Below are 115,343 nucleotides of genomic sequence, written 5' to 3' on the forward strand. Positions count from 1 at the left end.
GTGTACCAGCTGAAATTGCGGTATTACGCATCGGGAAGCCCGTTGGTGCGTGTGTCGGTGAATGGGAGCGTGGCAGTGGCCTCGCTGGCCCTTCCATCGACGTATACCTGGAACATCGTCTGGCGGGAGGAAACTATCCCGGTTACGCTGGCTGTGGGCAACAATACCGTGCGGATCCAGGGGTTGCCCGGTGCCAGCACCCGACAGGACAAGGTATGCGTAACAGGTGGCGCGTCGGGTAATGCAAGACTCGCAGTAGCTGAAAACCAAGCGGGGGATTGCAGTATCATCCAGGCATTGAACGTGTTCCCCAATCCGGCGGTGTCAGAGTTCGCGGTCAGTTTCAGCCACACCCGCACCGGGGAGAGCATTCTGACTGTCATGGATATGCAAGGGAAGGTCTGGTTTGATCAGAAAATAAAAGGCCATGGCAATCACCAGGAAAAGATCAGATTGCACCAGGCGCCTTCGGGAATTTACTTTTTGCAAATCAGGCAGGGTGACCGGGCCGCAATTAAAAAGGTACTCATTACGAACTAGGTGAACTATTACCTGTGGCCGCGGGAATTGATCCAACTGCTCGTGAAGGATGGTTTGGGTCAGTCCCGCGGTTATTGATGAACTCTTATCAGCATGATCATGGCAGCCATACAGAACGGTGCAAACGGGATGAATACGGACGGGTATGTGCGGGTATTGCTTTTCGAACTGGATTATTTGAAACAGGAAAATGCTAACCTGAAAAACGGGCTTTCCAAGGCGCTGCAAAACAAAGCGAGCCGCAATTTTATAGAGAAGGCCGAAGAGTTTCAGCAAATGTTCATTAACAAGGATCAGGTGATCGACCTGTTCCGGCACGAAGTAACGTCACTCGCGACGGAGAGCCCGCTTGATGGCATGAATGGGCAGGAGTCTGAAAAGGTCGTGCAAATGCAGCAGGAGATCGAAGTCCTGATTACCTGCTTTTTTGAAATGAAGACCACGTTCGAAAAATACCTGTCGGAGATTTAACCTGTTGATCCTTAGTTGTGCATGCCGGCCAGCTTTCTGTAATTGAGTATACGGATATGGCTTCCTTCCAGACTGATCAGGTTTTCATTTTTAAAATCACTCAGGGTTCTGATCAGCGATTCTTTGGCTACGCCTGCAATGGATGCCAGGTTATCCCGGGACAGGTCTATGAAATAGCCTTCTTTTTTTTCTTTGTTGTATTTTTCGACAATTGTTACCAATGTATCCGCTACTTTTTTTCGCAGGGAATTGTATGCCGTAGCCAATAGTTTATTCTCTTTTTCATTGATATTTTCAGCGAGTATTTCAATGAATTTTTTCATGAGAGACGGGCTGTTTCCAAGTACTTTTTCGAATTCGAACCGGGGGATGACGGCCAGTTCGGTATTTTCCAGCGCCTCCGCAGATTCCCGGTAATTTACATTTTCCAGAACGGCGGTGTAACCGATAAAATCGCCCTCGCTGTACAAGCCTACGATCAGTTCTTTTCCGTCTTCGTTTTTTCTGAAGGTTTTCACCTTCCCTTTGCAGATGTAGTAAAGCCGGGCCGGATGATTACCCTCGGTATACACCATTTGTTTTTTCTTGTAATGATTGATATTCCTGTTTTCTTTTAACCTGTCGAGGCATATTTCGCCCGGTGGCAGATCCGTAAGTTCGTTGAGTCCGGGCGTATCCTCATGAATTTCGCTTTTGAGTTGTGCATTTTTCTTTAATCGCCGCTCGACTGCGCTGAGCAATTCGGAGCCGTCGAAAGGCTTGGTAATGTAGTCATCGGCGCCCAGGTCCATGCCCTTTCTTATCTCGGCCCGCTCGGATCTGGCGGTCAGAAATATAAACGGAATATTCCGGAGTGCGCTGTTTTTCTGTACGAGATGCAATACACCATAGCCGTCGAGCTCGGGCATCATAATGTCGCAAATGATCAGGTCGGGCATTTGTTCCAGGGCCGTACTAATGCCAATTTTGCCATTGTCAGCGGTCAGAACCAGGTAATTAGCCAGCTCCATAATCTCGGCCATGTTCTCTCTGATCTCCGCATTATCTTCTATCAGTAGTATTTTTTGCATAACGGGCTGCATTAGTGGTTTTCAATCGCAAACGTGATCCTGAAAGTCGAACCTTCGCCGACATTGCTGACGCAGCCAATGGATCCGTTCATTAACTCCGTGTACTTCCTGATGATGTGTAGTCCCAGACCTGTCCCCTGGATATTGTTGACGTTACTTCCCCGGAAAAACCTTTCGAAGAGGTGTTTCTGGTCCTCCGCCGAGATTCCTATTCCTTCGTCGACGACGGAAAGCACCAGGCTTTTCGCGGTCCTGGCGCTGCTAATGCCGATTTGTTTTCCTTCCGCTGAAAACTTTACGGCGTTGGAAATCAGGTTCATCATGATGTGTTTGAGCAATTCGGGGTCTAGCCATATGATTGGGCTGCCTTCGTGTTTATAAGTAATGTGCTGGCCTTTTTTAAGGATACCGTCGAGTTCGCCGATCAGGTTCCTGATGTTCTGCCGGATGTCGAAATCGGTGTTGCGTACCTGTATTTTCCCCTCCTCGATTTTACCTACGGAAAGGAAGTCGTTCAGGATATTGGTGAGCATATTCACAGAGGACACAATGCGCTGCACGTGTTTTTCCCTTTTTGAATAGTCATCGGCACCCGGGTATTTAGAGATCAGGAAAGCAGAGGAAAGTATCGTGCTCAGTGGCGTCCTGAATTCATGGGAAGCCATGGAGACAAACCTCGATTTTAGTTCGCTGAGGTTTCTTAGGAAGCTGTTGGCCCGGTTCAGTTCCAGATCCTTGGCCTCAGTTTCAACCACCAGCCTGGCGAGGTTTTTGACTGTATCCGTCAGCGACCGTGTCCGTTCTTCAACGATATTTTCGAGCCGGGCATTCAGTCGGGCCAGATCCTGTTCCGCTTTTCTTTGACGGGAAATATCGCTGATGCAAGCCATGACTAACCTTTCGCCGCCCGCTTCATACCCCGTCAGATTTATTTCAACAGGAAAGCGGCTGCCATTCTTTCTGACGGCAAATACGTCCTGCCCCGGCTCCATGGCCAGTTTTTCGGGGTAGTTGTTAAAATGCAGCAAAGCAGAATGTTGCGCATCACCGAAGTACGACGGAACCAACTTTTGAAACGGCTGGTCGATGAGTTCGGCACCCTGGTAACCGAATTGTGTGAGCAAGAAAGGATTAGCCAGGACAATCCTGCCCTGTTCATTGGCAATAACGATCCCGATGGAAGTATTGTCAAATAATATGTCAAAGGCTATCTTGACATCAGCATACATTTTTCAGAGAGAAGAGGGGTAACCTATTCCAAATATACAATTACTTTTTGATAAAAACTGACGTATAACTGGTTAAAAATAAGGGCATTAAAAGGGTTGTTAAAGACGGCGTGACGGTAAGGTCCAGTCGCGGCTCTGATTTTCCCCGCCTTCTAATCCGCTATGCTGGATGACTTAGTGATTTTTACGTTTGCATATTGCCAGGACTGATCAAAAGCGGATTTGACCGCTTGCGCTTCGGGGGTATTTTTTTGCTGTATCAGGGAATTGTAGAGCCCGATCAGGGCCCAGCCGTTTTTCTTCCAGGTCAGCAAATCCTGCCGGTAAACACGCTCTGCTTCGGCATTTTTCCCGGCTTTGAGTAATACGGCCCCAAGGTGGTGCCGGACTGAGAAAAACCAGTCCGGCGGTTCATTATAGTTGAGATTGTCTTCGAGGGCAATGGCGTCCCGAAGCAGGTTCGCGGATTTGTCGAGCTGGTTTTCCTGCACGGCCAAGCCTGCTGACAAAACTTTGGAAGCAATCTGAACCAGATCATGGGTTGTGTTGATGTTCCAGATCGTGAGATGTTGCAGCGTGGTATCCGCCGCCAGCGAACCGAGTGCTGTCATTTCTTCCCGCGCATGAATACGGTCATGTTTCCCTAAGAATGCCATGCCTCTCGCGTAATGCCAGATAGCCCTCGGATACACCAGGTCATTGCCGGGGTTAGGCAGGGAAAGAATGCTATCCCACATCGAAAACTTTACGGCTATGTAATACGGTACGGTATAATAATGCTGAAGCGTACCCCACCCGGGTATACGCATGACCTCTTTTGCAGTGTATTGCTGAATTTTTTGTGCGGCCATCCATGCCAGGTCAGCGTCCCCTTCCAGCGTAGCCGTAGCCGCCAGGAAATGATAATTATGTGGAAAATAAGCCAGCGGATAAGCGCCCTGGGCATGGCAGGCGGTGATGTAGCTGCTGTCGGCTTTCACCGCCCGGATATTAGAGACAGAGCCCAGATGATAGTCACCGGTATTGATGTAAATGTGCGATGGCATGTGTAGCAGGTGACCGGCACCGGGAACCAGCGTGTCGAGCAGGCTGGCGGAACGCAGGGCCTTTTCTGGCGTAGCCGAGGTTTCCAGGGCATGGATATAAAAATGATGCGCGCCTGGGTGCCCGGGATTTTTTTTCAACAGGTTTTCCAGTACGGTCATCAGGGCCGGTGTCCAGGATTTGGGAGTCTTTGTCTTCTTATCATAGAGATCCCAGGGATGCAAATCCATCATGGCTTCGGCATACAATGCACCGATATCAGGATCGGAGGGGTATTGTGAATATACTTTCTCCATGGCTTTGGCATAGGCGATATCAAGCGGTAGCCTGTTTGCCGGCGGCTCTTTTGCATACCGGGCAGCTAGTGCCCCTATCAGCGCCCTTTCTTTCGGGGTGCAGCCTGCGGCCAGCTGCTGTGCTTTCATGCTGGCTTTCCAGGCACGCGGGAGATTATCTTCTTCCATCCCGGCATTATAATTGGGGCCCAACACATAGGCAATCCCCCAGTGGGCCATGGCGCAGGTAGAGTCCAGCCGGATGGCTTCGTGGAACGACCGGGCGGCCTCGGCATGGTTGAAGCCGTAAGCCAGCATCATTCCCTGGTTAAAATATGCCTGTACTTCCGGATTGGAAGTCGAGATCTTGAAATCGATGCCTTTCAACCCATCCAGCCTGGGGGCCTTTTTCCCAGAACCATACCAGTCAATGTCGGTTGTTTTGGGATTGTAACAGACCGTGATCCGCGAAGTACTGTCGGATAGCTGGTTTTCCTTCGCCTCCTGCTTTTTGAAGCAGGCTGAAAGAGTAATAATAATGAAAGCGAGGTAACAATGGCCGAGTTTCATAAATGTAGAAGGTTGAGTCATAGATCATCTGGATTGAACTCTGGGATCGCCTGTTACGGCATACACAAAAATAAAGGAATACAATGCTGTAAATGAGTGATTTGTGTACTTTTTAGTGTACGGTCGGTATGGGCTGTGCTGGCTGCATTTCAGCGACTTGGTATGGAGTTGCTCGTAGTAAGGTGACGGAGTTGCGTGGAACGGTGTAACCCTAAAAGAATTTGTTAATTTACATCCGAAAACACTTGGTAACGTTACTTCTGAACGTCTGAGTGCCGGTTGGGTCTAAGCACCTTTTCTTAATATATTCATATGATGGCCATTACTAAAAAAGCAGCGCTATGAAAATCCGAAGAATGACATGGCTGCTTTACCTGCCATTTTTTATCGCGCAGGCAGGATGCCGGCAGGAGGAAGAGCCCGGGGAACTACTATGCACATCGGATTTAAAGTATTTTACACTGAAAGTTTCCGGCAGTGCTTTGACGGACTTTTACACGATTCGCCTGTCCAATTCCGACACAATCCGGCATACCGCGAACGTGGACCTCAAACAGAATGTCTATTTGGTGTTGGATGACCGGTATCGGGAAAAACTGGAAAATCAACAGGATACTTTCCGTTTCATTGGCAAACGTGGGAACGGGATTGCAGTTCAGGAGGATTATGTTTTCCAAGCCGACCATTGCCATATCTCCAAAGTGAGCGGTGCCAGCGAGATTTAGCGGAAAACCGAAAGACAGTATTCCCGCATTGTATAACGTCAGGCCGGCACCGGATGAATGCAGTCAGTGGCGCGGTTGTTGTCTGAAAAACCCGATGTTCAGATGTCTTTGGCCTTGTGCCCGCCGGAGCTGGTGTCTTTGAGAAAGGGCGTTAACGGCCAGAAAATTGCAGACACAATGGCCTTGGCCCAGTTGGGATTGTTTTTTCGTGACTCCTTAGCGCAATACCAAAGCAGAACGGTTATTGCCAGTATCCAAGCTATGATCATGATCGCTTCCGGTTAAGATTGTGTGAAATTTAATGTTAAATGCTGTTTTGTAATTACATAACAAAAAATGTTCCATAAAGGGTAACATCGCCTGACTGCTGGTAATGTTTCTGAACACGCGATTTTTTGTCAGACTCTGAAACGACCGCTATTAAGATACATTCTTGGCAGAAGAGGCGCGGCCAGATAATTATTTTGCGTGCCTGTTTTGAATTCCTTTCAAAATAAGTAAAATGCAGAAATTTTGCTTTTTTGTCCTAACTACAGGCCAGGCTAATGCCAGATCTTACGCTTCCGGATTCAGAACTTTGGTGCCTTATTAAAGAGGACGACCAGGCCGCTTATGCCACGCTCTTCCGGAAATACTACCCGGCACTGCTCGGTTATGGTAAATCGCTGACCAGCCAGCACGGGCTTGCGGGTGATTGTGTGCAGGAAACGTTTATCGAGATCTGGATATACCGGAGGAACCTGGCCGTTCCATCTTCCGTGAAAGCCTATCTCCTGGCCGGTGTGCGTAGGAGGATTGCGCGGCGCCTGGAACGGGACAGGATCTTCAGACATGCGCAGGATATCGGTGAGGGTGAGTTCTGCTTCCATTTCACACCGCTTGATCAGATGATCTCCGATGAGGAGACGCACAGGCAGGTGTATCAGCTCAACTTGCTCCTCAACCAGCTACCTGTCCGTCAGCGGGAGGCACTTTATCTCCGGTATCACCAGCAGCTCGATATCGACGACATTGCCCGGCTGATGCAGATCAATCCCCAATCTGCCTCCAATCTCCTACACCGTGGCATTAAGCATATCCGGGCCGCCTGGGTGGGAGAGTTGCATACCTTCGCATTGCTCCTTTGCCTGTATTTCTGAAGTTTTTCCGGAGAAATTTGAAAATGGGTGAGTATCACCCGGAATTGCCGTCCTCTCCTGCTTGAAAACCTTTAATTCATGCAGCGAGAGAGCTATTCTACGGTTACGCAATTCTGCGATGATGCTTCGTACCGGAACTGGGTTGTTACAGGTCGTGATGACGCTGGCTGGCCGCAGTGGCTGGAAGCGAATCCCGGCAAGCTAGCGCTGGCGCAGGAAGCGCGGTATCTGATCCTGGCGGTTGGTAGTGACGCTGCCGGTGTCACGCCCGACGAAACGGACAGGGCGCTGGAACAGGTCTGGTTGCAGATCCACGAACGGGAAAACCAGGTACGGCCGTTGAAGCTTGCAACCTGGTGGCGTGTGGCCGCAGCCGTTCTGATTTTTGCCCTTGGTTTGACCTGGTACTTCGCGCGCAGCAACTCCCGCAGCAAAGAAATTGCTCTGCGGCCACAATCCGCAATACCGTTGGCAAGCAGAGATATCGAGCTGTACAACGATTCGAAAAGTGCGAAGCTGGTTAATCTGGAGGATGGAAGTACCGTCATTCTCCAACCCGGTGGAAAGCTGAGTTATCCGGGAAAGTTTGCGGTGGAAAAACGGGAAGTCCATTTGTCGGGAGAGGCGTTTTTTGAGATCAGTAAAAACCGGCGCAGGCCGTTCCTGGTCTACACCAACGACATTGTCACAGAGGTTGTTGGGACGAGCTTCCGCATCAAAGCTGCCGATGACCAGCCCGAAGTGGAGGTGTTTGTTAAAACCGGGGAGGTTCATGTACGGCAGATCAAGACAGAAAATCCCCAGGCGGAAAAGGTAATCCTGCTTCCGAACCAATCGGTTAGTTTTCTGAAATCTACAAACCTGTTTGAAAAGCCGGAGACCAAAGATATTCCGAAGCGGGCCATCGAATACCTGAATTTTGACTTCACCGACGCACATATCGAAACGATTTTCTCGGCCATCGAAAGCGCGTACGGCGTCACGATCGACTATCCCGAGGAGGCCCTGCGCAACTGCTACCTTTCCACTTCGCTTTCTGATGAACCGCTCCTGTCGAAACTGAAAATCGTCTGCGAAAGTATCAGCTCCGGTACGCAATTCCGAATGGAAGGCAACCATGTGATTGTAGAATCTTCAGGATGCAATTAATAGCCCACTGTATGCCTATGAATTAATTCCCGCACGCAAAAAAAGAGCCGGACAAGTTTGCAGCGCGCCCGGCTCCTGAATACCACAACTCCACTAGCATAACGCCTCGGGAGAGGGGTGCTATTGCCCAATTTTTCTGTCGAATCGAAACAATAACCTGTCAAATCTATGAAGAAAACTTTGACTGCCAAGCACCTGTTGTGTCAACTCTTGATGAAATCGTTACAACAAATCTTCCTGATGATCGTCTTAGCCCAGATGGCAATGGCCGGGCCGCTGGCTGGTCAGAACCTGTTGGAAAAAAGAGTTACACTTAACCTCAACCGTACTACGCTGGGCACCGCCCTGCAGCAGCTCGAAAAAGCTGCCGAAATTAAATTCTCATACAACTCGCGGACATTGCCGTTGAAGTTCACGGTCAGCCTGAATGCCCAGAATGAGCCGCTTGCAGCCGTGCTCGACAAACTGTTGCTCCCGAACAAGATTACGTACAAGCAAGTGAGCAACCGCATTGTGCTCCGGAATCAGCCAGAGGTGATCAATACGGCTGAACCAGCCAGGGAGCCCGTCGTTTCACCGTTTGTGACGGTTGTCGAGGACAGGCCGGTGGTGGGAAAGGTTTCTAATGACAAAGGAGAAGGCCTGCCCGGGGTGAATATCGTGATCAAGGGAACCCAGCGCGGGGCGGTAACCAATGCGGACGGCAGTTACAGCCTGCTCGTGCCCGAGGGTGCCCAAACGGTGGTTTTTTCATTCGTAGGGTATTTTTCGCAGGAAATCGTGGTTGCTCCTGATCGTACAGCGCTGGATGTCTCCCTTAAAATTGACGAGAGGGCACTGGAAGAAGTGGTAGTAGTGGGTTACGGAACCCAAAAGAAGGTGAATCTGACCGGATCGGTAGCGACGGTCAATATCGATAACATGCAAAGCAGGCAGGTGAGCAACAGCCTGGCCGCATTGCAGGGACAGGTTACGGGTCTGCGCATCAGCCAGGGTACGGGTATGCCCGGGCGTGAGAGCGTTTCGCTACAATTGCGTGGGGCGAGCTCGTGGGGGACCAATACAAGCCCGCTGGTATTGGTAGACGGCGTCGTAGGATCGCTGGATGTGCTGCCTATGTCGGATATTGAAAGTATTTCCGTGCTTAAAGACGCAGCTTCGGCATCCATTTATGGTGCGCGTGCAGCCAACGGGGTGATCCTGGTGACGACCAGGCAAGGGAAGAAAGGCAAGCCCACACTGACTTATAATATGTCGCTGCGGAGCCAGTCGCCCACAGGTGTCCCCAACCAGATTTGGAATTCGGGGCAATACATGGATCTTTTCAACAAAGCTGTCGCACGGAATGCAGTGAGCGCAGTGCCTTTTCCTCAGTCACTGATCGATAAGTACAAGGATCCCAATCGTAATAAAGACCTGTTTCCCGACTACAATTGGGCAGACGCGGTCTGGAAATCGGCGCCGATGCAGGAGCACAATGTCGGGATCAATGGCGGCTCCGATGTTTTCAAATACAATATGTCGGCCGGACTTATCGATCAAAAAGGGGTTTTGATGGGGCATAAATACAAACGTTTCAATGGGTTGGCAAATCTTTCTACTACGATCAATAAGTACATTACCGTCGGTACGAATGTCAGTTACATGAAGGGTAACTCGGTTTCGCCCTATTACGAAAACCAGAATTTCGTATTGATGACCATGACGCAGGCCCCGCTCGTGAAGCCCTATCTTCCCGATGGCAGCGGCCGTTATACCGACAAAGCAATTCCCACCGGCGTAGGCGGTACCCAGAATAACCGGAATCCATTCTGGATCGCCAACGAAACCTACCGGGACTATGAAGACTGGCAAGCTAATATACAGGGCTGGCTCGATGTAAATTTCCTGCAAACTGAGAAAATGGGCCTGAAATGGAGTTCCAAATATGCGACAAGATTTGCCGAGCAGTTCAGGAATGTCTATCACTACGGCGCCGATGCCTATTATTACCTGCCCGAAAACGAATACACGTCCGGCGGTGCCAATGTGTATCAAAAAGGAACACCTTTCGGGCCGGAGGCATTGGGTGTGACCAATCAGAATTATCGCACCCTGCTGAATACCTTCTATTCGTCGTTGAACTGGAACTGGAACCCGGAGCGGCAGGACATTTCACTGATGGTGGGATATAGCCAGGAGGAACAGAAATATCGCTGGCTGGGCGGAACCCGCAATGTTTTTCCAGTCAAGAACATGTACGAGCTCGACGGGATGGGCCCTTTGAACCAGACCTCCACCGGTGGGCTCACCGAATGGGCCTTTCAATCGATTTTCGGCCGTGCTACCTATGCACTTGCACAGAAATACCTATTGGAAGCCAATTTCAGGTATGACGGCACTTCCCGCATTTACAAAGACAGCCGCAGGGGCTTTTTCCCTTCCGCTTCGGCCGGATGGCGGATCAGCGAGGAGGCTTTCGTACGGGAAGGTGCCAACTGGATCGACAACCTGAAACTGAGGGCGTCGTACGGGCTGCTTGGAAATGCCAATATTAGTGAGTATCGGGTCGGAAACACGAATCTTGGCGAATATCCATGGCAGGAGACCTATGTTTCAACCACGTATGCGTTTAATGAAGCGCTTGCGCAGGGCGTCCAGCAAACTGCCTTCAGGAACCGGTCGCTGAGATGGGAAAAAACCACGATCGCAGATATCGGGCTGGATTTTAACCTCAAAAACGACCGCATTTATGGTACGATCGACTGGTATAACAAACTCACTACCGGCATCCTGGCGGGTGCGATTATCCCGGCCGCGGCAGGTATGTCGGCTCCGGTTATTAACTATGGTACGCTCCGAAACTATGGTGTGGAAGTAGAGCTGGGGCACAAAGGCAAGATCGGCGCAGTGGAGTATGGAGTCAATGCGCAGGTTTCTGTGAACCGGAACAAAGTGGTGAAGTTCCCAGCACCTGCATACAGCGACAGGATCATCCAGGAAGGCCTTCCATACCGGGATTATTATCTGTATGAATACACCGGTCTTTTCAAATCGGAAGAGGAGTTGAAAGCCGTTGTAACGCCCGGTAATCCACAGTTGGGCGACATCAAGTTCAAAGACCAGAATAATGACGGCAAGATCGATGGCAACGATCGCACGCGCGTGAAAGGTGCCTATCCGAACTTTATTTATTCATTCGGAGGTAACCTGAGGTGGAAAGGTTTCGACCTTGCTTTTTTCTTTCAGGGTGTTGAGGGACAGAAGGTAAGGACATATTTCTTTGGGGAAGACCCATTTTCGCAGGGTTCTTCACCCCATCCCAAATTCCTGGACGCCTATGATCCTGTGACCAATCCGAATTCGGATATTCCGGCCATTTACGGCTGGGGATATGCACCGATGACCGGCGGAACGGCCCAGAATTCGACCTATTTTCTTAAAGACGCCTCGTATCTGCGCCTCAAGAACTTACAGATCGGGTATACGATACCGGCGTCCATTACCAAAAAGGTGGGTATCAATCATTTGAAGATCTTCCTCACGGGCGACAACATTCTCACATTCACCAAGTATCCCGACCTCGACCCCGAACGCGCTGGCGATGGCTGGCATGCCCAGTATCCACAGCTCAAAGTATACTCTGTGGGGCTGAACGTGAGATTCTGATCGGTTTAAACAGATGTCATTTGATTTATAAAGATATACTCGATATGAAAACTTTTCTGAACCATATTCTTTTGCCGGTTTTGCTAGCTACCACCTTAATGAGTTGCAGTGATTTTCTGGATAAAAACCCTCCCCAGGAAATTGCCGCCGGGCAATTCTGGACCTCGGAGGGCGATGTTCAGATGGGCGTGGCCGGATGTTATGCCCGGTTGAAAGGTACTTACCTGACCTGGCACCGCAGCTATTTCGATGCGACTGTCGACAACGGCTGGGCACAGCATTATGGCGATATCCGGCTGATGCAGTCGGGGACACTCGACCCGGCCAATTCCGGAGCACCCAAATCACTTTACCTCTCGTGCTACGAGGGGATAGCGAGCTGCAATACTTTTCTCAAGAATTTCACAAAAGTGGCTTTGCCGGACGCAGCGGCGAAAGCCTATGAAGCCGAGGTGCGGTTTCTGCGGGCCATGTTCTATTTTGAGCTGGCCCAGCATTGGGGCGGAGTGGTGATTTACAGAGAGGTGCCTTCGGATATCGAGCAGTTGAAGATCGCCAAATCCTCCAAAGAGGACGTTTATAAATTCATTGCTGAAGACCTGGCTTTCGCAGTTGCGAATCTGCCGGACGATGCATATAAGTCGGGGCACGCCGTTAAAACCAGCGCCTTGGCGTTGCAGGCGCGGATTGCGCTGTTTCAAAGCAAATGGGATGATGTCATTGCATTGACCTCTTCCATCATTTCTTCCAATAAATACGCGCTCGCAACCGACCTGGAATCGCCGTTCATCAAGGGAAAAGGGCAGGCCTCGTGCCCGGAGATTATTTTTTCTGTTAAATACATCGAAACCAGGGACGGGCGCCAATCTGCTGACGGTGGCCAGGAAGTGGAGTTCTTCCGTTGGGGCGGCCTCGCGCCGACCAAAGACCTGATAGACGAATATGAAACGGGTGACCTTCGTCTAAAAAAATGGTACTATTTTTCTCCGAACAAAACGACTTTTCAGCGGGAGGACGGTTTTAAATTTCAGACCGAGTTTACGGCCACGAATTATGGTTTGATCAAATTCGCGGCGATCTGGGACCCGGCCCGCTTTATTCCGAGCGAGCGCGACATCCTGACTGGGCATGATATCGTTCTTTTCCGGCTTTCGGACATTTATCTGATGAATGCGGAGGCACAAATGGAGAAGGCGGGGGGCACCACTTCCGACGCCAGGGCCCTTTCTTACGTGAACGCCATCCGAAGCCGCGCGGGCGTACCCGCATTGCCAACGCTTACCCGAGCACTCGTGCGAAAGGAGCGTAGGAGAGAGCTGGCATTTGAAGGGCTGCGGCTGTTCGATGTGATCCGCTGGCGCATCGGAAAGGATATCAATGACAAACTGATCCACAGCAATATTAAGCTGAAATGGGACGATAAATTCTATATTTGGCCATTCTCCCAAAGTGAAATAGATATTAACAAAGCCCTGGTACAAAATGAGGGATATTAAGAATCGTTTTTCCTTGCAAATCATGCTTGCCGGCGCATTGCTGTGCCCATTTTGGGCCAGCCACGCCCAACCGGCTGCAAAGCATAACCTTCGTTTCGAAAAACTGGCCAGAGTTTGGGATGAGGCACTTCCGCTCGGGAATGGTACTATCGGAGCGTTGATCTGGGAACGGGAAGGCAAGCTGCGTTTCTCGCTCGACCGGGCCGACATCTGGGATAAGCGTCCGATGGCCGGCCTGCACCGGGAGGAATTCAGCTATAAATGGGTGCAGGAACAGGTTCGTAAAAAGGAATATAAGCCTGTTCAGCAATATTTCGATGCGCCTTACGACCGGGAACCTGCACCTTCCAAGATCCCGGCGGGTGCGCTGGAATTCAACCTGCCCGCAGAATGGAAGGTAAAAAGAGCAGAAGTACAACTCGCATCGGCGACTGCCGAGGTGGAGTGGTCGAATGGAATGGTGCTGAAAACCTTTGTTCACGCAACCCAACCGGTGGGCTGGTTTCGCTTTGAGCATGTGACGCAGGATATGGTGCCCGAGATCGTCGCGCCTCGGTACAGCGGTGCAGTGAAGGAGGGTGGTGAGGTCAATTCGCTGGTGGGAGACGACCTGGCGCGCCTGGGGTACAAACAGGGCACCATCACCCGTGGCACAGGCGGCATTACCTATCTCCAGGAAGGCTGGGGCGGGTTCAGCTACGAGGTTTCTGTGCAATGGAAGCCGCTTCAAAACGGTGTGACTGAAGGGGTATGGAGCATTTCTTCGCACGATCCGAACACGACGGTGGCGCGGTCAACGGTGGTCACTTCTGATGCATTAAAGGATACCTACGCGTCTGCCGTTGCGTCACATACTGTCTGGTGGAACAAGTTCTGGGGAATGTCGTCGGTATCGGTTCCCGATCCGCTTATTGAAAAACAATGGTATCTGGAACAATACAAGTTTGGCTCGGCAGCCCGGCGTGGTGCTCCGCCCATCTCATTACAAGCGGTGTGGACAGCCGATAATGGCCGGATTCCGCCGTGGAAAGGGGATTACCACCACGATCTGAACACGCAGCTCAGTTACTGGCCCGCATACAGCGGTAACCATTTGGAAGAAGCCCTGGGGTATCTCGATCATCTGGACGAAAACAAAGACAATTATCTGCGTTATACCAAACGCTACTTCGGTGCGGATGGACTGGCCGTTCCCGGCGTAACTACCCTCGACGGTACGGAAATGGGCGGATGGATACAGTATTCACTTTCTCCGACAGTCTCGGGCTGGCTGGCGCAACATTATTATCTGCAATGGCGGTATGGGATGGACAAGGCATTCCTGAAAGACCGGGCTTATCCCTGGTTCAGGCAGGTTTGCGGTTTTTTTGAGAATATCACGATTAAAAATGAAAAGGGGGAGCGGCAATTGCCGATCAGTTCGAGCCCGGAGATCCGCGACAACAAGCTGGAAGCCTGGTTTTCGCACACCACAAACTATGACCTGGCGCTGATCAGGTTCGCGTTTCAGGCCGGGTCGGAGATCGCATTGGCAGCAGGAGACCGGGAACAGGCCCAGAAATGGCAGAAGATGCTGCTCGAATTCCCTGCATTTGCGTCAACAGCGAATAGTGAGCTCATGTTTGCGCCATCGCTCGCCTACAATGAATCCCACCGTCATTTCTCCCATCTGATGGCCATTCACCCATTGGGTCTTATCAGATGGGAGGATGGCGAAGAGGCACGGAAAACGATCCGAAGTTCCATTGCATTGCTCGATAAAATCGGTCCGGATTACTGGTGCGGATATTCGTACTCCTGGCTGGCCAACCTTAAAGCACGTGCCAAAGACGGCGAGGGTGCTAAAAAAGCTTTGGAGACCTTTGCCCGTGCATTTTGTCTGCCCAATAGTTTCCACGCCAACGGCGATCAGACCAAATCGGGGCTGTCCAAATTTACTTACCGGCCATTTACATTGGAAGGGAATTTCGCATTCGCAGCAGGCTTGCAGGAAATGATGCTGCAAAGCTATGCCGGTTTTATCGAAATCATGCCGGCCATACCTGCGGAATGGAAAGATGCCGCGTTCAAGGATTTGCGGGCGGAAGGAGCGGTGCTGGTCAGCGCAAGTAAACGCGACGGCAGGATCGTGTCTGTGAAGTTGTCGGCGGAACGGGACGGCGCTGTTGTCCTGAAAAAGCCTTTTGAAAAGTACCGCGTCGTATCGGCCAATGGAATACGGATCGTCAGGGATGCGGGGGGTATGATAAAGCTCCAATGTCAGCCGGGCGGAAGCATAGCATTTTCCTCATCTGCCCGATAACAAATGCAAGATCAGTTTTATTGAAAAAATGGTTAGCGAAGTGTTTGCCTTTTTATTATGAAAAAGCACATTGCCAGGACCTCGCGAACGATCCGGAGGACATTCCACTCTATTAATTACCTGCGCCCAATAGCTCAGCAAGTCTGGTGTTGAGCTTCTCTCCCCGAAGGTCCTTCGCTACGATCTTTCCGGAAGGGTCGACCAGGAAGTTCTTCGGCACGGATTCAACACTGTACATTCGGGACACTTCGTTGTTCCAACCCTTGAGATCGGAAACCTGTGTCCAGGGTAAACCGTCTTTGGCGATGGCTTTCAACCAGGCGGTTCTAGCATTTTCTTTGTCTAGTGAAACCCCGATGACCGTAAAATTCCGGCTTTGATATTTGTTGAATGCTTTAACGAGATTTGGGTTTTCTTGTCTGCAGGGGCCGCACCAGCTTGCCCAGAAATCGATCAGAACAAATTTACCCCTGAAGTCTCTCAATGACACCTTTCTGCCGGAAGTATCGGCCTGGGTAAAATCTGGTGCCGGTGCACCAACGTCAACCAGAGCCAACTGATGGAGTTTTCGCCCATAAGCAAGGCCGACAGGGCTCTTTCTGACCGATTCGTCAAGATTTTCGAATAGGGGCCGGACCTGAGAAAGTTGCGGATTGGCACCACCCACATTTGCGATTGCGTAAACCGCAGCAAGGTTAGCGGGATTGCCGCTCGCAAAAGCCAGGTAAGTGGAATCTGTTCGGGCCGCAAAAATTTTCATTTGCCTGTCACGCTCTATGGAAAGAGACATATTATCCGGCTTCGCCTTAATCTCGACGCTTATTTTCTTAACAAAAACACGTCTTTCATGATCGATGGCATCGATCATTTTCCGAAGTTTTACGAAATGATCGTTCAGCATTCCGGCGTTAACAAGAGCTGATGGAAGCGAGTCCGGACTTTCGACGTTCATTTTGCCCGGCTCTAGATACAGGTCCAGTCTGTTGTGGTCGGGAACAGAAAATAAGATGGCCTTCAACGGTACGCTCAATTCGCCGCGGAAGCTAAAACTGCCTTTTGGGCCGATCAGCGATGAATCCGTGCGTGAAGTTCCGGTAATGATATCCGCGGTGTAAAGATATATTTTCTCGGCGCGCGAACTGCCAAGTTGCCCTTGCAGGGTAAAGCGACCGGTTTGAGCATTCGCGACAACGGGAAGTATCATAACCAGCATGAGGATACAGCGAAACATACAAGTGAGATTTTATTGAAACCTAACAAGCGCATTGGATACAACAACAGAAGAATTTTGTCCGGGTAAGTTACTCTTTTTTACCTTAATTGACTTGCAGACATAAGCACCATCAAGTCATCACCGGACTTATCGGGTAAACCTACGGCTACCAGGTGATAATTTAAGAAAGAGCCGCAGCAAAAAGCCCTAAAACGGTGATGTTTGTCACGGTCGAATGGTGACAAACATCACTGAAAACTGGGCGGGGGAAGTGGATTTAAGGAACGAGTGCAATTGTTTCCTTGCCCGGCTTAGCGTTCTTTTGCCCGCGGAGAGTAGCTTGAATGTTAATCGGCGAGCGATATTTTCGGGTCATCACTTACCCTGCTGTGACTGCCGGGCAGGTTGCGGCAGACGGCGTTTCAGGACGTCGTCCCAGGTGATGTAGGGATAAATGTTGTATTTTTTGGCCTGCTCTTCAAACAGCGCTTTGAGTTCTTCCAGCTTTTGAGGATTCTTTTTGGCGAGATCGTTGCGCTCGTTGAAATCCTCATTCAGGTTGTAAAGCTGCCATTCATTGTTTTCGGGATTGGCGACGCTGATCGCGCTGACGAGGTTACCTAGCAGCGAGGATGCAGGCTTGTAGGCAAAGCCGGCCTTCCAGCCATCATGATAAATCGAGCGCGAGCCGAAAATGTAATAGTACTGTGTTTTGTGGCGCGACGCAGCTTTTGCATCACCGAAGGAGTAAGCCAGCGATGTACCCTGAACGGTATCCTGCTTAATGCCCCGGATCAGTTCCGGAGTCCCTACACCCGTCACTTCGAGCGTAGTAGGCAACAGATCGATCACGTGGCCGTATTGGGTGCGGATACCGCCTTTGTCTTTAATACCTTTGGGGTAGAAGGCGATCAGCGGATTGCGCGTGCCGCCTTCCGAATGCGCATCCTGTTTCCAGTATTTGAATGGCGTATTGGCCGCCTGCGCCCAGCCAAGCGGGTAGTTGGCGTTAGTCCCTTCCGGCGCACCAATCAGCTCGATCTGCGCCAGGTTATTTTTGACCTGCTCTGCCTCCGATAACGGTGCCGCAATAGCAGCAGCCGATGACCTTGCAATGACACCACCCAATGCACCTTCCTTGCTTGCTCCGTTATCACCGATTACCACCAGAATGAGCGTGTTTTCCAGTTGGTTGATTTTTTTGAGGTGATTCACCAACCGGCCTACTTCGTGATCGGTATAGGTCAGGTATCCGGCATATACTTCCATAAACCGGGCGTATAGTTTCTTTTCGTCGGCCGACAGACCGGCCCAGGCCCTGATATTCGGGTTACGTTCCGGCAGGATAGTGTTGGCCGGGATAATGCCCTGTTTCTTTTGTTGAGCAAAAACCGTTTCGCGGAACACGTCCCAGCCGCTGTCGAACTGGCCTTTGTACTGGTCACTCCATTTCCTGGGCACCTGGTGCGGAGCGTGTGTGGCTCCGGGCGCATAGTAAAGGAAGAACGGCTTATCGGGTGCCGCTTTTTTCTGACGGTCGATAAAACTGATCGCCTTATCGGTGATCTGCTCGTTGAGGTGACGGCCGTCAGGGGCGATGTGTGCGTTGTCCTCGACGAGATCAGGCTTGTACTGGTCGGTTTGCGAGCCGAGGAACCCGAAAAAATGGTCAAACCCTTTGCCCGATGGCCAGCGGTCGAACGGACCGGCATCGGTAGCATCCTGATCGGGCGTGAGGCCATATTTGCCAACCGCGAAAGTATTGTACCCTGCTTCGCGGAGGATCTCGGCGACGGTTCCCTTATCGGACGGAATGCGGCCGTCCCACCCCGGAAAACCGAATGATGCCCAGGTATGCGAGAAACCGCCTTCATGCACCGAATGGTGGTTGCGGCCGGTAAGCAACGCTGCACGGGTAGGGGCGCAGATGGCCGCGGTGTGGAAATTGGTATAACGCAGGCCGTTATTGGCCAGGCTGTCGAATACGGGCGTGCGGATCACCCCGCCGAATGTACTCGTAGCGCCGAAGCCCACGTCGTCGAGCAAGACCCAAACCACATTCGGAGAGCCAGCGGGAGCTTTCGGCGGATTGGTCCATACTTCTTGGGAATCGGCGAGTCCCTTGCCCAGGGTTCCGGTAAAGGGCTGTTGTTGTTGAGAAATGTTTTGTGCGGAGGTACGCGACGACACCAGGCCTGCCGCGAGCAGTGCCGCGAAAAGTAGTTTTTGGGAATACATATCAATATGGTTTGTGTAAGCAAAATACCCGGGCGAGACGTTGGTGGCAGGCTGAATGGTGTCTGAGGCCCGGAGCGGTTTTATTTAAATCTATAAAATCGATAGATAAAGTAAAATATTATTTGAACAACTAGCAAACACTTCGTAGCTTTTGGTCCAAAATTTCTGCTTTTTCTTAATTTCAACGCATGAATAAAACAGCATTGATCACCGGGCCTACATCAGGTATCGGCCGTAAAGCCGCCATGGAACTTGCACGCAGGGGATATGATCTGATCCTCGTCGCCCGCAACGAGGCCAAAGCCCGGCAATTACAACAGGAGATAGGCGACCGGGTCCATACCGGCTTTGTTCATTGCGACCTTTCCAGCATTACTTCGACAAAACAGGCCGTCGAAGAAATCAAAGCCAATTATCAGCAAATCGACGTGCTGATCAACAATGCGGGCCTGATCGTGCAGCACCGGCAAACGACCCAGGACGGTATCGAGCTCACATTCGCAACCAACCACATCGGGCCATTCATCCTCACCACCGGACTGGTCGGTCTCCTGAAAGCTGCCGACAGCGCACGTGTTGTGAACCTGGCCTCCGCTGCACATTTCTTTGCATTTCGCTACCAGACGGCCAAGCTCGCCAATCCGCCACATTACCACGACCTGGTCATTTACGCCCGGTCCAAATTGGCTAATATCCTGTTTTCCAATGAACTGGCCGAGCAGCTCGCACCTCATGGCATTACTTCCAATGCAGTGCATCCCGGAACGGTGTCGAGCAATTTCGCAGCTGACGGCAATGGTGCTACTGCGCTGTTTATGAGATTGTTCAAGTCATTCCTGCGTACACCCGGGCAGGCGGCTGAGGGTATTGTCCATCTGGCTACCGCACCGGAACTGCATGATGTCACAGGTCGTTATTTTGCCAATTCCAAACCTGCGAGGTCGTCGGGCAAAGCCAAAAACAGGGCATTGGCTCGTGAGCTTTGGGCGTATTCGGAAATGCTTACGGGCAGTAGGTTGATATAAATCTATTAAATCTATGGATTTTAAATGCTTTTTTATTGAAATGCTTGGAAGTTAGATCTTTCATGCATTAACTTTGTCTCAAGTCGTAAATTAATCGAGCTGAGAACCACCCGAAGCTGATCCATTCACAATGACATTGGATATGCATTCGATTCCATCACATCCCATCTCTGCGCCCGGCCATCCGGGAGCTGTTCTGTTTCCTACCCAGGGAGCATCCTGCTGTTGTTGCTAGTCAAGTATCTTCCTTGTCCCACGCCGACCGGCCGGGCAAAGCGCCATTATTTTCCTTTTTTCAACTGTCGCTCCGCACGGGGCGACCCTGACTTCCTGCAACATGAAATTTACAGACAGCCATATTTATTACGAGATTCTCATTCTTTTTGCCGTAATCAGCATTGCCGAAGCATTCACCGGTCTTTATAAAAGTGAAAAATGGTCGAAAAATGAGTGGTATATCAACTTCGCGGGCCTTTTCCTGTCCAGCACGATCACAAGGCCGCTCAGTTTCCTGCTGTCGGCTTATATCCTCAACTTCTTTTTCGCGGACTATTACAATGTATTCGAAGATGTGCCGCTATGGGCTGCCGTGATCGTTACGGCATTGCTCGAAGATTTTACGCAATACTGGTGGCACCGGGCGGCCCACACTTATACCTGGCTTTGGAAGGGACACCGCGTACATCACAGCGCGCCCGAAATGAGCGTTTTTCTCACCGGTCGCAATTCGTGGGTATACCTGCTGTTGTTCCCGCCCCGCATGGTCTCTACGATACTGATCTTCCTCGGTTTTGGCCAGGCATTCCTGGTAGGTTATTTTTTCAAAGCACTGATCGGTATCTCCGCCCATTCCAGTGTACGATGGGACAAGCCGCTCTATGCGATCAAATGGCTGCATCCGGTGATGTGGGTACTGGAAAGAACCATATCCACTCCTGCGACACATCATGCGCACCACGCTGCAACCGACGCCGACGGCATTGGCGTCATCAACGGAAATTATGGCAACATGTTCTTTATCTGGGACATGCTCTTCGGGACCGCGAAAATCACCCGCGAGTTTTCAGAACACATTGGCCTCGAAGACTACCACGAGGAACCGTGGTATGTGCAGCTGGGATATCCGCTGTTCAAATCGAAAGACGAACGGAGTGAGCTGAGCCAATAGGTCCATTCAGTCATTTAAAACCAACGGACACCATGACAAAACATCTATTCACAGTTGCCCTTCTTCTCGCCTTAACCCGGGCCAGCGCTCAGCGCGCGATGTTTGATGTCCTTTTGGCCGGGCATTCCATTGGGTCGGTAATGGTTTTGGAGCAGGAGGGGCGCGGACGTTTGCGGGAGCGAATCGAGGCAGAGTTTAGCGTACCGTTTTATTCCGGCAGTTTTGTGAGTGAAAACCAATTTGCCGATGGCGCACTGCATAGTTCGCTGACCGAACAGGTGGTCAACGGCAAGCGGCGCGAGCACACCGTCACGACCCGTTTGTCGTCGAAGCATTATCGCTTCGATCAGGCACAGAAAAGTGCTGAAACACGCAAATGGGAGGTAATGGCGCCCATTGCACACACGATCACAGGTCTCTATTACCAGGAGCCCAATCAGGTACAGGATGTTTATTCCGAGAAATACGGCGCGATGTGCAGGGTCAGAAAGCTCGATAACGACAGTTATAGGGTACAGCTGCCCAATGGAAAGGAAAGTATTTACAGTTACGTGCGTGGCGAATGCGTACGTGTCGTGCCGGAACTCGCCGGGGTGAGGCTTAGCATTGTGAGAAAGCAACGGTCGCTCTGATTCGGGAAATAGACGCAAACATCCAGCAATGCGAACGCCGGTTGCGTATAACAACCGGCGTTCGCATTGCTTTGCCATTTTGCTTTTATTCGGACGGGCCGTTGACAAAGCGTGCGGAAAGTTACCGTTTGGCTTTAACGGTTGAAAAAGGACTTAACCTTGCCCGATCACCCGTGCGGCGCGACAACCTGAGATGGCGGCCTCTCCCGACCAATGTCGCATGGAGATGAGTTCGCTTTGCCGGTTGTCCGAGGTATTGTGGGGATTGGATCCGGGCGGGGGCAATGCCTCAATCGGTACGTTAACTAATGATTTTGATCTTCTGGAGGTAAATGCTGAATTGTTTTTGTTCTTGCAGTTACATTCATGAAACCTAAACAGATTTGACGGTTACGTCTAGATGAAAATTCCACTCTACCTCCTCTTTGTTGTCACATTACCCGTTTTTGCGCAATCTTCCAAAATCGACAGCCTGGAAAACCTCCTGGCCAGGGAGCGGTCCGACACCACGAGGGTTAACCTCACTTTTGAGATCGCGATGGAGTCGTGGAGCACTGCTCCTGAAAAGACATTGGCTTATGCTGAAAAAGTACTGGCGATGTCGAAAAAAATAGGATATCCAAAAGGCGAAGCGGAGGGTGAATATGCGCTGGGCGTTTATTTCTGGCAAAAAAACAGGTATCCCGAAGCACTTGCACATTATTCGAAAAGCGAGCGGATTTCACGGGACATTGAAAGCCGGATTGGTATCGGTAAGGCCATCGCGAGTGCGGGTATCGTCTATGGTGAACAGGGGAATTACGGCCAGGCGCTGGACAATTACCTGCAAGCCCTGGCTATTTTCCAGGCCCTCAAAGATCAGAAACGCAGCTCTAACATCCTCAACAGCATTGGTAATGTCCATAAAAACCAGAAAAACTATGATGAAGCGCTGATCTTTTACAAGCAGGCGCAGGCAATATGGATAAAATTGGGTGATAAGAAGTCGCTTGCAGGCTCTTACATCAATATCGCTTCGATTTACATCAGGAAAAAAAACTACGATGTCGCGCTCGCCAGCGCGAAAAAAGGGTTGGAGCTGTTCGATCAGTTTAAGGATACAAACGGCCAGATCATCTGCCATAATAACCTCGGGGAAATCTATTTTCAGACTGCTAGATACGATCTCGCCGCCATGGAGTATGAGAAGGCATTAGAGATTAATCAGGAATTTCAGCGCAAACCGGCGATGGTCAGCTCCTATAATGGATTGGGACATGTTTATTCCAAAACCAATGAATATCAGAAAGCGCTTGCCAGTTATCACCGGGCGGAAGAACTGGCTAAAGCCAATGGAATACGGCCGGCATTACAGCTGGCATACGAGGGACTGGCCCATGTTTACGGACAGACCGGTAACTTCGCGCAAGCATTTCGTTTCCAGGAATCGGCAAGTGTTCTGAAGGACTCGCTTTTCAATGAGGAGGGTACCATTAAGATGACCAACCTGCGGGTGCATTACGAAAACGAGCGAAAGGAGTCCGAAATCAAGTTACTGGAAAAAGAGAAGGACCTTGGCGATGCGACGCGGAATACAATCATGGTCGGGTTGGCGGCGATACTTACGCTGGTGGCCCTCGCTTTTAACCGGCAAAGATTGAAAGTAGCCAAAGACAAGGAGCTGTATGTTGCCCAGAAAGCCCTTTCGGATATTGAAATCCGGAATAGCCTGGAAAAAGAACAGCATCTTCAAAATGAACTGGAATTCAGAAATAAAGCGCTGACTACCCATACTTTGAACCTGATTCAGAAGAACGGCATCCTGGAAGATATCCGCCAGACGGTCTCTCAGGCATTGAAGTCAGGTCCGAGAGATGAAAATACCCCTCTTTTCAGCAGGCTCATCAACCTCATCGATTACAGCTTCAACCTGGATAAGGACTGGGACGAATTCAAAACCTATTTCGAAGGAGTTCACCCTGATTTTTTTTCAAAACTTAAAAAAGCGAACCCGGAACTGAGCGCGGGGGAACTCCGGCTCTGTGCACTGATCAGGCTGAACCTGAACTTAAAGGAATCTGCCGGGCTGCTGAGCATCTCACCCGACAGCGTCAAAACGGCCCGGCACAGGCTTCGGAAAAAGCTTAAACTCGGCGAGGAAGGTAATCTGTTGGACTATCTGATGGGTATCTGAAACCTGATTACCTTTTGTATACCTCTATTTTTTGCGGTTGCCGATTAAAATCGATCTCTTTGTTCATGCATATTCTTCATCATTGATAAACAAATAAACAGTGACAGACCGGAAAATATTGATCATCAAAACGACATGGAGCTACGCCATTGCCCAGCCGGAAACGACAGGGGAAATGTTCTACGAGGCCCTGTTCGAACTCGATCCGAGCTTACAGGCCATGTTCCCGCGGGACATGGAGCAGCAGGTAAGGAAGCTGACGGATATGATTACGTATATGGTTAGCCGTCTGCAAACGATGGCCGGGATCCAGAAAGACATCGATGCCATGGCCGTCCGACACGCAGGATATGGCGTCCGGGATGCGCATTATGCGACGGTAGGGAAAGCATTGCTGCAAGTACTGGAACAGCGTCTGGAAGACCAGTGGGACGAAGAGGCCAGCCAGGCATGGAGTGAGCTTTACAATGTTTGGGCGACTTCCATGATTGCTGCTTCACGTCAATAATGCCATTTCGGCCCCCACTTTGTTACTGCGATACCGTTTCAATCAAAAAGGCTGTTCCAGTTAATTGGTGCAGCCTTTTTTTGATTCTGATCAAATACCGGTCAACTAGCTTCTTGCCCAGAGATATCCGATGATAAAAGCCAGGACGAAGCCGATCGGTCCGTAAACAAAAATACAGGTCATACTGGCTTCAACACCCCTGTCGTGGCTGTTGGAAGAAAATTTTCCAATCAGGTAATAGCTCAGGGCCGCTAAAACCACGTAGCCGATTAAACCGGCGAGAAAGGCAATTCCAAAATTTTTCATGGTGTAAAATGTGATTAAGTGATACTCCTGTTAATCTGCAAACCAGTGCAGGACCAGCAGAAGTAAGGAAACAAGTATGAGCGCGACGATCTTTGTCCACAGGTGGGGGGCGACATTAAGCCCGATCACTGCCAGTAAAAGTAAAAAGCCGACGATTTTAATGATCCATTCGACGCCCGGCATTTCGTGGCTGGGATTATTGGCCTGCAGAAATGCCCATACTACCGATGATCCGTATATGACGATCAGTATCCAGTTGAAATAAGTGATGAATTTTAAAGTTGACATGAATGGACCCGGGTTGCGTAGTCCTGTGTAGCGGACCGTGTGAAAGGTTACACAAACGTAGGGAGGAATGAAAACGATGGCAACTTTCTGGGGTATACAAAAGGTGTACGAGCCTGATTCTCTGACAAACCCGGCAGAAACTGAAGTGTCGAAGTCCGGACAAGTAAGCCATCACCGTCGTCAGGGGTATTTTATCGACGTACACCTTTTGTATACGCCCATTTTCAAAGTCGTTGACCTTTTGTGCACCCTCCGAATTTGCTGCGGGCATTTATCCGGTCTAGGTTTGCATTGCCTTCCGGAACACGCATTGCTGTGTGTTCAGCTGGCAGCTCCGAGGCGGCAAGCACATTGGGCAATCCCCTTATTCAAATCAATATCCAAACTTATCATTAGTCATGAAAAAAATCATTACCACCAGGCCGTTCCATTATTTCATTCACACACTGACGGCGGTTTTATTATTGTTAAAAATTATCACGGCAAACGGCCAAACCAAATGGGTACACCAGTATCTGACGCCACAGCAGCAACTCTTCGACCTGGCTTATGGAGCAGGCAAATATGTAGCAGTGGGTGCCAACAGCAAAATCTATACTTCGACGGACGCCGCGTCGTGGGAAACCCTGCAAACTGAATTGAGTGAATACGGCACACTGTCCAGCATTATTTATGCCAACAACCGGTTCGTTGCGGTCGGCGGGCCGGGAGTGATCGTTACTTCCCCGGATGGGAAATACTGGACCAGCCGGGTTTCAGGGACTAATAACACCTTGCAAAGCGTCGCCTATGGTAATGGAACTTATGTCGTTGTAGGTTCAATCGGATCGATACTGACATCCACGGATGGCGAAAACTGGACGCAACGGCCAAATGGACTGGATTACCTGCATGACGTCACTTTCATGAACGGTATGTTTGTGGCTGTGGGGTCGAATGGGGTGATCAAGACTTCGAATGACAATGGCGTGACGTGGGCTACGAGGGGATCGGGTACTAACAAAGAATTGAGAGCTGTAACGGCAGGCAAATACGGAAGCTTTGTGGCGGTTGGTGATTACGGGACGATCCTGTATTCAGGTGGAGGCATCGATTGGAACCTCATGCCGGGCCCGGACAAGACCATGTTCTTCAGTGGCGTCGCTTCCAATCCTGCCAATGGCCGGTTTGTGATCGTGAGCTCCAACAAGCAAACCGCACTCGCTTCTCCGGACGGTATCTATTGGGGAAATACGCCTGTACCGACCAACTCCAACCAAGTTTTTTACCGTGTACGTTTTTTACAGAATTCCCTGGTGACCGTCGGAAGCAACGGAACAATCCGGACGTCGTACAATAGCGGGACAAGCTGGACATCGGCGACCGACTACCGTAACATGCAATTGAACGGTTCCGCCTATGGTAACGGCTATTTTGTGGCCGTAGGAAATGCATCCGTTGGCAGTGCTATACCGACTGCGGCACAAACGGGTGTTGCAGTCGTTTCATATGGCGGTACGGATTTTACCGTCGGGGAAACGGTGAATCTGATTGGCGGCGGACGTTTCATTCATGATGTAGCGTATGGAGACGGGCTATTCGTGGCAGTTGGCGCCGACGCGCTGATACAAACTTCTTCCAATGGCAAAAAATGGAGCTACGTCCAGGTAGAATTCGGGAAAACGCTTCGTGGCATTGCTTATGGTAACGGAAAGTTCGTCGCAGTCGGCGATAATGGCCTTATCCTTTATTCCAAATATGGTAAATACTGGTCAAAATCGACTTCTGCGGCCATTTACTCCTACAATAACGTCACGTTTGCGAACGGGATGTTTGTACTCGTTGGCCCGGCTGGGGTGTTGGCTACTTCAACGGACGGCAATTTCTGGATGTATCGCTACACCGGAACGAAAAACAACCTCAAAGGAGTGGCTTACGGAAATGGCAAATGGATAGCAGTGGGGACGAACCGGACCATGGTAACCTCTTCAAACGGTCTGCAATGGACCACTGTTTCGTCCAGCACAGGTGTCGACTTTGTCGGCTATACGGATGTCGTCTATGGTTCCAACAAATTTGTCATCACCGGGTTAGGTGGCAAGATTTACAGATATGTCCCCAACGCATTATGGGACACTCCGCCGACGTATACATACGACAATTTAAACACCATCACTTACGCCAACGGACGGTACATTGTCGGAGGAAACGGGGGGAATCTGCTTTTTGCCTACGATGATACCTACTTTCCCAGTCCTGCGCCTGCCGGGGCACGGGAATCCTGTGATACCTGCATGACCGAAATCGCCACGAGGATGCCAGGCGAGGAAGAAAACACGAAAGTTGCATTCAATGCGTCAACCTATCCGAACCCTGTGACCGATCAGTTTTCAGTGAAGATCGAAGGTGCGACCGGCGATAAAGTGAGGTTACAGCTGATGGACGTTTCGGGTGGGTCAGTCCTGGATAAAGTAGTGCATGTGGGAGCCGGTGCATACGAGGAAGCAATTCCGATGGCACAAAAACAAACGGGAATGTATCTGCTGCGGGTCAGCACGGCCACAGAAACGCAAACATTGAAGATCTTAAAGCGATAAGGTGAAACGCGGGCAGGGAATATTGCTGGTTTCTTCTCGCTTTTATTCTTTACCCATTCGGGCTCCTTCCTCGCCGGCCAGCGGTTCTTCCAGCTGCATGCCGGCGAGTTGCTTGTTTTGGAACATACTACAGGTTATTTGAGGGAGTGTAATCCCATCTTGTTTCCTTCACTATCTGTAAACATGGCGAAGAAACCGATTTCAGGTGTGATTTCGGTTTTCGGTACAATCACCTTTCCGCCGCTGGGTTCAATTTTGTCTAGTACTTTTTGAAGGTCTGCTCCCCCGTTGAGATAAGCAAGGGTACCGTCTTTGGAAGGTTTGTAGCCGGTGCCATTAATTAAGGCCACGCTCACAGCGCCCTCTTCCCCGGGAAATAAGCCCATTTGCGTTCCCTGCATGTCGAACTCTTCGATACTGACATCGAGAATCGACTGATAAAATTTGACTGCCCTTGGAAAAGAGCCGGTTGGAATTTCTACGATTGAAATCAGATTTTTCATTTTACCGGATGTTTTGTTTGGAGGCGATTGAATCGTCATTGCCCGGGAGCCGGAATTGTTTTGATCGGAGCAGGCGGAGAGCCCAAGAGCCAGGACGATTGTCGCACGCATTGCAGTTCGTTTCATGTTTCCCTGTTTACAAGTACAATGCAAATCTACACCGGGCATTGCGTTTGAAATTGTAAAATTGCGACACTATTCTCCTGAATACAGAAGTGCAGAAAGGGCCATTGTACTGTCACCGATAAAATGCTTTGGACTTGCGCCGGTAAATTCCCGGAAGTCTTTGATAAAGTGGGCCTGGTCGTGATATTCACGCTCGTAAGCAATGTTTGTCAAATCACCGGACTGCTTGGAAAGCAACATTTTCAGCACGGCTTGTAACCTGATCATCTTGGCAAGTTGCTTCGGGCTTATCCCGATCAGCCTTGAAAATTTGCGTTCCATTTGCCTCCTTTTTGATAAATCGGCTTTCAGAACCGAATGGATCGATATGCTTCCCTTTGCCGAAAGCAAGGCTTCAACAGTCGATTTCACTACCTGGTCGATTGTTGCTTTGTTTTTCATTCTTTCCAGCAAAAAACCTTCCATTATCTGGATTCGTTGCGCGGTATCTCGGGCGCTTATGATTTTCCCGCTCAGGCGCCCGGACGTTTCTGTTCCAAATAACTGTTCAAGAGCCGTTTCATTATTGTTCAGTTGAGCGATCGGAACGGAAACGAAATTGGCAAAACCGTAAGGGTAAAAGCGTACGGCGAAGCAGTTTACATAACCGGTGGGTTGAATAAAGTAGGGCTCGGTAATTTGGCCAAGCACCATTTCGCGGGGTTGGATGATAAACTCGTTTTCGGATGTATAGCGCCTTACATTGTCTCCAAGAATAAAGAACAGCTCAATACATCCGTCGGGTAAAATGCGTTGTTTGGGGGTGTCGTTTTGGGCTGGGACCTCCAAAGTCCAATAGCATTTTACAAATGAGCTCAGATCCGGATGGGGTGGAAAGGTTTCGTAGTTCATGAAGCGTTGTGAAATTATTAAACAGTACGAAAATCAGGCGCTGGTATCAAACAGGATAAGTTCTGATCAGGACGTGTTACAAACGCCACGCCCGCGACGAGTTCCTGTGTCCTTTGTATAGGGCTGAATGACCCCTTAATATACTACGCTATTCTGTTCAACTAAAAAATACCCGCCATGAAACGGATTTTGAAGAAAATAGTAATGCTGACATTTGGCCCGCCGGTCAAATACATCATTTCACAAATGGCTCTGCACAAAGAGACGAATCACAAACTGCATTTTCTTGAACAACGGATCCAGGACATCTATCCCGATCAATGGGTGCTTCATGAAAGTACGCTCCGTGAAATCGACAGGATCAAAAAGGTGCTCGGTCTCCCGGAATGCCTCGATGCGGGCATTTCCAAGAACGATATGATGGTCCTGCATTTTATCAACAATGGCTTCCCGATCGATGCGGCTGTACGCGCGTATCTGGTCAGGGGCGCGAGTCTGCTGGATATTGTTACTAAAACGGCCGAAAAGAAATGGGGACCGCGTTGGACGCAGCAAGCCCGCCCATTCCTGGACTTTGCCTCGGGATACGGAACATTGGAACGGCATTTGGTACACGTGCTGCCCCCGCACGACATTTATACGGCAGATATCAAACGGCAGGGAGTTGATTTTCAGGTCGAAAGATTTGGGGTAAATGGCATCGAATCTTCATTTGCCCCGGAAGAATTTCGTCCTGCAATACAGTTCAGGTTCATTTTTGTAGCCTCGCTGTTCAGCCATTTGCCCGAAGATCTTTTTCGCAGGTGGTTGAAACAGCTTTGGGGTTGCCTGGCACCTGACGGGATACTCGTCTTTACCGTGCACGACGCTTCATTGCAACAATCAGACCGGGATTTCATGTATGTTACGGCAAGTGAAGATACCGATAGCGTGGTTGCGGACAGCATTCAAAATGCCGCGTTTTATGGAACAACCTTTGTGAGCGAGCGCTTTATAAGCGATTGCTTCGCAGAATTAGGTATCGGGAAGGAAAATTACACCCGCTACCGTCGGGTCAGCTCCGGTTTGCAGGATATCTACATCGTCAGCAAGGACGGCAGTCCATTCGAGGGCATCAGCTATAATTCCTACGATTCGGAGGCTTTGTAGCTACCGAAAATAACAACACACGGCGTGTCAGGCGCCATTATAAGGTTTTCATCATGTAAGGTGTCGTTCAGAGTATTGTCTCTCTGAACGACATTTGTGTTGATAAGCGGGCCAGTTTCCGCGCCGTGATTGTTGGTGTTGAAGAAAATAACCGGTAGTGAGTAGAAGGGAAAACTGGTATCTTTTGATGGGTTAAAGTCGAGTGGAATCGCCATGCGGGGTGTTGGTGCTTACATACGATCGGGCCTATGGTTTCAAAAAAGTAAAAAAGTATTTTTGTAGGATAAACACGTATATTGTTGCGAATATTTTCTATGTCACTATTAGACATATTATCTAATTGTGCTCTTGTGAGATATCAGATTGCTCTTGAACGGTTTATGAAACACGCTTTACCTGTTTTATTCTTTCCGGGCCTTTCTGTGCCATCGGTTTTCGACCAGCGGGAAACCGATCTGAAAGCAATGAATACCCTAACCCACCTTTTGCTATCTTCTTTTCAATGTAGGATTATTCTGATTTTCCTGGTTTTAACAGGAAGCTTCATGGGATGCAGCAAGTCGCAAAAAAGCGACCAGCATGCACAATTAAAAACAGAGATCGACAGCCTCGACCGCAACTCGCGAAAAATAGGTATCCGAAAGACGATCACCCTGCTTGATTCGCTCATGGCTAACCTCAAAAAAAGGAACATCCACGATAGCATTGCCTATTACAAATTCATGAAGGTATTGAGTCACCGCGACTCCACGATGGCTCATAACGCACTCACTTATACCGACAGTCTTCTTGGACTGTTCGCATCCGCGCAAGTCCGCGAGGAGAACCCGGCCGACTATTCCAAAGCATTGCTTTTAAAAGGGGACGATCTGTTAAAGCAAAAGGAATATTATCTGGCATACCGAAACTATTACAAGGGGAAATCATTTTTGACATCGCTCGGCGAAATCTGCGAATGTGCACGGTATAGCAGCAGGATCGCAAACATTTCTTTCAAGGAGGAAAATTATTACCAGGCTATTGAATATTGGAAGCAGGAGCTGACCGAACTGTCTGAATGCAGAGAGGCGGATAATTTTCAGCTGGAATTTATTGAGAAGCAGGGAAGCATGCGGAATATTGGAACTGCCTACCTGCGCCTGAATGAACCGGACAAGGCGCTTAGTTACTTTAATCAGGCGAATCAATTCATCAGCCGCGTTGCCAGCCGATTTCCACGTGAGCAAAACTTTATCAGGTTTTCACGAATTGTCATTTTAAGAAATCAGGCGGAAGCTTATGCTTTAAAAGGGGATCAGCGTATGGCTGAAAAACTGATAAAAAAATGCCTCGCACACGACCCGGATATTGATTGGTCTATTGACGTGGAGAAAGAATCCCGTCAGATACTGACTCAAATATACATTGATACCCAGGAGTACGCCAAAGCCCAGGAACAGCTGGATACGCTAAGGCGTTTGCCCGTTGCCGCAAATGACGCAGTGACAATCAGTTTATACCAAAGATTGCAGGCTTATATTTTGTTCGGACGCGGGGAATTTGAAGAGGCCGGGAAATTGTTACTGGCTGACCTTGAAACAGAAAGTGCCAGGAAATTAAAGAAAAATGCAGAAAACAAAAGTAATGTCGGGCAGCTGCTGCAACAGATCCAGCGTGAGCATGAAATAGAGCTGGCGGCCGAAAAAGATGTCCGGGAAGACTTAATCCTCAAATTTGCCCTGCTGATATCCATTGCTATGGGTATCATCATATACCTGATCTGGCGTAATGCGAAAAAGAATATCGCTAACCTGCGTGCTGTAACAAAACTGAACGGTGTCATCACGCAAAGCAATGTCGCTCTTCAGGACACCGTCAATGCCCTGGAACAAGCCGAAGTTGAAAAAGAAGAGGTGTTGCAGATCGTTGCGCACGATTTAAGGAATCCGATCGCCGCGATGATCTCGGGCTCGGATATGCTTTTCTGGGATCAGGTGCCGTCCGATGAACAGGCCATGATCGTCGACGCGATTCAGCAGTCGGGGCGGCTGGCATTCGGATTGATCGGACAAATACTGCAGTCGAGCCCGGACAGGAAAAGGATTATCAAAAGTGAGGAAGACTTAGCAGAGATAGTCCGCTCCTGCATTGACATGCTGAGTTACAAAGCAAAGGAAAAGCAACAGACCATCCATTATGATTATGAGCAGGCAATGGTGCCTGTTGACAGGGAAAAGATCTGGCGTATATTTTCCAATTTACTGAGTAATGCAATTAAGTTTTCTCCAACGGAAAGCTCCATTCTGGTGGATCTCCGGAAACGCCCGGACACAACGCTGCTGACTATCAAGGATAAGGGAATCGGGATTCCGGAAGACCTCAAAGCACAGATTTTCCTTCCTTCCAACGACGCCAGAAGAGTAGGGACTGCGGGTGAACAATCCTTTGGTATCGGACTGTCGATTTGCAGGCAAATTGTCGAGGCACACGAAGGGAAAATCTGGTTTGAGTCGGTAAACGGCGCAGGAACCACCTTCTTCGTGGAACTGCCAGGCTAGTTTATTTTTCTCCTGCGAATGCTGTTCAGGCAGGGACGCGGGCCGACTTATCTTCGAAAAAGGTCAGACTGATTTGTACCCCATTGTGCTGGCTGATATTCAAAGTGCCGTCGATTTGCTCACTCAATCCGCGAATCAGGCTCATACCAAGCGTACGGCTCTGTTTGGGATTTAAATCGGCCGGAAACCCGATCCCGTCATCGCTGAGTATAAGCCGGAAGGTTTTACTTTCTTCTTCCGTCAATTCAATACGCAAAGTACCCGGGCGCCCCTCGGGGAAAGCATATTTTAACGAGTTTGTCACGGCTTCATTCAGAATCAGTCCGAGGGGAACGGCATACGCGATGTCCAGGTCGACCGGAGCGACGGTAATCTTTCTGTGGATATCTGCCCGGTCAAATGAATTGATCAGATAATCAACGATTTCCTGAATATAATCGACCATTGGAATGCTGGACAGCCGATCGGTCTGATAGAGCTTCTGGTGAATCAATGCCATCGCATGTACCCGGTTCTGGCTTTCCCGAATGGCGGCAAAAGCTTCTTTATCTTTGAGAAAAGATCCCTGTGAGTGTAACAGGCTAGTGATGATCTGCAAGTTATTCTTAACCCGGTGGTGCATTTCCTTTAACATCCATTCCCGTTCTTCCAGGAGATTGTCCTTATCCATCAGCAGTTGTTCCCTATCGATCAGCAAATGGTCTTTCTCCTCGACAATCAGTTCCAGGGAGTGATTTTTACGGTTGATTTCGATTTGTTTTGCTTCTAGCAAGCGGTTGATGTGTTTTTTTACCTGATAGCCTTTGAAGCCCAAACCCAGCAGCAGGATCAGCAGAATGGCTCCCGCGAAGATACCGTTCCGTGTATTAGTAGCCTGTTGCAATTGATTTTGCTGAAGTAAACTCTTCTCCGTTAAAAGTTGGATGGCTTGTTGTTTCAGTTTAAGGTCCAGATCTTTTTTCCCGGTTTCGTATTGAATGCTCAGCTGACTAATTTGCCTGCTTTTTTTCTCGTTGAAAATCGAATCATTCAATGCCTTGTATTTCTGGTAGTGTGTAATGGCTGGCAGATAATTATGTTGGGCCGAATCCACTTTGAAGCGCATCCAGTGAATTTCTATTTGATGACTCGGAATGATCTTTTTGGGAGGAGCTGCCAGTAACCTGTTCAGGTACGGATCAGCCTTTTCATACTGACCAAGGGCTACGTAAAACTGGCTGATTTTTCGCCAGGCGGTATATTGAAACCCGGACGTGATCTCTTTACTCCATACGACGCTTCTGAGGTAATATAATTCGGCCAGCTTATATTGTTTCAGGGCATTGTAACATGCTCCGAAGGATTGGGCCACAAGCAGATTATCCTCATAGGTATACGGCAGGTCCTTACGCACAACGTCCTGCAAAAACCGCAAAGCTTCCCGCGGCTTTCCTTGTCTGAGCATGGTGACGACCATCCGGTTGGCTAACCCCATCTGGACCAGGAATATGCCCCTTTGACGGCTAAACATTAGGGATTTCTGATAGTAGATAATGCTTTTATCGAATTGTCCTAACTCATAATAAGCGTTTCCCAACCGATAATAGGCGTAGTCCAGCTCATCCACCTGACCGCTATTCTCTGCATTCTTAACGACTTCAAGGATGTAGAACAGTTTTTGATTCAGATCGCCTTTGGCCTGGCTTAAATCGGACAAAAAATAGTAGGCATTGGATAAATAGCCATACTCGCCCGGCATTTTATAAACACTTTCTGCTGCCAGCGCATGGTAAGCCCGGGTCAACGGCAGGGAACCGATCTGCTTTTGAATGGCCAGCACTTGTAAAGCTTTGCGTTCAGCCTCTTGGGTATCACCTCCATTCAACTGGAAATCCTCATAACCCATTTCCATCAGGATAAGCATCTCCAGGGATTGGTCGCCGATCTGGCGGGAGAGGGCCAGGGCTCTTTCCAAAGCGGCCCTGTTTTCCCGGCAGTCGTCGCAAAACATCGTGGTAGCCATCCTAAGCAATGCCCTGATTTCTCCGGCTTTGTCACCTCGCATTTGCCGCTCCTGGATGACTTTCATAAAGTAGCCTTTCCCCTTCGGCCAGTTGTTACTTAGCAAATAGGCTATGCCAATCAGACACCGGCTCTCTTCCAGCCATTTTTGATTGCCAATCGTGCTGCTGATCGTTTCTGCCTGTCGGAAAAAAATAATTGCGCTATCCCGGTTGGCATTCTGGGTATAGGTTGGCCGCAGCTTTTTCTTGCCGAGTTCCAGCAGCTGCCTGATACGACTGGTATCGGGCGCGCCGAACGCCGGGTCATTGGTCAGCCTGGATGTGTCAGAAATCGGGATGAATTGTGCCTCCGTTGGGGTGGCCCAAAAGCCAAGCCATGCTACCAGAAAAAAGAAACGGACCGATCCAGGGTGACGCATGGTAAGTTTCACGAAGTTTACCGTTGTGGCCTTCAGATATTGTTAGGAATCAGGAGATTGAACTGTCAGCATCTTGCGGATACCCATTTTTTCCATACGATATTCGAGCGTCGTTGGCCTCAGATTCAATAGCTCTGCGGCGCCACCGGCACCACGGATGCGCCCCTTGGTCTGATTCAGAATGGATAGGATGTATTCCCGTTCGGTTACCCGCTGCATCTTTTTCATTTCGGACAAATCCTTTGGTGAGCCAAGCGCTGCCTGTTCGTAGACTTTGCCATGTTCAGGCTGGTTAAGCGCGGCATTGCGCGAAAACAAACGCTTTTGAAGGGGCCTGCCCAATGCCAGCGGCGCTTGTCCGTTGTTTAGAATGACAGCCTGTTCAATGACATTTTCCAATTCACGGATATTTCCGGGCCAGGTGTAGTTGTTTAACTCGGGAAGGACCATGTCGCCGAACCCCAGAAATGGTTTTCCCTGTTTTCGGGTTAGCTTTCGGGCAAAGAAATGAGCGAGGAGCCCAATATCCTCCTTGCGCTCACGCAGCGGAGGCAAGGTAAGCGGAAATGTTGCCAGCCTGAAAAAAAGATCCATACGGAAACGGCCTTCGGCTACTTCCACTTCCAGGTCCCGGTTCGTTGCAGCTATCACGCGTACGTCTGTTTTTATCGACGTTTTCCCTCCAATACGCTCGATTTCCTTCTCTTGCAGGACACGCAGTAATTTCGCCTGCAGTTCCAGCGGCAACTCGCCGATCTCATCCAGGAATATGGTCCCCCCGTGAGCCAGCTCGAATTTGCCGATCCGCTTTTCTATCGCTCCCGTGAAAGCGCCTTTCTCATGGCCGAATAACTCTGATTCGATCAGACTGGCGGGGAGTGTTGCACAGTTAATCTTGACCAGGATCTTCCCCTTGCGGGACGATTGGTTATGGATAGCCCTGGCAATCAGTTCTTTTCCTGTGCCGCTCTCGCCCATCACCAGTACCGTCGTATCGGTCGGGGCCACCTGGGTAACCAGTTTAAACACATGCAACAGACTTTCGCTTTTCCCTATGATCTCATCAAAATTAGCGAAGGTCTTTACCTCCTCCTGCAAATAGGAATTTTCCTGTTGCAGCTTTTCGCTGAGGCGGGCTACTTCTTCGTAGGCCATTACCCGCTCAAGGGTTAACAGCAGGGGTTGTTCAAGCCGCTCCAGCAGAGCCTGGTGCGAGGCCATGTAGGTTTCAGGATTTCGGCTTAAAAAATAAATGGTGAACCGCTCACCATTTCGGAGGCTGAAAGGCATTGTCAGCGCCGATTGCAACCGGAACGTTTTGGCCAGCAGCTGCACTGATGGGTCTGTCAGGAACAAAGTACCCATCTCTTTTTCGGAGTAACGTCCGGGCCCTTTTGGAAGGTGCTTCTCCGGCGAAAGCAATGGTGGAGTGCTCTTCGAATTTGTCATTTGCTGAATATCCTGGACGCTCAGCACTTGGTATTCCTCAAATCCTACCCTGTAAAAATTGAAATCCTGTGTTGCAAGCGAACGTTGGTGTCTGACGGTTAAAAAATCGAAAGGAATATGTTTTTGCAACAGTTGGGCGGTTGTCAGCAGCCTGCTCTCCCAGGTTCCCTGGTCCGACAGGGCGTCGGTAAGTGCAATCTGCAGCGCTTTTTCTTCCCGCAACTTCACTTCGACGCTGTGCGAATGCCGGTATCGGCCGATTTCCAGCGCTGTGAGGATATCTTTTTCACGGAAAGGTTTGACGATATAACCGCTTGGCCGCGTAGCTTTGACCGCTTCGAGTACACTCTGACTATCATTAGCGGAAATATAGATAAACGGAATGTCGATTTCTTCCAGTTGTTTGGCCAGGTCGATACCCGTTTCATTTCCCTTGAGATAGATATCCAGTAAAACCATATCGGGACGTTGCTGCCCGATCAGGGCCAGTGCCCTGGCCACTGAATTTGCAGCTCCCAGCACGGTATAGCCAGCATTACTTAGTATAATTTCAAGATTGTTGGCAATGATATATTCGTCTTCCACTATTAGGATCTTATAGGAAGAAGAATTGATTGAAGGGCTGGATGTTGACTGCATTGTTTAAAATGGCTAGAGTTTTCGAGGTAACGACTGATTTCATTTTTAAAAAGAACTGTACCTTTTTTCTCACTTATTGGTACCAGCTGACTGACAGGTTGGTAAAGCGATCGGAACCTGTCGGTAAGGGGCTAATTTACTGTGTGTTACATTTTTTGTTAAGTGCACCTATTATAAATATATCATGTTTTCTCTGTAATTCTGACGTATCATATGAGCTTTCCGCAGGGTAGTCGGCCCGATCATACAGGCCGACGACTACGGACGATGGCAATAACTCCAGTTTTTTGGATATCTCCAGATAACGCCCCGCCGGCGTCGTTTACGGTATGATTTGATTGCGAAGAATATCATTCGTCCAATATTTTGGATTTCCTCCTCGATTTGGATTAATACGATTCGTTTGTGAGCGCCATTTTATCTGGGGAAGGGCATTTAGGAGCAAAAACAGCCTTTTTTTACGATTGAGCTGACTTGGCACGTGCTTTGATTCTTCCGTAGTAATCCCAGCTTATTCTACCGTAAATTAAGCTATGCATATGAAAGCACCTACAAAATCCAAACCATTCGTCGTCAACTATGCCGAAGTGGAGCCGGCAAAGGTGCCGGTCATCGATTTTCGAGAGGGTTTACAACGCATTATGTTGACGTATAGAAGAATGCGTTCGGTTGTCTATTCATTCACCTTAAAATTTCGGCGACATGCATATTTTCTCACATATGATCGATGCGGATCTGAAAAACGAAGATCGCAATCCATCGGATGATCGCGTTCCGAAAATCGTCGGACATGACCATCAGGCGAATACGAATGAAGGAAGCGAGTTTCTCGACGATGCGATCAGGCTGGCTGATCAACCCTTTTACGCGCCTGACAATACCTGATCTCTTTCCGGGGAAGCTATCAGGTGGAGGCCGTCTGTCCACGGAGACCGCTCAATCAATAATCTATTCAATCAATTTAATCAAAACAAAGATGAACGAATTCCTGTTGACAATCCATCGGGACCTTACAAGCAAAGATGCCAATCCATCTCCGGAAGAAATGAAATCGGCCGCGAAACCTTATCAGGACTGGATAGCCGGCATTGCAGCCCAGAACAAGTTGGTTGATACACCCAAGCGCTGGGATTTGGACGGCCGTTTTGTAAAACAGGGTAACGTGGTCAAAAACGGACCTTATGCGGAGGTCAAAGAATCCATAGGCGGTCTGTTTCTGATCAGGGCAAACGATTACGACGAGGCGGTCGAGATCGCCAAAGGGTGTCCGATCATCCAATATGGCGCTACTGTGGAAGTACGCATGGCGATGCTGCCCGCGCGATAAGGTGCCGGACTGCCTTCAACAATTCTGTGAAGGCAGTCCGAATTGTAGTGGTACGGGGCGTTTGATGGAGCCCGGACAGTTGATCGGGCCTGTATCAAACATGCTTTATTGACAAAGACCTGAACATAAAGTTTCGGGACTCACACGATACCCATTGATCAATTTGGAGCTGTAACGTTTTTGAAAAGCAGATAATTAGGCTGGCGAAAGCAAGTTTGGACACCATATGACTCTTTATTAGAATTTGCTATTTAACAGGCTTTACAAGGTATAAAGGGGGAATATGCGTCTTTGCTGATCAGACCAATTATACTTTTATCTGCTATTTCATGAACAGATATCGCTATGTCGCTACCTTACTGTTGATGTTTGCTTGCGGTTTTAAAGTAAAAGCATCATTTCTTTTTCCCCGTCTTTCCAGGGCTTTTGCTGACAGTGCGGTTCTCGCAATTCCGCAGAGCAGGGCCGATACAAATCGTGTGATTCTGCTGTTGAAGCTTTCCACTTTTTACATTTATAAACCTGGTGAGGACAAAGCCGATATGGATAGTGCAAGCACTCATCTTGTTTCCGCATTGGCTCTGAGTAACCGGTTGAACTATAAAAAAGGACAAATAATGACCCTGATGACCTGGGGGATTTTATTTTCGGAGACCGGCGAGCATGCACGTGGCGTGAGGATTACCCAAAAGGCGATCGCTTTAAGTGCAGCCGGAAAGGAAACGCTGCTTTCCGGCATAGCCTGGTTTTATTTGGGAGAAACCTACACGCAAAGCAAAGAAGGGCTGATCGATAAAATCAGGTGCTATCAGCAGGCAATGGCTTTCTTTGAAAAAGCCGGTGATAAGGAGTCGCAAATCGATATGCTGGGCCGGATCGCCAACGTACATTATGTGCAGGGAAATTACACACAGTCACTTCGTGAGTTTGTGGATGTCCTGGCGCTGTTCCGCTCCATAAACGGTCCCTTGCATTTGACCTACAATATGTTGACCGAAGTAAATAACTGCCTGGGTAATTACCAGGAATCGATAAAATATGGACATGCTGCTATTGAAAGTGCGAAAGCGGCCAGGGACACGACGGCCCTGGGTTTTTTTTATTCAAAACTGGCCACCGCTTATTATGATCTGAACCAATGGGAGCCGGGGATACGATATCTTGAAAAAGCGCTGGCTTATTTTGCCCGTCAGAATGAAACGATGATGGTGCTTAGTACAGGGAATGGGATTTGCAGAGGTATGGTGAACCTGGGCCGGGCCAGGGAAGGGCTGGTGTTTTATCATGACCTTGTTAAAAAGAATCCCCCGAAGAACATATTTTCTAGGCTAACGGTGGCCAAAACCTATGGACATTGTTACATGGGCTTAAAAGATTACCGGTCTGCCGAAAAGAGCTATCTGGTTATCATTTCGTTGCTGAAAAAAGTGAAGAACGAAGAGATCGACTTTGTGGACCTTTACCGGGACATAGGTAATTACTATTTGACCATGAAGGAATATAATAAGTCGAGGTACTATCTGGGTGAGGCGCTGACGATCAATCACAGAAATGGCACGGTGCGGCTTGTGTCCCAGCTCCATGCAATGCTCTTTAAAGTAGACTCGGCGCAAGGGAATTATCTGAGCGCTATAAGGCATCAGCAGCAATTCAAATTGTTGAGCGATTCGATTTTTAATGAGGCCAAAAGCAGCAAGATCGCGACTTTGCAGATCCAGTATGACAGTAAGGAAAAAGAACAGAAACTAGCGCTGCTCAACAGGCAAAACGTAATCCAGCAGGCCAGCATCCGCCAAAAAGAGCTGGAAAGAAATGTTACGATAGGAGGGGCGTTTATGCTTCTTTTACTTTCCGGGCTCATTTATAACCAATACCGCATCAAACAGCGAAGCAACGAACGGCTTACCCAGCAGCAAATCGATATCAGTCAAAAAAACAGCGCTCTCCTCAGCCTGGTTGAAGAAAAGGAATGGCTTTTGAAAGAGGTGCATCACCGCGTAAAAAACAATCTTCAGACTGTGATGGGGTTGCTCGAAATGCAGCTTGCCCATCCCGGCCAGAGCGTGGTCACGGTGATCAGAAACAGCCAGAGGCGTGTTTTCGCGATGTCATTGATCCATCAGAAACTTTATCAGTCGGATGATGTAAGGATTGTTAAAATGAACCTGTATCTGAAAGAGCTGGTGGAATATCTTCAGGATAGCTTGGTTGCGGATAAATCGATCCGTTTCGAATTGAATCTCGAAACGGTCGAGCTGAAAGTTGCTAAGGCTATTCCTTTGGCACTTATTTTAAACGAGGCCATTACCAATGCATTGAAATATGCATTCCCCGATCAAAATGAGGGACGAATTGTTATTTCCATGAAAAGACAAGCGGATGGTCAAATTTATTTATCCATATCCGACAATGGTATTGGACTGCCCGAAGATTTGGATCGACGGAATATAAACTCTCTGGGGATGAAGTTGATGGCTGGGTTGAGCGATGACATCGACGCCGATCTTACGATTGAAAGCAAACAAGGCACCACTGTTCGCCTGGTTTTGAGGCCGGAGAAACCCGACGCCTGAGCGCTACGAAATATCCCGGACAAATCCCTGGATGACAGCAACGAATACCTTGGAAGGTCCGTGCGTATAGGTCCGATGTCGGCGGGCTGCAGTGAACCTGCGCCTGGTTATCCGGCAGGTTCAGCTTTTACTGGCGGAAGAGGCTTTCGCTTCATGGTTTTATACTCCGACGGCAGCATGTTGAATTTGGCTTTGAAAGATTTTGTGAAATAATTGGGTGTGGCAAAACCAGCCGTGTAGGATATCTGCGAGACGTTCATGTCACTTTTTTCAAGCAGCAGGGCCGCTTTTTCCAGCTTGATCGAGCGTATAAACTCGATCGGCGTTTGTCCGCTTATTTCCAGCACCCGGGTATACAGTGTTCCCCGGCTCATTCCGACGTGCTTGGCCAGCTTCTCGACGCTGAGCTGCGTCGAGTTCAGGTTGTCGTCGATGTAGGAGAGAATATCCCTGAGCAGCCTGACATCACTGGATTCAACCTCCGCGTGGCCTCCGGAGACCTGGATTTGCCTGGAATACACATTCTTGAGAAGCCGGTTCAGGAGCAGCAGGTTGTTGATTTTGACATGCAGTATTTCAAAGTTAAAGGGTTTGGTAAGGTAATCGTTTGCACCAGAATTAAGTCCTTTAAGCTGTTGCTCCTCGCCGCTCGATGCCGTGAGGAGTATGATCGGAATGTGGCTGGTCCTTTTATCCGATTTGATCTTTTGGCTGAGGTTGATCCCGTCCATTTCCGGCATCGCAATATCGCTCACGATCAGGTCCGGATGATGGCTCAACACTTTTTGCCAGCCTTCCTTGCCGTTGCAGGCTTCCAGTACGCGATAGTGCGCGTCCAGGTTTTCTTTGAGATAATGCCTGAACTCCGCATTGTCTTCAACGATCAGGACCTTAGATGTTTCATCCTGATCTGCCTGAACCGTTTTTTCTGCCGGAGTGATGGCGATTTGCGGCTGGACGAAATCGGCAAATGGAGCGGGGGGAGTAATTTCGACGGGGTTGAAAGCCATTGCTTTGCAGGGCAGCCCGACTGTAAAAACGCTTCCCTTGCCCGGGGCACTACTCACGGTAATAAAGCCACCATGCATCTGCACAAATTCCCTGACGATCGACAAGCCGATTCCGCTGCCCTGGTTGAGGATCGTCGTGTCGGCTTCATCCTGAAAGAAACGATCGAAGATCTTGTCATGATGTTCCGGGGAAATTCCGATGCCTGTATCGGAGACGTTGATATAAAGCTGGTTTTCCTGCGAATGGTCAGTGCCATAGCTCAGTCGAAGTGCCACTTCGCCGCCCTCGGGCGTGAACTTGAAGGCGTTGGAAAGCAGGTTGAAAAGGATCCGTTCCATTTTGTCGGCATCGAAATCGATCAGCAAATGTTCAATGGCACTGTCGAAAATAAAACGGATACGCTTTCGCTGCGACAGGTCGCTGAACAAATCGCAGGCCTCGCGGATGAAGGGGACGATGTCGTTCTTTTGCAAATCTGCCTTCAATTCCTGATCCTGTAAGTTTCTGAAATCCAGGAGCTGGTCTACGAGGTTGAGCAGTCGTTTGGCATTGCGCCGGATGGACATGATCTGCGGCTGATGTGATGACTCATGGCTGAGCAGGTTCTCAACGGGTGCGAGGATGAGGGAAATAGGTGTACGGAATTCGTGACTGAGGTTGGTGAGGAACTTGATTTTCAGCCTGTCGAGTTCTTGCGCCCGCTCGTTTTCCCTGCGGGCCTGCTCTTCCCTGAATTTCCGGTTCAATCTGCGGATACCACGTCGGCGCATCAGAAATACGACCATAATGGGCGCCAGCACATAGAAAATGTAGGCGTAGGTTGTGAGATAGAAAGGTGGTTTTACAATGACCGCGATCGATGCGGGCATGGAGCCCCAGTCAGCATCGTCACTGCTGGCCTGCACCTCGAAACGGTATTCCCCTGGGCTGAGGTTGGTGTAGCTGGCCGTCGTAGCCGGTCCGGCCTGTTGCCACTCATTTTGCAGCCCTACAAGCCGGTAACGGTAAGTAGTCTGTTTCGGATTGGTGTAGTTCAGGGCCGCATATCCCAGTGAGAAATTCTGCTTGTAATCCAGCCGGATCGATTTGGCAATGGTAATGTCGGCGTCGATCATGTTGGAATCGGCGGAAGTGATCGTCCGGTTTCCTACTTTCAGGTCTTTCAGGATAACCGGCGTCCGGCTCAGGTTCTTTTTCAGGCTCCGGGTGTCAAAATAATTGAAACCGGCAATGCCGCCGAAAAAGAGCATGTCGTCGGACGTACGCAGGCCCGCACCCAATGCGAAAGTGTTGTTTTGCAGTCCGTTATATGCGGTATAGTTGGTGAATTTCTTTTTATGTACATCGAAAAAGCTGATACCGTCGTTAGTGCTCACCCAAATGCGTCCCTGCGCATCTTCCAATACCTTATTGATCATTCCGCTCGAAAGCCCTTCCTTCATTCCATAAGTCGTGAATGCCTGCTTTTCCGGGTTGAACAATGCGAGGCCCTCACCGCCGGTACCCGCCCAGATGTTACCGTGGCTGTCTTCGAGCAGGGAGAGCACATTGTTGCTCGGCAAGGCGGCATTTTCTTTGTCCAGCAGGACGGATACGCGTTTTTCGGAATCGAAAACAGCGATTCCTGTGCCGTGGGAGGCGATCCAGAATTTCCCATGCCGGTCTTCTATAATGTCGCGGATATATGCGTTCAGGGGTATAATGCGCTTGCGAAGGGTGGTGCCGGGACTGAATAGTCTTTCAAATTGTCGGGTATCGGGGTGAAAAATGTTAACACCTCCTCCGTTTGTGCCGATCCACAGCCTTCCCTTTTTGTCTTGGTGAAGGGCAAAAATGTTGTTGTTGCCCAGCGAAGTGGGTTCCCGGCTCTGCGTGAATTGCTCGTACCGGCCCGTCGAGGGATCAAGCCGGAAAAGCCCGTCCTGAAAAGTCCCGATCCACAGCGCATCGGGGGCGGCGAAGGCCAGCGACAGGACTGCCAGGCCCGACGAAGCTGCCTTGTTGTTCGGATTAATGGGGAATTTGCTGAAAAGGTTAGTCTTGCGGTGGTAGAGGTTTACCCCGCCGTCGTCGGTTCCGACGAAAATATCGCCGTTGGTGTGTTCGGCAAAAGATGTTACAAATGGCGCATTGAGGCCGTATGGATCGTAAGGATCGCATCGTTTCAGGCCGAATAACGTCAGGTTCCGGTCATATTTGTTGATACCTCCTTTGTAGGTTCCGAGCCAGCAGATGCCTGCCGGGTCGATCAGTATGCTGCGTATAGACTTGTTCGTTATGCTGAACTGCGTCCGCGGGTCGGGCGCATGGCGGGCAATCCGGCCTGTGCGGGTATCCATGATGTTCAGTCCCCCGTCGGTACAAACCCACAGTTCGCCACGGCGTTGTGCTCCGATCGCGAAAATCATATTGCTGCTGATCGACTGAATGTTTTGGCGCTCATAGTGGAAACTCTGTATCAGCTTTCCTTCTGCCGAAAGCATATGCAGGCCATTCTGCGTACCGATCCAGATCCGCCCCGTACTGTCTTCGGCAATCGCCGTTATGAAACTGCTGCCCTCCTTACCAGCTTCTCCACCCAGGTAATCGACGGGCACAAAACGGTTTTGATCGTTTAAAAACCTGAAAAGGCCATCACTGGTACCGATCCACATTCGCCCATTGTGATCACGGAATACCCTATGTATGTGTTTTTCAGCTACCTGTGCAGGTATGCGGTGGCTGGGAGCGAATTTAGTGGCAACCTGTGTTTCGGGATCCATGATAATGAGGCCCTGCGTTGTGCCAATCCACATTTTCCCCTTTTCATTTTCACAGATCGAATTGATACTATGGTGGGTTTTGATCCTCCAAAATGAATCCTTCCTGCGGTCGTATACATGCAGCGAGCCGATGATGGTGCCCACCCATATGCGACCGGCGCGGTCTTCACAGAGCGCGGAGATGTCGTTCGACTTCAGGGAGGTGGAGTCATTTTTATGATGCCGGTATACAGTGAAACCCGTACCATCGAATTTATTGAGACCGTCGTCGGTGGCGAACCAGAGCAGGCCGTAGCGATCTTTCAGAATCGCCGTGACCGTGTTGGACGATAGCCCGTCCATGGACGTGATCGCCGTAAACCTGGGCGGCTCGCCTTGGGCGTCAACCATCCTGCCTGCGCTGGTCAGTACCACCAGCAGGCAGATCTTTAATAGGAGAAGCGTTGGGGGCTGTTTCAAGGCTGACCTGGGGATGGCGATGGTGTTTTTTTATAAGACGACAGAAATGCACTTCATTCCGTTAAGAGGATCTGTTTAGTACAACTTTGTCTCCGAATCCGTCTTTTTTGGCGAGATTTTAAACATTTGTGTCCATAATTTGAACAAATGTGCTCACGGCCGACCTGTGGGCTGTACTACTTTTGTCAACAATTATTTAAATATAATCTCCGGAAAGTTATGCTGATTTTGCCGGCGGCCATATTCGGGAGCCGGGTTTGCCCCGATACTCCTGCGATTTCTTTTTAGCGCGTTCATTGATGTGTTAATATAAATTATTGGAATCATTATGTTCTAAAAATATAATGTCAAAATGACAAATAAAAATTTTCAACAAAAACCCTGCAAGCCTATGTGCTACTTTTTACTGAATAAGAGAAACCGGCTGAATGCACTGCGGGCCATTGGATTGCCGGTGGTGTTGGCCATCGTGGCGAGCCCGGTCAGTTTAGTCCGCGGCTCGGGCATCGAGCGGAGCCGACACGAGACGGGACATTTCCGGGCGGCGGAAGTCGAAATTGCCGGGAGGGTCACCGGTGAGGGGGGCGACGGACTACCCGGCACCAGTATTCTGGTGAAATCTACCACACGCGGTACGATTGCCGATGCCAACGGTAATTTCAAGATCAATGTTCAGGATGACGAGAATGTCGTGCTGGTGTTTTCGCTCGTCGGTTATGTTTCCAAAGAGGTGGTCGTAGGCAATCAGAAAATGATCAACGTGTCGCTGGTTCCGGATCATAAGGTGCTGGAAGAAGTGGTGGTAGTCGGCTACGGAACGCAGCGCAAACGGGACGTAACCGGCTCGGTGGTTTCAGTGAGTGAATCGACATTGAAGGAAGTTCCTGCGCCAAATCTGATCAGCCAGTTGAAAGGCCGGGCGGCGGGCGTGTCCATTGTCAGCAACGGAAGCACGCCCGGTTCGCAGGGACAGATCAGGATCCGCGGTAACAGGACGCTTACCACCAGTTCGGGATCCAGCGACGGGCTGGATGGTCCGCTGGTGGTGGTCGACGGGATTCCTTTCGGTGGCCTGAACGACATCAACCCCGACGATATCGTCAGTCTGGAAGTGTTGAAAGACGCTTCGGCAACTGCCATTTACGGTTCACGGGGGGCCGGCGGAGTAATCCTGGTGACGACCAAAAGAGGAAAAGTAGGAAAGCCGGTATTCAGCTATGATGGTTACCACGGCGAAACCCGGATCATGGGCAAATTCAATGTCATGAATGGCCCGGAATATGCGCAGTTCAAAGCGGACGCGGCCAAATACAACCGGACGAGCCCTGGTACCTCGGGCTATTTGCTCACGCCGAAAGAACAGGAGGCGCTTGACAACGGCGTATCCACCGACTGGCAGGACCTGATTTATAAGCCCGGCTTTATGTCCAATCACCAGCTGGGCATGCAGGGCGGGGTCGAGAACACGCAGTACTCGCTGGGTTTGGGCTATTTCAATGAAACCGGCATTGTTCCTAACCAGAACTTCCAGCGGTTCAATCTCCGCGCGACGGTAGACCAGCGAATTGGGAAAAATATAAGGGTGGGGCTGAATACACTCAATACCCTGACCTACCAGAATACACCGGGCGGAGGCGGGGTACCGGGCGGGCTGGTGCGTCTGACACCACTCGCATCACCTTACAGCGCCGACGGCAGCGTGAATACGTTCCCCTCTGAAGGCTCCATTGACGCAGCCGGGGTGAGCCCGCTGACGATGCTGACCAAAAAAGACTCGTTTCTCGGTCGCACACGCTCGATGAGGACATTCAACAGCCTGTACGCAGAAGTGAACATATTGCCAGGGTTGAAATACCGTTTCAATGCAGGTTTGAATTTCAGCCAGTCCAATTACAACGGTTACAATGGCCCGCTGACCTATTTCAACTCCGCCACCGTGCAGTCTTCGTCCACGGCTGAGATCAGCAATACCGAATATTGGGACGTAAACCTGCAGCATCTGCTTTATTACGACAAAACGTTCGCGGACAAACATAAACTGGGTTTTACCGCACTTTATGAATATACTAAAAACCATTCGCTGGGCAGCCGCTTCACGGTAACCGGTGTGCCTGCGGATTATATCAAAACTTCGAATTTCTCGCTGGCATCGGGCCAGCCTGTCGCGAATTCGGATTTTGGCAATTCTTTTTCGGAAACCGGGCTGCTTTCGTACATGGGTAGGCTTAATTATAGCTATGCCGACCGCTATTTGTTGACATTGACCCTGCGCAGGGATGGTTCTTCAACGCTGTCTCCGGGCAACCAGTATTTCAATTATCCGGCCGTCGGCCTTGGCTGGAATGTGGTCGAGGAAGGTTTTATGAAGGCGATCGGCTTTGTTTCCAATCTGAAACTGCGTGGCGGCTGGGGAATATCCGGCAACCGGAACGTGGGCGCCTATTCGACACTGGGTGCGTTATCGGCCGGGTACTACAACTTCGGAACAGGTACCGCAGGACAGCAGCTGGCCTACACGGTTACGAGCCTTCCGGCCAGCAACCTGAGCTGGCAGTCGACCTCGCAGGTGGATGTGGGTATCGACTTTGGTTTCCTCAACAACCGCATTACCGGTTCGATAGACTGGTACCATCAGAAAACGAAAGACATATTGCTGTCCGTACCGCTCCCGCCGAGCAATGGCGCGGGTTCTACCCTGAAAAACCTCGGGAAGACCGAAGGTAAGGGATTGGAAGTAGCCGCCACTTTTGAAATTGTGAGAAAACCGAAAGGCTTCAACTGGAGCATAGACGCAACCTACTTCTTCAACCGCGAGAAAATCACCCAGCTGACCACACCGCAGGAAAAGGCCAACCTGGGTGCGGGATGGTTTGTAGGACAGCCGCTTTCGGTGATTTATGATTACAAAAAACTGGGAATATGGCAGCTCAGCGATGCGGAGAACGGGACCTTGGCCAGGCAGACTTCTCCTGTACAATTTCCAGGACAAATCCGGGTCGAGGACCTGAATGGCGACGGAAAGATTGACGCAAGCGACCGGCAGATCCTGGGTAACTTCCAGCCCAAATGGGAAGGCGGGCTCACCAGCCGTTTTAGTTTCAGGAATTTCGATGCCTCGATCGTCACCTATGCACGCATGGGCATGAAGGTACTTGTGCCTTACCTGACGGGCAACAGCACAGGATCGGGCGGCTTTGCATTCTTCAACCAAAGCCGCGTCAACCAGGTAAAGGTCGACTATTGGACGGACACCAATCCGACCAACGCGTTCCCGGCTCCCGACGCCAGCAGCGCGGTGGCCAACTTCGGATCGACGCTGGGCTATTATGACGGCTCGTTCATCAAATGCCGGAGCATTAACCTGGGGTACACATTCGCGAGCGACATCATTAAGAAGATCGGTGCGACTTCGGCCAGGATCTATGTCAACCTGACCAATCCATTCATCATTTATTCCCCTTTAGTGAAAGACGATCTGGCTGTCGACCCGGAAGGAAACAGCTATGCCAGCGGGCAGTCCACGCTCAACCCGCAAGGGGCCAGCGAACGTGGTGCGCCGGAGCGTCAGATCTCGGTAAACCTGAATAGTCCGCCAGTACGGCAATTCACTGTAGGCGTAAACCTTAAATTTTAATCCGACCATGAAATCCATAAAAATTCTGATCACCGCGGGCCTGATCGTTTCATTAAGCGCAGGTTGTGAAAAAGTGCTCGAAGAGCATCCGCAATCCCAGATCGTACCCTCATATTTTAACAGCCCGTCGGGTGTGCTCGGAGGCATTGCAGGGGTTTACAACGACATCCGCAGCCAATGGGGGACCGAAGGGTTCACCGTCGAAATGCAGGCGGGGACCGACGAGTTCATTCAGGGGCTCAGCGCTGGTACACCGATTCCTTATACTTACAACGGTTTGAATGGCAGTAACTTCGGCTCGGCCTGGGGTGTTGCGTTTCAGGATATCAATACCCTGAACGGCGTGCTTCAATACGGCCAGACGATCGAGCTGCCGGAGGCAACCCGGAAGCAATACCTCGCCCAGGCTAAATTTCTCAGGGCGTTCTGGTATTTTTATCTGGTTCAAACGTGGGGCGATGTGCCGCTTCATACCGAATTCATCACGGTACCTTCTCAGGCGGCGTCACGCCAACCAGCTGCTGCGGTTTATGAGCTGATCATCAAAGATCTCACGGAAGCGGCGGCAGACCTGCCCAACCAGCCTACCGCGCCTTTCCTGGGCAAGGCGGCTACGAAGCCTGTTGCTCAGTTCCTGCTGGCGAAAGCTTACCTGACCCGTGGCTGGCTGAACAATACCGCGACTGATTTTAGCAAGGCAGCAACTTTATGTGATGAGATTATTGCGAACAAATCAGCTTACGGACTTGATCTCTGGCAGGATTACGGGGACGCATTCGTGCCTGCGAATGATTACGGCAAGGAAACGATGTTCGTCAGCGATCATGTGCTGGATCCGAAATACGGCTATTACAGCGTAGGAGGGGCTGCAGGCGGTGGTGCGGCACAAAACCTGAGCCCCTGGTTTACCAACTGGAACTACCCCAACAACAGCGGTATCAATTCCATTAAAAATGCAGCGGGAGCATTTGTCAACAGCGGTACTTCCGGGATGATACGCGATTCTTATTATGGCCGTCCTTACATTCGCATGCGTCCGAATTCCGACAAATTGGCTACGGGTCCGCATGCCGGCAAGAACTATTTTCTCGACCAGGCATTCACAAACCGGAATGTCGATTCGCGTTTCGCCAGTTCGTTTTACACTGTTTACATTTCGAACACTGCGATTACCAATGCCGCCAACGCTACCAACAATGCCCGCGGGATCGGCTATACCACGGTTCCGGGCGCAGACACCGCCGTGTGGCTGCCCGACTATGAAGTTCCGGGAGCGCCGCAGTTTATCGGCACGAGGCCCTTTAAAGGCATTGTGGTGCCGCCAAGCCTTTGGAACAACGGGATTTTTCCTGCTTTAAAAAAATTTATGGACCCGAGCCGCGGTGCCAACTTCAACGACCCGTCCACACGGCCCTGCGTTCTGTACCGTTTTTCGGATGTTTACATGACGGGTGCAGAGGCGTATTTCAAGGCTGGTGATGCAACGAAAGCCGCAAACCTGATTAATGTGGTGCGGCAACGGGCGGCATTCCGGAAAAGCAATACTACGGCGCAGAATGCCGCTGCTGCGACGGCGATGACCATTGCCGCCGCCGACGTGACCCTGGATTTCATCCTCGATGAGCGCAGCCGGGAGTTTTTTGGGGAATGGCAGCGCTGGCACGACCTGGTGCGGACGCGTTCGCTGGTGCGGCGCGTGAAGGAATGGAACCAGGAAGCGGCCCCTTATGTGAAGGATTTCAATATGCTCAGGCCAATTCCTCAGTCGCAGATCGATAGAGTCGTGGAAGGACCTGCTTTTCCACAAAATACCGGATATTGAATCATATTAATCAAACCCATTTATGAACCGCAGTCTTTTTCCGGTCGGATTGATGACCCTGGTGGCGATAAGTGGCATAGGCCTTGAAACAGGTCTATGTCAGCAAGCCAAAGTGAAACCATTGATCAGCGACCTGTATACCGCCGATCCTTCCGCCCATGTTTTCGAGAGTAAAATTTATGTTTATCCCTCACACGACATCGAAGCCAATGTACCGCAGGACGATGAAGGGGGGCATTTCAATATGCGTGACTACCACGTATATTCGATGGACCGGATAGGAGGGAAAGTGACGGACCATGGCGTGGCGCTGGATCTGAAAGATATTCCCTGGGCCGGCCGGCAGCTGTGGGCACCCGACGCGGCTTTCAGGAACGGCACGTACTATCTCTATTTTCCCGTGAAAGACAAGGACGACATTTTCCGGATCGGGGTAGCCACATCCAAATCCCCGGTGGGTCCTTTCAAGGCGGAGCCCACGGCAATCCCCGGGAGTTACAGCATCGATCCGGCCGTTTTTACCGATACCGACGGGCAGAGTTATATGTATTTCGGGGGGATCTGGGGCGGACAGCTGCAACGCTGGCATTCGGGAAGTTATGACAAAACGCTTTCCACCGATTTGGGTAAAGGGCATGACCAGGAACCCGCATTGAGCGCTAAGGTGGCGAAAATGAGCGGGGATATGCTGACTTTCGGGGAAACACCGCGTGATGTACAGCTATTGGATCAGCAAGGTAAGCCGCTGCTCGCAGGGGATCATGACCGCCGGTTTTTCGAAGGGGCCTGGATGCACAAGTACAATGGCAAATACTACTTTTCGTATTCCACCGGTGACACGCATTACCTCTGCTATGCCGAAAGCGATTCGCCATACGGGCCATTTACCTACAAGGGTGTGCTCATGAAACCGGTGCAGGGTTGGACCACCCACCATTCCATTGTCGAGTTCAGAGGAAAATGGTACATCTTTTATCATGACACCGAAATTTCAGGAAAAACCCACTTGCGTAACGTGAAAGTGCAGGAACTTGTGAGGGGTAAGGACGGGGCGATGCAAACGATCGAGCCCTGAACCGGAAATATAAGCGGTAATGCTGGTAAATGCGTGCAGCTACGCGCTTTTTACAAAATCCAGACTGGTGTCCATACCGGCAACCTCATTCAAATTTTCAATCAAACAGGTTATGCAAATCGAAAGACGGGATTTTTTATCAACACTTACACTGGCGGGCGCTGCTACATTGTTTTCCGGAAACCCGCTGCTTGCTGCAACCGGTCCGAAGAAAGACAAGCTGGGTATTGCGCTGGTTGGCCTGGGCTATTACAGCACCGACCTACTGGCCCCGGCACTTCAAATGACCGAAAAATGCTACCTCGCGGGTATCGTCACCGGTACGCCTTCCAAAGCCGAGACCTGGAAAGCCAAATACAACATCCCGGATAAGAACATTTATAACTATCAGAATTTCGACCAGATTGCCAAAAACCCGGATATCGACATCGTATATGTGGTGTTGCCACCTTCAATGCATCGCGAATATGTAGTCAGGGCCGCCAAAGCCGGCAAGCATGTGTTCTGCGAGAAGCCGATGGCACCCTCGGTGGCCGACTGCGAGGCGATGATCGCCGCCTGCAAAAGCAACAAGGTGAAGCTGGCTATCGGCTATCGCTGCCAGCACGATCCGAACATCCAGGCTTACATGAAAGTGGCCAAGGAGCAAAAATTCGGGAAAGTGAAAATGGTCACAAGCGCTGCGGGCTATTTCGACGCCCGGACCGACCACTGGAAGCAGAAAAAGGCGCTGGGCGGTGGTGTTATGGGCGACATGGGGGTGTACGCATTACAGGGTGCCCGCCTGGCGACAGGCGAGGAGCCGGTCAGCGTATACGCGCAGGCTTCGACCACCCGGCCGGAGATATACAAGGAAGTGGAAGAAACGATGATGTTTATGCTCGACTTTCCGAGCGGCGCGAAGGCTTCCTGCCAGACGAGCTTCGGCATCAATATGAATTATCTTCAGGTGAACTATGAAAAAGGCTGGCTGAAACTGGAACCGCATTCGGGCTATAACGGGAACAAAGGCAGCATGTCGGATGGGACCATTATTAACTTCCCCATCAAAAGCCAGCAGGCGAAGCAAATGGATGAAGATTGCCAGGCTATTATGAACAATACCGAGCTCATTGCTCCGGGAGAGGAGGGATTGCGTGATATCCGTGTGGTGGAAGCCATTTACAAGTCTGTTGCTTCGGGTAAAAGCGTGAAAATTTAAACTGTATCGGGCTGGCCGTAACAAGGCCGGCCCGATGGCGGCAATCCTCACCGCTGAAAAAGGCGACACCGATGTGATGCCGAACGGAAATAGGAGCGACACCCAATAATGTCACTTATCATTCGCCAGATAAGCTTCCAATATATCCAGCCTCATCCTATTGAGTTCGACTGCATCCGTATTGGAAAGTAAAATAAGTGTGACGTCCCGGTCCATCAGGTGGACCCAGTTTGACTCATGTCCATAGCCGCCGCCCTGTCTTTCCGCAAAGATGGTCTCGTAGCCCCCTATTTTCTTCGGATACACCCAAAAACCAAAAGCTGTATCAGCCAGGTGTTTATAAGGAGTGAGCATCAGTTCGACCGTTTCCTTTTTCAGCAGTGTATGATTGAATATGGCCTGGTCAAAAACGAGCAGGTCAGCCGGTGTGGCGTACATCGCGCCGGCTGAAAAGTGGTTGTCCATGTAATGATTGGTGGGCATGATCAACGAATCGGAGCCGGTCCCAATGCTTCGGTAACCCTCATCCAGATTTTGCACAATATCTTCGTGTCGGAGATAGTTGGTATTATGCATTTTCAAAGGAGTGAGGATATTGTCTCTCAAAACCTCGTCGAACGGTTTTTTACAGATTTTTTCGATGATTCTTCCCAAAATGATGTAGTCCCCGTTATTGTAATTGAATTTTGTCCCGGGGACATCTATTAACCTTTCGGAGCAATACCTGGCGATAAAAGTGTCCACAGGCCAGAGATTTTGATCATAAGCTTCTGCGATAAATTTGCTTTGCATTTCCCGGATGTCCCTGCCGCTGCTATAAGTCAGCAAGTTCCTGATCGTGGCTTTACGTCCGGCCTCACCCTTATATTCGGGATAGTAAGCGGAAATCGTCGAGTCAAGGCTGATTTTGCCCTGTTCGTAAAGCTGCATGATTAAAACGGCGGTAAATGCCTTGGTGACCGAAAAAATCTGGAATCTGGTTTCGGGGGAAAACGGAATGCCATAGTGCCGGTTCGCAATGCCGGTGTACTTCAGATACTCGATTTTGCCCTTCCTGGCAATCAACACAGCTCCGTTAAAATTCCTGTTCTGCACATAAGAACTAACCACCTGATCGACACTTTTGTGTTGCGCCGTGGCGAGCGCGGAAATCAGGACGAACAAAACAGGGATGAGGTGTTTCATGCTGGAAATTGATCGGGTTGAGGAGTAGCCTGCCGGTAACTGTTCCGTTTTTTGGTAAAAAAAGCAATAATTGTAGCATGTACAATTATTATTAAATTCTAATATTTACAAAAGTGTTCATAAAACAAGTTGAGATGCGGCGATATAGCTCAGGCTCGCGCCTCCCGGGGAGCGTTGGATAAACTTTTTGTTCATCAATCTATGTCACTAACTTAACGGGACAATTCGTCAATGGCACCTTTCCAATCTACTGCAAACGCACATGATCAGCAATTACTTTAAAATAGCGCGGCGCAATCTTGCCAGGAACAAGGCCTACTCTGCAATCAACATCGGTGGCCTTGCGGCCGGGATGGCGGTCGCTATGTTGATCGGGCTGTGGATTTATGATGAATTGTCTTTTAACAAATACCACAAAAATTACCGGGAAATTGCGCAGGTAATGCAGCAGCAAACCCTCGACGGAAAAGTAAACACGGGCAGCAACGTCCCGGCTCCGTTGGTTAAAGAATTACAAACCAGTTTTGGAACAGATTTTGAGCGGGTCGTGATTGCCTCGTGGCTGCAAAGGCATGTGCTGGCTTATGGCGAGACCAGTTTTACCAAACCGGGGAACTTCATGTCTGTGGGCGCAGCTGAATTGCTGTCCTTGAAAATAAAAAGCGGAAGCGCTTCAGGGTTAAAAGATCCGGCAACGATCCTGCTGTCCGAATCCGTGGCAAAAGCATTTTTTAAGAATGCCGATCCGGTCGATAAGATGATGAAAATCAATAATGACCTGGATGTTAAGGTGGTCGGAGTTTATGAAGATATTCCTTACAACTCGGAATTTCATCAACTGGGATTCATAGCGCCATTTGATTTATTTGCCTCATCTACCCCATGGGTGAAGGATGCGGTAGAAAACAATGAGTGGGAAAGCAGTTCATTCCAAATCCTGGTCCAGCTATCAAAGAATAGCGACGTAAAGGCAGTTTCCAGCAAAATAAGGGACATCAAACTTAGAAAGGCCGGTGAAAGTGAGTTGAAATTCAAGCCGCAAATACTGCTGCATCCGATGAGCCGCTGGCACCTGTATTCTGAATGGAGTAATGGCTTGAATGTGGCCGGGCGCATTCAGTTTGTATGGCTTTTTGGCGTCATCGGTGTGTTTGTATTGTTGTTGGCGTGTATCAATTTTATGAACCTGAGCACCGCACGTTCGGAGAAGCGGGCCAGGGAGGTAGGGATCCGGAAGGCGATCGGTTCGGTGAGGTCGCAATTGGCAGGCCAGTTTTTCACTGAATCCTTCCTTGTCGTATCCTTTGCTTTTTTCCTTTCATTACTACTGGCCTGGCTGATCCTGCCATTTTTCAACGAAATTGCGGACAAGCAAATGCGCATTCCGGTAAACGAACCGGGTTTTTTGCTGAGCGGCATCGTGTTCACGCTCCTGACCGGACTTGTTGCAGGCAGCTACCCGGCACTCTACCTATCTTCATTTCAGCCCATCCAAGCACTTAAAGGTAAATGGGCTCCTCCGGGACTCCGGGCGACGTTACCGCGGAAAATCCTGGTGGTAGTACAATTCACTGTTTCCGTCACATTGATCATTGGTACAGTTGTGGTTTACAAACAGATCCTTCATGCCAAAAATCGCCCGATCGGGTACGACAGGCGGGGCCTGGTGACGATGCTGGTAAACACTCAGGACATTCATAAGCATTTCGATGCTGCTATGGATGACCTTTTGAAAGCCGGAAGCGTGACATCCATGGCTGAATCGGCTGGTCCGCCTACCGAGGTTTTTTCGGCCAACGTCGGTTTCAACTGGAAAGGGAAGGATCCGGGGCTGCATTCCGAATTTGCTACAATCGGTGTTTCACATGATTTCGGAAGAACGGTTGGTTGGGAGTTTATCGCAGGGCGTGATTTTTCCAGGACTTTTTCCTCTGATTCCGCCGGATTTGTGATCAATGAAGCGGCGGCGAAGTTCATGGGTATCGGGAACCGCGATTTGAATGATGCGATCGGGGAAACGGTGACCTGGGACGGGCGGGTATTCAAGGTCATTGGTGTGATCAAAGACATGATCATGGAATCACCGTACGACCCGGTCAGGAAATCCATCTTTTTCATTCATCATCGCGGTGGCAGATTTATTACAGCCAGGCTCAATCCAACCGCTGGTCCAAGTGCAGCATTGAAAAATATTGAAGCCGTTTTCAAGAAGTATAGTCCCGGTTCACCATTCAATTTCCAATTTGTGGATGAGGAATATGCTTTAAAGTTTGCTGCGGAAGAAAGGATCAGCAAGCTGGCAGCTGTGTTTGCAGGTTTGGCAATTTTTATCAGCTGTCTGGGTCTTTTTGGAATGGCTTCATTCATTGCGGAACAACGGACGAAGGAAATAGGTATCCGCAAAGTGTTGGGTGCATCGGTCGCCAACCTGTGGCAGCTGCTGTCGGGCGATTTTTTAATGCTGGTGGTCGTATCCTGCTTTTTAGCTACGATCATCGCGGGGGTTTCTATGGAGTCCTGGTTGGAAAAATATACGTACCATACTCAAATTTCCTGGTGGATTTTTGCGGCAGCCAGCCTCGGTACACTCGCGATCACGCTCCTCACTGTAAGCTATCAGGCCATCCATGCAGCAATGCTCGATCCTGTGAAAAGCTTGCGCAGCGAGTAGGGTGTTTTCATTTGAAATGCAAAGCCTAATCTTTCCTGACGAAATCGGGAAGCCAGGGTTATGAGGTGTGGATCGGGATGAAGAGGAATCCTGACTTCTGGTTGAAGACACGCGCCCGGTAGCGGACAGCGACATTCATCTGTATTCCCATAACCTATAAGACAGAAGCGAATGGGGAGGCAAGGTCGGTGTACTTTCTCCTGGGTGTGGCAATACTTGTGCTCCTCAGTGCCTTTGTCAACTACGTGAATCTGACAACGTCCAAGGCGCTCGATCGGGCGCGGGAAATCGGTGTCAGAAAAGCAGTCGGCTCTACCCAGGGGCAGATCAGAACACAGATCCTGGTGGAAACAGTCCTGGTCAACATGCTGGCGGGAGGAGTGGCTGTGGGACTGGTCGTGGTTTTGAGGCCGGTATTGGTGGACACTGCGGGCTTGCCAGAAGGATTTTCGGTGCTCGGAGGCGCGTTTTTCTGGAATAGTACCGCAGCTTTCCTGGTGTTGATATCCATTGGCGGCAAAACGATAGCCACCGCACTCCTGAATCCGGTTAAATCATTAAGAAGTGAATAACCGGTTTTTGTTTGGCACATTCCGCGGCCTTAAACCCAGGAATCCATTGTTGTGGAAATGAACCCCTTTGCCAGGTAGGTGCTACTGACTATCCGAATCTCCGATGAGATCCGTGGCCATTAAGGGGCCCGATTTGCGCGGTTTTCCTGAAAGAAATCAATCGCTATTCTGCTCAGAATAAGTCCTTTTTCATCAGGCATCTCGTGATCCGTGTTCGGATAAATACATAGCTGACCATTTTTAAGCGATCTGAAAATCTCGATGCTGTGTTCCAACTTGATCATGTCACGGTCCCCGCGGACCACCAGGACAGGAATATCGATTCCGGACAGTTTATCGTCCGGAACCTTGATTTCCCTTGCCCACATTTTTTGAGTGTCCTCCCAGAATTTAACCCATTTATCTGGTTGGGGATTCATGCTCTGGTAATGTTTCAGCCAATCTCCGTCTTCTCTTACCGCTTCCACGGTGTATTCCTTCAGCAGGTCGCGGCCTTCTTGTGTCAGTCCACTGGATTTTGTATTGGAAGCTCCGCTTACTACCTTCTTTATCTTGTCAGGTCTGTTTGCGGCAAGCAGGAGTGCGGTATTTCCTCCCATGCTCCATCCCAAGACGTATGCACTATCCAGTTGAAGTGAATCGATTAATACCGAACAATATTCCGCCAGCAAATCGCCGCTCAGACTGTCGGCTTGTTCGGATCGTCCGTGCCCGGGAGCGTCGGGTGCTATTACCCTGAAATGTTCGGACAGTTGCGGAATGATGCCGCCCAGGTTCTCTATGGACCCCAGGCCCTGATGTAAAAGCAACAGCGGAGCGCCGCTGCCGTATTCCTCGTAGTAGATCCTCGTTCCGTGTATGGTCAGATATTTTCCGCCATTGGAACCGTACATGACGGGCTTTTCCGGCTTTTTGGGATCACTGCAGGAAGCCAGGAGCCAACAGAACGTCAGGTAACAAAGAAGTCGCTGCATCCGCGCGCTAGGGTTTCTGTACGACAAACTCGATGTCCATGAGCCTTCTTTCCGCCGAGGTTCCTTCAGGCAGCGGAAGCGGATTGATTTGAACGCTATCGGGTCGCACCAACCCGCTCTTTGCCAGTTTTTCCTGTGAGGAGAATAGCAACTCGCGATTAAACAATTGCCCCTTCTTCACGTCCAGTAGCGGCCTCACATCGTCCGACATTGACTTCTCTCCGCTCTTCACGGTCAAAATGACGTCGTTGATCCAGACGCGCTCGTCTTCCTTTACATTCAGCGTCAATTCAATTTTGTCTCCAACAAGTTTTTCTGCGATATCGGTGTAAAAGAAGAGGTAGCCCTCATTCATGTAAAGACTGGTTACCGACCCGGTCCGGCCTACGAGCATGTCTCTAAACTGGCTGGGTTCGTACCGATCACCTACTTTGATGGCTAATAACTTGTTTAGCTCACTTTCTGAATGTGCATGGATTCCTGTCCAGGTAATTTTCGAGATGACTGGCCCGGTGGTCGGGGTAACGATGACGCTTTGAGGGGTGGCCGGCGTAGTCCGCCCCTGATCGACACAGGCAGATAAAAACATCGCAGTTGCAGCAGCCGGGACAAGTAAAAGTAGTTTCAGGCTTTCCATAGCATTGGTTTTGGGTTTGTTTAACATGGCTATCCGGCGAAAAAATTGAGAATTGGAAAAGGTATGAGTAATGCGGTTTGCAGTTCTGCCTGCTGCCAGTGTGACCAGAAGTTGTTGATAATCTGTGACCTGATCGCCGGATACGGCCCATCGGTCGGCCAGGAACTCGTGGACGTCCCGCAGGTATCTGAACAACTTTCCGACAAAAGGGTTGAACCAAAAAATAGCGGAGACCAATTCGAAAAAGATATTGTCGGCACTATGCATTTGCAATACATGCGCTTCTTCGTGGCGGCGCACGGTTGCCAGCTGGCTTGCGGGTAACGACAGTGTGTGAACGTTAAGAAAAATGTTTCGGCCGAAAGAGAAGGTAGGCAGCCGGCTTTGTGCCCATGTGATCGCTGTTTCATCACGACTTAACAAGTCGGCCTCGAGATGGATAGCACGAAGCTGTGCAAATGCTTTCAATGAACGGATTACCATCAAAGCAACCCCCAACCAGTAAATCAAAACGATCAGTGGCCATGACCAGTCAGAAAATTGCAGAGTACTTGTCGGCCCTGTTCCAATAGCCCTTTTTGCGGCTCTTAGATTCACCAAATTGGGCATATCAAATGAAGGGTACGGACTCAGATTTTCCGAACTAAACAGCCCGCGCAGGAAGTCTGGTGCTATCAACGGAAACAAAAGGCAGGCAAAGGTTCCGCCAATCAGGATCCAGCGATTCAAGACGAAGAACGTCCAGCTACGAAAAAAGCAGGAGAAAACAATCCACAAGACCACTAACGAAAGCGAAGCCCCGAGCAGCCACGAAAAAAAAGTTACATCATTGAACATCATCGCCTGTTTTGTTTATTTCCTTCATAGCTCTTTCAATTTCTTCTGCGGAAAGGTCCTGCTCTTCCAGCATGAAAGAAAGAACATTCCCTGAGGCCCCGTCAAAATAATTTGCAACGAAATTTCGGAATGTGAAGCTGCGATAGGCCAGTTTAGAGATCAATGGGAAATATTCGTGGGTTTTGCCATAGGCTTTGTGACCTACAAAACCTTTTTTTTCAAGAATACGGATCAATGAGGATATGGTATTGTACGGTGGTGAAGGCTCACCCATTTGATCGATGACATCCTTCACAAACCCGCGCTTCAAGTCCCACATGATCTGCATCACCCGCTCTTCTGTTTTTGTCAGTGTATCCATACAACAAACATATAACGTATTTTTAAGTTTAACAACTATTTTTTACGTTATATAACGTATTTGTGCGTTATGTGCTTTAAATCAGCGGTTTGTGGCGTTTTTCGCGGTGTGAAAGCGTCCGTGTTATCTGTCGCGTCCTTGCTAATAGTAGACTTTGTCCACTATTTTTTACTTTTGTGCGGCACGTATCTGTTCAAATTCATGCAAATAGAAGATATCGTACTGGAGATCAGATCATTTAACAGGTTTTACGTCAATTTGATCGGCTTGCTTAAAGCAGATGGATATCACAGCAATTACACATTGGCAGAAACCCGTGTGTTACTTGAAATAAATGAAGCAACCTGTATGCAGGCATCTCAGATCATTAATAAAATCCAGATCGATAAGAGTTATTTGAGCCGGATTCTAAGAAGACTGGAGAAGGACGGTTTGGTAAGCCGCAAGCGATCAGATCACGATTCGCGCGTTGTAATGCTGTCTCTGACGCAAAATGGAAAACTAGAGATCGAAAAAATCAATCACGCTGCGTCAGATCTGGTGAAGAATCAGATTGAGAGACTGGATCTAAATGGCTGTCAGCAGCTGGTTGGGCACATGAAGGCCATTACGGACTTATTGAGCTTTGCACGATGAACTGCACCGACGAGCTGAAAATCGTATCGGCTACTTCGGGGCGGCATTTTGATGAGGGCAGAAAATTGCTCGTAGCGTATCGCAATGCTGTCAGTTTTGATGCTGGATTCGAAAACTTCCGCACAGAATTAGCGTCATTCGAGACACGCTGTGCTGCATAGTATACGTGGAAAAGAAATTAATATAGACCCAATTCCCAGCCCGGCTAAATCAATTGTAGAAAATGAATACAACAAACAATGGCTTCATAAGCCTGGCGGATCATATATACATTATTGGTAATGGAGTAATCGCCAAGGCTTTGGCTGTGGCATTGTCGGTCAATGGCAGGAAGGTGACTATTCTCCGCGGCTCTGTTGACCAGCATGCTGTTTCCTATGAACACATCCGGGTAGAGACAAGCGACCAGACATTGGAGGCCGATATTGAAATTGCCTCGATAAGCTCCTATGAAAAACTGGACGGAATAATTTTACTCACGAACAAGTCATTTGGCAATGAAGTGTTGTCCGGGAAGTTGCAGCACAAAGTGGAAGGCTGCCCCATTGTTTTTCTTCAGAATGGCTTACATATCGAGAATTGCTTTATCGAAAAAGGTTTTAGTCAATTGTATCGGTGTGTACTATTCGCGACCAGCGAGTCAATCGGCGAGAATAAGGTTAGGTTTAAATTGGTATCCGCTTCGCCGATCGGCGCAGTTAATGGTTCCGAGGCAGCTTTAAGCCGGGTTGTTCAGCAGCTTGATACCAGCATTTTTTCCTTTCGGGCTGAGCCGGACATACAACCGATAATTTGGAAAAAGGTCATTAGTAATTGTGTGTTCAATTCCATCTGCCCCTTACTGGAAACCGACAATGGAATATTTCAGCGTAATAATGCTGTTTTGGACATTGCCAAAGTCGTGATCAGCGAATGCCTCTCTGTCGCGAGGGAGCATGGCATACAATTGACTGAGGATGAAGTTCTGCAAAACGTTCTCATGATCAGTAAGTTCTCTGACGGCCAAAAGATATCCACCTATCAGGATATATTAAACAAGCGGCAGACCGAAATAGCGTCGTTGAATTTTGCTATCGCTGATGCTGCAAGGCGAGGAAGAATCCCGGTTCCGGTCACCTCACTTTTGGGTAATCTCACAAAGATCAAGTCGGAACTAGTGCAGAATAATTGGAGCGAATCGTCAGATAAATAAAACAATAACTGATTAGCAATGATGAATGAGCCAAATCCCTGGAATCATATCCCTTTGACTGACTACGAATCACATATGCAACATGATGATGTAGGGCAGGCACAGCTACTTAACTGTCTTGCCGGTAAGTATTTGAAACAGCACAACCCGAAGAATGTGTTGTTTTTAGGGGTGAGCGGAGGCAATGGATTGGAACATATAGATGCCAGTTCGGTGGAAAGGGTCTGCGCTATTGATATAAATGGCTCTTATCTGGAAGAAACAAGGGGGCGATTTGGCGATAGAATCAAACAGTTAGATCTTGTGCAAGCGGATATTGGCTCATCACCAGTGTCTTTTATTAAGGCTGACTTTGTTTGGGCAGCTTTGATCTTCGAATATGTCGATATTGAAAGTTGCTGTCGGTTTCTGGTCAACAATACCCGGGAACCTTCCAGGTTGATCGCAACGATACAGTCTAATAATGGTGTAAAGAGCGTAAGTCAAACTGGAGTCGAATCCATTAAATCTGTTGCCAGTATTTTTAGGGTCGTCGATAAGCAGGATTTGCAGAAGAGTGCCGCGAATCATGGATTCGAATGTGTTTCTTCCGAAGAAAACTTTCTACCCAATGGAAAATCTCTTCTTTCATACGAATTCATAAGGGGTAAGTAAGCGTCTACGTAAACCACCATATTGGTTTAAGTCGTCTGATAAAATGTCGGGGAGTGCTGGATAACTGCTAACGGAAAGGTTGACCCGCCAATTCGTGTAGGAGAGCCGCCGTTCCTGCCTGCATATGTGACAGAAATTGAAACAACGAGCGTAATGAATATGACCGTTGTCTTCATTTTGATAGCAAGGATGTTACAAGCAAAATAAAAGTGTGAAAATTCGGACTTTTATTTGAATAATGTCAAACTGAGCGTTGGATGGCTGCTTTACGCGCATTCAGTTTCAAGAGCGGAGTTAAATTCTCCCAGGTCCGCCATGGATGGATGCCTGACGGATATAGTAATCCCGACACCCTGGTGTGTCCGGCAGCATGACTCCAAGTTTGAAAAAGCATGGTGCTTTCAGCAAACGTCTGTTGGTGTTTTTTTTGTAAAATAGCAAGTTTTAATATGGGGATTTTCCTTTCTGCTTGTCTGTAAGAGATGTATCACAATTTACATCCTACGAAAAGCGACATTTATGAAAAGACCAATCCGAATGATGGCCCTGTTGATTGCATTGACAGGAGCCCTGAATTTCTTCGCCAGTGCGCAAACCTACAACTGGCGGCCCGTAAGAATAGGCGGGGGCGGTAACGTCACAAGTATTAAGGCGCATCCGAAAGTCCCAAACCTGTATTTTATTACTACCGACGTCGGCACGCCTTACCGCTGGAATCATGCTGCTCAGAAATGGGAAGATTTGATGTGGTACAATAAGATGCCGACCACCTACTGGAACTGGGAAGCTGCCGCCAAATGCGGGGATATTGCTTTTGATCCCAGCGATGCAACCGGAAATATCCTGTATGCGACCCATCAGACAGGCAAGGGAACGGTACCCGGAGGGGGAACGTCTCCCGGAACGGTCATGAAGTCGGTGGACCGGGGTGCTACCTGGACCGACTGCGAGCTTCGGATAACAGTATTGCCTAATAGTGATCAGACTTTCACAGACCGTCTGGTTGTCGATCCAAACAACAGTAATGTAGTATATGTAACAAGCCGCGCAAATGGTACCTATAAAAGCACAGCCGCAGGAGCAGTAGGATCATGGACGAAGGTGAACACCTCTTTGCCGGATTCAGTATCAGGCAGGTTTATCTTTTTTGACAAAAGTGGTGGTATGGTCAACGGCGTTACCAGAAATATTTTTCTGGGAGCCAAGGCTGGCGTATATCGCAGTACAGACGGAGGAAACACGTTCGCATTGATGATCGGCAGTCCGGCCGAGCCGAGGCGCGCCAGCATCAGCAACGACGGTACTTTTTTTGTGACACGCTTACCAAAGGCTGATTATCGTCCATTGGGTGCTCATTCATTACACAAATGGAATGGAAGCAGTTGGATCGATATTACACCGGTTGCTGGCAAGGAGTTTAGTGGCGTAGGAGTTAATCCTTCGAACAGCAATGAGGTGATCGTGTCAACGACGGGCACCTGGAACCATGATGCCGCTTACCGCAGCATTAGCGGTGGAAGCCAGGGCAGCTGGTCGTCAATGGTACCGGCAACCCGTGATGCCTCGGAAGCGCCGCATTCAGCTGGAAACGGGGCCGACGGAAATATCGGTCATAATATCAATGGTTTTGCCTGGGATCCCTTTAATGCCGGACATGTCTGGTTTTCAGATATGCTCGATGTCGGCCAAACGACCAATGTCTGGGCAAGCAGGGTTACCTGGAAACTACGTGATAACGGACTGGAAGAAATTGTAGTGGCCGGTCCAATGGTTTGTCCGCCATCGGGTCCCAATTATCTGGTTTCTACGACAGGCGATGTAGGTGGTTTTGACCATAAGTCGCTGGATTCCCCGCCCGCAAAAGGAATATCCGCCTGGTTTGCAACCCAAACCGGTTGCAATACATCCGGCGGGGCTGTTCAGTATACAGATCCGAATTTTATTGCGCGTGTAGGAAGCGACGGCTGGAATGGTGTAGGCATTGGAGGTTATTCTACCAATGGCGGAGATTCTTACGTGAAATTTGCTTCGATTCCGGGAGCAAGGGGCAGGATCGCCGTTTCTGCTACCAGCAGGAATATGGTCTGGGTCACGCAAGGCGGGTTGACTTATCGCTCCGATAACCTGGGTGCCAGCTGGACAGCATGTAACGGCGTTCCCAATGCGGTTTTAAAGCCAGGTGATATTTACCAGATATGGGCTGGAATGCAGCCGTTGGCAGCCGATAAAGTAAATGGCAACGTCTTTTATATTTATGCCAGCGGTAAGATTTATAAAAGCACCGATGGCGGGGTGAATTTCGCGCCAACTGCGGCAACTAATTTACCCAATGTTGGTAATGTGGCCCAAATGAACCTGGAAACCACACCCGGCAAGGAAGGCGATATCTGGATGGCATTCTCCGGTGACGGCCTGTTCCACTCCACAGATGGCGGCCAGAGCTTTACCAAAGTCAATCCTACCGTCATTACCCGGGCTAAATGGGTGGCTGTCGGGAAGGCGGATACGACGGCCGCGTCCAATCCGGTGATCTATGTTAGCTCGGAGGGCACGGCCATTAATGGTGTCTCGTACGGAGTTTTCCGGTCTGACGATAATGGTGCCACCTGGACGACGATTGTTAACCCGGTCCCCGGCATTGTGAGTACCATGGCCGCCGATTTGCACGGCCGGGTTTATCTGGGGATTGGAGGAAACGGGATCTTTGTTGGACAGCCGTCGGGCGGACCGGTCGTTTCTGTGGCGGTAACACCTGCTGCTGATTCTGTGATAGTAGGTTTTACAAAACAATTAAAAGCTACGCTTACCCCGACCTACCCCACTAACAATGCAATTAGCTGGGCCTCGTCTGACCCGAGCATTGCAACCGTTAATGCGAGCGGATTGGTTACCGGCGTCGCTCCGGGCGTTGCTACCATTACCGTAACGACGCAGGATGGTGGTAAAACTGCCCAAAGCAGTATCAAGGTTACGCCCACCGTTGGCGTGACCAGTGTAACGCTCGACCCGGCCATCACAATTGGATTAGGCACCAGCAAAAATCTCACCGCAACGGTGCTCCCTGCCGACGCAACGAACAAAAAGGTGAGCTGGGCTTCGTCAGATACAACCGTTGCCAGGATCAATGCCAGTGGGCTGGTCACCGCCCTAAAACTGGGGGCAACGACCATTACCGTCACCACAGAAGACGGGGCCAAAACGGCGACATCGCTGTTGACAGTCGGAACGGTTGTTGTCGCGAACAACTGCGGCGGCCCGACCATTGGAAATTTCGTTGCTGATTCACCGCAGTCGGGATACCAGTGGACCACATCCACAACAACAGCTATTGATTTAACCGCCATAAGTTCTCCTGCTCCGGCGGATGTATACAGATCACAGCGCCACAGCGGTCATCCGCTTATTTATTCCTATGGAAATCTGGTGCCCAATAGTTTGTATGTTGTCAGACTTCATTTTGCTGAAATTACTACAACAGTCACTGCCGGAAAAAGGAAATTTAATGTGACCGGCACCAGTGTAGCTGACACATTGCTTAAAAACTTTGATATTATCGCGCAGGCAGGTGGCAGATTTAAAGGCATTGTCAGAGAATTTTCGGTCCGGTCAAATGCCTCAGGGGTACTTAATGTAGTTTTCAGGCCCATACCGAATTTTGAGTTTCCTGTTGTTAGTGGTATTGAAGTGGGACTTACACCTGTTGCTTCTGTTGCTCTAGACCCCTCCACTGCTTCCGTGGGCGTAGGCGACACGACCAGGTTGTCGGCCACCATACTGCCAGCCAATGCCACTAATCAAAAAGTCGTTTGGAGCTCCTCGAATACATCTGTTGTAAGTGTGGACGGAACAGGGTTAGTGAGGGGAGTATCCCCCGGCACTGCCACGATCACCGTTACCACTAACGAAAGCCAGAAAACGGCCTCATCAACAGTTACAGCAGCCAACATTGCAGTAAGCGGTGTTACGGTCACATCCACGGCCTCTGTTGGCGTGAATAATTCAATAACCCTTGTTGCGGCTGTCCAGCCTGCCAATGCTACAAATAAAACCCTGACCTGGTCTACCTCTGACGCAGGCATTGTCTCAGTTAGTCAAAGTGGCGTATTAACCGGCGTTTCGCCGGGAACTGCAACGGTTACAGTCACTACACAGGACGGAGCCAAAACAGCAAGCAGTACGATCACCGTATCTAACGTCTTGATCACATCCGTGACGTTGAGCAAACCGGCTGTTACCGTTGGCGTGGGCGATACAACTACCATCAAAGCGGCGATAGCTCCCGCTAATGCGAGCAACAAAACAGTGGTTTGGAGTTCTTCCAATCCCTCGATCGCTACGGTGAATGCGACAGGAATTGTGACGGCCGTCGCCGTCGGCAGTGCTACTATTAATGCCACTGCACAGGATGCAGGCGGTGTTTCGAGTGGTTCGGCAGTTACCGTCGTCAGCGCCGGATCATGCGGGGTGCTTACCAACAATGGCTTTGAAAGTGGTTTTGTAAACTGGATCAGAAACCCGAATACGGCCGCTGCAACCATTGGCACATCAGCTCAGAGCGGATTGAAGAGTGCCGTCATTACAGCGGACGGCGGAGCCATCAACTACGGAAAAACTATTGCAGTGACCGGTGGTACAGAAATCACATTCGACGTCTGGGCCAAAGTGGAAGGAACACCTAATCCTGCTAATTCTTCCCAGTTGATATTGCCCTGGTGGGCCGGGATCGGAATCGATTTTTATGATGCGCAGGGAGCCAAAATTGCAAGCGGTACCACGCAATTCCAGGTGCATCCGTTTGATCCGCCCAAAACAGCATATACCAAGTACTCTGTGACCAAGCTAGCGCCTGCAAATGCGGCAACGATCGGTATCTGGGCCTCAAAGGCTGGTCCCAACGGAAAGTTTATACTGGATGATTTTTGTCTGACAATTGCAGCCCCACCGATGATCGCACAAACCGTTTCACTGGATAGCTTGTCGGCCAGGACATTTGGGGATGCCGATTTTGATCCGGGAGCGGTGGCGAGTTCCGGGTTGCCGGTGACTTACACAAGCTCGGATACGACGGTAGCCATCGTTTCGAATGGCAAAGTGAAGATTATCGCTCCGGGTACAACGGTGATCACCGCCTCGCAAAATGGTGATCAGACATACAGCCCGGCCCAGCCGCGGAGCCGTACGCTGGTGATCTCGTCCGGCTTGAAAGTGCTTTACAAAGACGGCGATAACGGCCAGGTCAGCAATAATACCATCAAACCTTACCTGACCATTTCCAACGAAAGCCCTGTTGCAATCCCCTACGGCGAACTGACCGCGCGTTACTGGGTAACAGCGGAGAACTATGCGGGCATCAGCAAATGGATCGACTATGCCGAAATGGGCAATGGGAAGGTTTCTATGACGTACGTGGAGCTGGATAAGCCGCGCCAGGGTGCACTCGGCTACGTCGAATATGCATTCAATGCATCGGCAGGTAACCTGAACGCAGGCGGAAATTCCGGAGCGATACAGTCGAGGTTCGCGAATACGAACTGGGAAAACCTGGCGGAAACAGACGATTATTCATTCAAATCCGGGTCCGCATACGCAGCCAACGACCATGTCACTTTGTACAGAAACGGCAAGCTGTGGTGGGGTGTTGAGCCCGATACGGCTGCTGCGGTTTTAAATTTGAAGGTTTATTCGGAAAACAAAAACACCAGTGCCGCACCCACCTCGCTGAGCACCTGGCTGAAAGTAGACAATGCCGGAAATGTGCCGGTTGATTACGCCGACCTCTCGGTACGCTACTGGTTTACCGCCGACGGTACGGCAAGCCTGAACTCCTGGATCGACTTCGCCAAACTCGGCGCCGGCAACATTTCGGGTCAGTTTACAGGTAACCAGCAGAAAGCCAAGGCCGACACGTATTTTGAACTGAAAGGTGCGCCGTCGCTCGGAAAACTGTATCCGCTGAGCAGTACGGGGAACATTCAATACCGGATCGCGAAATCGGACTGGTCGGTAATGGACGAAAGCAATGACCATTCGTATAAGACGGCGGGTGCATTTGCCGAAAACAATAAGATCACGGTTTATTACAAAGGCCAGCTGGTGTATGGTGAAGAACCGGTAAGCCAAAGTAATGGGCGGTTTGGCGTACTTGAAAGTGAAGTGGCGCCAAACAAACTGAACGTGACCTTGCTGGGAAATCCCGTAACGGGCGACCAGGCGGAGATCGTGATCAGCGGGGCGAATGCCATACCGCTCAGCGTTACTATTGCTGATGCGAATGGCCGCTCGCTGTTTAAAAAAGCAATTGATAAACCTGTGGACAACGATCGCCATGTATTGCCTTTGGGTAAAAACGGCGGGCTGTACCTGATCAGGGTCGCGTCACCGAAAGAAGTAGTGGTATTGAAGGTCGTCAAGCCTTAGAAACCTCTTTAATATTCGATTCATTTCCGTCCGGATCAGCCCAGGTTGATCCGGACTTTTTATAGCCTTCCCGGAGGCCATTATGATGCCCGTGTTTTCAAATTGAATTATTTATTGAAAAAAAAATATTATTTATAGTATGGGGATGGGAATTACCGACTTGTCTTTATGATCAGACTACAAATCTGCAATTGGGCTAACGAAACGCTATGGCAATTGATTCTACCAAAAAAATACCACTCCAGCCGCCCGGGGCAATGGGGCTTTCCGTGCAGGATAACGAACCGGTGATGGTCCATGACGAATACCTGATAAGGGAAACGTTCAGCCAGGACCCCAAAAAAGGATGCGAGCTGCTTTTCAGAAAGTATTATACCAATTTATGCAACCACGCGATCCGGTTTGTGCATTCTGGGGAAGTAGCCGAGGATATTGTTTCTGAGGTATTTGCCGCATTCTGGCAAAACCGCTCTTTTGAGCAGATCACCTCTTCCTACCGTGCCTATCTGTACAAGTCCGTCCGGAACCGCTCGTACAACCACCTGAAATGGGAACTGAACCGGACATCCCCGATCGAACTGGTTACCGCACCTTTTGTTGCCCAGGCGCTCAACCCGTACGAGGCTTTGCAATACAGCGAGTTACATCAGCAGATCGAACGCATTGTGCAGGAAATGCCGCCGCAATGCAGAAAGGCCTACCTATTGAAACGGATGGAAGGTAAAACGCTGGAAGAGATTGCGGCCGAACTTCAGATCACTCCCAAATCGGTGGAAGCGCTAATCACCCGAGCCATTGCAAGACTTCGCAATGGATTAAAAGACAGCTGGTTTGTATGCCTTCTGTACTGCTTACAATAAAAGTGTCCAACCCGGCATGGGGTTGCGTATACTGTACTTGTCTGTTCTTATAAATAGTCAAAATGAACATTGCCGTGTCCCGTTAGATCGCGGTTTTGTGGTTGCTCTGAAATCACCCAAACAGGCCCCGACCGGACTGTAAATGCTAAAAAGTATAAGATGAAAGAATCCCTATCCAAAGATGTCCTGTTCGATTTTTTTGACGGAAGGACCACATCCATTCAGCGCAAGCTCGTCGAGGACTGGCTTGCGGACCCCCAAAATGAAGAGCTCTATCACCAGTATCTGGACGAATGGGAGAGCCGCCATCCGCAGTTTTCGCCGCAGATAGAAAATGCGCTGTCCGATTACATTGCATTGATGAATGATGAAGACACGGGCAAGGAAATTCCTTTGTCCCCGCCAGAAGTGAAGCGATCCGGGATCTGGAAAAGTCCGTGGCTCTATGGCGCGGCAGCGGCATGTTTGCTGATGGTGGTTGGTTTTGTTTTCAGAAACGAGCTGATGTACAGATCATTGGTGTCTGAAAATGGGCAAACATCCTCTTATCAACTTTCTGACGGCACAAATGTAGTGCTCAATGCCAACTCTGTTTTACGGGTTCCGAGGATGGGTTTCGGTTCGGGTAACAGAGAGGTGATGCTGGACGGCGAAGCGGAGTTTAAAGTAGTTCACACCGAGCGCGACAGTCGTTTTATTGTTCGGATGAATGAGAACTATGTGATAGAAGTTCTTGGTACCGAGTTTGTTGCATTTTCAAGAAAACGGGGTACCAAGGTTTTTCTGACGAAGGGAAAAGTGAAGCTGAGCTTACCCAAAGGAAAGCAGCTTTATTTGAAACCCGGTCATCTCTTCGCCACAGGAACGAATGGCGCATTTACCCTCACATCCTCCTCCACACCGGCCGCGTTTGTGGCCTGGAAAGAAGACATGTTTTATTTCGACAATACACTTTTGTCCGAGGCGGTGGAGCAAATAAACGACCGCTTCAAGGTGAATGTGCGTATACTGGATCCCGTTCTCGGGAAGCGCCGGATCGGTGGTGTGTATAAGGTGAAACAGGCCGATGACCTGCTGGTCATATTATCCGAGCTGCTCCATCTGGAAGTGGTAAAACATGAGGAATTTATCGAATTGAGAAAATCAGTAACCAATACAAATCATGAGTAGCAGATTTCTACAAAAAACACGTATCGTGCTGACCATGTTATCTGTTCAGCAACTTTGTGTGGCGCAGGGGATTTCTTTGGCAAGTCGGCCGGTTGCGGCCCAGCCGAATGCGGCCCAACAGGCACCAGTCCAGGCACAGCATGGAGAAAGTCGTAACAGAGCCAAGAACCTGAAAGACCTGTTGGTTGACCTGGGCAGGCAGCACCAGGTGAGCATATTGTTTGAAGAAGAAACGGTTAAAAATATTGTGGTTACCGGCGCAGATTACCGGCAGGAGGGAAGCAAGCTGGAAAGACAGCTGACCGACTTACTCAAACCGTTCAATCTCCGTTTCAAAAAAGCGGGAAAAGAAGCCTATGTGATTGTGCCCAGATTTGAGAAAAAGGACCCGGAATCCGGTATCGCTACGATCGAAAGCGCAACCATCGCGCCAGCAGCCTCGCCCGGGGCTTCGGACAATCCCGACGCCTCCATTTTAAAAAATATCAAAGCCGGTCGGGAAGAAGTAACTGTAAAAGGCAAAGTCTCCGATGAGCATGGGGACGGGCTTCCCGGCGTAAGCGTCGTACTCAAAGGCTCCCAGCGTGGTGTTACAACCGACATGTCCGGGAAATATGAAATAACCAACGGAGGTGCCGACGCTATTCTGATTTTCTCGTTTGTGGGCTATTTGCCCAAGGAAGAGCTGGTCGGTAATCGCTCGGTGGTGGATGTTTCGCTTACGGTAGATACAAAAGCATTGGAAGAAGTGGTGGTTATCGGCTATGGAACGGCCAAAAAGAAAGACCTTACCGGCGCGGTTTCAGTCGTAGGCCGCAAGGAGTTTGGCGATGTGTCAGCTACATCCGCCCAGCAGCTTTTGCAGGGAAAGATCGCCGGTGTACAGATCGTCAATACGGGTGGCTTGCCGGGTTCCAATGCCAAAATCATTATCCGTGGTGTAGGCTCACTTACGAATTCGGATCCGCTATATGTGATCGATGGCATTCAGGGTGGTGATATTAATTCGGTTAGTCCCTATGATATTCAGGATATTACGGTTTTAAAGGACGCTGCCTCGGTGGCTATTTACGGGGCTTCCGCTGCAAACGGCGTGGTTTTGGTCACTACAAAAAAAGGAAAGGCCGGAACGCCCAAAGTGACCTACAACGGCTACGTGGGCATATCGCGGGCATGGAAGAAGCTGGATATGCTCGATGCAGCACAATATGTCCAGCTGGTAAAGGACATTGATGAAACACAGGGAAATAAAGTGCCCGACAAGCTGAATACACCCGATGTACTGGTGACCCGCACCGATTGGCAAAAGGAGATTTTCAGAAACGGAAAGATAACCGAGCACCATGTGAACGTGACGGGAGGAAGTGAAAAGGCGACTTATAATTTCTCCGCCGGGTATACCAACCAGGAAGGTATCATGAAGGATTACGGCTATCAGCGGATCAATCTGCGGACACAGCTTGAAGAGCAGATCGGCAAGAGAATCCGGCTCGGACAAACCATTAATTTCAAATACAACAGAACGACCGGCAACGTCGCGAGCTTCGTGGAGGCGCTCCGGATGCCGCCTTATGCGCCTACGATGGATCCCACGAACCTGGGCGGATACAGCAGGGTAACGACGATTCTCGACCAGAATGACGCATTGAATCCTTTGCCCGGCATTTACCTGACTGAAAAACTGTCCCGGGGCGTCTCGAATCTTTTTCAGCTCTGGGGTGAAATAGACATCCTCAATGGTCTGAAATTCAGGACGCAGGCGAATATTGGTCTTTCAAACAGCAACAGTTACAATTATACCGGCGAGTATCTGAACGGCAACACCAGAACGGATCGGAAGATTGATGAAAGTTATTCCTTTGCGGTATCGCCAATCATTGAAAATATCCTCACTTATACCCGAACATTTGGTCGACACGACTTCTCTGTCATGGCGGGAAATACTTACAACGAAGGCAATAGAAGCCGCAGCGTGAACCTGACCGGGGCCGGATTTACGAATGACCTGATCAAACAGATCGGTGTTTCCAAATCCAACAGCATTACAGGCGCTGGTTCTGGGATTTATGCGTCACGCTCCTATTTTGGCCGACTTACTTACGCCTTTCACGACAGGTATCTCGTCAATGCGTCTATCCGGCAGGATATTAACCCGGCGTTCGGAAAAGCTTACCGGAAAGGAAATTTCCCGTCGGTAGGGGTGGCGTGGAAGGTTGCCAATGAGGACTTTATGAAAAATGTAGCCTTTATTTCCGACCTGAAACTCCGGGGCAGCTGGGGCATTACCGGAAACGCCAACATCGGCTTGTTCCTCACCGATCCGACCGTGTACCGGGGTTATGGAAACAACAACATCGTGTATTCTTTTGGAGAAAGCAAAACATTTCAGCAGGGGGCTACGGTTACCCGCGTGCCTAATCCTTTCCTGAAATGGGAAGAAACCACACAGGTCGATTTCGGCGTCGACTTTGGCCTTTTGCGCAACAGACTTCAGGTGAGCCTGGATTACTACAAACGCGACAGCAAAGACTTGCTGCTGGATGTGAAATTGCCGGTTTCAACAGGTCTGGGTGATGTTTATAATGACGCCAGCATGGTACAGAATGCAGCTAATGCAGTCAACAAGGGTTTTGAAGCCGCGGTTTCGTATGCGGGCCAGGCCGGAGATTTCAGTTACAGCATTTCCGCCAATACCGGTTTCAATAAAAACAATGTGGTTTCACTGGGTAACGGTGCGCCGATCATCAGCGGCAATACCAATGGCGGGATCAATATTACCAAGACCGACGTAGGTGCGGCAATCGGTTCGTTCTATGGTTTTAAGGTAGATCATGTAGTTTCCAGCTCCGCTGATGTAACCAGGTTGAACGAGGAGGCAATTGCCAAAGGCTTTAAAACATACCAGGATGGTTTGAAGGCCGGAGACATCGTTTACAAAGATTTGAACGGCGACGGACAAATTACTGATTCAGACCAGGCATTTCTCGGTTCGGCCATTCCGGTCTGGACTTACGGGGGCTCTGTCAATTTATCGTACAAAGCATGGGACCTTTCGATGGGCCTGGCCGGGATCGGTGACGTGAAAGTTTACAATGCATTGCGTTACTGGACAGAAGGTACAACCCGCCCGTTCAACTCATCTACGGCCGTTCTGAACGCCTGGAAAAAGGACGGGGACATTACAGACATGCCCAGGTCCGGACAAAATACGCCTTCCAATCTGCGTGCTTCTGACCGCTTGCTCGAAAATGGTTCATTCATGCGCCTGCGTAACCTGACCCTCGGATTCTCTGTTCCGAAGTCATTGCTGAATTCTACCAGTGCAAAGGTCTTTTCAAGTTTCCGGATTTACGCCACGGCGATGAACCTGCTGACCCTCACCCATTATAAAGGATATGACCCCGAAGTAAGTGCGAGTGTAAACGATGCAAAGTCATTCATTTTCACCAAAGGAGTGGATACAGGTCAGTATCCGCAGCCAAGGACTTTCCTGGTAGGGGTTCAGGTCGGGTTTTAAATTCTTTCCATTCATTCTCATTCAGTCATCATGAAAAAGCAGATACTTTCACTGGGAACGCTGGCCTGCCTGGCCATGGCCGGGTGTGACAACTCGCTGGATAATGTCAAAAACCAGACGAGCTATAACGATGATACCTATTTTACCACGCCGGCCACCATTTCGGAAGCGGTAACCGCCGCTTATGGCCTGATGCTTTACAAAGGGTTGTATTCGAGGGACTTCTACTTTCTGATGGACCTCACCGGCAATGAAGCCGAGGCGGATGCGCCGCTTTTGGGCGATGTTTTGCAATTGCACGATTATAGTTATGCTCCAAACCACGCACAGATCAATGATCTCTGGTCTACTGCCTACAAAATGACATTCCGGGCTAACCTGGTGATCGACAAAGCGGCAAAAGTAGTACCCGCTTCGGATGCCGATAAAGCGAAGCTCGCCCAGTATACCTCCGAAGCATACTTTTTAAAAGCATATGCGGAGTTCTTACTGGTAACGCTCTGGGGCAGAGTACCCATTCGAAAGGATTACAGCGGGAACAGCGAGTTTTATCTGCCAAGGGCCAGCACGGAAGAGGTTTGGAAACAAGTAGAATCGGACCTGGCCCATGCGATCTCCGGGTTGCCCGTTGCGTATGCCAACAGTGCGACCGATCTGGGCAGGGTTACAAAAGGGTCGGCGATCGCGCTACTAGGCAAGACTTATTTGTACCAGAAAAAATACGCCGAAGCCGCCGCGCAGTTTGAGTTGCTTACCAAAGCGCCTTACACATACGACCTGGTCGGTAACCTGGACGAGCTCTTCACCAAATCGCCGGTTAAAAATGCTGAAACGGTTTTCGACATTCCCCATAAAGCATGGGGTGGATGGGCCGAGGGAAGTCCCTATTACATGTTCGGGTCGCAGGAAGGATCAACAAGCGGGAAAAACACACTGACAGGCCGGGCTATGGAATACGGCTGGAACGACTGGCGAAATGTATTTATCTCGGACGCTGCCGTCCATGCATTTACTTACAAGGACGAGGCTGGAAAAACCTACGTGGATCCCCGGGCCAAAAACACATTTTACGGCGATAAGGCAAGCGGGGGAGATGTTACCTTTTGTGACAACTGCGCAGGCGGAGCCAAACCTTATCCATATGCGGAAAATGGCAATGGGTACCGTTGGAGAAAATATGAACCTTATGAATACAAGGAAAAAGGCGAGTTACCCCAGTCGGATATCAACTCGCAGGTGATCCGGTATGCCGATGTTTTGCTGATGCTTGCGGAAGCGCAGATCAATACCGGTAAAATCGGCGAGGCATTGCCGTTGATCAACAAGGTACGCGCGCGCTCCGGCGCCTTCGCCTACACAACGCTCGGCAGCAAGGATGAAGCGATGAAAAAGATCATGTTGGAACGCCAGCTTGAATTGTCCGGTGAGCAGGTGCGTTGGTTTGACCTGATCCGCTGGGGCATTGCGAAGCAGACGCTTAATGCAGAGAAAAAAGCGAAATATCCGACTTCGAGTCAATCTTTCTTTCAGGATAAACATGTTTTATTTCCTATTCCCCTGACTGAAAAGAACACCAATCCGCTGGTTGCAAAAGACATCAGCAATGATTGGAACTAGATTGTGAGATTTAAAACCACGGCCGGAACATGCTTTTTCAAAGTGTTCCGGCCGTGGTTTTAAACAGCTGATCCGGCAGGTTTTCAGATCATAATACTTTTACATAAGATGGTGCTGGCGGTCGTGTCTGAATCGGTCCAATTCCTGCCGCTGCCCGCGTTGGAGATGCCGTTAAGGCGCGCAATTGTAAATTTAACCAGTTGAAGTTTAGCCGGGGGGGTGTTTTGCTTTTTCATCAGATACATTCATTTTGGGTTGATAGATACCATGAAGTTAGCTGGCAGAGGCGCATTGTTTCATCTTTTTATACCAATCCGCGGCAAGTTTCGACCAAAGCGCTTTTAGCATCGTGCGCCGGTTATTCTACCGGTATTTTTATAGTCACACTGAATTCGCCTGCCGTTTCGGTTTTCTTAAATTCATACCGGCCAGGGTAATAAATTCCGATTCTTCTTTCCAGATTTACCAACCCGATTCCCCCGCTGGGATGGTCTTTGGACCTGTTCGGCAATGCTTGTGCAGGTTTGCTGTTGGCAATCGTAAATTCTAACATTCCCGATGAAATGCAAAGCCGGATGTAGACATACGAGTCTTGACGTGTGGCGTGTACGCCGTGCTTAAATGCGTTTTCAACCAGTGTTATCAGCAAAAGGGTCGGGACGCGGTGATGCGCTTCTATTTCTCCATGTTGCTCCACACTGATCTTGCATCGGCGGTTACTTCGTATCGAATCCAGCTCGAGATAAAGATTCATGTAGGCGAACTCCTTTTCGAGCTTAATAAATTCGTCGTTCATCTCGTAAAGCGAAAACCGGAGGATTTCAGAGACTTTCTGGAGATATTCGGCGGCATCTTCCGAAACAGGCAGCGTTTTGGCGTATGCAGCGTTCAACACGTTAAAGACGAAATGCGGATTAATCTGCGATTTCAGGGCTTTCAATTCCATATTAAGCGCATCATCCTGAAGTTTTTGCCGCATGATGTGCTCATTGGCCGCGTACTTGGCCGTTTTGAGCGCCGCAGGCAAAATAAAGAACTGTGCCTCGGAGAGGTCGTTGGTGAATACCAGCCAGGAACTCACATCCCGATAATCGAACGGTTGAAGGTATAGTTTGGCAAACAATCTGAACCGGTCCGGCATGTTTTCCAACCCCAAAGCATAATCCACCCAGAGAAACAGCAACGTTGAAAAAAGGTGATTTATCAGAATAGCCGCGACGAACAAAACCAGGAAAAGAACGAATCCGCGAATGTATTTGCGGAGCAGATAATATAGCCCCACGCAGAGGTAATACTCGGGGATGATTTTCAGGAAATAGAGAAAACCCGCGATGGTAACACTCGCATCCGAAGCCTTTCGGGCCAGTGTGGGTAGCGCATAGGCGTAGTGCAGCAATACAAAAAGAACCCAGAAACACACGTGGTATAAAACCCTCAACCCATGGGTGCGGGGAAACAGAAGCCTTTCAATGAGTGGGCCTTTCTTTGTGATGCCGTTCATCCCTGCTCTTTGGGTTATTTTTCCGTCAACTGCCTGAAAACCTCGTCGCGCGTTGGCGAAACGGCGATCGATACCTTCATGCCGTTCAGCATGGTAACCATGTTTCCTTCAATCATCTTGATCATGTTGCGGTTGATAATATAGGACCGGTGTGTCCTGACAAAAGGGGGAGTGGGCAGGCGGGTCATCATGACGGCCATGGAGGCGAGCGTGACCAGTACGCCGTTTGTATAGTACACTTTCACATAGTCCTTCAGTCCCTCAATGAAGTAGATGTCTTTGAACCAGACGCAATACATTTTGCGGTCGGCCCGTATCCACATATATTCCTCTTGCCCGGTGTCGGCCTTGCGTTCGGAGGCTTGTGCGGCCGACGGGCTTAACGGATCTGGCTGGGATATATCGGCACCTGCCCCTTCGGTATACGGGCCGGTCCGATCTTTTTCCTGATGCAGACTATCGCCAATAAGCCTTCTGACTTTGGTGACAGCCTTCAGAAACCGGTCGAAGCCGATGGGTTTCAACAAAAAAGATGTAACATCGAATGTAAAGCCATCTACTGCGTATTCGGGATAAGCCGTTGTCAGAATCACGTGCGATCCGGGAGCCTGAACGATATTAAGCAGATCCAGACCGGAGAGCTCGGGCATATTCACATCGAGGAAAATGATATCCGGTTTTACTTCCGGTATCATATCCAGTGCCTCCAGTGCATTATAGCAGCTGCCTGCATGAGCTAACCAGCTGATTTTTGCGATCAGAAATTTGAGAACTTCATGAGCCGGTTCCTCATCATCGACAATAAGACAACTGATTTTTCCTGTCATATTTGAACTGAATCCGGATTGAGATTTATGACCGTTACTGCCCATGTCGGGCGAGCCTTTTTCGAAACGTCAAAAAACCAAATGCGGCTACATTTTGTCAACAAATATGAGCATTATCATTTAATAATTATTAGTCATTGTTCCTGTAGAATGCCACCTGTATAGGTTTTATTCCTTCTCGCCAACTTCGAGTCATAATACTTTTTTAAATAGTGATGGACAACGAGCTCATGCTCGCGCTGTTGGGAGATAAACAGCCGGTTCAGGAACATATGTATCAGACTACCAGCCAAGTTATTCAGTGAAATCTCCATTGAGAAGGAAAGCTTCGCCATGGACACCCTCATGCGGGCAGACCTTTTTTCAAATAGCCTGATTGCGTCTTCGATACCGTTTGAGGAATCCAGGGAGGGATCGAGAAACGACTGGATTTCTTCCGTATGCAGGCGGTACCTGTTGTTCATCTGGACGTTCAGTCCTGTGTCACCCCGGAATTCCCGGAAGAAATGATCCTGTAAATGCCCTATGAGCATCTTTTTGTCTTCCAGCCTGAAATCCAGATCATTGAGGAGCATATCCACTCCCCTCAAACCTATCAGCCATCGGTAGCGCTCTCCCTCGTCTCCTGACAGCATGCTCAGAATGCCCGCCGTTGTGTGGCTATCTGCAAAAAAAATGGATTCGAACTCTTCGAATGCATGATGCCCATAGCGCTCCAGTTCCCTTTTGTAGGTATCGACTTGCATTTTGTGGACCGTACCGTTGAGGAGCAACGGATCGACCAGCGTGTGGAGCTCGGTAAGGACCTTCTGCCAGAATGATGTGCAGCAACCGTTATAAAATCGGAGCCGGATATGGTGGTCGGGGTCTTCGTAGCGGACAAAAAACCATTTTTCGATAGTGCCTTCGGTGAGAAGGCGGTCTGCCAAAGGTTTGATCAGCGATGTCAACAGGCCGTCTGCAGTTCTGGTCCCTGCGTAGATCTTAACATACAGCCATTCGCTACCGACCATAAAGTTCCGTTTCATGGTATTGGATTGGCCCCTATCCACTTGCCGTTCAAAAGTTCGTGGTACAGGCGTCGAATCCTTCTGAGACAACAGCGGCAATAAAATTTCATTGGCATAACGCTTTCCCGGTTCTCCTAGAATTCCATTTTCTGCACCATCAAGGAACTCTGTCAGGGTTAGGCTGTCATACTTCCGGAGTGAGTCACAGAGGATCTCCACCGCAAAATCGGAGTCTCCGTCGATGAGAAATTCGCTGTCGCCCTGACGAAGCTGTACAAACCGGGGGATATTGTAAATACCCCTTACCACACGCCATTCTTTGGCTGTGAGTACATCTTTGCCGAGAAGCCTGATAATCCGCTCCCTTTCGATATTCCAGGTTGCGCGACTAATGATCCAATGCTTGTATTCGATGCGGGGCAGAAACGTATTCGATGAGAGGTGCCCCCAGTTCCAACCCAGGTACTGGTAATCATGCTCATATGCCAGCTCGCAGAGAAAACGGTAGACCGGCAGCGCGCCCGCAAAGTTATGTGCATTGGTGAGCCGCGGAAACACCCGCTTGTTTAGCCGTTTCGATCGGAGTATGACCTCGCCCGACATCGATACCGAAACCATCAGGTCCTCCGGCAAGATCCGGTCTTCTTCGGGCATGGACGAGCCGGCGAGGTAGGGGATCTCGAAATTCCGCAAATGGGGCCGCATCAGCACATTGCCTACCCGGGCTTCGGGGAGGTGTGCTATTTCGGCAAAAACCACATCTTCCCGAAGCCGTTCTTCCTCACCGACCGCCTTTTTTACCCACTTACAGAGCTCTTTGTGGCCATGACAAAACCGTCCCAGCAGCTTCATGCCGGAAGGCCCTCCCATTGCATTGAAAGCAAACTTGAAATTCCCGTCATCCAGATCTTTCTGTGAACCTGCTATGAGATTGCCGAACAGGTAAAAGCTATCCGGTGGGAGCGCGGTTTCATTCACCGTTTTTCGCAACTCATTCAGCATGCTGTCTGTGAGGTAAACGGACATCGCTCCGTCGGTGACTGTTTGTTGACAGAGCTTTTCACGGAAAGTTGCAAGCGCTGACATATCGACGGCATTTGTCTTCATAGCTTCCGGTAGCTGTATTTCGTCCAATAGCGGAAGATTATCCATCCTTCCGGCCATTGCATCGCCATAACCGATCCCGGTTTCACAATCCAGTGTTTCCAGCAACGGCATTTCACGTTGCTCGTACCTTTCGAGAAAGCGCTTTTTGAACTGGTCCATTTCCGGGAGAGGATTCCGGTGGCCCAAAAACGATATGTTTTGGTACTCTTTCGTCAGAATCCCGATCACCCGCTCGCTCATGGTGCACGACAGGGTTGGGAAAAAAATATCGCTCTGAATCAAATCCTTACTGCCTGCCGACACAAAATGCCTCGCTACTACGGATTCGATTTTCTTGTATTTGCTGACACCAGGCTCCTTGGACTGCAACAAACCCGAAATCTTATTCAATTGGCGTAGATCTTCCTCCGCTCCTTCAATACCCTTCAGTTTCGCAGCGACAGTGAAAAAAAATTCTTCCCCCGTCACTGTGGCGGCCAGTTCGGAAACTAATATCTGCGCATTAATGATCGCATCGACATACTGGGCTGCCTCGTCCCCGCCGATATCTTCGGACACGATGCTACCTACCAATTCGCTAATGGTCGCGCCACTCCTGGCAACAGAAATGATGCGGTCCAGATATGTAGTGCAATCCACGGAGGCTAACACGTACAACCTCCTTTTATTATGGAGTGAACTTTCGATGTACCGGTAAGTATTACCAATCCGGTAAAGGCTTGTGTTAAGAGAAAATTTCAGCCGACTCCGAATGGCGCTTTTTGTTAAAAGTCCTTCCGCCATTTCGGCTACGTAATTCATGTCTAGCCTTGTATGCGCACGGCAGGAGAGAGTCTCGTCAAATTCAATGCGGGTTTCATTTCCCAGTTCTCCTATTGCACATCCGGCGAACAGGCCGTATGGTGTGCTGCGGGAGGTCATTCTGACGAGGTATTTATATAATGTTTTGAGTAGCTTGTGTACTCCTGTCCTTACCCTTCCTTCGATCAGGCCGGTGAAGGAGTCATATAGCTCCGGCGATGCTACATAGATAGCTTCGAGCATGGCGGGTTGCGAAAAAAAGCGGATAAGTTCCTGCTCGAACAACTCGGGTTCACCGTTAACCCGCTCATTAAATCCATAAAGAACATCCAACGGCAACCGGGGACGCCTCAGCACAAAAAAACCTTGGGACACGATAGACATGGGCAGGTAGGTTGAAATGGTGGGAAATAAGAATTAGCCGCTATCCGAAAGGGGACGCACGGACCGAAATCAATCAAACTTGCCAACCAGTTTATCCATCCCCAAACTATTTATATGATTGCTCTGCTTTCCTCGACCAACCTGATACTGCGATCGAATAACGGGCGATCATGCCCTCTCTCCAAAGTTGTTTCCCAATTCGTCGAAGCACAAAAAGAATTGGTCTAAAAAGTTGTCATCCGACGATGAGACGTATACACATTTGCCTGGAGAACCAAATGAGAGCGATAATGACATCATCAGTAATATCGGGGCTTTCGGCTATGATCGCTGCGGCGAAAATCGAGGAAATCTATGAAGTTGTCAGTATTCACAAGCAACAGCTGAGTAGTTTTGGCCTTTCCCGCGGGTATCTCGGTGTGTCCGTCTTTACTTATTTGTATGCGGTGCATTCCGGCCGAAGCCGATATCTGGAGGAAGCCAGGCAGGCATTCGATCAGGCCTGTGACATGATAGACAGCGACCCTCAAAAGGCCTATCCGCAAGACTTTGCAGACCTGGGCGCAGTTTCGCAGTATCTCTGCCAGGTCGGTGTGCTGGACCTGGATCCCAACGTCTTTTTGGGTGACGTCGATGCCATACTGCTGAAAAAGATGCGTACAGAATTGTACGCCGGTAATTTGGGCGGATTCACGCATGGAGCGCTGGGATACGGCCTGTATTTTCTTCAGCGAAGCTATTACAACAGGAAAGTAGCCCAATCGATTATCGAAGAACTGATCCAGGGCATTGTACGCAATGCAATTCAAACGACTCAGGGCTGTTACTGGGAGTCAGGGTTGAAACAAAACGATCAAAATACCAGTCTTTTCTTCCCAGTTGGCTCCACAGCAATATTGCTTTTTCTGTGCAGGGCAATAGAAATGGGCCTGGCTCCCGCCGGTGTTCTGGAGGTAACTGCCCGGGAAGCCATCGTCTATATCGAAACGCAACGGCTAAAGGAAGAAAAGCTTCCAGTTGACGTTGTCAGGAATCATTGCAACGGCAGGCAGATGTCGTATTATAACAGTGTCGACACCGGCTACATGCTGCTACGGGCCGGTGCTGCATTTGGCAATGCCGGCTGGTCAAAAGAAGGGCGGGCTATTCTGAAAACTTGTTCCATGCGCCACCAGGAGCATGTCAACTGCGTGCAGGATGCCAGCATGGGATATGGTGCGGCCGGACTAGGCGTGATATTCGATCGCATCGGGCAAGTTACCAACGATCCTGAATTGGCAAACGCCGCCAGCTACTGGTATACGCAAATCCTCCGGTTTGATCTTCATTCCGACGGGTATGCCGGGTACAAGGCTACCAACGGCTCACATGACACCCAAAACAACCTGGCATTTAGTCGCGGGGTGATCGGAATCGGCTGTGCATTGGTAAAGGCCTTGCATCCGGGCAAAGTTAACTTCAACGACATGATCTGGCTGCTTTGAACTTGCCTTAAGAGCGCAGGGTACCGAAAAAAACGAGAAAAATACATAGACAGACTTGTCTATATTGTATGTTTGTTTTACCTTTGGGATATGACAAAGAAAGTTGGGCCGAGGGAACGGATTCTGGAAACAGCTTCGAGGTTGTTTCATAGCCAGGGATATAATAACACCGGGATCAATCAGATCCTGGCGGAAGCCGATGTGGCCAAGGCCAGCCTGTATCAGCACTTTGGATCAAAGGACGAGTTGGGGGTTATTTATTTGAAAGAGGGCAGGACGGAGTGGTTTTCGGGACTGGATCAATGGACAGGTGGCAAGAAGGCGCCAGCTCAAAAGCTCTGCGCGTGTTTTGATTTCTTGGAGTACGCTTTGCAAAAAGATGATTTTCTGGGCTGTAAGTTCATTAATATGTTATCGGAGGTTGGTAGTGGCAGCCCGTTGATGTCCAGGGAGATAATTGAGCATAAAGCAAAGCTAAGGCAGTATATGAAAGGTTTCGTTGAAAAAGCACTGGAAGGTAGCAATGAGCTGGATATTGATATTATTGGTGACTCGATCTATCTTTTGTTTGAAGGTGCTATTGTGGAATCTAAGATCTACCGGGATACCTGGCCAGTGAAAAATGCGAGAAAAATGGCTGAGATGCTGCTGGCTAAGAATTAATATTTTTTTACAATAATGTAGACAGACTGTTCTGTATATTTAAATTCAATTGACATGAAACGAATCGCAATTAATGGATTTGGGAGAATAGGCCGGGCGGCCTTGAAGGTGATCATGGAAACCGATGGCCTTGAAGTGGTAGGGATCAACGATATGATGAGTATCGAGAATGCTGCCTTCTTGTTGAAGTATGATAGTGTTTACGGAAGATATGACAAGAAAGTAAGCTTTGAGGGAGATTTGATTTCCATAGATAACAAGTCAATAAAGTACACCACAACCAGGAGCATTGAAGAACTGCCCTGGAAAGAGCTGAATGTGGATGTGGTGATCGAGAGTACCGGTGTTTTCACAAACTATGCCGACGCCGAAAAACACTTAAAAGCAGGGGCGCGTTTCGTGGTGATTTCCGGACCGACCAAGGATACACCTACCATTGTTCACGGAGTCAATACGGAAGATGGAAAAGTGTCGATATTTTCTTGCGCAAGTTGTACAACTAATAATATCAGTCCGATCATCGAGATCCTTGGACGCAGGATTGGTATTAAAAAGGCGATTTTGAATACAACACACGCTTACACCGCTTCACAGGCCCTGGTGGACGCGCCATCGAAAAAAGAACCGCGAATGGGTAGGGCAGCCGGCATCAATCTGGCTCCGGCCGCGACTGGTGCCGCCATTGCTACCACGAAAGCGTTGCCGCAATATGCAGGCAGGTTTGATGGCGTGGCGGTGAGGGTACCCGTTCCGGTGGGTTCCATTTCAGATATTACGTTTATTGCCGAACGTTCAACCAGTGCGGAGGAAATCAATGCCATTTTAACCGAAGAGGCAGCCTCGCCGAGATATGACAAAGTCGTATCGGTTACCGACGAGCCACTTGTATCGACCGACATCAAACAAAGTCCGTATGCCGCCGTTGTCGACCTGGAAATGACCCGGGTAGTGGACGGGGACCTGGTGAAGGTAATGGCCTGGTACGACAATGAGTGGGGTTTTACGAATCAGATGATACGGCAGATACAGGAACTGGCTTAGCCGGTGAACGGCGACTTTTGAGTTGATAATTAAAGTATAACCACCTGATTTTAATAGACATTATGGAACAAAAACCTCCCTTGCCGCCTTTCACGCTGGAAACGGCGCTTCAGAAAGTGCAATTAGCAGAAGATGCCTGGAATAGCCGGGATCCCGAAAGAGTATCGCTGGCCTACTCCATCGATACCGAATGGCGTAATCGTTCGGAGTTTGTGAACGGACGCGATGAGGTCGTCCAATTCCTTACTGCAAAATGGCGTAAAGAACTGGATTATAAACTTAAAAAGGAGCTTTGGGCATTTACCGGCAACCGGATCGCGGTTCGATTTGAGTATGAATACCATGATGCCGGCGGTCAATGGTACCGTGCATATGGCAACGAGAACTGGGAGTTTGATGATCAGGGGCTAATGTTACGCAGATTTGCGAGTATCAACGATTTGCCCATAAACGCTGCTGACCGGAGACTATCTTTGGATGCGAACCCCATCGGGTAATTACCTTTTTGAATATCACCAGCCCGGATAATACCTACCGGCCGTAGCAGGACCGGGCTGGGCTATGCTATCGCGAATAACCTTGTGAGAAACAGCAGCCAGTATTCGGGCGACGATCAGCGATCCCTGTCTGCAGCATGTAATGTAGCATCGAATGAGCTGTTTAGCCCGCATGGGCAACGACCCTTGCTTAGCGCCACCCCAGGCCGATCTGGCAACCACCCCAAGGCGAAAATTTGCTGTCCAGAAAAGGGACAAGCCGAATTTTAAACAGATATATCCACCGTTCCTTCACGAGGTGAAACCGCAAACCCAGCAGCGCAGCAGCTGCGAGATTTTTCTCTTCTTTTTTCAGCTTATGTGGAAGGCCACCGTATGAAGCTTGCAGCAACGTAAAGCCGGAACCGACTTCCAGATAGCATTCAAAAGCGCTGTAACCCGGGGTGGGGTTGCATAGATTCCTGTGATAGGGGTTCAGGATCACATTATAAGTTAGTGCCGAAGCCAGAGACGGAACAAAAAGGGGAGGCTTGCCTGTCTTGCCGATACCGGCCTGAATATTCCAAAAACTTTTCTTCTGGTAAAGAATGGGTGCTTCGGCCGAAATCATAGCGACTGGCGCAATACCCCAGGCTTCGAAGGTCACACCGGCCCGTAGCGGCGTGTATAAGGGTTGCGCGATGGTTTCCACCGCAGATAAGATGAAGAGAAGGAGTACGATACGCATAAGTCATGTTTGCCCTTCGACTTAACGTGGTTATAAACCTGATATTATTCATTAGTAATCGATCGGAGACATGGGTAATGACATAAGTAATGGAATAGAAGTACAAGTAAATTGGTCACATGCCGGAATGTCGGCGCCTAAAAAATTTACATTAAAGCAGAAAATTTTTTGTTTTATCAATATTTAGTTAGTTTTGATATGTTCAAACATATGAACATAAAAACACTAACCCTTTTTAATATGTACTGCCGCAGGATATTCGTATTTGTGTTGTCAGTTTTTGCTTATTTGCCCGCTATCGCTCATGCGTCACCCTACAACATTGCTTCCAAAGCCGAAATCACGGCGTCGAGTACGCTGAATGCGAAAACGTCGTCGCAAAATATAGCGGACGGACTTATAGCCGTCGACGGAGCGGGCGAGTGGGCCTGCGAGGGCGACACCACCGATTGGGGGTACGTACGTTTCCCCTGGGTACAGCTGACCTGGAAAGCCCCCGCGAAGATCAATAAGGTTGTTCTCTACGATCGCCCCAATCTCAAAGACCATATTGCCGGCGGCAAGCTGCTTTTCAGCGATGGCTCGGTGATTTGGGTCAATGAAATCCCCAACGACGGACTGGCGAAGGAGGTAAAATTTGGGACAAAGACGGTGACCTGGGTCAAGTTCGTAACCACAGACGGCAAGGGACGCGATATTGGTTTTTCGGAGGTTGAAGTTTTCAGTACCGAAAACACCGATTTTGTTTCCTGGGTCAACCCATACATTGAAACCAACCGCGGCCGGTATTTCTTCTTCATTCCCGGACAAAGGCCTTTCGGAATGGTCGGGGCGGCTCCGCTTACCCGTAATAAAAACCAGAACGGCGGAGGTTATAATTACAATGAAACTGAGATACTGGGCTTTGAGCAAATTCATCAGTGGATGGTGGGCGGGCTTGAAATAATGCCTTCGACGGACAAAACCGATCCCAGGGCGGGGCAACAGGGATGGAAGTCCAAATTTTCGCACGCGGGTGAGATCGTTCATCCGGGATACCAGCGCCTTTTTCTGGAAAAGGACAAAATATGGGTTGAAAATACGGCAACCGAACGCGTCAGCTTCTACAAATTTACTTATACCCAAACCACAACCGCCCATATCCTGACCAACCTGGGTGGCTACGTGTCCAATTGCACAATGGCCGACGCCAGCGTGAAGAAGACGGGTGACAGGGAGTTCGAGGGGGCGTTCAGTACCATTAAGCGATACTGGGGCGGTCCCACCGACGTGAAAATATATTTTGTGATCCAGTTTGATAGGCCCTTTGCCGCCTTGAATGGCTGGCAGGACGGAAAGCTGCTGAAAGATGTAGAAACGGTGGGTGGCGATCACGCAGGTGTTTCTGCCATATTTAATCTGAGGGGCGGGGAGGAGGTCCGGATGAAAATCGCGGTATCGTTTACCAGTGTTGAAAATGCCCGCAATAACCTCGCTAATGAATGCACAAGCTGGGATTTTGATCAGGTGAAGGACGAAAGCCTGCGGACTTGGAATGACGATCTTGGTAAAATAAAGGTTACCGGCGGTAGTAAAGATCAGAAAACCAAGTTCTATACCGATTTATGGCACGTGTTGCTGGGCCGGCATAAGATCACCGACATTTCCGGCGATTATCCCGACCGCACTACCGGAAAAAGGGTAGGCAACTTCACGGAAGCCAACCTGAAAATCCGCCGTGTCCCGAAAACCGAAACCGGCGCCAACCGCTTTGATATGTATACTTCCGATGCGTGGTGGCTCACCCAGTGGAACCTGAACGTACTCTGGGGCCTGGCCTGGCCGGAAGTGATGGACGAAATGTCGGCCTCGATGGTGGAATATGCGAAAAACGGCTACCTGTTGCCGCGCGGGCCGTCCGGCGGAGGCTATTCCTACATTATGACGAGCTGCCCGGCCGTAAACCTGATCGCCTCCACGATTCAGAAAGGCTTGCTCACCAAAACACCGGTTGAGGACGCCTACCGGGTTATGAAGCAGAATATGCTCCCAGGCGGAATGCTCGGGGACTCGGCAGATATCGAATTTTATACCCGAAATGGCTATTGGCCCGGTAATGCCGGGATTACCCTGGAGGCTGCATTTCAAGATTATGCGTTGTCGGAAGTGGCCTGGAAGCTGGGCAAGACGGAAGATTATCAGTTTTTCAGCACCAGGTCAAAAGGCTGGAAGGCACTTTTTAACCCAAAACATAACCTGCTGTTCCCCAAATCGGCAAAAGGAGAATTCCTGCACGACGATCCATTGTCGGGAAGCGGCTGGATCGAAGCCAATGCGTGGCAGGCCACCTGGGCCGGGTCGCAGGACATCCCGGGCCTGGCCAGGCTCATGGGTGGCAATGAGGTGCTTTGCAATAAGCTGAATTTTGCATTTACCAAAGCTGAACCCTCCGATTTTGTATTCGCTTACAACGACGGTTATATCAGTTACGCCAACCAGCCAGGCTGCTCCGACGCGCATGTGTTCAACCATGGCGGTAAGCCCTGGCTGAGTCAATATTGGGTAAGGAAAGTGCAGGAAAAAGCCTACGGAGGCGTTACGCCGGATCTGGGATACGGCGGCCACGACGAAGACCAGGGCCAAATGGGTGCGACCAGCTCGCTGATGTCGCTCGGCTTGTTCAGCCTGAAAGGGAATGTAGATCGTGAACCCACTTACGAAATAACAAGCCCGGTGTTCGATCGCATTGAAATCGAGCTGAATCCGAGGTATTACACCGGGAAAAAATTTACGATCATCACCCGTAACAATTCAGCCCAAAACATGTACATCCAAAGCGCAAGCCTCAACGAAAAGCCCTTGCATACCTACTGGTTCAGGCATAGCGATTTTGCAAAGGGAGGGGTACTGAGACTGAACATGGGCGCCCGGCCCAACACCCAATGGGGAGTAAAGTGATGACCTGTCTGTGAACATTGGAATAGTCTAAAAAATACTAAAATAAATACCTGTAAAATTTTGAATGTGTGAAATATTGCGCATATTTGTTTGTTCATATGTTCATACATATTAATTCCTTCTCTTAATCCGCTTCCCATCCTTTAACCTTCAAACCCAATCATATGCAAAGAGTAGTACGTCATTTAAAACTGATCTTTTGCCTCGTCACCCTCCTGTGTACACACGGGCGTGCCGGCGCCAAGGATCCGGCGGTTGCCGACCTTGATAAAACGGTTACCGGAAAGGTTAGCGCCGCCAATGGCGAGTACCTTCCGGGCGTAAGCATTACGGTCAAAAACACTACACAGGGAACGATTACCAATGTGAACGGGGAGTTTTCGCTCTCTGTGCCGGGCGATGACGCGGTGCTGGTGTTTTCATTTATAGGCTATCAGAGCCGAGAGGTGGTGGTAGGCAGCCAATCGAACTTTACGATCCAACTCAATACCTCGGAAAAAGCGCTGGATGAGGTAGTCGTGATTGGGTATGGTTCGATGAAGAAATCGGATATGACAGGCTCGGTTGTGTCGGTGAAGTCGGAGGAGTTGAAAGCGGTGCCTGTCACCACCTTCGATCAGGCGCTTCAGGGGCGTGCGGCGGGTGTACAGGTAGTGCAGTCGACCGGCGCGCCGGGTGGGGAAACCAATATCAGGATCCGGGGAACGAGCTCGGTGAATGCAAGCAGCGAGCCTTTGTATGTGATCGACGGCATGCTCATCAACAGCGACGGAGGTGAAATGTCGGTTGGAGGGCGCGGGCCCAGGATCGGCGCGTTGTCGACGATCAATCCCGGCGATATCGAATCCATTGAAATACTGAAAGATGCTTCCGCCACAGCGATTTATGGTTCGAGAGGGGCTAACGGAGTAGTACTGATTACAACCAAAAAAGGGAAAAACAATACCGGAAGCATCAATTTTGAAAGCTATTACGGTACCCAGGAGGCATCTCATACGTTGAAGCTGCTGCGGGCAGATCAGTTTGCCAATCTGGTGAATGAGGCGAATATCAATGCCGGGCGGAACCCCGTTTATGTGAACCCCGGAACGCTCGGAAAAGGGACCGACTGGCAAAAAGAATTGCTGCGGCCGGCACCCATAGCCAACTTTCAGTTATCGGTGAACGGGGGAAGTGCCAAAACAAAATATGCGCTTTCGGGCGGTTATTTTACGCAGGACGGCATTGTGATCGGGTCTAATTTCAAACGCTATTCGTTGCGGACGAATCTCGAAACGGAGGTGAACAGATACCTCTCGGTCGGAGCCAATCTTTCTTATAACCGGCTTTCGTCGGATGGCGTACTCACCGGGCCAGGCCAGATCGTACCCGGCGTGATATCGGGTGCGATGCAGTTCAATCCGATTGCCACGGTTTATGATCCCAGCCAGGCGTTGGGCTACACTTATGAGCATTACCTGAAAACAGGCATTGCAAACCCGGTAGCGGAGGCTCGGGAATATCAGGCCAATACAGGTACTTCGCGGTTTCTGGGTAATGTATTTGCGCAGATCAAGCTCGCTAAAAGCCTGAATTTCAGGTCCAGTTTCGGAATGGATGCGTTGAATACCAAATCCAACACATTTGGCCCCTATGGTCTGAAACGCACCGAGAACAGTCTGGGTGAAGCGAGCAGCGGGGCGTTACAGGCATTTACCTGGCTCAGTACCAATACGCTGAACTTCGACAAGGCAGTAGGGAATGGGAGTTTGAGTGCACTGGCTGGATTTGAAGTACAAAAATTCAAAAACGAATCGGTACAGCTGCTGGTGTTCGACTTCCCTGATCCGCGCTCCGGCTATCATAACCTCTCGGCCGGCCAGAACCCGCAGCCGCCGGTTAACGGAGAAACGCAATGGAGCCTGATGTCTTACCTGGCGCGCATCAACTATTCCCTGGCAGATAAATACCTGATCACGGTTTCGGGCCGGGCCGATGGTTCTTCCAAGTTTGCGAAAGGCAACAAATATGGCTTTTTCCCGTCCACAGCCCTGGCCTGGCGTGTGTCGGAAGAGGATTTCCTGAAAGGGAGCAATGTGATCAGCAACCTCAAACTGCGCGGAAGTTACGGCGTTACGGGTAACCAGGCCATTCCGCCTTACGGTTCCCTGGCGCTTATCACACGGTTTGGTGAAGGAGTTTTCAATAATGGAAGCGGCGATCCGTCGATCATTTACGGGCGGGAGCCGTTGTCGTATCCCAACGAAGACCTGAAATGGGAAACCACGCGCCAGATGAATCTCGGGATAGATTTATCGGTACTGAAAGGACGCGTTTCGCTGACGACCGAACTGTATCACAAAAAAACATCCGATCTGTTGCTGCTGACGCCTATTCCGGTTACCACCGGCTTTCAGAACACCCTGCTCAATGTAGGTAATGTGGAAAATAAGGGGGTGGATATTGAACTGAGCACGATCAATTTCGAAGGTAAATTCAATTGGAACACTTCGCTGAATGTTTCGCTCAACCGTAACAGGATCACCAATCTGGCAGGTGGAGGCGACGTGCTCCTCGGCGGTGGCAATATCCTGCGCGAAGGGCAGCCGCTCGGCTCATTCTACGGTTACGTGTTCGACGGGATCTATCAATCCGATGACGAGGCGAAGAGCAGTCCTGCCATTGCCGGACAAAGCCCTGCTGCCGGCGACCGGAAATACCGCGATATCGGCGGGCCGGATGGCAAACCCGACGGCGTGATCAACGACCTGGACCGGACGATCATCGGTTCGGCGCAGCCCAAGTTTTACTGGGGGCTCAATAACACCCTCAGCTACCAGAATTTTGAACTGAATTTCTTCTTCCAGGGATCGCAGGGCAACAAAATGGTGAATATGAACCTGCTGAACCTGCAAAATGTGAACGGGCAGCAGAATGTACTGCTCGAAGCTTACGAAAAACGCTGGAGACCGACTGACCCCAGCAATGAATACGCCCGTCCGCTGGCTACGGCCAACGATAACATTTTCTCCTCGCGGTTTGTCGAGAATGCCTCCTATCTCCGTTTGAAGAGCCTGAGCCTGGGCTACAATCTACCCAAAGACGTGCTGGACAAGATGAGGCTGAGTCGCTTAAAGCTGTACATAAGCGCCGCGAACCTGTGGACGCTCACCAATTACAGCGGCTATAATCCCGAGGGAAATGCTTACGGCTCCTCGACGAATGTAGTGGGTGTGGACGATGGCAATTATCCGCAAACCAGGACCTTTTTAGTTGGAATAAACATCGGACTCTAATGACCACAGCTATGAAATATGCAGTATATCAAATCAAAACGGCCTTCCTGTTCTTTGTGCTGTGTTCAGTGAATTTTTCCTGCCAGGATTTTTTGACAGAAAACCCTCAGAACACAGTTTCCCAGACCAATTATTACAAAACCGAACAGGACGCGATAGCGGCGGTAAACGCCATTTATTCCTACCTGGGCTCGTACAACCTGGATTTTGCAGGACCCTTTCCGGGGAATACGGCCGGGGCTTACCACAGTACTTTCTGGATCACGGCCGATCTGGCATCGGATAACATGAAAAATAACCAGCTGGGGGCCATTTACAACGACCAGCTTGCCACATTTTCTTATAACTCGGATAATGCCAATCTGTTGGAAATCTGGCGGATACATTACAAAATTATTTACCTGGCCAATATTGCGGTCAACCGCATTCCGGGCATAGCCATGAATGCGGCCACGCGCGACAGGCTCGTGAACGAAGCGAAGTTCCTGCGTGGATTGATGTACTTCAATCTGGTAAGGATGTTTGGGAAAGTGCCGTTGCTGATCGGAGAAAGCAATCCGCTTGAACCCGCTTCCGCTACACCGGATGCGGTGTATGCACAGATCATGCAGGACCTGAAAGACGCTTCCAACCTGCCGAAGGACGGCCAGATTCAGGAAGGGCGTGCTACCCAGGGTGCAGCGCAGGCTCTGCTGGCCAAGGTGTACCTCACCCGAAAGGATTTTACCAATGCATCGGCGGAGGCCAAAAAGGTGATCGACTCCAACGTATATAGTTTATGGACAAGTTATGCCGATGCATTCAAGCTTTCGAGCCGGGGTGGTAAGGAAGCCATTTTCTCGGTCGGGTTCGGGGACGGAGGCGGTACCATTTCTTTCTGGGAGGTAGGCCAGTTTAATGTACGGCTTTTGCCGGTCGAACTTTCGACGGCCAGGGATAAAGTGAACAATACCCAGGGCTGGCAGACCGTCACCAAAGACCTGTACAATTCTTATCTGCCCAATGATGCCAGAAAAGCAGCGACTTACATGACCTCATTCACCGGCGACGACGGTAAAGTGGTGACGCTGAGTAATATTTATATTAAAAAGTACTGGGACGAGGCCGCCGACCCCACAGCTGGCGGTTCTACCAATGACTTTCCTGTTATCCGTTACGCGGATGTCCTGCTCATGTATGCGGAAGCGCAGGCGGAGCTGGGCAATTTCCCGGCTGCCAATGAATATCTCAATAAGGTGAAAACCCGGGCGGGACTCACGCCGGTGACGATCAATGCGATCGCGGCTTTCCGGGACGCCGTTCTGGACGAGCGACGGAAGGAGTTTATCGGGGAAGGACAGCGCTGGTTTGACCTCGTGCGGATGAACAAGCTGGGCGACCGGGTTCATAAGGCCAAGGACACCGAATACACCACACCGATTCCGGTGCTGAGTGAAAATTACCAGGTATTTCCGATTCCGCAGCAGGAACGGGATGTTAACCCCAATTTGCCGCAAAACCCCGGTTTTTAATCTCTAAAACGCATTCAACATGATCAGGATTTCGAAATATATGCGCCTGCTGATGGTTCTATGGCTGTCTGCCGTGAGTCTCAGCTGCGAAGATGAGAAACAGACGCCGGCGGATTACTTTGATAACGACGGCTTTAAAGTGGAGCTGGCTGCCGACAAGGCGCTAGGACACGGACAATACAGTCTGAAAAGTGAATCGGGCAGACAAGTTGCCGTGAAAGTAACGGTGGAATCGCCTGCCGGGCTCACGAGTCTTAAGATCAGGAAAACAAAAAACCTGATCGTGGACGCCAGCTATGGCACCAATGGCGAAATGACGGTGAATGCAAATGGAAATTCGTTTACCTACGATTTCACTTATCGTACCCTCAGCGCGGATGTGGACCAGCTTGTGGGATTCTCGTTCGAAGCGGTGAATGCATCCGGGGCCAAAGAAGTTTCGGACCTGACGATGCAGGTAAACCTCTCGCCCAGGGACAATATTCCGCAAAAGAAATGGAGCCTCACCTCCATCCTGCACGTGAACGAGAAGAACAAGGAGGTTATCAATGATTGCGAGAAGGACAATGCAATACTTTTCAACCAGGACGGCACGCTTAACTACTTGTATGGGACCGACACCGCCACGGGCAGTTGTCAGTTCGATGGCTTCAATGTGTATGACAAATGGGTACTGAGTGCCGACGAGAAAACATTTGCGATTACCTATCACGGGCTCTTTAACCCGGCCACAGTGGTGGATACCTACAAGGTGCGCTTGCTTACGACCGACGAAATGAAGCTCGAACTCACTGTGGACCTAACCGCATTGGGACTGGGCATTGAAACGTTCCTGTACACTTACAAGGCAGGGCCGAAATAACTGAATAGTATGTTCATACATATAGACATATTCAATTATATTTAACAAAAAACTAACCCTGATGAAATACTGTATCCTGTTTTTCATAACAGTCCTGTTTTCCTGTGGTCCGCAATCCTCTGAGGATAAGCTCGATGTGTCCAGGCCGGAGATCGATGAGAAGGAATTTACAGCAGAACCGGCCCCGGAATGGACCAATTTGTTTTTGAGGAAATCGGGCTGGTTTGGCGGCGACGGCATTTTTGCTATCCCGTTTTCGGGAAAGGATTCGGAAAAAGGCGATAGCCTGTTGTTCCTGTTCAGTGATACGATGGTTGGCGAGGTAGCGGGCGACAAACTGAAACCAGGCTATGTGATGATCAACAACTCCATGGCACTGCTGAAAGGCAAAACACCCGATTCAACGCACATAACTTTCAGAATGGCGAAGGAAAATGGGGCGTTCAAAGCTGTTTTTACACCCAAAACGGATAAATCGGATAAGGATACCTATTTCTGGCTGGGTGATGGTTTTGCCAATCCGGATGTGAACAAGGACCTGTTTATTTTTGCCTACAAAATCACCAATACCCACGATAATTCTGCATTCCCCTTCAAGGAAACCGGCAATGCGCTCATCCGGATTCCGGCGGGCAGTCCCTTTCCCTATTCGGATCAGGAGCAATCAGAACTGCCGTTCAACAATTATAAAAGCGGGGAGGAAACCATTTCTTTTGGAGCGGGGGTATTCAACAACAGCGCGTCGGCGGGAGAAGCCGAGCCGGACGGTTTTGTTTATGTATATGGTACCAAAGGCCTGACCAAAAAGCTGGTTTCGGCGCGCGTAAAACCTGCGCAGGTCGGGGCGTTCGATCAGTGGGAGTTCTGGAATGGCAGCGGCTGGTCGAAAGACGTCAAATCGGTGGCGGCACTGAGCGACTCGGTTTCCAATGAGCTGAGTGTGAGCCGTCTGTCGGAAGGTAGGTATGCCCTGGTGTATCAACTGGGCAGTCTTTTTCCGGAGATATGCATGCAGGTAGGGCCTACTCCGGTGGGACCATTCGGGCCCAGGATCGTTCTGTATAAAACCTCGAATGACATTCAGGACCCCGACCTCTTTACCTACAATGCGAAGGCCCATCCGGCATTGTCGGCCCCGAGTGAACTGTTGATTTCCTATAATGTCAACAGTTTCAAGTTCTTCGAGGTCGTGAAAAGGAAACCCAATTTATACCGTCCTCGGTTCGTTCGCGTCAAATTCAAAGAAAAAGCTTCATCTACAAACCCTTGACCATGATCGATCAGCAAAGAAAAGCGGTACCGACGGAAAATAACCTTCCGTACATCATTCTCATTACCAGCGTTGCCGCATTCGGAGGGTTTCTGTTTGGTTACGACACCGCCGTTATTGCCGGTGCGATCGGGTACTTGCAAACGAAATTCAATCTCTCGCCGTTGATGGTCGGCTGGGCCGCCAGTAGTGCGATCTGGGGCTGCGTGCTCGGCGCGATGACGGCCGGCTACCTCAGCGACCGGTATGGCCGTAAAGCCGTTTTGATCGGCACGGCAGTCCTTTTTGCCGTGCCTGCGTATGGCTCAGCGATTGCCAACGACCTCACGACCTTCATTATCATGCGTTTGCTTGGCGGGATCGGGGTAGGGGCGGCGTCGATGCTTTGTCCCATGTATATTTCAGAGATCGCGCCTTCGCACATACGGGGCAGGTTGGTGACGTTTTACCAACTGGCTATTGTATTGGGAATCAATATTATATATGTAATCAATCTCAAAATCAGTCAGGCGGGTGATGAAGCCTGGAATGTCGAGTATGGCTGGCGTTACATGCTCGGCTCGGAGGTGATTCCGGCCTTTGTGTTTTTCGTCCTGCTGTTTTTTGTGCCTGAAAGCCCGCGCTGGCTCGCGGCGCAGTCCAGGGAGGGGTTGGCCAAACAGATCCTGGAAAAGATCAACGGGAAAGCAGTCTCGCTGGAAATTTTCAGGGAAATTACTGACAGCCTGCGCGATGAAAAAGGGAGTTTGAAAGATCTGATGGACACAAAATTGCGCAAGCCATTGCTGATCGGCGTTGTTCTGGCGCTGTTTTCGCAGATCACCGGAATCAACGCGGTTATTTACTACGCTCCGGAGATATTTAAGAGCATTGGTTTCGGGGCGGAATCCGCGTTTACCCAAACCATCATCATCGGATTGGTGAATATGGTTTTCACCCTGGTGGCCATCTGGCTGATCGACCGTGCAGGCCGGCGCAGTTTGCTGATCTGGGGTGTGGCGGGGATGGTGATCTGCCTCTTTGCCACAGGTATCTGTTTCCATTTCCACTTCGATCAGGGGCCATGGCTGCTTATTTTCATACTCGGGTACATCGCCAGTTTCGCGGTTTCATTGGGACCGATTCCCTGGGTATTGATGTCGGAGATATTCCCGACCAAGATCCGCGGGATCGCCATGTCGCTGGCGACGCTGGTCTTGTGGATTGGTGTCGTGGCCATTACACAGCTTACCCCGTTCTTCCTGAAAACATTCGGCGGGGCAACGACTTTCTGGATATTTATGGTCAATGCAGTCATTATCTGGATTTTCACGATCAGAAATATCCCGGAAACCAAGAACAAGAGTTTGGAGGAAATCGAGCGGAGCTGGTAGGTCAAAAAAACAACAATAGTAATAATTCAACAGTAAAGAGCCGACGGCCAACTGCCGAAAGCCGAAGTAACAATGAAAAACATCACCATTGGTGTCGATTTCGGAGGCACACGGATTAAGCTCGGGCTTGTTTGCGAGGGCAGTATCCTGGCAGACAGGAATATAGAGGCTGCTTCCGGATCAACTTTCGAAGAAAGATTGAAGGATATTGTAGTGGAGATCAGCAGTTTGCTGGCTGGCGGCGACTATCGGCTTACAGGAATTGGCTTTGCCTTTCCGGGGATTGTCAATTTTTACACTGGGGCCATTTTATCCAGATATGTGAAATATCCCGGCGCCGAAAACATAGACCTCAATGCGTGGGCAAATACGCATTTTGGCGTGCCGATCGTGGTCGAAAATGACGCGAGGGCTGCGTTGATCGGAGAATGGAAGCATGGTGTGGGTACCGGAAGTTCAGATCTGGTACTGATAACCCTGGGTACAGGCGTGGGTACTGGCGTGCTCGTGAATGGTGCGCCCCTGCGCGGAAAGCACTTTGTGGGTGGTAACCTGGGGGGACATACCACGATCAATTTCGAAGGAGATGTGTGCAACTGCGGGAATATCGGCTGCGTGGAAAGCGAAAGCTCGACCTGGGTACTCACGCAGATAGCACAAAAATCACCGGGCTTTCCGCAAAGCAAGCTGGCCGGCCTGGCAGTAATTGATTTTAAAAACCTTTTTCAACTGTCGGAAGAAGGAGATCGGTTAGCCATGGAATTAAAAGACCGCTGCCTGACAGTATGGGCATTGTGTGTGATCAATCTGATTCACGCCTACGACCCTGAAAAGGTCATCTTTGGCGGCGGCATTATGAAAAGCGGCCACATGATTTTACCCCATATCAGACAAATGATCGACAAACACGCCTGGATCAACTCGACCGATGTGGAGCTCGTGGTGGCATCGCAACCGGAGTATGCGGGGATATTGGGGGTATGTGAATTAATAAATCAAAAAAATACTGATAATGCGTTCTAATTACGACAAGTTTCCATTTGTTAAAGTAAGTAAATCATCAGACCAATGCCTGGTGGGTTGGGGGGAGATCTTCCGCGAAGTGAAGCATTTTATTGAAACTAAAAACAAAGCCAAAACGGTGATCTGCCTGGATTTGTACCACGGGGTGGCGGCTCAGGAAGTGTTGAATGCAGTAAAGGAAAACCTGGAAGGTGCAACGTTGATCAATACCAATGATTTCCTTAAAAATCCCGCCGATATCCGTGCGATGGCGTATCCGTTTGTGACGGACGATCAGGTTTTCGGAAAAATGAACAGCCTGGAAATCACGGATTTCTTTCATATGGATAACCTTCACCGGGAGCAGGAGCGCGTGCGGTCGCTGGATTCGGGCACGCTCGTGATCTGTGGTGAAGGGGCAGCTCTTTTTGCGGACGCCGACCTGCTGATCTATGCCGATCTAGCGCGCTGGGAGATCCAGAAAAGGATGAAACGGAACGATACAGGAAACTTCGGAGTGGATAACCGGGATGAAAGTTTCGCATTGAAATACAAACAGGGCTATTTCCTCGACTGGCGCGTATTCGACCGCCATAAAATGAATTTTTTCACGCGGATCGACTATTTCATCGATGCCAATACTCCCGCCGAACCCAAAATGGTCGGTGCGGAGATCTACCACCAGGGATTGAATGAAGCGGTCAACCGGCCATTCAGGGTCGTTCCGTTTTTCGATCCGGGCCCCTGGGGTGGCCAATGGCTCAAAGAGGTGGTGGACCTGGACCGGGAGGAAGTCAATTACGCCTGGGGTTTCGACTGTGTACCCGAAGAAAACAGCCTGCTCTTCAAATTCGGCGAACACACTTTTGAGCTTCCGTCCATGAACCTGGTGCTGGCCAGGCCAAAACAACTGCTCGGTGAATCGGTTTACAGGGAGTTCGGAGCCGAATTTCCCATCCGGTTCGACTTCCTCGATACAATGGAAGGCGGTAACCTGAGCTTGCAGGTGCACCCGACGCGCGCATACATACAGGAACAGTTCGGAATGGGTTATACGCAGGATGAAAGCTACTACTTTTTGGAAGCGGAGGACGATGCCTGCGTGTATCTGGGTACGCACAAGGGGGTCAATGCGGCCGATATGATTGCAGACCTGGAAGAAGCGCAGAGCGGTTCGGCAGATTTTGATGCGGAAAAATATGTGAACAAGCTGCCCGTCAAAAAGCATGACCATATCCTAATCCCCGCGGGTACGATCCATTGCTCCGGAAAGAACGCCGTTGTGCTCGAAATATCTGCGACTCCCTATATTTTTACATTCAAATTGTGGGATTGGGGACGTTTGGGGCTCGATGGTAAGCCGCGGCCTATTAATATTGAGCACGGCAAAAACGTGATCGACTGGACCCGGGATGAGGATTGGGTGAAAGAAAACCTTTTCAATAACATCACTGAAATTTCCGGGGACGACCATGTGAAGGAAGAATCCACAGGCCTGTATGCTTCCCAGTTTATCGAAACAAGAAGGCATTGGTTTGACACCAAGGTAATCCATTACACACACGGAAATTTGAATGTGATCAATCTGGTGGAAGGAGAAGAGGTAGTCGTAGAGAGTCCGGAGGGGCTTTTTGAACCCTGTGTGATCCATTATGCGGAGACATTCATCGTCCCTGCCAATGTGCCGGCCTATACGATCGCCCCGTTCGGTCAATCGGCCGGGAAAAAATGTGCGACGCTGAAAGCTTATGTAAGGGCCGATCATTGACCATTTATATAATCCTATGCTAACCAAAACGCCCCTTCTGTTCTCCCTCCTGCTCCTGCACGCGTTAACCCTGGCAGGACAGGTGCGGATGCCGCAGATTTTTACGAACAATATGGTGTTGCAGCGCGACAAACCCATAGCGGTGTGGGGGTGGGCAGCTCCGGGCGAGCAGGTCGAGGTCGGGCTGGAAGGGAATGCCAAAGCGGTTCAATCGGATGCGAAAGGCAAATGGCTGGTGAAACTGGATGCGATGCCTGCGGGCGGGCCATATTCGTTAACAGTGAAGGGTAGGAATGAGCTCATGTTTTCAAATGTGCTGATCGGCGATGTCTGGATCTGTGGCGGGCAGTCGAACATGCAGTGGAAAGTAAAACAGACGGGTTTTCAGGAAATCGACACAGCGTTCATAAGGGCAAATAGGATCCGTTTTTTTACGGTACTCACTGAAATGGATTACCAACCCCGTGAGGATCTCAAGGGCATAGGCTGGCAGGAACTGAGCCGCGATAATATCGAAGCGTTTTCGGCGGTAGCCTATCATTTTGGCAAAAGCGTGAACAAAGACCTGAATGTGCCGATCGGACTCATTAGCGATAACCTGGGTGCTACGGCAGTCGAGACGTGGATGAGCAATGAGTCGCTGTTGCAGTTTCCGGTTTTTCAGGAAGAAATGCGGCCAACTGTGAGCACCGGTAAGAGTTTTGCAGAATTGAATGCCGATTTTGAGCGGTATAAGAAGAAATGGTATGGCCGACATTACTACCGGGGGCCGGGTGTTAAAGAGCGATGGTATCTGCCTGAAACCGATTTTTCAGACTGGAAAGCCATTAATCTCTCCGGCAATACCTGGGAGCAGGAGCCCGATCTGAAAGATTTCGACGGGGCTGTTTGGGTTAAAACCACCTTTGACTTTGACGCAGGCAAAACACAGGATTCTTTAAACCTTCAACTCTCGCAAATCGATGATTACGACATTGCCTGGGTCAATGGGGTGAAAGTGGGAGAGACCTTTGGCGCGCACAACCATCGCAACTACAAAGTGCCGGTTTCTGTGCTGAAACCAAAGGATAACCTGCTGGTAGTGCGGGTATTCGATACCGGTGGCATTGGCGGCTTTACGACGTCTTCATTCTGGGGAAACCCGGTGTTGTGGGGGAAATGGTTTTATAAAAAAGGGTCCGCCATTGAGGCCGCGAAATTTCCGAAACCGGTGGTACCCGATGCTACTCCCTTTTCTTCCCCTGGTGTTTTGTTTAATGCGAATATCGCGCCGCTGGGTAGGCTGGCGATCAAAGGGGCGATCTGGTATCAGGGCGAATCCAATGCCGAGAGGGCTGAGGAATACCGATCGCTTTTTCCGGCGATGATCCGGAGTTGGCGCAAGAACTGGAATGACGATCAGCTACCCTTCATTTTCGTGCAACTGGCTAATTATATGGAGGAAGCAGCGGAACCGAAGGAGAGTACCTGGGCGGAACTGAGGGAAGCACAGGCCCTGGCACTGCAATTGCCGAACACCGCCATGGCCACGGCCATCGACCTGGGGGAAGCGGACGATATCCATCCGAAAAAGAAGGAGGAGGTCGGGAAAAGGCTGGCTCTGGCCGCATTAAAAATGGTGTATCGGAAGGAAACAGATGCGCAGGGGCCGGTATTCAGCAAAATGGAGATCAAAGGCAGGGAGGCAATGATCAGTTATCAACCCACTGCCGGCGGCATGCATACGACGGATAAATATGGTTTTGTGAAAGGTTTTCAGATAGCCGGTGCAGACCGGCAGTTCCATTGGGCGCTGGCCCGTATTGCGGGCGACAAAGTGGTGGTGTTTTCGGATCAGGTACCTGCGCCCGTGGCCGTACGCTACGCATGGAGTGATAACCCGGGTGACCTCAATTTATTCAACAAAGCCGGACTACCTGCCAACCCTTTCCGCACCGACCAGTGGAAAGGGATCACCGACGGCAAAAAATTCCAGGCCGGTCCCCGTTTCTAGGGAGCCGCCCAGGTCGGGTCGGGCCGCGCGGGCAAGCGAACGGATTTGCAGGGAAAGATTTAAATTGTGAGTTTATTAACTTTGGCGTATGGAAATACAGCACAACGCAGAAGCAGACCCGATCGAATTCAGAATTGACCATGGCAGTCCTCTGCCGCTTCACGTTCAGGTCGAGAACCTGCTCCGGACCCTGATCGAACTACCTGAATATAAAAATGGCAAAATGCTTCCCAAAGAAGTGGAGCTGGCCAAACGCCTGGGCATATCGCGCAATACCATACGACAGGCCACCAACAAGCTTCAGAACGAAAACCTGCTCGAACGCAAAAAGGGAGTAGGTACCCGCACCATCAAGAATACGGTTAGTACCAAGCTCGTCAACTGGGTCAGTTTCAGCTCTGAAATGAACAGCCAGGGAATGGACTTCCATAATTTTAATATCAGGATCGACTGGGTTAAAGCAAGCAGCGATGTGGCCAATATGCTCCGGATACAGAAGGATAAGGAAGTATTGCGCCTCGAACGGTTGCGAGGCCTGGCCGACGGCCCGTTTGTTTTGTTCGTTTCGTACTTTCATCCGCGTGTGGGGCTTACTGGCAAGGAAGATTTTTCCAGGCACCTGTACGAAATCATGGAGCAGGATTACGCCACCGTTCCATTTGTTTCCAAAGAGCAAATCAAAGCCATTGCCGCAGACGAGCACATCGCGCACCAGCTGCACATCCCCAAAGGCTCGCCCATCCTGTTCAGGAAGAGACTGGTGCTGGACCCTGGCGAAAGACCCATTGAATATAATCTGGGTTATTACCGGGGCGACAGTTTTACCTATGAAATCGATATCAACAGGTAAGCTTTCTGCTGGAAGTGAATTGCCGGACTACCCCTAATCTTTGAAACTGGCACCTGCCGCCCTGTCATGGAGCTATTACTTTCGTCGCAAAGAAAAGATGATGAGAGAAATACTAACCAAGATTGTCCTGGACAGGGGATTACATGAGAAATGGCTTAATACCCTTTCGTTTATGGAAAACGCAGGGGCACGAAAGATTTCGGCCGCTGAGGATCCGTCGAGCGTAAGCATCGTTCAGTTGAAACATGCCGCGGAAGAGCATCGCCATGCCTATTATCTCAAAAAGCAGATTCAAAAGCTCGATGGGGGTGATCACAGCCGCGATCCGTCTTTTGAATTGCTGGCGCCTCTTCACACCAGGCAGTACCTGCACAGCCTGGATATGCAATGCGCCCGCTATCTGAAAAAGCATTTTGGTCTGGTCGGGAATGCCCTGAAATACGCATCCTACCTGTTTGTGACCTATGTCATCGAAGTTAGGGCCGACGTACTGTATCCGGCCTATCAGGATGTGCTGACGGCGCAACGGTCAAAGGTTACGGTGAAGTCAATTATTGTGGAAGAGGAAGGTCATCTGGAGGAGATGACGACGATGCTGGCGCTTTTTGATCAGAATTGGCAAGAACATGCCTCTCATCTCTCCGCCATAGAAACACGACTGTTTGAGGGCTGGCTTAATGCGATATCGGAAGAGATTTTTGGTCATGAACACGCTGGAGTTGCATTGGCATAAAGCCCTGATCAGGAGGAAGGAAGAGGGGCATTTACGTGAGTTGAGATCAGCGGGTACCGGTGTCGATTTCTGTTCCAACGACTATCTGGGTTTATCGGCGGACGTTGATTTTCAGCACATTATTTTAGATGCGATCCGGAGCGACACCCGATGCCTCACAGGAGCTACCGGAGCCCGGCTGATCAGCGGAAATTCTTTGGCAGCGGAAGAGGCGGAAGATTTTATAGCGGCGGCACATCGGGTGGAAAGCGCGTTGCTGTTTCCTTCTGGATATAAGGCCAATCTGGCCCTTTTTTCCTGCATAGCCGCCAGGCACGATACGATTCTGGTCGACGAACTGATTCACAGGTCGGTTCATGACGGCTGCCTGATGTCGAAAGCCGAGAGATGGAAGTTTCGGCACAACGACATGTCCCACCTGGAAGAATTATTAAGAAAGGCAAAGGGCAACGTGATCATCGCTGTGGAAAGTCTGTATTCGATGGATGGTGATTTTGCTCCGTTAAGCGCCATTGTGGATTTGTCCAGGAAATACGGCGCAGGGGTGGTAGTGGATGAAGCGCATGCGGTGGGTGTTTTCGGAATGGGCCTGGTCCATGCGGTTGATCTGCAACGCGACGTTCTGGCAACCGTCGTCACATTTGGGAAAGCTATGGGCGTCCAGGGAGCCGCAATATTGGGCAACCGTTTACTGAAAGACTATCTGATCAACTTTGCCTCTCCATTTATCTATTCCACCGCAATGCCGGACATACAGGTTCTGAGTATCCGGGTAGCTTATGAATATCTGGATAAGCACAGGCATCTGGCCGTCAGCCTGCAAGCGCGTATCCGTCATTTCAGAAAGTACCGGTTATCGGGTATTTCTCAGGAAGCAAGCCCTGTTCAGGTCGTTCGATTTTCTTCCACACACCAGTTGAGGGAGGTTGCCAGAACGTTACAAGAGGCTAATATCCAGGCGTATTCACTCTTTGCGCCTACTGTCCGGGTGGGTGTGGAACGTTTACGTGTATGCGTGCATGCCTTCAATTCAGATCAGGAAATAGACAAACTGTGCACGATCATAAAAAAATATGAATACCAATAGAGGGCTGTTCATTACCGGCATCGGGACCGGCGTGGGAAAAACGGTCGTATCGGCTGTGCTTGCTCAGCATTTCCAGGCCGACTATTGGAAACCCATACAGTCGGGGGACCTTCTTCGTACAGACAGTATGATCATCGGTGAATTGATTGACAGTCACTTGCATATATATCCCGAGCGTTTTCGCTTCCGGCTCCCTGTCTCCCCGCATCAGGCGGCGGCGGCTGAAAACACCGCGATGCGACTTGGAGATTTCGAGTTGCCGGACACCGCGCGACCGCTCGTTGTGGAAGGCGCAGGTGGGTTGTTTGTACCGGTCAACGACCATCATTTCATCATCGATCTGATCGCGCAGCTGAAACTATCGACGGTTTTGGTGGTTCGGGACTACCTGGGATGTATCAATCATACCTTGCTGTCAATCCATGCATTGCAGTCCCGATGTATACCGATAGCCTATGTGGTATTTAACGGCCCGTTCAATCCTGCAACCAGAGCTATTCTGGAAAAACATACCCCGGCAGATACGAGGGTAATCGAGCTGCCGGAAATGGCGCCGTTAACCAGGGAAGTGATTTACAGCGTTGCTCGGGAGATTTCGCGAAAGACCCGTGCGGATTGAGTGCCAACGCAATTTTGAGCTTTAAAATAATAAACATGCAACAGGAACTGATCCGACGCGACCAGCAGGTTAACTGGCATCCATACACGCAAATGAAGACGGCGCGGCCGATTCCCATCGTGAGAGGCGAGGGGGCCTATTTATTTGACGCCAATGGCAAGCGATACATCGATGCCGTTTCCTCCTGGTGGGTAACGTTACATGGGCACGCACATCCCTACATTGCCCGAAAAGTTTCGGAGCAGTTGCAAACGCTGGAACAAGTCATTTTCGCCGGATTTACCCATGTGCCCGCCATCGAGTTGTCTGAAAGGTTATTAGCATTACTGCCCGGCAATCAGCAAAAGGTGTTTTATACCGACAACGGCTCGACCGCGATCGAAGTAGCTCTGAAAATGTGTATCCAGTACCATCAAAACCGTGGTGTTCGCAGGAGCAAGATAGCGGCCTTCCGCAATGGATACCACGGCGACACGTTCGGAGCCATGTCGGTGAGCGGGCGCGGCACATGGACGGCACCGTACGGGGAATTCCTTTTTGAGGTTATGTTTATCGATACACCCTCAAAAGGCAATTTGTCTGGGCTAAAAGAGGTCATAGACCAATGTGCGGCCGAATTGGCATGCTTTGTTTATGAACCGCTCGTACAAGGCGCCGGTGGAATGCAAATGCACGATGCCGACGACTTATCGGAACTGATGGGTTATTGCCGGTCAAAGGGTGTTTTGCTGATCCAGGACGAGATTTTTGTAGGATTTGGCCGGACAGGAAAACTGTTTGCATCCGATCACCTGTCCTTTGAACCCGACGTAATGTGTTTTTCAAAAGGATTAACCGGGGGGACCATGCCCATGGGACTGACTACCTGTACGCAGGAAATATATGACGCCTTTTATTCCGATGATAAAACAAAAGCACTGTTTCATGGACATTCCTTTACGGCTAATCCGCTGGCATGCAGCGCTGCATTGGCAAGTCTGGATTTGTTATTGCAGGAGTCTACACAGAAAAATATAGAACGCATCTGCAATCAGCATGCTGCGTTTGTCAGGCAAATCGGGGGCTACCCGGCCTACCTGGCAGCAAGGCAATGCGGAACGATCCTGGCCGTGGAGTGGAAAACCGAAAATGAAACTTCCTATTTTAATTCAGTTCAAACCCTTCTCTACGATTTCTTTCTGGACCGGAATATTCTGATACGGCCTTTGGGGAATATTCTTTACCTGGTGCCTCCTTATTGCATCTCGGAGGAGGATTTAGCCTATATCTATCAGTGTATTTTTGATTTGATAGCATTAGTCAAACCGGACGTCGACATCAACTCCCCGGACCAGGGATTGATAAACAACACAATATCTTTCAGTTAGTTTTGTGAGGGTTTGTATTTGTTCAGGAGTTGCGCTGGATTCCAGATGGAAAGAAAGGCGTATCTGTTTAAACCCCACAGGAGCTTCTTTTGACACACCTATTGTCCCGCGGAAATCCAGATCGCCTTCTGCCCTAACGCAGCCTCCGGTTATCTCGATCCCGATGGCTGTCGACACCGCACTCAGCGTCACACCCGCGCATGCTACGAGCGCCTGCAGAAGCATATCACCTGAGCACGCGAGCATACCATTGCCTCCGGTGGCAGGGTGCAGTCCGGCTTCTACCAGCGCCCTGCCGGTTTCGACTTTACAGGAGATCCCTTCCCCAATTTCGCCCTGCGCTTTGAGGGTAATCATGGCGGTGTCCGGGTGCGTGTTGTATTGCTCTTTGAGCGGACCTTGCAGGTTCTTTAATTCTTCCGATTTCATAAACCACAGTTTCTTATTGGATCTACTCAGATCTTTTTTTCGAATCTGCTGTAAGGTATCACTATTGTCCGCAAAGTGATCGCTTTGAGGTAATTAGTCTTGAAGAAGATGTATTTCACGGATCAGATGGACTGTTACCGGATTTAATGCCGTGCGTCACCCCATTGCCTTCTTCAAAATCTTCATGGTTTCCTCCTGACGATGCCGCACGAATTGCTGGGCCTTCAATGCTTTTCTTTTGGCTTCCGACGGATTTTGCGCCATGGCCAGCACTGCGGGCTTAATGCGTGCTACCTCCTCCGGCTTATCCATATCAAAAAGCCAATCGTCGAGGCCGATATCGCGCCACATGAAGCCTTTGGTGGTTTGTTCGGTAAAACGACCGACAATGGCAGGGATACCGTGGCCAATGCACATAATAGGGGAATGCATTTCAAGGCCGAACAAGCCTGCGGACCGAAGGTAGGTACTCAATGCCTCATCGGTGAGCCAGTAGCGGTCGCGCCATACTACCCGGCTCCGGTACTGATCCGGTATTTTGTCGAACAGGACGTCCTTTCCCAGCTTGACCTGTGTTTCGTCTTCGGGGCAAATGAGTATTTTTAAATCCGTTTTTTCCAGAACGGCGATCATCGCTTCCCGGATCGGTCCATTGTCGTGTTCCCGCATTTCCACATTCCTTCCGTCTTTGAAAGCGTCATAGGGCGTATTCCTGGATTTGACTTCCCAATAAGGTGTGTAACGCTGGCGCGGAATCACACATAGAAATTTGCCAGCTTCCAGGCCGTGTTCACGAAGAAAATGATCCGCCTTGGTGTAGTTGAGGAGGTCTACTGCAAAAGCACCATCCGGGGCGAATCCCATGACAGGACATTTGACACCATGAGTACGTGCACAGTCAAGGGAAGGAGTGTCCCTGAAAAAAGCAAAGCGCGCGTTGGAGAGCAACTCGGTGTCTGTTTTCAGGGAAGCGATCTGTTGTTCTGTCGGAGTGCCATAAAATCCGGGAAAGGTAATGCCATATATACCATAGGGTTTGGCGGTTTCCTCCTTCCATTTTTTGACGTCGTTGCGGGCAACAAGTGACGGCCCCGACCCATGCAAAAAGAAATCACCCTCGGCGAACGCCTTACGGACGAGCTCCGGCGTGTCAAGGATACTGACTTTCGGAAATCGTTTTTCAAGAATTTCCTTCACGCCATTCCCCACGCTGGAAGGCCACAGGCGCACCTCCACATCGGGGAGATATTTTTCGAGGATGGCGAGTACACCGGGTGTGTGACCGATGTCGCCGATATTGACAGTCTGCCAGGACGATCGGAGGATGATCACCCTGGGTACAGCGGAATGGACATTGGCCAGCGAACCGAGCAGCAGGCCGGCAGCCAGGGGCATATCTTGAAGGAATTCTCTTCTTTTCATGGTTTAATGATTTTTTGTGCGGCCTGAAAATCCTGTACGGCCTTTTGAACAACGACGATTTCGCTTACCGATAACATTTTGACGATACTTGTCACCCTTTCAGATTGGGACGGATTGTTTTTTAAAACCGAAAGGATCTTTGTCGCCATCCAGGGATTGGCTGCGTCGAGTTCTGCGGCCAAAGTGCCGTACCATTGCGCTGAAAGCGGATAAGCAGGCTTGATGACGGTAAGTATTTCTGCTTTCTGGGCCTGATTTTGGGTTTGATAAATAGTTGCAAAACGATCTTGTACCCCGGGTGATGAGAAGTTTAAACCGCGCAATGCGGCAAGCGCTGGCACCCTGAGTGCAGGATCGGCTGTCCCGGCCAGCGCATGAAACACGAGTGATTCGATCGTCGGGCTTTGCGGGAGTTGCCCCTGGCCGAACAGATCGAGCAGAAATGGCTCGTACCGGGCCCGGTTAACTTCAAGGAGTTTGTCCGGCAACTGGTTTTCTGACAAGCGGCGTGCGGTCAGCTTGGCCAGTTGTTCCTTCTCGCCGAGATGGATCAGGTGCCAGAGGGTGTGGGTCGTATACACTGCTTTTTCAACCGCTGCTTCCGCGATTTCATGCTTGGTAGCCCCGGTCACGGCATCTACGCCATCCTCTTTTTTTTCGTCCACGAGCTCGCTTAGCGCGTATTCGCGCAGGGACGACCAATCGTTTTTCAGGATGGACATCAGCTTGCGGTAATCCCAGGTCGTGAAGTCACTGTGATCCGTTTTGGTCAATGGCTCCTTAAAAACTTCCAGGCCGGCGAAATCACCGGTACAATCCCAGAAAATACCCACATCGATCGGCCGGCAGTCACCGGTGAGGCATACTTCCGTCGCAACCCGCCGGTACCAATAAATGAGGCCATCGGGGCCGTTATACTCCTGAACAGCAACCGGTTCCCTGTTGTCGTTTTCGATCGTAAGCGGTTGCTGGTGCTTGTTTAATGCCAGCGATTCCAGGCCGGGGCTTTGGTAGTATGTTTTCTCGGTCCCTTGCCCTGGCGCCGGCAGGGCGAAGAGAATGACCAGCAGCGACCACAAATGTTTCCGGCGCATTATCGGGTTGAATGGGGTTGTAAGGTACTTTTTGTTTACTTATATCTCAATGCTTTTCTTCAATGCTTTGCCAGGGCGCGGAAAGGAGAGCCCTGCCAGATGTTTTTTCCATGCTGCCGCATTGTATCCCCATTCCTTGCCCGTTAGCTCCCGAAGCTCGTTTAATGCAAAAGCTTTGTAATTGAAATGCAAATCTTCCAGGTATGCGTTCAGGAGTTCAAATCCTTTCCGGCCTCCGCACCGTGCCATTGCTGCCGCTATGCTGATTTCGAGCGAGCCGCCGTACACCTGCCAGCGGACTTTGTCATATTCGGATGTCATAAACCCGCCAATGTTCCGGTCGTTCAGCAGGTTTTCGAAGCCCTCCACCAGGGATTCGTCGGGCAGCCTTTCGGCGTACATGCACAAGCTCAGAATGCGGTTATGGAAGGGCACGATCTTGATATCGATGCGTTCGTTGTAGTAGTCGTTGGTTCGTGGCACCATTCCGCCGCCTGAACCGGTTTTTTCGAGGATGCGCCGGATCGTTTTGGTTTCGGAGCCGTTTCCGGACATCCCCAGCAGCGCAATATTCTGATTGATTTTCCAGAACAGCCCTTCCAGTTTGTTCTTTTCCCTGCCCCGGATGCTGTCGTAGTCGTCAATATACCCTTTCGGATAGCCATCCTCCTGTTCGAGCTCGAAAAGCTGGACCAGTTCGCTGCCGATGAGGGTATTACCGCCGCTGTCTCCAAACCAGGCAAGCATTTTTGCCAGCAGCAGTTTCCCTTCCTGGCGGTCGGTTTTTTCGAAACGAGCTTTGATCAGCGGAAGGATCAGCGACTTTTCAACACGGCTGCATTCATACAGGTATTCCGCCGCCCCGGATTCGAGTTCCTGTACACGTCTCTGGATTTCCTGCGGATCGGCCCGTTTATCGCCCGGTTTCCTGGTAAGGCATTCCTGGGGAAGGTAGCCGAGTGCAGCCCACTCTTTCTGGATAGCCGTGACATGATAATCTCTCGGGCGGATTTTCTTCCAGGCAATGTCCGCGGCGATCTGGCCTGTGATGTACCCCAACACCAGCAGATCGGCCGTCATTCGTGTGAATTGCAGGGCATTACGGCTTTGCCCGAACCCCCGGCCCGATATCAGTAAGCCGTCCAGTTTTTGGGGTACGATAGACCGGTAGGGAATCTCTACGGTGATGTCGTTGGAATGCGGAAGCAGAAAGCCGCATTTGCTGTACTCCGACGAAGCCACATTATGCGGGTCAAAATCGCTGCTTGCGAGCACCAGCACGTCTTCGAAGTGTCGTTTTTCGACGCAATCGATCAGGTCTATGTTGTAGATCCCGTCGATTCTGCGCGATTCCCTGACGGTGAGGAAGGGGTGGAAGTCATAGAAATGCGCTTCGTAATGAGATATGAAAAATCCCCGCTGCTGTTCGGATATCTTCCGGTTGTCGAGAATATCGTAATCGCGGTTGGTAGCGGAAGGAAGCTTGCCTGCACCGGCGATGTCCCATTGGCTGTAATTTTGTGTAAACCCGATCCGGGAGTCGCCGATCTGAAAGGCGGCGCCTGCGAAAGCCGCCACGTCACCATCCCCCGTTCCGTCGATCGTCACATCGCCGAGCACCAGTTCGAGTTGACCATAGCGGCATACGATCACACCTTTCACGGCATTGTCGTGGGTCACAGCCCCGCAAAGTATTGCGGAAGTAAGGAACTGTCCTCCCTTGTCCACAACCGATTGAAGATGATAGACCTGCCGCCCGGTTTTCTTATTCATATTGGCTTCGAGCGCAAGTCTTTCGGCTTCGTCATTTTGTTTTTTGAAGAAAACATTGTCCTTCACGCCATGGTAATAACCCATTACGCCGCCCATGGTTTTGGTGCCACCCAGGTCGTTGAAATAGTCGGCAACGATCGTGTCGGCGCCTTTGTCCACCGCTCCCTTGGCTGAGAGTGCGCCTGCCGTACCACCTCCGGCGACCACCACCTGGGTTTGTTTCTTTGCGTTAATGGCGGCAAGCCAGTCTGTTCTCACAGCTTTCAGGGGAATATGAAAGCCTGGTTCGTCGATATCCTCGAATTGTACTTCTTTAATGGCCAGTTTCCTGCCCGGCAGCAGGAGGTTCTGAGCGGGACCCGGCGTCTGGATTTTGATGCTGTCTACCAGTTCCTGCGCTTTTTGCTCGATGCTGAGGAGCGCTGCCGCCGAAGCGGGTAGAGGGCTATCGAGCAGGTAGTGGCCTTTTAATGCAGGTGAAGGTGCCGTATTGTCCGCCAGTGTCAGTGATGTTTCCAGTGCATACTGGCCTATCTGTGCTCCGGTGAAGCTGTCGCCGAGCGATTTCATCCTGATGCCCAGCTGGGTTGCTATTTGCCGCGCTTTATGTTCCACTTCTTCAAGCCGGTCGGTGTCCGCCGGATACTCGAATGCCAGAAATGCCTGATCGTCGGCAAGCTTGCCGGGATGCACAGTCAGCTTGTTGCCGGCGAGGCCAAACGAAGGATCTGTTTTTATTTCTTTGAAAGAAGGTTTGTTCACTTTTTGCACTTCTATGACGAACCCTGCCTGCTTTACCCGGGGCGATTGTCCGGCAAGCCTTCTGCTGAACATCCATTGATCCGAAGCGTCGATAAAACTGTTGCATTGGACCGAAAATATGCCCTGCTTGGTGGCCAGCAAGGCACCGCTTACCTGACCTTTGTGTTCCAGCAGCCCACAGGTATCTGTCATCAACAGGAGGTCTACCTTTCCCAACAGGAGGTTTCGCACCATGCCTTTGCGTATGCTTCCCTTGAAAAGGGCAATGTCATTCCCCAGCCGGCTTTTTCCCGTGCCGGAGCCTTTGGTATTCTTGATCTCCTGCTGTTCCTGGGCGGGCAGCAGCAGTTCCTGTAAGTCGGGGCGGAGGCTGTCAAAACCTTCTGCATTGATCCAGAGCTTGCTTTTGGCTGCGAATTCATAACCGGGGCTGGATCGTTTTTCGACAAGGAGTACTTTTTTGCCTTTCGAGGCGGCACGCAGGGCTGCAAAATAGCCCGCCATTCCCGCGCCGTTGATGAGAATGTCGTAGCTTTCAACGGGCGCGCCGCCGCCGAACTGGCGGCTTATTTCGGCCATGGCCTGCTGGTTGAGCAGGGAGTTGGTCAGCAGCACAGCGCCTGTCGCCGGGAGTGCCAAATGTAAGAATTTACGCCTGTCCATCATGGGCATAGAGAGTTATACTTGTCAGAGACAAGTGTTCAGGGTTTTGTTTGGTCAATGATATTCCGGAGATCGGCGATGTAGACGCCTCGGCTGTTGTCGTCGTATCCGTTGAAGATCACATACCTGCCGGTGCGGTCCCAGGTAGGGTGGGCGTCCATCCGGAATGAGTTATCCTTTACGTCGGGCACTTTCACCCTGGCGATAATGGTCTCTTTGCCGGTTTTGATGTTCATCAGCCGAATAGGCACGATCCCGTCGTCGTTGGTAACGCTCACTTCGTGGCGGTAGGCGTCGGTTATGATGAGAGGTAGGCCTTTGGGATGAAAACTGGGATGGCCGGAGCCGGGAGAAAACACGGTTTTCAGTTCTGCCCCGTCGTATCTGGCCGTGATCAGTTCCAGGCCGAAACGGGTGCTGTCGACTTCCAGGTTCATCGAAAAATGTTCGCCGTCTGGCATCCAAGCCATATGGTGTCCGCCCCTGGCATATTGTTTCGTGGTAATGGCAGTTCTGATGTCCGTGCCATCGGGTTTCATGGTGACCAGGGCCACCTTGCGGGGGCCGCCGGATTTCGGACGAATGATGAGGCAGGTCATCAGCCGGGTACCCTGCGCGTTCCACATGGCTTTGAAGGTGTATATCTCGTACTGCTCCGGATCATCAATCCCGATTTTAGGCCGGGCTTCTTCAAAAATCCGTTTGATGGAAGCGATCATGCTCGTTTTACCACTCGCGACATCGGTCACGAAAAGGCCGTCATTGGTCACGACGCCTGCATTTTTGTTCCGGTATTGCTCGGGGAGGATCACTCCGTAGCCCGACTGGGCATATACAGAATTGACCATATTGTGGCTCGCCGTCTTTTTCCCATCGGGTGTGACCATAAATGTTGCACCTTCCCATTTTCGTGATTGGTGGCGAACAGGGTCATGCAAAACGGTATAGCTCTTCCAGGTGTTGATATTTACCTGATTATAAAACAATTCATGATCCGAGGCGCCCCATTGCACGTTAGCGCCCACCTGCATTTCCCAGCCATAGGATTTGCCCACCACGCTTTCCTTCCCGGTAGAGAGATCGACCAGTACCACTTCCCCGGGCTCTCCGGGCTCCGGGTAGCGGTCTTCAAAAGGAATTCTGAACAACGCAATATACCGGCCGGATGGGCTGATGGGCGAGGTGTCGTGGAACCGGTGTATGATTTTCCCGGAAGCTACCTTTCGGATGGGAACGTCGGCGGTCGGCGGTTCAGCGAAATTTGCCCCGACCATTATAGCTGCGAGTACAACCGTGGCCGACAGGATCATTAATCTTTGTTTAAAATCAATACCCTTCATTTTGGCGGAGTTTAGGGTTGGCATCCATGTCGGTTTGCGGGAACGGGAACAGTGTATGGTGAGGCTGGATCTGCGGATTCCTGTTGAAACTGGTTTCCGCTTTTACGGCTTCGATGAGCTTTCCGGTACGTAACAGGTCGAACCGCCTGTGGTTTTCAAATGTGAGTTCCAGCCGCCGTTCCAGCCAAACTGCCTCTCTGAATGCCTGATAGGAGAGGTTGGTTATCGCTGCGAGCCGCGCCCTCGTCCGCACTTTGTTCAGCGCGGCATATGCTTCGGGTGTCGGGCCATTATTGATCTCGTTGAGCGCTTCGGCGTAAAGCAGCAGTATGTCGGCATAGCGCAAAATGGGGATGCTCGTGCCCTCGCCGCCGCTCGTTTTGGCAGTTTTGTCCCAAAGCTTCTGGAAGGATGTGGCTTTGGTGAAATCCGGATTGGTGACGGATAGCTCCACAGTAGTGCCGTTGTAGGCATAGGAAGTAAGAAAAGTGACAGCTTTTCTGGCA

79 protein-coding genes (1 of these 79 cut by a window edge) are annotated in these 115,343 nt (G+C 50.1%); 51 read left to right on the plus strand and 28 right to left on the minus strand.

Annotated features, from left to right (window positions below):
- Together BP71_RS00450 and BP71_RS00455 are read left to right on the plus strand one after the other, a co-directional pair.
- On the plus strand, nucleotides 1-540 hold a 540-nt coding region (locus BP71_RS00450), incomplete at its 5' end, for a T9SS type A sorting domain-containing protein (RefSeq protein WP_496375443.1).
- A 99-nt stretch (nucleotides 541-639) separates the two neighbouring features.
- Entirely contained in the window at nucleotides 640-1,011 is a 372-nt protein-coding gene (locus tag BP71_RS00455; protein ID WP_496375445.1) for a hypothetical protein, read from the plus strand.
- Between the two features lie 11 nt (nucleotides 1,012-1,022).
- Here the strand turns inward: BP71_RS00455 and BP71_RS00460 are convergent, their stop codons facing one another.
- The 3 genes from BP71_RS00460 to BP71_RS00470 all read right to left on the minus strand — a co-directional run bounded on the left by BP71_RS00460 (nucleotide 1,023) and on the right by BP71_RS00470 (nucleotide 5,220).
- Nucleotides 1,023-2,081: a response regulator gene (locus tag BP71_RS00460; RefSeq protein WP_496375447.1), complete on the minus strand. Its 1,059-nt coding sequence runs from the start codon at nucleotides 2,079-2,081 to the stop codon at nucleotides 1,023-1,025.
- An 11-nt stretch (nucleotides 2,082-2,092) separates the two neighbouring features.
- Nucleotides 2,093-3,310: a PAS domain-containing sensor histidine kinase gene (locus BP71_RS00465; protein WP_496375449.1), complete on the minus strand. Its 1,218-nt coding sequence runs from the start codon at nucleotides 3,308-3,310 to the stop codon at nucleotides 2,093-2,095.
- 152 nt (nucleotides 3,311-3,462) lie between these two features.
- The gene (locus BP71_RS00470) at nucleotides 3,463-5,220 is read right to left on the minus strand and encodes a tetratricopeptide repeat protein (RefSeq protein ID WP_496375451.1); all 1,758 of its coding nucleotides are present in this window, start codon (nucleotides 5,218-5,220) and stop codon (nucleotides 3,463-3,465) included.
- 320 nt (nucleotides 5,221-5,540) lie between these two features.
- Between BP71_RS00470 and BP71_RS00475 the strand changes: the two genes are divergently transcribed.
- Nucleotides 5,541-5,924, plus strand: coding sequence for a hypothetical protein (locus BP71_RS00475; RefSeq protein WP_496375453.1), 384 nt, complete (start codon nucleotides 5,541-5,543; stop codon nucleotides 5,922-5,924).
- A gap of 98 nt (nucleotides 5,925-6,022) precedes the next feature.
- On the opposite strand, the gene BP71_RS00480 is transcribed toward BP71_RS00475, so the two are convergent.
- Nucleotides 6,023-6,193 (minus strand): hypothetical protein, encoded by a 171-nt coding sequence (locus BP71_RS00480; protein ID WP_496375455.1) that lies wholly within the window; start codon nucleotides 6,191-6,193, stop codon nucleotides 6,023-6,025.
- A gap of 276 nt (nucleotides 6,194-6,469) precedes the next feature.
- On the opposite strand from BP71_RS00480, the gene BP71_RS00485 reads away from it, so the two are divergent.
- From BP71_RS00485 to BP71_RS00505, 5 genes are all read left to right on the plus strand, one after another.
- Nucleotides 6,470-7,063 (plus strand): RNA polymerase sigma factor, encoded by a 594-nt coding sequence (locus BP71_RS00485; protein ID WP_496375457.1) that lies wholly within the window; start codon nucleotides 6,470-6,472, stop codon nucleotides 7,061-7,063.
- Between the two features lie 78 nt (nucleotides 7,064-7,141).
- Nucleotides 7,142-8,212 (plus strand): FecR family protein, encoded by a 1,071-nt coding sequence (locus BP71_RS00490; protein WP_496375459.1) that lies wholly within the window; start codon nucleotides 7,142-7,144, stop codon nucleotides 8,210-8,212.
- A gap of 168 nt (nucleotides 8,213-8,380) precedes the next feature.
- On the plus strand, nucleotides 8,381-11,860 hold the full coding sequence (locus BP71_RS00495) for a TonB-dependent receptor (RefSeq protein WP_496375461.1): 3,480 nt from the start codon (nucleotides 8,381-8,383) through the stop codon (nucleotides 11,858-11,860).
- Nucleotides 11,861-11,904: 44 nt separating this feature from the next.
- Nucleotides 11,905-13,356 (plus strand): RagB/SusD family nutrient uptake outer membrane protein, encoded by a 1,452-nt coding sequence (locus BP71_RS00500; RefSeq protein WP_496375463.1) that lies wholly within the window; start codon nucleotides 11,905-11,907, stop codon nucleotides 13,354-13,356.
- A complete protein-coding gene (locus BP71_RS00505) occupies nucleotides 13,343-15,658 on the plus strand; it encodes a glycosyl hydrolase family 95 catalytic domain-containing protein (RefSeq protein WP_496375465.1) in 2,316 nt (771 codons plus the stop codon). The genes BP71_RS00500 and BP71_RS00505 overlap by 14 nt, the downstream gene beginning before the upstream one ends.
- Nucleotides 15,659-15,770: 112 nt before the next feature.
- Here the strand turns inward: BP71_RS00505 and BP71_RS00510 are convergent, their stop codons facing one another.
- Both BP71_RS00510 and BP71_RS00515 read right to left on the minus strand, forming a co-directional pair.
- On the minus strand, nucleotides 15,771-16,889 hold the full coding sequence (locus tag BP71_RS00510; protein WP_496375467.1) for a redoxin domain-containing protein: 1,119 nt from the start codon (nucleotides 16,887-16,889) through the stop codon (nucleotides 15,771-15,773).
- 357 nt (nucleotides 16,890-17,246) lie between these two features.
- The gene (locus BP71_RS00515) at nucleotides 17,247-19,109 is read right to left on the minus strand and encodes an arylsulfatase (RefSeq protein ID WP_496375469.1); all 1,863 of its coding nucleotides are present in this window, start codon (nucleotides 19,107-19,109) and stop codon (nucleotides 17,247-17,249) included.
- Nucleotides 19,110-19,297: 188 nt separating this feature from the next.
- Between BP71_RS00515 and BP71_RS00520 the strand changes: the two genes are divergently transcribed.
- From BP71_RS00520 to BP71_RS00540, 5 genes are all read left to right on the plus strand, one after another.
- Nucleotides 19,298-20,134: an SDR family oxidoreductase gene (locus BP71_RS00520; protein WP_496375471.1), complete on the plus strand. Its 837-nt coding sequence runs from the start codon at nucleotides 19,298-19,300 to the stop codon at nucleotides 20,132-20,134.
- 337 nt (nucleotides 20,135-20,471) lie between these two features.
- Nucleotides 20,472-21,302, plus strand: coding sequence for a sterol desaturase family protein (locus BP71_RS00525; protein ID WP_496375473.1), 831 nt, complete (start codon nucleotides 20,472-20,474; stop codon nucleotides 21,300-21,302).
- Between the two features lie 32 nt (nucleotides 21,303-21,334).
- Nucleotides 21,335-21,934 carry a DUF6134 family protein gene (locus tag BP71_RS00530; RefSeq protein ID WP_496375475.1) on the plus strand — a complete coding sequence of 200 codons (600 nt, stop codon included), beginning with the start codon at nucleotides 21,335-21,337 and terminating at the stop codon, nucleotides 21,932-21,934.
- A gap of 400 nt (nucleotides 21,935-22,334) precedes the next feature.
- Nucleotides 22,335-24,107, plus strand: coding sequence for a tetratricopeptide repeat protein (locus tag BP71_RS00535; protein ID WP_496375477.1), 1,773 nt, complete (start codon nucleotides 22,335-22,337; stop codon nucleotides 24,105-24,107).
- A 100-nt stretch (nucleotides 24,108-24,207) separates the two neighbouring features.
- Nucleotides 24,208-24,615 (plus strand): globin domain-containing protein, encoded by a 408-nt coding sequence (locus tag BP71_RS00540; RefSeq protein ID WP_496375479.1) that lies wholly within the window; start codon nucleotides 24,208-24,210, stop codon nucleotides 24,613-24,615.
- Nucleotides 24,616-24,720: 105 nt separating this feature from the next.
- Here the strand turns inward: BP71_RS00540 and BP71_RS00545 are convergent, their stop codons facing one another.
- Together BP71_RS00545 and BP71_RS00550 are read right to left on the minus strand one after the other, a co-directional pair.
- Nucleotides 24,721-24,921 (minus strand): hypothetical protein, encoded by a 201-nt coding sequence (locus tag BP71_RS00545; RefSeq protein WP_496375481.1) that lies wholly within the window; start codon nucleotides 24,919-24,921, stop codon nucleotides 24,721-24,723.
- Between the two features lie 30 nt (nucleotides 24,922-24,951).
- The gene (locus tag BP71_RS00550; RefSeq protein ID WP_496375483.1) at nucleotides 24,952-25,209 is read right to left on the minus strand and encodes a hypothetical protein; all 258 of its coding nucleotides are present in this window, start codon (nucleotides 25,207-25,209) and stop codon (nucleotides 24,952-24,954) included.
- Between the two features lie 398 nt (nucleotides 25,210-25,607).
- On the opposite strand from BP71_RS00550, the gene BP71_RS00555 reads away from it, so the two are divergent.
- Nucleotides 25,608-27,785, plus strand: a complete 2,178-nt coding sequence (locus BP71_RS00555; protein WP_496375485.1) for a T9SS type A sorting domain-containing protein — start codon at nucleotides 25,608-25,610, stop codon at nucleotides 27,783-27,785.
- A 134-nt stretch (nucleotides 27,786-27,919) separates the two neighbouring features.
- On the opposite strand, the gene BP71_RS00560 is transcribed toward BP71_RS00555, so the two are convergent.
- Both BP71_RS00560 and BP71_RS00565 read right to left on the minus strand, forming a co-directional pair.
- The gene (locus tag BP71_RS00560) at nucleotides 27,920-28,414 is read right to left on the minus strand and encodes a VOC family protein (protein ID WP_496375486.1); all 495 of its coding nucleotides are present in this window, start codon (nucleotides 28,412-28,414) and stop codon (nucleotides 27,920-27,922) included.
- A 69-nt stretch (nucleotides 28,415-28,483) separates the two neighbouring features.
- Nucleotides 28,484-29,305 carry an AraC family transcriptional regulator gene (locus tag BP71_RS00565; protein ID WP_496375488.1) on the minus strand — a complete coding sequence of 274 codons (822 nt, stop codon included), beginning with the start codon at nucleotides 29,303-29,305 and terminating at the stop codon, nucleotides 28,484-28,486.
- A gap of 177 nt (nucleotides 29,306-29,482) precedes the next feature.
- Here BP71_RS00565 and BP71_RS00570 point away from each other — a divergent pair, with 177 nt between their 5' ends.
- The gene (locus BP71_RS00570) at nucleotides 29,483-30,454 is read left to right on the plus strand and encodes a methyltransferase domain-containing protein (RefSeq protein ID WP_496375490.1); all 972 of its coding nucleotides are present in this window, start codon (nucleotides 29,483-29,485) and stop codon (nucleotides 30,452-30,454) included.
- A gap of 380 nt (nucleotides 30,455-30,834) precedes the next feature.
- A complete protein-coding gene (locus tag BP71_RS00575) occupies nucleotides 30,835-32,991 on the plus strand; it encodes a sensor histidine kinase (RefSeq protein ID WP_496375492.1) in 2,157 nt (718 codons plus the stop codon).
- A gap of 25 nt (nucleotides 32,992-33,016) precedes the next feature.
- Here the strand turns inward: BP71_RS00575 and BP71_RS00580 are convergent, their stop codons facing one another.
- Nucleotides 33,017-35,413, minus strand: a complete 2,397-nt coding sequence (locus BP71_RS00580; RefSeq protein WP_496375494.1) for a histidine kinase dimerization/phosphoacceptor domain -containing protein — start codon at nucleotides 35,411-35,413, stop codon at nucleotides 33,017-33,019.
- Nucleotides 35,414-35,455: 42 nt separating this feature from the next.
- On the minus strand, nucleotides 35,456-37,501 hold the full coding sequence (locus tag BP71_RS00585; protein WP_496375496.1) for a sigma 54-interacting transcriptional regulator: 2,046 nt from the start codon (nucleotides 37,499-37,501) through the stop codon (nucleotides 35,456-35,458).
- 702 nt (nucleotides 37,502-38,203) lie between these two features.
- Here BP71_RS00585 and BP71_RS00590 point away from each other — a divergent pair.
- From BP71_RS00590 to BP71_RS00600, 3 genes are all read left to right on the plus strand, one after another.
- Nucleotides 38,204-38,386: a hypothetical protein gene (locus BP71_RS00590; RefSeq protein ID WP_496375498.1), complete on the plus strand. Its 183-nt coding sequence runs from the start codon at nucleotides 38,204-38,206 to the stop codon at nucleotides 38,384-38,386.
- A gap of 91 nt (nucleotides 38,387-38,477) precedes the next feature.
- Complete coding sequence (locus BP71_RS00595; RefSeq protein WP_496375500.1) at nucleotides 38,478-38,828, plus strand: YciI family protein; 351 nt, start codon at nucleotides 38,478-38,480, stop codon at nucleotides 38,826-38,828.
- A 329-nt stretch (nucleotides 38,829-39,157) separates the two neighbouring features.
- Nucleotides 39,158-41,401 carry a histidine kinase dimerization/phosphoacceptor domain -containing protein gene (locus BP71_RS00600; protein ID WP_496375502.1) on the plus strand — a complete coding sequence of 748 codons (2,244 nt, stop codon included), beginning with the start codon at nucleotides 39,158-39,160 and terminating at the stop codon, nucleotides 41,399-41,401.
- Nucleotides 41,402-41,508: 107 nt separating this feature from the next.
- Here the strand turns inward: BP71_RS00600 and BP71_RS00605 are convergent, their stop codons facing one another.
- The gene (locus BP71_RS00605; protein WP_496375504.1) at nucleotides 41,509-45,633 is read right to left on the minus strand and encodes a hybrid sensor histidine kinase/response regulator transcription factor; all 4,125 of its coding nucleotides are present in this window, start codon (nucleotides 45,631-45,633) and stop codon (nucleotides 41,509-41,511) included.
- A 391-nt stretch (nucleotides 45,634-46,024) separates the two neighbouring features.
- Between BP71_RS00605 and BP71_RS00610 the strand changes: the two genes are divergently transcribed.
- The 4 genes from BP71_RS00610 (at nucleotide 46,025) to BP71_RS00625 (ending at nucleotide 53,365) form a co-directional block, all read left to right on the plus strand.
- Entirely contained in the window at nucleotides 46,025-49,267 is a 3,243-nt protein-coding gene (locus tag BP71_RS00610; protein WP_496375506.1) for a SusC/RagA family TonB-linked outer membrane protein, read from the plus strand.
- Between the two features lie 7 nt (nucleotides 49,268-49,274).
- Nucleotides 49,275-51,089, plus strand: a complete 1,815-nt coding sequence (locus BP71_RS00615) for a RagB/SusD family nutrient uptake outer membrane protein (RefSeq protein ID WP_496375508.1) — start codon at nucleotides 49,275-49,277, stop codon at nucleotides 51,087-51,089.
- Between the two features lie 52 nt (nucleotides 51,090-51,141).
- Entirely contained in the window at nucleotides 51,142-52,164 is a 1,023-nt protein-coding gene (locus BP71_RS00620) for a glycoside hydrolase family 43 protein (RefSeq protein WP_496377739.1), read from the plus strand.
- Nucleotides 52,165-52,276: 112 nt separating this feature from the next.
- Nucleotides 52,277-53,365, plus strand: a complete 1,089-nt coding sequence (locus tag BP71_RS00625; protein ID WP_496375510.1) for a Gfo/Idh/MocA family protein — start codon at nucleotides 52,277-52,279, stop codon at nucleotides 53,363-53,365.
- Nucleotides 53,366-53,476: 111 nt separating this feature from the next.
- Here BP71_RS00625 and BP71_RS00630 read toward each other — a convergent pair whose 3' ends face one another.
- Nucleotides 53,477-54,550, minus strand: a complete 1,074-nt coding sequence (locus tag BP71_RS00630; RefSeq protein WP_496375512.1) for a serine hydrolase domain-containing protein — start codon at nucleotides 54,548-54,550, stop codon at nucleotides 53,477-53,479.
- A gap of 262 nt (nucleotides 54,551-54,812) precedes the next feature.
- On the opposite strand from BP71_RS00630, the gene BP71_RS00635 reads away from it, so the two are divergent.
- The gene (locus BP71_RS00635) at nucleotides 54,813-57,221 is read left to right on the plus strand and encodes an ABC transporter permease (protein ID WP_496375514.1); all 2,409 of its coding nucleotides are present in this window, start codon (nucleotides 54,813-54,815) and stop codon (nucleotides 57,219-57,221) included.
- 188 nt (nucleotides 57,222-57,409) lie between these two features.
- A complete protein-coding gene (locus tag BP71_RS00640; RefSeq protein ID WP_496375516.1) occupies nucleotides 57,410-57,793 on the plus strand; it encodes an ABC transporter permease in 384 nt (127 codons plus the stop codon).
- 119 nt (nucleotides 57,794-57,912) lie between these two features.
- On the opposite strand, the gene BP71_RS00645 is transcribed toward BP71_RS00640, so the two are convergent.
- Genes BP71_RS00645 through BP71_RS00655 form a run of 3 tightly spaced genes read right to left on the minus strand, consistent with a single transcriptional unit; the run spans nucleotide 57,913 to nucleotide 60,602 of the window.
- Entirely contained in the window at nucleotides 57,913-58,767 is an 855-nt protein-coding gene (locus BP71_RS00645; protein WP_496375518.1) for an alpha/beta fold hydrolase, read from the minus strand.
- A 7-nt stretch (nucleotides 58,768-58,774) separates the two neighbouring features.
- Complete coding sequence (locus BP71_RS00650; protein WP_496375520.1) at nucleotides 58,775-60,244, minus strand: M56 family metallopeptidase; 1,470 nt, start codon at nucleotides 60,242-60,244, stop codon at nucleotides 58,775-58,777.
- A complete protein-coding gene (locus BP71_RS00655; RefSeq protein ID WP_496375522.1) occupies nucleotides 60,231-60,602 on the minus strand; it encodes a BlaI/MecI/CopY family transcriptional regulator in 372 nt (123 codons plus the stop codon). The genes BP71_RS00650 and BP71_RS00655 overlap by 14 nt, the downstream gene beginning before the upstream one ends.
- Nucleotides 60,603-60,803: 201 nt before the next feature.
- On the opposite strand from BP71_RS00655, the gene BP71_RS00660 reads away from it, so the two are divergent.
- The 8 genes from BP71_RS00660 (at nucleotide 60,804) to BP71_RS00695 (ending at nucleotide 76,665) form a co-directional block, all read left to right on the plus strand.
- Nucleotides 60,804-61,238: a MarR family winged helix-turn-helix transcriptional regulator gene (locus BP71_RS00660; protein WP_496375524.1), complete on the plus strand. Its 435-nt coding sequence runs from the start codon at nucleotides 60,804-60,806 to the stop codon at nucleotides 61,236-61,238.
- 223 nt (nucleotides 61,239-61,461) lie between these two features.
- Complete coding sequence (locus tag BP71_RS00665) at nucleotides 61,462-62,430, plus strand: ketopantoate reductase family protein (RefSeq protein WP_496375526.1); 969 nt, start codon at nucleotides 61,462-61,464, stop codon at nucleotides 62,428-62,430.
- A gap of 18 nt (nucleotides 62,431-62,448) precedes the next feature.
- Nucleotides 62,449-63,084 (plus strand): class I SAM-dependent methyltransferase, encoded by a 636-nt coding sequence (locus tag BP71_RS00670; protein ID WP_496375528.1) that lies wholly within the window; start codon nucleotides 62,449-62,451, stop codon nucleotides 63,082-63,084.
- 519 nt (nucleotides 63,085-63,603) lie between these two features.
- Complete coding sequence (locus BP71_RS00675; RefSeq protein ID WP_496375530.1) at nucleotides 63,604-69,501, plus strand: Ig-like domain-containing protein; 5,898 nt, start codon at nucleotides 63,604-63,606, stop codon at nucleotides 69,499-69,501.
- Nucleotides 69,502-69,710: 209 nt separating this feature from the next.
- Nucleotides 69,711-70,361 carry an RNA polymerase sigma-70 factor gene (locus BP71_RS00680; protein WP_496375532.1) on the plus strand — a complete coding sequence of 217 codons (651 nt, stop codon included), beginning with the start codon at nucleotides 69,711-69,713 and terminating at the stop codon, nucleotides 70,359-70,361.
- A 159-nt stretch (nucleotides 70,362-70,520) separates the two neighbouring features.
- Nucleotides 70,521-71,531, plus strand: coding sequence for a FecR family protein (locus BP71_RS00685; RefSeq protein WP_496375534.1), 1,011 nt, complete (start codon nucleotides 70,521-70,523; stop codon nucleotides 71,529-71,531).
- On the plus strand, nucleotides 71,524-75,048 hold the full coding sequence (locus tag BP71_RS00690; RefSeq protein WP_496375536.1) for a SusC/RagA family TonB-linked outer membrane protein: 3,525 nt from the start codon (nucleotides 71,524-71,526) through the stop codon (nucleotides 75,046-75,048). The genes BP71_RS00685 and BP71_RS00690 overlap by 8 nt, the downstream gene beginning before the upstream one ends.
- Nucleotides 75,049-75,078: 30 nt before the next feature.
- Nucleotides 75,079-76,665: a RagB/SusD family nutrient uptake outer membrane protein gene (locus BP71_RS00695; RefSeq protein ID WP_496375539.1), complete on the plus strand. Its 1,587-nt coding sequence runs from the start codon at nucleotides 75,079-75,081 to the stop codon at nucleotides 76,663-76,665.
- A gap of 83 nt (nucleotides 76,666-76,748) precedes the next feature.
- Here the strand turns inward: BP71_RS00695 and BP71_RS00700 are convergent, their stop codons facing one another.
- The 4 genes from BP71_RS00700 to BP71_RS00715 all read right to left on the minus strand — a co-directional run bounded on the left by BP71_RS00700 (nucleotide 76,749) and on the right by BP71_RS00715 (nucleotide 82,295).
- The gene (locus tag BP71_RS00700; protein WP_496375541.1) at nucleotides 76,749-76,910 is read right to left on the minus strand and encodes a class I lanthipeptide; all 162 of its coding nucleotides are present in this window, start codon (nucleotides 76,908-76,910) and stop codon (nucleotides 76,749-76,751) included.
- 113 nt (nucleotides 76,911-77,023) lie between these two features.
- Nucleotides 77,024-78,166, minus strand: a complete 1,143-nt coding sequence (locus BP71_RS00705) for a sensor histidine kinase (protein ID WP_496375543.1) — start codon at nucleotides 78,164-78,166, stop codon at nucleotides 77,024-77,026.
- A gap of 14 nt (nucleotides 78,167-78,180) precedes the next feature.
- Complete coding sequence (locus tag BP71_RS00710; protein WP_496375545.1) at nucleotides 78,181-78,993, minus strand: LytR/AlgR family response regulator transcription factor; 813 nt, start codon at nucleotides 78,991-78,993, stop codon at nucleotides 78,181-78,183.
- 134 nt (nucleotides 78,994-79,127) lie between these two features.
- Nucleotides 79,128-82,295 carry a lantibiotic dehydratase gene (locus tag BP71_RS00715; RefSeq protein WP_496375547.1) on the minus strand — a complete coding sequence of 1,056 codons (3,168 nt, stop codon included), beginning with the start codon at nucleotides 82,293-82,295 and terminating at the stop codon, nucleotides 79,128-79,130.
- 290 nt (nucleotides 82,296-82,585) lie between these two features.
- Between BP71_RS00715 and BP71_RS00720 the strand changes: the two genes are divergently transcribed.
- The 4 genes from BP71_RS00720 to BP71_RS00735 all read left to right on the plus strand — a co-directional run bounded on the left by BP71_RS00720 (nucleotide 82,586) and on the right by BP71_RS00735 (nucleotide 85,980).
- Nucleotides 82,586-83,779, plus strand: a complete 1,194-nt coding sequence (locus BP71_RS00720; protein ID WP_496375549.1) for a hypothetical protein — start codon at nucleotides 82,586-82,588, stop codon at nucleotides 83,777-83,779.
- Between the two features lie 90 nt (nucleotides 83,780-83,869).
- Nucleotides 83,870-84,442 (plus strand): TetR/AcrR family transcriptional regulator, encoded by a 573-nt coding sequence (locus tag BP71_RS00725; protein WP_496375551.1) that lies wholly within the window; start codon nucleotides 83,870-83,872, stop codon nucleotides 84,440-84,442.
- Nucleotides 84,443-84,496: 54 nt separating this feature from the next.
- Nucleotides 84,497-85,483: a type I glyceraldehyde-3-phosphate dehydrogenase gene (locus BP71_RS00730; protein WP_496375553.1), complete on the plus strand. Its 987-nt coding sequence runs from the start codon at nucleotides 84,497-84,499 to the stop codon at nucleotides 85,481-85,483.
- Nucleotides 85,484-85,545: 62 nt separating this feature from the next.
- Entirely contained in the window at nucleotides 85,546-85,980 is a 435-nt protein-coding gene (locus BP71_RS00735) for a nuclear transport factor 2 family protein (RefSeq protein WP_496375555.1), read from the plus strand.
- Nucleotides 85,981-86,170: 190 nt separating this feature from the next.
- Here BP71_RS00735 and BP71_RS00740 read toward each other — a convergent pair whose 3' ends face one another.
- Nucleotides 86,171-86,707, minus strand: coding sequence for a hypothetical protein (locus BP71_RS00740; RefSeq protein ID WP_496375557.1), 537 nt, complete (start codon nucleotides 86,705-86,707; stop codon nucleotides 86,171-86,173).
- Nucleotides 86,708-86,917: 210 nt separating this feature from the next.
- On the opposite strand from BP71_RS00740, the gene BP71_RS00745 reads away from it, so the two are divergent.
- From BP71_RS00745 to bioA, 14 genes are all read left to right on the plus strand, one after another.
- Nucleotides 86,918-89,644 (plus strand): GH92 family glycosyl hydrolase, encoded by a 2,727-nt coding sequence (locus tag BP71_RS00745; RefSeq protein WP_496375559.1) that lies wholly within the window; start codon nucleotides 86,918-86,920, stop codon nucleotides 89,642-89,644.
- A 164-nt stretch (nucleotides 89,645-89,808) separates the two neighbouring features.
- A complete protein-coding gene (locus BP71_RS00750) occupies nucleotides 89,809-92,919 on the plus strand; it encodes a SusC/RagA family TonB-linked outer membrane protein (RefSeq protein ID WP_496375561.1) in 3,111 nt (1,036 codons plus the stop codon).
- Between the two features lie 11 nt (nucleotides 92,920-92,930).
- Nucleotides 92,931-94,430 (plus strand): RagB/SusD family nutrient uptake outer membrane protein, encoded by a 1,500-nt coding sequence (locus BP71_RS00755; protein WP_496375563.1) that lies wholly within the window; start codon nucleotides 92,931-92,933, stop codon nucleotides 94,428-94,430.
- Between the two features lie 19 nt (nucleotides 94,431-94,449).
- Complete coding sequence (locus BP71_RS00760; protein ID WP_496375565.1) at nucleotides 94,450-95,292, plus strand: hypothetical protein; 843 nt, start codon at nucleotides 94,450-94,452, stop codon at nucleotides 95,290-95,292.
- A 61-nt stretch (nucleotides 95,293-95,353) separates the two neighbouring features.
- Nucleotides 95,354-96,562, plus strand: a complete 1,209-nt coding sequence (locus tag BP71_RS00765) for a DUF5005 domain-containing protein (protein WP_496375567.1) — start codon at nucleotides 95,354-95,356, stop codon at nucleotides 96,560-96,562.
- A gap of 2 nt (nucleotides 96,563-96,564) precedes the next feature.
- Complete coding sequence (locus BP71_RS00770; RefSeq protein ID WP_496375569.1) at nucleotides 96,565-97,935, plus strand: sugar porter family MFS transporter; 1,371 nt, start codon at nucleotides 96,565-96,567, stop codon at nucleotides 97,933-97,935.
- A gap of 72 nt (nucleotides 97,936-98,007) precedes the next feature.
- The gene (locus BP71_RS00775; RefSeq protein WP_496375571.1) at nucleotides 98,008-98,958 is read left to right on the plus strand and encodes an ROK family protein; all 951 of its coding nucleotides are present in this window, start codon (nucleotides 98,008-98,010) and stop codon (nucleotides 98,956-98,958) included.
- Nucleotides 98,948-100,705 (plus strand): class I mannose-6-phosphate isomerase, encoded by a 1,758-nt coding sequence (locus BP71_RS00780; RefSeq protein ID WP_496375573.1) that lies wholly within the window; start codon nucleotides 98,948-98,950, stop codon nucleotides 100,703-100,705. Before BP71_RS00775 ends, BP71_RS00780 begins: the two co-directional genes overlap by 11 nt.
- 16 nt (nucleotides 100,706-100,721) lie before the next feature.
- Entirely contained in the window at nucleotides 100,722-102,698 is a 1,977-nt protein-coding gene (locus tag BP71_RS00785; RefSeq protein ID WP_496375575.1) for a sialate O-acetylesterase, read from the plus strand.
- Between the two features lie 88 nt (nucleotides 102,699-102,786).
- Nucleotides 102,787-103,548, plus strand: a complete 762-nt coding sequence (locus BP71_RS00790; RefSeq protein ID WP_496375577.1) for a GntR family transcriptional regulator — start codon at nucleotides 102,787-102,789, stop codon at nucleotides 103,546-103,548.
- Between the two features lie 100 nt (nucleotides 103,549-103,648).
- Nucleotides 103,649-104,281 carry a hypothetical protein gene (locus tag BP71_RS00795; protein WP_496375579.1) on the plus strand — a complete coding sequence of 211 codons (633 nt, stop codon included), beginning with the start codon at nucleotides 103,649-103,651 and terminating at the stop codon, nucleotides 104,279-104,281.
- Nucleotides 104,253-105,368 carry an aminotransferase class I/II-fold pyridoxal phosphate-dependent enzyme gene (locus tag BP71_RS00800; RefSeq protein WP_496375581.1) on the plus strand — a complete coding sequence of 372 codons (1,116 nt, stop codon included), beginning with the start codon at nucleotides 104,253-104,255 and terminating at the stop codon, nucleotides 105,366-105,368. Before BP71_RS00795 ends, BP71_RS00800 begins: the two co-directional genes overlap by 29 nt.
- Nucleotides 105,355-105,987 carry a dethiobiotin synthase gene (gene bioD, locus BP71_RS00805; RefSeq protein ID WP_496375583.1) on the plus strand — a complete coding sequence of 211 codons (633 nt, stop codon included), beginning with the start codon at nucleotides 105,355-105,357 and terminating at the stop codon, nucleotides 105,985-105,987. The genes BP71_RS00800 and bioD overlap by 14 nt, the downstream gene beginning before the upstream one ends.
- A 35-nt stretch (nucleotides 105,988-106,022) precedes the next feature.
- Entirely contained in the window at nucleotides 106,023-107,354 is a 1,332-nt protein-coding gene (gene bioA / locus BP71_RS00810) for an adenosylmethionine--8-amino-7-oxononanoate transaminase (protein WP_496375585.1), read from the plus strand.
- Here the strand turns inward: bioA and BP71_RS00815 are convergent.
- The 6 genes from BP71_RS00815 to BP71_RS00840 form a co-directional block, all read right to left on the minus strand.
- Nucleotides 107,283-107,783, minus strand: coding sequence for an OsmC family protein (locus BP71_RS00815; RefSeq protein ID WP_496375587.1), 501 nt, complete (start codon nucleotides 107,781-107,783; stop codon nucleotides 107,283-107,285). The genes bioA and BP71_RS00815 overlap by 72 nt on opposite strands.
- A 156-nt stretch (nucleotides 107,784-107,939) precedes the next feature.
- Nucleotides 107,940-109,205 (minus strand): polysaccharide pyruvyl transferase family protein, encoded by a 1,266-nt coding sequence (locus BP71_RS00820; protein WP_496375589.1) that lies wholly within the window; start codon nucleotides 109,203-109,205, stop codon nucleotides 107,940-107,942.
- A complete protein-coding gene (locus BP71_RS00825) occupies nucleotides 109,202-110,299 on the minus strand; it encodes a hypothetical protein (RefSeq protein ID WP_496375591.1) in 1,098 nt (365 codons plus the stop codon). The genes BP71_RS00820 and BP71_RS00825 overlap by 4 nt, the downstream gene beginning before the upstream one ends.
- A 39-nt stretch (nucleotides 110,300-110,338) precedes the next feature.
- Nucleotides 110,339-113,500: an FAD-dependent oxidoreductase gene (locus BP71_RS00830; protein WP_496375593.1), complete on the minus strand. Its 3,162-nt coding sequence runs from the start codon at nucleotides 113,498-113,500 to the stop codon at nucleotides 110,339-110,341.
- A gap of 35 nt (nucleotides 113,501-113,535) precedes the next feature.
- Nucleotides 113,536-114,837, minus strand: coding sequence for a TolB-like translocation protein (locus BP71_RS00835; RefSeq protein WP_496375595.1), 1,302 nt, complete (start codon nucleotides 114,835-114,837; stop codon nucleotides 113,536-113,538).
- Nucleotides 114,824-115,343, minus strand: the 3' end of a protein-coding gene (locus BP71_RS00840; RefSeq protein WP_496375597.1) for a RagB/SusD family nutrient uptake outer membrane protein. 923 nt of this gene lie beyond the right edge of the window; only the last 520 of its 1,443 coding nucleotides appear in the window; the start codon falls outside the window, past its right edge; the stop codon is at nucleotides 114,824-114,826. Before BP71_RS00840 ends, BP71_RS00835 begins: the two co-directional genes overlap by 14 nt.

This window comes from Dyadobacter ginsengisoli DSM 21015 (genome assembly GCF_059568735.1).

Bases quoted from the DNA above. Each gene is read 5' to 3' on its own strand.
- BP71_RS00455 (WP_496375445.1), top strand. From the start codon at position 640: ATGGCAGCCATACAGAACGGTGCAAACGGGATGAATACGGACGGGTAT.
- BP71_RS00460 (WP_496375447.1), bottom strand. From the start codon at position 2,081: ATGCAAAAAATACTACTGATAGAAGATAATGCGGAGATCAGAGAGAAC.
- BP71_RS00465 (WP_496375449.1), bottom strand. From the start codon at position 3,310: ATGTATGCTGATGTCAAGATAGCCTTTGACATATTATTTGACAATACT.
- BP71_RS00470 (WP_496375451.1), bottom strand. From the start codon at position 5,220: ATGACTCAACCTTCTACATTTATGAAACTCGGCCATTGTTACCTCGCT.
- BP71_RS00475 (WP_496375453.1), top strand. From the start codon at position 5,541: ATGAAAATCCGAAGAATGACATGGCTGCTTTACCTGCCATTTTTTATC.
- BP71_RS00480 (WP_496375455.1), bottom strand. From the start codon at position 6,193: ATGATCATAGCTTGGATACTGGCAATAACCGTTCTGCTTTGGTATTGC.
- BP71_RS00485 (WP_496375457.1), top strand. From the start codon at position 6,470: ATGCCAGATCTTACGCTTCCGGATTCAGAACTTTGGTGCCTTATTAAA.
- BP71_RS00490 (WP_496375459.1), top strand. From the start codon at position 7,142: ATGCAGCGAGAGAGCTATTCTACGGTTACGCAATTCTGCGATGATGCT.
- BP71_RS00495 (WP_496375461.1), top strand. From the start codon at position 8,381: ATGAAGAAAACTTTGACTGCCAAGCACCTGTTGTGTCAACTCTTGATG.
- BP71_RS00500 (WP_496375463.1), top strand. From the start codon at position 11,905: ATGAAAACTTTTCTGAACCATATTCTTTTGCCGGTTTTGCTAGCTACC.
- BP71_RS00505 (WP_496375465.1), top strand. From the start codon at position 13,343: ATGAGGGATATTAAGAATCGTTTTTCCTTGCAAATCATGCTTGCCGGC.
- BP71_RS00510 (WP_496375467.1), bottom strand. From the start codon at position 16,889: ATGTTTCGCTGTATCCTCATGCTGGTTATGATACTTCCCGTTGTCGCG.
- BP71_RS00515 (WP_496375469.1), bottom strand. From the start codon at position 19,109: ATGTATTCCCAAAAACTACTTTTCGCGGCACTGCTCGCGGCAGGCCTG.
- BP71_RS00520 (WP_496375471.1), top strand. From the start codon at position 19,298: ATGAATAAAACAGCATTGATCACCGGGCCTACATCAGGTATCGGCCGT.
- BP71_RS00525 (WP_496375473.1), top strand. From the start codon at position 20,472: ATGAAATTTACAGACAGCCATATTTATTACGAGATTCTCATTCTTTTT.
- BP71_RS00530 (WP_496375475.1), top strand. From the start codon at position 21,335: ATGACAAAACATCTATTCACAGTTGCCCTTCTTCTCGCCTTAACCCGG.
- BP71_RS00535 (WP_496375477.1), top strand. From the start codon at position 22,335: ATGAAAATTCCACTCTACCTCCTCTTTGTTGTCACATTACCCGTTTTT.
- BP71_RS00545 (WP_496375481.1), bottom strand. From the start codon at position 24,921: ATGAAAAATTTTGGAATTGCCTTTCTCGCCGGTTTAATCGGCTACGTG.
- BP71_RS00550 (WP_496375483.1), bottom strand. From the start codon at position 25,209: ATGTCAACTTTAAAATTCATCACTTATTTCAACTGGATACTGATCGTC.
- BP71_RS00555 (WP_496375485.1), top strand. From the start codon at position 25,608: ATGAAAAAAATCATTACCACCAGGCCGTTCCATTATTTCATTCACACA.
- BP71_RS00560 (WP_496375486.1), bottom strand. From the start codon at position 28,414: ATGAAACGAACTGCAATGCGTGCGACAATCGTCCTGGCTCTTGGGCTC.
- BP71_RS00565 (WP_496375488.1), bottom strand. From the start codon at position 29,305: ATGAACTACGAAACCTTTCCACCCCATCCGGATCTGAGCTCATTTGTA.
- BP71_RS00570 (WP_496375490.1), top strand. From the start codon at position 29,483: ATGAAACGGATTTTGAAGAAAATAGTAATGCTGACATTTGGCCCGCCG.
- BP71_RS00575 (WP_496375492.1), top strand. From the start codon at position 30,835: ATGAAACACGCTTTACCTGTTTTATTCTTTCCGGGCCTTTCTGTGCCA.
- BP71_RS00580 (WP_496375494.1), bottom strand. From the start codon at position 35,413: ATGCGTCACCCTGGATCGGTCCGTTTCTTTTTTCTGGTAGCATGGCTT.
- BP71_RS00585 (WP_496375496.1), bottom strand. From the start codon at position 37,501: ATGCAGTCAACATCCAGCCCTTCAATCAATTCTTCTTCCTATAAGATC.
- BP71_RS00590 (WP_496375498.1), top strand. From the start codon at position 38,204: ATGCATATTTTCTCACATATGATCGATGCGGATCTGAAAAACGAAGAT.
- BP71_RS00595 (WP_496375500.1), top strand. From the start codon at position 38,478: ATGAACGAATTCCTGTTGACAATCCATCGGGACCTTACAAGCAAAGAT.
- BP71_RS00600 (WP_496375502.1), top strand. From the start codon at position 39,158: ATGAACAGATATCGCTATGTCGCTACCTTACTGTTGATGTTTGCTTGC.
- BP71_RS00610 (WP_496375506.1), top strand. From the start codon at position 46,025: ATGTGCTACTTTTTACTGAATAAGAGAAACCGGCTGAATGCACTGCGG.
- BP71_RS00615 (WP_496375508.1), top strand. From the start codon at position 49,275: ATGAAATCCATAAAAATTCTGATCACCGCGGGCCTGATCGTTTCATTA.
- BP71_RS00620 (WP_496377739.1), top strand. From the start codon at position 51,142: ATGACCCTGGTGGCGATAAGTGGCATAGGCCTTGAAACAGGTCTATGT.
- BP71_RS00625 (WP_496375510.1), top strand. From the start codon at position 52,277: ATGCAAATCGAAAGACGGGATTTTTTATCAACACTTACACTGGCGGGC.
- BP71_RS00630 (WP_496375512.1), bottom strand. From the start codon at position 54,550: ATGAAACACCTCATCCCTGTTTTGTTCGTCCTGATTTCCGCGCTCGCC.
- BP71_RS00635 (WP_496375514.1), top strand. From the start codon at position 54,813: ATGATCAGCAATTACTTTAAAATAGCGCGGCGCAATCTTGCCAGGAAC.
- BP71_RS00645 (WP_496375518.1), bottom strand. From the start codon at position 58,767: ATGCAGCGACTTCTTTGTTACCTGACGTTCTGTTGGCTCCTGGCTTCC.
- BP71_RS00650 (WP_496375520.1), bottom strand. From the start codon at position 60,244: ATGATGTTCAATGATGTAACTTTTTTTTCGTGGCTGCTCGGGGCTTCG.
- BP71_RS00655 (WP_496375522.1), bottom strand. From the start codon at position 60,602: ATGGATACACTGACAAAAACAGAAGAGCGGGTGATGCAGATCATGTGG.
- BP71_RS00660 (WP_496375524.1), top strand. From the start codon at position 60,804: ATGCAAATAGAAGATATCGTACTGGAGATCAGATCATTTAACAGGTTT.
- BP71_RS00665 (WP_496375526.1), top strand. From the start codon at position 61,462: ATGAATACAACAAACAATGGCTTCATAAGCCTGGCGGATCATATATAC.
- BP71_RS00670 (WP_496375528.1), top strand. From the start codon at position 62,449: ATGATGAATGAGCCAAATCCCTGGAATCATATCCCTTTGACTGACTAC.
- BP71_RS00675 (WP_496375530.1), top strand. From the start codon at position 63,604: ATGAAAAGACCAATCCGAATGATGGCCCTGTTGATTGCATTGACAGGA.
- BP71_RS00680 (WP_496375532.1), top strand. From the start codon at position 69,711: ATGGCAATTGATTCTACCAAAAAAATACCACTCCAGCCGCCCGGGGCA.
- BP71_RS00685 (WP_496375534.1), top strand. From the start codon at position 70,521: ATGAAAGAATCCCTATCCAAAGATGTCCTGTTCGATTTTTTTGACGGA.
- BP71_RS00690 (WP_496375536.1), top strand. From the start codon at position 71,524: ATGAGTAGCAGATTTCTACAAAAAACACGTATCGTGCTGACCATGTTA.
- BP71_RS00695 (WP_496375539.1), top strand. From the start codon at position 75,079: ATGAAAAAGCAGATACTTTCACTGGGAACGCTGGCCTGCCTGGCCATG.
- BP71_RS00700 (WP_496375541.1), bottom strand. From the start codon at position 76,910: ATGTATCTGATGAAAAAGCAAAACACCCCCCCGGCTAAACTTCAACTG.
- BP71_RS00705 (WP_496375543.1), bottom strand. From the start codon at position 78,166: ATGAACGGCATCACAAAGAAAGGCCCACTCATTGAAAGGCTTCTGTTT.
- BP71_RS00710 (WP_496375545.1), bottom strand. From the start codon at position 78,993: ATGACAGGAAAAATCAGTTGTCTTATTGTCGATGATGAGGAACCGGCT.
- BP71_RS00715 (WP_496375547.1), bottom strand. From the start codon at position 82,295: ATGTCTATCGTGTCCCAAGGTTTTTTTGTGCTGAGGCGTCCCCGGTTG.
- BP71_RS00720 (WP_496375549.1), top strand. From the start codon at position 82,586: ATGACATCATCAGTAATATCGGGGCTTTCGGCTATGATCGCTGCGGCG.
- BP71_RS00725 (WP_496375551.1), top strand. From the start codon at position 83,870: ATGACAAAGAAAGTTGGGCCGAGGGAACGGATTCTGGAAACAGCTTCG.
- BP71_RS00730 (WP_496375553.1), top strand. From the start codon at position 84,497: ATGAAACGAATCGCAATTAATGGATTTGGGAGAATAGGCCGGGCGGCC.
- BP71_RS00735 (WP_496375555.1), top strand. From the start codon at position 85,546: ATGGAACAAAAACCTCCCTTGCCGCCTTTCACGCTGGAAACGGCGCTT.
- BP71_RS00740 (WP_496375557.1), bottom strand. From the start codon at position 86,707: ATGCGTATCGTACTCCTTCTCTTCATCTTATCTGCGGTGGAAACCATC.
- BP71_RS00745 (WP_496375559.1), top strand. From the start codon at position 86,918: ATGAACATAAAAACACTAACCCTTTTTAATATGTACTGCCGCAGGATA.
- BP71_RS00750 (WP_496375561.1), top strand. From the start codon at position 89,809: ATGCAAAGAGTAGTACGTCATTTAAAACTGATCTTTTGCCTCGTCACC.
- BP71_RS00755 (WP_496375563.1), top strand. From the start codon at position 92,931: ATGAAATATGCAGTATATCAAATCAAAACGGCCTTCCTGTTCTTTGTG.
- BP71_RS00760 (WP_496375565.1), top strand. From the start codon at position 94,450: ATGATCAGGATTTCGAAATATATGCGCCTGCTGATGGTTCTATGGCTG.
- BP71_RS00765 (WP_496375567.1), top strand. From the start codon at position 95,354: ATGAAATACTGTATCCTGTTTTTCATAACAGTCCTGTTTTCCTGTGGT.
- BP71_RS00770 (WP_496375569.1), top strand. From the start codon at position 96,565: ATGATCGATCAGCAAAGAAAAGCGGTACCGACGGAAAATAACCTTCCG.
- BP71_RS00775 (WP_496375571.1), top strand. From the start codon at position 98,008: ATGAAAAACATCACCATTGGTGTCGATTTCGGAGGCACACGGATTAAG.
- BP71_RS00780 (WP_496375573.1), top strand. From the start codon at position 98,948: ATGCGTTCTAATTACGACAAGTTTCCATTTGTTAAAGTAAGTAAATCA.
- BP71_RS00785 (WP_496375575.1), top strand. From the start codon at position 100,722: ATGCTAACCAAAACGCCCCTTCTGTTCTCCCTCCTGCTCCTGCACGCG.
- BP71_RS00790 (WP_496375577.1), top strand. From the start codon at position 102,787: ATGGAAATACAGCACAACGCAGAAGCAGACCCGATCGAATTCAGAATT.
- BP71_RS00795 (WP_496375579.1), top strand. From the start codon at position 103,649: ATGAGAGAAATACTAACCAAGATTGTCCTGGACAGGGGATTACATGAG.
- BP71_RS00800 (WP_496375581.1), top strand. From the start codon at position 104,253: ATGAACACGCTGGAGTTGCATTGGCATAAAGCCCTGATCAGGAGGAAG.
- bioD (WP_496375583.1), top strand. From the start codon at position 105,355: ATGAATACCAATAGAGGGCTGTTCATTACCGGCATCGGGACCGGCGTG.
- bioA (WP_496375585.1), top strand. From the start codon at position 106,023: ATGCAACAGGAACTGATCCGACGCGACCAGCAGGTTAACTGGCATCCA.
- BP71_RS00815 (WP_496375587.1), bottom strand. From the start codon at position 107,783: ATGAAATCGGAAGAATTAAAGAACCTGCAAGGTCCGCTCAAAGAGCAA.
- BP71_RS00820 (WP_496375589.1), bottom strand. From the start codon at position 109,205: ATGAAAAGAAGAGAATTCCTTCAAGATATGCCCCTGGCTGCCGGCCTG.
- BP71_RS00825 (WP_496375591.1), bottom strand. From the start codon at position 110,299: ATGCGCCGGAAACATTTGTGGTCGCTGCTGGTCATTCTCTTCGCCCTG.
- BP71_RS00830 (WP_496375593.1), bottom strand. From the start codon at position 113,500: ATGATGGACAGGCGTAAATTCTTACATTTGGCACTCCCGGCGACAGGC.
- BP71_RS00835 (WP_496375595.1), bottom strand. From the start codon at position 114,837: ATGAAGGGTATTGATTTTAAACAAAGATTAATGATCCTGTCGGCCACG.